The organism is Streptomyces sp. NPDC059003, from assembly GCF_042740445.1.
GTDB lineage: Bacteria > Actinomycetota > Actinomycetes > Streptomycetales > Streptomycetaceae > Streptomyces.
Genome location: NZ_JBHYJH010000002.1, coordinates 1 through 114,026, shown reverse-complemented (window position 1 = coordinate 114,026; position 114,026 = coordinate 1). Strand labels below are relative to the sequence as shown.

Genomic DNA, 114,026 nt, shown 5'->3' with positions numbered 1-114,026 from the left:
TGCCCCGCCGCGTGTCGCACGCGGCGGGGCAGCTTCATGGGGTGCGGGGGACCGCTCAGCTGGTCCGGAAGTCGGCGGCGTGGTCGCAGACCCACTCCGTGAAGGGGCGGGCGGGGTGGCCGGTGAGGTCTTCGACGGTGCCGGTGAGGGGGACGGGGGTGGCGTCGTGGGCCTCCCACCAGTCGAGCAGGGCGTCGGCGTAGCGGGCAGGGATGTAGTCGGCCATCTCCTGCTTCCACTCCGCGGGGGTGACGTGCTCGGCCTTGACGATTTCGCCGGTGACCGCGGCGAGCTGGTCGATCTGCTGGGCGAAGGTCAGGGATTCGGGGCCGGTGAGCGTGAACAGGCCGCCGCGGTGCCGGGGTTCGGTGAGGGCGGCGAAGGCGGCTTCGGCGATGTCCCGTTCGTGGATGGGGTCGCTGTGGGCGCCGGGGAAGGGCAGGCTGATGGCGCGGCCGGCCTTGATGGGCCAGGCCCAGGCGGCGGCGTTGGCGGCGAAGGAGCCCGGGCGCAGGATCGTGGTGGTGACCGGCGCGGCCAACAGGGCCTTCTCCACGTCGAGATGGGACTTGGCGAGCGGGTTGCCCTCGGGGTCCGGGCTGAGTACGGCGGAGGACGAGAGCAGCACGACGTGGGTGACACCGGCGCGCTTCGCCCGGTCGACGAACTCGCCGATGTGGTCGGGCGTGGCGTAGAGGAAGACGGAGGTGACGCCGGTCAGGGCGGGGGCGAAGGTGGCCGGGTCCGTGAGGTCGAGGGCGACCGTGGGGACGCCCTCGGGGAGGGTGAGTTCGGCGGGGGTGGAGGAGCCGACGCGCACGGGCAGGCCGGCCTCCTGGAGGAGGGCGAGGAGGTGGGTGGCGACCGCGCCGCGGCCTCCGGTGAGCAGGATCATGGTGGTGGTTCTCTCTGTTGTGGTGCTGAGGTCAGTACTGGTGCGCAGACCGGGTGTGGTGCGGAGATCAGTGGTGCTGGGGCTTGACCCTGCGGGGCAGCAGGCGTACGAGGCCGCAGCTGAGGAGGGTGACGCCGGCCACGAGCAGGAGGCTGGTGGTCATGGCGTGGGCGGGCCGGCCGCCCGTGTGGGAGTGGAAGTAGACGGTGGTGACGGCCGCGGCGCCGAGGGCGTTGGCGAGCTGCTGGACGGCGGTGAGCGAGCCGGAGCCGCTGCCCGCCTCGGCCGGGGTGACGTCGCCGAGGGTGATGTCGTAGACCGTGCCGAAGCAGGTGCCCATGCCGAGCCCGATGACGAGGGCGGCGGGCACGATCGCGGCCGCGCTCGTGCCGGTGCCGGAGGCGTGGACGGCGGCCCAGAGCCCGAGGGTGCCCGTGAGCGTGGTGAGCAGGCCGATCAGGACGAGCCTGCGGCCGAGTACGGCGATGAGGCGGTGGCAGGCGATCGAGGCGACCACGATGCCGGCGGCGACGGGGGCGGTGCCGATCAGGGCGGTGCGCAGGGGCGAGTAGCCCAGGCCGTCCTGGAGGAACAGTGAGATCACATAGAGCAGGCCCGCGACCGCGGCGAAGAAGGCGATGCCCAGGGCCAGGCCGGACACGAAGCCGCGGTTCTTGAACAGCGAGGGCTGGATGAGCGGGGTGGCGGCGGTGGTCTGGCGGCGGGCGAAGAGGACGAGGAAGACGGCCCCGGCGCCGAGCGCGAGCCAGGCCCGCGGGTGCCACCCGCTGCCGGAGCCGTCGATCAGGCCGAACAGCAGGCCGCCCATCGCCGCGGCCAGCAGCAGCGAGCCGATGGCGTCGACGGTCACGGACCGGTCGCCCTCGTCGTGCGGCAGCAGGCGGGCGGCGGCCAGCAGGGCGGCACCGCCCAGCAGGATGTTGATGAGGAACATCGAGCGCCAGCCGAGTCCGAAGGGGTCGGCGTCGATCAGGAACGCGGCCAGGATCGGCCCGCTGACCGCGGACAGGCCGAGCACGGGACCGAAGGCGCTGAACGCCTTGCCGATCTGGTCGCGGGGGAAGACCGCGCCGAGGATGCCGAAGCCCTGCGGAATGAGCAGGGCGCCGAAGGCCCCCTGGATCAGCCGGGACACGACGAGCAGCTGCGGGCTGACGGCGAGACCGCAGGCGACGGAGGCCAGCGTGAAGCCGGCGAGCCCGGTCAGGAAGACGCGGCGTCGGCCGTACTTGTCGCCCAGGCGGCCGCCGGTCACCAGGAGCACGCCCAGGGCGAGCGCGTAGGCGGCGCCGAGCCACTGGACCAGGGACGTCCCGCCGTGCAGCGAGGCGGCGATGGTCGGCGCCGCGACGTTCGTGATGGTCGCGTCGATGAGGTCGAGGACCTCGGCCGCGAGGATCACGGCGAGGACGGCCCACTGCCGCCCGGGGGAGAGCGCGCCCGCCGCGGGGGGCGGGGCGGTGGTGGTGGTCATGAAGACTCTCAGGAAGGAGGGCGAACGATGTTCGCCACGAACGGTGTTCGTTGTATGCGTCGGCAACGCTAAAGAACGAACGGTGTTCGTGTCAAACGGTGTTCGTCGGCGGGCTAGGCTTGCCCCGTGAGTACGCCCCCGATCAGCCGCCGCGCGCGGCCCGCCAAGGCCCCCCTCAGCCGCGATCTGATCGTGCGCACGGGGCTGGAGATCCTCGACCACCACGGCCTGGACGCCCTGACCATGCGCCGCGTCGCCAAGGAGCTCGACACCGGCCCGGCCTCGCTGTACGTCTACGTCGCCAATCGCGACGACCTGATGGCCGCCATGCTCGACGAGGCCCTCGGCCAGGTCCCTCTGACCTCGGAAGGCACCTGGCAGGAGCAGCTCCACGCCCTGGCCGCCGCCACCGTCGCCGCCATGAGCCGTCACGAGGGCCTCGCCGCCGTCGCCCTCGGCGCCATCCCCACCGGCGCCAACGTCCTGCTGATCCTCGACCGCATGCTCGCCCTGCTCAAACAGGGCGGCCTCGACGACACCACCGCCGCCTGGGCCGTCGACCTGATCCACCTCCACATCGCCGCCGCCGGTGCCGAGCAGAGCGCGTACGACACCAGGGGCGCGGACGAGGGGGACACCGTCGCCGCGGCGGACCGGCGCTATGCGGCCCTGCCCGCCGACCGCTACCCGATGGTGACTTCGCTGCGCCACGCCCTGTTCTCACCCGGCGACCGCGACACCTGGGGCCTGCGGGTGCTCATCAACGGCATCCTCAACACGCCCGCCGGGAGCTTTCAGGAGTCCTGACGCGTTCACCCCGCAGTGAGTGCGTACGTGAGTGCGTACGTGAGTGCGTAAGTGAGTGCGTACGTGCCGACGACTCGGGGAGTGAGTGTGCAGGTCGTCTTCTTCATGACACTGCCGGGCCTGGTGGTCGTGCTGACCTTGCTGGCCTTCGTCGACCAGCTGCTTCTGCGGGCGGGGAAGGCCGGGCTGCTGCCCTGGCGGAACGCGGCGCGGCAGGGGCAGATCTCCGCGACAGGGTTCGAGCAGCTGCACGCGAGCCTGTCGCCGGGCAAGCAGAGCGAGCTCAAGGAACGGCAGAGCGCGCTGGTCATGCGGGACGACGAGGAGGACGGGGCGCCGCCGAGGTCCACGGTCGACCTGACCGCGGGGACGGCGGTCATCCGGCTCCGCGAGCCGGACGGCCGCCCCTGAGGGCGGCGTTACGACACGTCGGTGGTGGGCGGCGCTCACGCCGCCCACCTGCTGGTCAGCTGTCCTGGGTGCCCTCGGGGCCCGCCTGACGCTTCCGTGCGGCGTCCGCACTGGCGCCGATCGCGACGCCCAGGCCCATGCCGAGCGCGAGGCCGAGCCCGATGTTGTCGAAGACGAGGAGCCCGAGCACGACACCCGCGAGCGGCCCCAGTGAAAGGCCGAGCGCCAGGGGGTTGTTCGCGGCCGTCTTGTCGTGCTTCTCGTCGTTCGTCATGCGGTCATGCTAGGCCACGCCAGGACCGGCATTCGCGGCGTCGGTCCAGGTCAGCCGCGTGCACCGAAGTTCTGCGTCCACCAGGGACCGCCGCTGCCCTTCTCGATGCCCACGCCCAGCTCCTTGAAGGAGCAGTTGAGGATGTTGGCGCGGTGGCCCTCGCTGTTCATCCAGGACTTCATGACCGACGACGCGGTCTGCTGGCCCCGGGCGATGTTCTCTCCGTACGTACTCCACTTGTAGCCCGCCGCCGTGATGCGCTGACCGGGGTCGGTGCCGTCGGGCGACGTGTGGTCGAAGTAGTTGCGGGCCCGCATGTCGGCGGAGTGCCGTTGGGCGGCGGTGGCGAGCCGGCTGTTCTGGGTGAGCGGGCCGCAACCGGCCTTCCTGCGCTCGGCGTTGACCAGAGTCAGGACCTGCTGGGCGGTCGAGCCCGACGGGGCCTGCGGCGCCGGCGGCTCGGCGGTCTGCCGGGGCGGCGCGGGCGGCTTGGCGGACGTGCGCGGCGCGGGCTTGGTCGTCTTCTTCCGGGACGCGCGCGACGGGCTGGCCGTCGCGGACGGCTTCGGTGACTTCTTCTTGGCGGACTTCGACGGGGACGCGGAGGGCGACTTCGTCGGGCTCGCGCTGCCCGTGGCCGACGGGGCGGCGGGGGAGGGCTCGGTGGACTCCATCGCCACGGCCGCGCCCTTGTCCCGCGCGTCCGGGGAGTCGTCGACGAGCTGCATGACGCCTGCCAGCGTGGCGATCGCGGCGATACCGGCACCCGCGCCGACCGCCTGCCGACGCCGCCGGGTGCTGCGCCGCCCCTGCCGCAGCTGCGCACGTGAACCCGCCGCGCCGTGCGGGGCGATGGCCGTCACCCCCTCGGCCGCGATCCCGTCGCCCGCCATGCCCTGGACCACCGTGTCATCGGCCGCCGACGGGCCCCACGGCGCCGCGTCCGGCAGGGCGTCGGCCTGCGGGAGCGGCGGGGCGTCGGCCTGCGGGAGCGGCTGGGTGGGTGCCGCGTACGCGGCGTACGCCGTGCCGCCGGTGCCGGAGAAGCGCCCGGCCGCCATGGCCAGCGGCGGCACGAGGGCCAGACCGGCGAGCAGCCCCTCCGCGGGCGTGAGCCCCGCCCCGTGCCCCGCGCAGACGGCGCAGTCGCGCGTGTGCCGGGCGAGACGCTTGCGCCACAGCGCGGACGGCCTGCCGTCCCAGGCCGCGGTGAGGTCCGCGAGCAGGGGGCAGCGGACCTTGGCCGTGAGCGCCCTGACCACCACCCGGGCCGTCTCCAGCTGGGCCTTCATGCGCTGCACCCGCACGGCCGTGTGCTCCGGGGTGAGCTCGAGGGCCCGGGCGACCTCGCCCCGGGAGAGCTCGCCGGCCGCCTCCAGCCACCACAGGGCGAGCACTTCCCGGTAGTCGTCGTCCATCCAGCGGGTGGCCTGCGCGACCTCCCTGCGCTCCCCGGACAGGCCGAGCCGCAGGATCGTGACGTCCGTGAAGTCGCTGCCGGGGTCCGGGACGTCGTACGCGTCCTGCAGGCCGCTGTCGACGGGGGCGGGGTGCTGCCGACGGCGCGTCTCGTTCATCGCGATGGCCACGAGCCAGGACCGGAACGAGGCCGGGTCGCGCAGCGCGGGCAGTCCGCGCAGCATCCGCATCATGGCTTCCTGCACGGTGTCGTCGACGTCCGCGTGCCCGCCGAGGGCCCGGCCGACGATATTGTACACGAGGGGCAGATAGGCGGCGACCAGCTCGTCCTGCGCGCGGGGATCTCCGGCGCGGCCCGCGACGACCAGAGAGGTCAGCTCGGCGTCGTTCACCTGCTTCCGCTCCCACTGCTCCTGGCCCACAGCGTGTCTCCTGTCCTTGTCGGTCGTGTGTGCGTCCCCCACTGCCTGGGAGATCCTGCGCGCCGCGGCGGGATAACAGAAACCTCAGACGCAACTTTGAGAGCTGAGTCACGTCCGGCGGCATGCAGTCGATCATGGGGGGCAGCCCCCCGTTTCGATGCACCTGCCAGCCGGATGGACCGGGCGGCACCGCGTACGGAACCGTGGGCCGCGACGCAAAGCGCGTCACATACAGGACAGTTCATCTCGCGCGAAACACGGATATGAAGGATGAAATCGTGCGTATCGTTACGTCTGCCGCCGTCGCCCTGACCCTCGCCGCGGGGGTCGCGCCGACCGCCGGCGCCGAGGAAGCGCCATCCACCGACGGCCTCTGGCGCATGGACGGCTACGGCACCGTCCTCTCCCTGCACGACGGAACCCTGCAGGAGTACCAGACCACGGCCGCCAGCTGCATCAAGGGCTTCACGGCCCGCAAGACGGGCCCTGACGTGTACACCGCCCCGGAGGGCTTCGTCCTCACCGTTCGCACCGGACAAGACCGCGATCACGCCTCCGTGAGTTTTGACGGCTCCCTGGGCCACCGGGGCCTGAAGCGGATCTCCGCGCTGCCGGACGACTGCGACCGCCCGACACCCGACGACCCCCGCACCACCTTCGACGTGTTCTGGCGGTCCTTCGCCGAGAACTACCCCTTCTTCGCCGCGAAAGGCATCGACTGGAAGGGCGTGCGCGCTCACTACCGGCCGCAGGTGCACCCCGACACCACGCGGGACGAACTCTTCGCCATCTTCCGCAAGATGGTGGCGCCGCTGTACGACGCCCACGTCGCCGTCAGGGACGGTGACCGCACCTTCGCGCACGGCCGCCCCGGCACCGTCATCCCCAGCGAGAAGCTGGACAAGAAGGTCAAGAAGTTCATCGTGGGGCGCGACCTGAAGAAGGCCCGCCACATCCAGGACTTCGCCAACGGGCGGATCACGTACGCCGATCTGCCGGGCCGGAAGGGATATCTGCGGATCTCGGGCTTCAGCGGCTACGCGGCCGACGGCGCCCCCTTCACCGCCGAACTGGCCGAGCTCGACAAGGCGCTCGACACCGTCCTCACCAAGGACCGGGTCAAGCGCCTCAAGGGCCTGGTCATCGACCTGCGCATCAACGGCGGCGGCTCCGACGTCCTCGGCATCCGCATCGCCGAACGCCTCACCGACACGCCCTACGTCGCGTACTCCAAGCGCGCCCGCAACGACCCCGACGACCCGAGCAAGCACACCCGCCCCGAGCCCATCCGCGTCACGCCCGCCCAGGCGCCGCGCTACACCGGCCCCATCGCCGTGCTGACCGGCGGGTCGACGGTGAGCGCGGGCGAGACCTTCACCCAGTCCCTCATCGACCGGCCCGGCCGGACCGTGCGGATCGGCCGGCCCACACAGGGCGTCTTCTCGGACGTCATGTTCCGCCGGCTGCCCAACGGCATGGTCGCCGTGCTCCCGAACGAGGAGTTCCTGACCCGCACCGGCCACACCTTCGACGGCCCCGGCATCCCGCCGCACCTGAGCGAACCCGTCTTCACCAAGGAGGAGTTCGCCAAGAAGCGGGACTCGGCCTTCGACCGGGCCATGAACGTGCTGAGGTGACCCGGGGCTGATCCCGGCATGTTCCCGGCGCGCCCCGGCGCGTTCGGGCTGTCCCCGGGCTGTTCCTGGGACGGTCCCGGGGTGAGCGACACGCCCGGGTGCCGCCGTTGAGCAAGCGTTCAGCCGTCGTTTATGTACGTGCCGTGAACTGTCCGTGGAGGGCCGAAGGGGGAGCGGTGACCGCGAGGAAACGAGCTGTCACCGCACGGTCCATATCCAGCCCAGCGGCGTGAGCCCCAGGCGTCGGGCGACCGACTGCGACGCGTGATTGGCGGCGGTGGTGCTGTAGAAGAGCACCTCCTTGGTGCGGCGTTCGTACGCGGCCCAGGCCGCCACGACGGCCGGGGCGAGCCCGCGGCCGCGGAAGTCGGCGCGGGCCCAGATGCCCGCCTCCGAGGCGGTGGCGTTCGACGCGGGCGAGAAACAGATCGACACCGGCTCCCCGTCGTACACGGCCATCGCCCACGGCCCCATGCGCCCGCCGAGCAGCGCGTGCCACTCGCCGGGCTGCCAGTTGTCGGGGCGGACCAGGTGCCGGGCGGCGCGCCTGCCCTCGTCGGTGGGGACCAGGATGGGCAGCGGAACCGGCCGCGACGCGGTGAGCCGCTCCGGGAAGACGAAGCACGGGCCGCCCTCGACGGTCAGTGGCCGCTCGGCGATGGACGCGGCGAGCCGGACCAGCGGAGCGGGCGGCTCGCCCGGCGCGAACTCCGGACCGCCACCGTCCTCGTGCCCCCGCGAGCTGACCCCGGCCCCCAGCGCAAGCAGCCGTGCCTGCGGCGACCAGGCCCACACGGCGCGCACCGCCGGGTTCTTCACGATGACCGGGAGGCCGCCGCCCGGTCGGGGCACGAGCCCATAGATGGCGTCCACTTCCAGGGCCAGCAGCCGTGCTTCGTCCCAGACCATGCCGAGAAGGCTAACTGCGATGCGACGTTCCGCCGGTGCGTGCGCGACGGTTCCGGGACGCCCCGGCGTCCCGGAACCGTCCGTCGGGTCAGAAGCGGGTGTCGTCCACGACCGGCACCGCGGGAGCCGGCGCCTCGGCGCGGCCGGTGTGCACGTCGGACGGTGCGGACGGATCCGCCGCCGACCTCGTGCTCGGCGCGGGCGCGGTGCCGCAGAAGGCGGGTTCGAGGGTGTTCATCAGGTTCTGCGTCACGTTGGAGTTGTTGGACGCGTTGGCGAAGACGACGACCGACCGCTTGCCGTTCCGCGTGATGAAGGACTGGGTCTGGTAGCCCTGGACGATGCCGCCGTGGCCGTAGACCTTGCCGCAGGACAGCTGGATCTCGCGGAGGCCGAGGCCGTAGCTGACCTTCGCCGTGGGGGTGGCGAGCACCTTCGTCATCTGCCGCAGCGACGTGTCCGAGACCAGGCCGCCGGAGCGGCCGGCGAGCAGGGCCTTGAGGAAGCGGTCCATGTCGGCGGCGGAGGAGATGACGGCGCCCGCGCTCCCCACCCAGGACCCGTTCTGCTCGGTGGAGTCGAGCAGCGGCTTGGAGCGGTCGTCGTTCGTGAGGTAGCCGGTGACGTGCGCTCCGGCGATGGCCTTCTTCGGGACCACGTACGACGTCTTGCTGAGCCGGAGGGGCTCGATGATCTGCTTGCGCAGCGCGGTGGCGTACGAGCGTCCTGTGACCTTCTCGATCAGCATGCCCATGAGGACGAAGTTGGTGTTCGAGTACGCGTACTTCGCCCCGGGCGCGCTCTGCGGGCCGTGCCGCACGGACAGCGCCACGAGGTCCGCGGGCCGGTAGACGGTGTTGCGGATGCGCTTCTCGAACGCCTCGGTGGTCTCCTCGCCGGACTGCTCGAGGAGGTCGTTGGTGTGGTCGAAGATGCCGGAGCGGTGCTGCATCACCTGGCGGACGGTCATGTTCCAGTCCGTCGGCAGGGTGCCGGACGGCAGGTACGTGCGCACCGGCTCGTCGAGGTCGATGCGGCCCTGGTCGGCCAGGCGCAGCACCAGCGCGGCGGTGAACATCTTGGTGTTGCTGCCCACCCGGAAGCGCCAGCCGGCCTTCATGGGCGTTCCGTCCAGATCGGCCTTGCCGACGGCCACGGTCCGGTTGCGTCCGGAGCCGCCGTGCTCCCGGATCACCGCGAACGCGCCGGGCGCGCCCGCGCTGACCGTGCGCTCCAGCGCGGTGCGGACCCCGGCCGCGTCCGGCGCCGGGAGACGCGCGGGCCCGGCCTCGGCCTGTGCGGATGCCGTCGCCACCCCCGCCAGCATCACACTTGTCACGGCCACCGTCGCCGTACGCACCAACCCGGTTCTCACCATGGGAACTTCCCCCAGCCTGTCTGAGCCTCGACGTGGTCAGGGCCCGTGCGGGCCCTCAGATCGTCGCGATCGTATAGGGCAGGCCGGAAGTGCCCGCGTCCGACGCGTCGGGTGGCAGGAAGGCGAGGGGAAGCGGACTTCTCGGGTCCGCCTGCTCCCCGAACCCACCCGCGTGCCCACGCACCAGTCCGGGACCGCCCGGACGACCGTATAGTGGCGAAGTATGGCTGCTGGCGGGGGAGTCCAAGCCGCCTCGTCGACGGAGACGCCGCGCTGGGCCGTGCGGATCCGCGGCGCTGACGGGGAGATCGCGGGGGCCGGCATTCTGCTGAGCCCCGACCAGGTCCTCACCTGTGCCCATGTGGTGGACCGCGCGGCCGCCCGGGTCACCGCGGAGTTCGTGGGCGCCGCCGACCACAGCGTGCCCGCGGTCGCCGCCCGGGTGGACGGGGACGCGTGCGTACCGGAGTCACGGGACGGGGACGGCGACCCCAGCGGGGATGTCGCGCTGTTACGACTGGAGCGGCCCCGGCCCGTCGAGGAAGCGGTCCGGCTGCACCGCCTTTCCGCGCCGGGCCGCGCGGTGCGGATGTACGGCTTCCCGTACGACCACAACGGCGGCATCTGGTTCCGCGCGACCGTCGTCGGCGGCCGGGGACGCGACGGGCAGGTGCAGCTGAGCCCCACCAGCCCGGGCGAGCTGGCCAGCCCCGGCTGCAGCGGCGCGGGCGTCGCCGACAGCGCCACCGGCGAGGTCATCGGCATGGTGCTCTCCGGGCAGAAGGACCAGCACGGCAACCGGTTCTCCTTCATGAGCCCCGCCGAGACCATCGTCCGGCACCTGCCCCAGGTCGAGCCGTTCCTCGAAGGGCCCACCGCCGTCGACGACCGGCTGCGCTCCACCGAGGACGACGCCTCACAGGCGCTGCTCGACGAGCCCTTCGCCCAGCGTCTCGCCGCCTGGCTCCGGGACGACGGCCGGCAGGTGAAGATCAGCGTCGTCCGGCACGGCGACGCCGCCCGCGGCGCCACGCTGCGCCGCGCCATCACCCTCGCCGACCGGGAGTTACGCACCGCGGCCTCCGTCGGCCGCGCCTCCCTCGACCCGCCGGGCACCGTGCCGTCGGCCGGCGGCCACGACCTCGCCGTGCACGCCGGCGGTCTCACGTCCGCGGAGATCGCCGAGCGGATCGCCGAACGCATGGGCCTGTGGCCGCGGCACGGTGACGCGGCCCTCGACCTCATCCGGGCCGCGCGGGTCACCCTCAACCTGGTCGTCGTCGGCGTCGACGACGCGCTCGACCCGCCCGCCCTCCTCGACCTCCTTGAGGTGCTGCGCGCCGGGGGCAGCAGGCTGCTGCTGGTCTTCCGTACGACGGACAGCTGCTACCACCGCGCCCGCCGCGAACTCGTCGTGGGGCCCGCGCGCGAGCGCGGCGAACGGCTCGTCGCGCGGCTGAGAGAGATCACCGGGCCGCTCGCCGGGGCCCTGAGCGAACGCCGGGCGGCCGTGGCCCTGAGCGAACGCCGGGCGGCCGTGGTGCCGTACGACGCCCGGCCCGTCGACTCGGATCTGGTGGCCGCCCATGCCGCCCTGGCCGATCTGCTCCGGACGGAGGGCCGCGACCGCGGCCCGGACCTGGCCCGCTACGAGCGCCTCGCGGAACGCGTCGCCGCCCGCCTCACCCGCCACATCGCCCGGCTCGACCGCCTGAGCGACCGCCGCGACGAACTCGGCGGCCGCCTGCGCGGCTACCACGTCCTGCACCAGCACTCCACCCAAGGCGAGGAGGACCCGGCGATGGACGCTCTGTACCTCCGGGCACACGACCTGCTCCAGACCCGGCCCTGCGACGTCCACGCGGCCGAGGCGGCGGTCGACGCCTACCTCCACCACGTCGACACCCACCACGGCCGCCCCGGCCGGAGCAAGGGCCCGACATGAGCGGGGCCGCCTGCGTCAGAGCCGACTGCCGGGGCGGCCGGATCATGGTGACCGGGTTCTGCGACACCTGCCTCCGGCGGGCCGTCGCCCCGAACCCTCCCGCGCCGGACACGCCGGGGCCCGACCGGTCCGGGCCGGACGCACGCGGGGCCGGGGCACCGACCGGCCCGGGCACAGCCGCCGAGGGCGCGCGCCCCGCCGGGCAGACCGCCGGTGAACTGGACCGCGACGGGCTGCTTGTGCTGCCGCACCTGCCGTCGCCGGAGCCCTCGGAGGCCGCCGACACCACGGCCCGGCCGCCCACCGGGGGCCGGCGTTGCGGGGTCGACAACTGCCCCGGCACCATCGGAATCTCCTACGACGGCGGCTCGGCACCGGACCACGGGTACTGCCCGGGGTGCGGCACGGAGTACTCCTTCCACCCGAAACTGCGCCCCGGCGACCAACTCGCCGGACACTACGAGGTGCTCGGCTATCTCGCGGTCGGCGGCCACGGCTGGGTCTACCTCGCCGAGGACACCCGCGTGCCCGGCCTGCACGTCGTCCTCAAAGGCCTGATCAACACCGGTGACGCCGTGGCCCGGCGGGCCGCCGTCGAGGAACGCCGCTCGCTCACCACGCTGCACCACCGGGACATCGTCCGGATCGTGACGTACGTACAGCACCAGGCGCCCGGCGACACCGAGCCGACCGGCTACCTCGTGATGGAGTACGTCGGCGGCCGCTCCCTCGCCTGGATCCGGTTCGCCCCGGAGGAGGACCTGGCCCGGCTCTTCGGGCCCGGCGGCTTCGAGTTCGGGCACGTCATCACGTACGGCTGCAAGATCCTCGGCGCCCTGGAGTACCTGCACGACCAGGGCCTGCTCTACTGCGACATGAAGCCCGAGAACGTCATCCACTACGGCCGCGAGATCAAGGTCATCGACCTCGGCGCCGTGCGCCGGATCGACGACCGCTCCTCCGGCCTCGTGTACACCCTCGGCTACGCCCCGCCGAAGCAGGAGCGCGACGAACGCGGCTTCGACGTCGACGGCGACCTGTACGCCGTCGGCCGCACCCTGAAGGTCCTCGCCGAGCGGGCCCGACTGCCCGCCGGCCTCGCCGCCCGCTCCTTCGACGCGCTGATCCGCCGCGCCACCCACCCCGAACCCGCCGCCCGCTTCCGCTCGGCCGCCGAGATGTCCCGCCAGCTGTGGGAGGTGCTGCGCGAGCACCAGGCGCTGAGCGGCCACGAGCCGTATCCGGAGCGCTCCACCCGGTTCGAGCCGACCGCCGCGCTCTTCGGCGCCGCCCTCGGCACGGTCCCCGCCCTGGACCACTTCACCCACCGCCCCGCCACCGCCCCACGCCGCCCCACCGTCCCCGAGCTGCCCGTCGGCGCCCCCGCCCCCCAGGGGATCGCCCGCGCCCTGCCCGTACCCCTCCCCGACGCAGGCGACCCCGCCGCCGTCCTGCTCGGCGGACTCGCCGCCGACACCCCCGACCGCATCGCCGAGCGGGCGCGGAGCGACCCGGCGCTGCGCACCACGGAGACCGCGCTGTGGCTGTGCCGCGCCTACCTGGAGGCGGGCGACGCCGACCGGGCCGCCGCGTGGGTGCGGACGGCCGGGGAGCGCGGCGGCGACCACGACTGGCGGATCTTCTGGCACCAGGGCCTCGTCCATCTGACCCGGGGGCAAGTGGAGTCGGCGGAGGGCGAGTTCGCGGCCGCCTACGCCGCCCTGCCGGGCGAGGCCGCGCCGAAGCTGGCGCTCGGATACTGCGCCGAGTACCTGGCCGAACAGGAGACGACAGCACCCCGCTCCGGAGCGACCCCGGCCCGGACCCAGGGCGCCGAGAAACAACGGGCCCTGCGCGCCGCGGCCCGCGCACGGCAGGCCGAGGAGTACTACGAGGCCGTGCGGCGCCGGGACCGCACCCAAGGCAGCGCCGCCTTCGGCCTGGCCCGCGTCCAGCTGCGCCGCGGCGACCGGCACCGGGCCGTCGCCGTCCTGGACGAGGTGCCGACCACCTCCCGGCACTACGACGCCGCGCGCGTCGCCGCGGTCCGGGTCCTCGCCGGCCGGCTGCCCGGCGGATCCGTGCCCGGCGCCGCCGAGTTGGGCGAGGCGGCCGAGCGGCTCGCGGGGCTGCACCTGGACGGCACCGGCTCCTGGGACCGCCTGGTCACCGAACTGCGGGAGCACGCGCTCGGCTGCCGTCCGCCCGACGGCTGGGGGAGCGGCTTCCCCACCGGTGAGCTGTTCGGCCCCGCGGACACCGAGTCGGCCCTTGCCGGACTCCTTTCCCGGTCGCTGAAGCGGCTCGCGGACCAGGCGGGCAGCGTCGGCGAGCGCGGCGACCTGCTCGACCGGGCGTACGCGGTGCTCCCCGAACCGGCCGGCGTCCGCGATCTGCTGTGGGGCCGACGACGCACGGCGTGAGCGAGCGGCGACGAGGCCGGACGACGACGAGGTCGAGGAGGTGCACGGACATGGTGGAGACAGCAGCGCCGGGGGCGGGCGGGACGGCAGGGCAGGTCACCGTCGGTCTTGAGGTCAGCCAGTGGAAGTACCTCTCCGGCGAGGCCGGCGACCCGCGGATGCACGCCATCCTCAGCGTGTCGGTGGACGGCACCGAGGGCGGCGGCCCGGTGCTCGCGGAAGTGCTGGCCCTGGACTGCTCCGGCTCGATGACCTGGCCGCCGGAGAAGCTGCACGCCGCCCAGGAGGCGGCCGTCGCCGCGATCCGCGCACTGCCCGACGGCACGCCGTTCGCGGTGGTGCAGGGCAACGAGCAGGCGACCATGGCCTACCCCGGCACCACGAGCATGGCCTGCGCCTCGGACGAGACCCGGGAGCGGGCGCAGCGGGCGGTGCACCGCCTTGTCGCGGGCGGGGGCACCTGCATCGGCGCCTGGCTCGACCTCGCCCGTCGGCTGCTGACCGAGCAGGGCGCCCCCGTTGGGCACGTCCTGCTGCTCACCGACGGAAAGAACGAGCACGACGAGGAGATGCCGCTGGCGGGCGTCCTGGAGCAGTGCGCGGGCCGGTTCGTCTGCGACGCGTGGGGGATCGGCGACGGCTGGGACGCCCGCGAACTCCTCGCCGTCACGCGCGGGCTGCACGGCTCCGCCTCATCGGTGCGGGAGGAGGAGGCCCTTCCCGCGGAGTACGAGAAGCTGGTGCACCGCCTCCTCACCAAGACCGTCCCCGAACTGGCGATCTCGGTGACCCCGATGCCCGGGGCCGAGGTGCGCTACCTCAAGCAGGTCTTCCCGACCGAGACGGAGCTGACCCCCGAGGACGGGACCGAACGGTTCGTCACCCGCGCCTGGGGCGACGAGACCCGCCGCTACCAGCTGTGCCTGTCCGCCGACCCGGCCGGTCACCCGCGCCGCGAGGACCTGCAGCTCGCCGTGGTCGCCGTCGACGTACCCGGCACCCAGGGGACACGGCTGCCGACGCCGCAGCCCTGTCTGGTGCACTGGACCGACAACCCGGCCCTGTCCCGGCACACCGACGCCCAGGTCGAGCACTTCGAACAGCACCAGCGGCTCGGCGAGGCCATCGCCGCCGCGACCGACGCCCACCGCCGCGGCGAACGCGACCTCGCCGAGCACCAGCTGGGGCGGGCGGCGCAGCTGGCCCGGGCGATGGGCGCCGACGAGCAACTGGCCCGCCTCGCCGAGCTGGTGCGGATCGACGACGCGAGCGCCGGGCGGGTCACCCTGCGCCCCGACGTCACGGCCGTCGACTTCGAGCACCTGATCGCCGCAAGCAGCCACAGCAGCTACGGCCCCGCGTCCGGCACCGGCTCCGCATCCGGGACCGGCGGCCACAGCGCGGCCGGGGGCGCGGCGGCCGGAGGGCCGGGCGGGGCCACCGTGCCCTGCCCGGCCTGCTCCCACAAGGCACCGGCGGCGGCCCGGTTCTGCCCCTCCTGCGGCCACCGCTTCGAGGCCCGGCCGTGAGCACCACCGGCCGGGACCTGACCCGCAGGCTCAGGCTGCTCCTCGCCCTCGGGGCCGCCACCACCTTCGTGCTGTTCCTCGCCTACCGGGGCGTGCACGACGACTCCGTGCCGCTGTCGTCGTCGAGCACCCCCGGGATCCTGGCCGTCGACACCGCGCAGAGCGCGATGCGCAAGGCCCACGAAGTGGTCCGTGACAGCGGGCCGGAGGGCGACACCAGCGGCGAGTTCCACACCCAGGTCTCGGTCGCCCACCAGAGCCTCGCGCTCGCCGCCTCGGAGAACGTCACCGGCCTTGAGGGCCGCCAGGACCTGCAGACCATCACCGGTCTGATCGCCGTCTACTCCGGCTGGGTGGAGCGCTGGGGCCAGGAGCCGCACGACTCCCCGCTGCGCGCCGCCTACCTGTTCTACGCCGAACAGGTGCTCGGCCTCCAGGCCGAACCCGGCACCGACGGGAACATCACGAGCCGCCTCGACGCCCTGCGCGGCCGGCAGCTCGACGAGGCCGGACAGCAGGCGGCCTTCCCGTGGCAGCTGTGGCTCGGCTGGAGCGCGGTCGCCGTGCTCTACGCCGCGCTGTGCACCGCCCTGCTGGAGAGCCAGCGGTACGTACGGCGTCGCTTCCGGCGGCCGGTGCAGGTGCGGCTGCTCGCCGCGACCGTCGTGTGCGCGGTCGGCGTACCGCTCCTTGCGTGGGTCACCCTCAAGGCGCACGACGCGATGACCGACTCCGTCGCCGGGATCCGCGTACCGAAGGACGACCCGGACGACATCCCCGAAGTCGCGGAGCAGGTGCGGGACGCGCTGACGCACGCCGGGCTCTGGGCGTCGCTGTCCAACTGGATACTGCTGGGAGGGGCCGTGGTGATGGCGTTGACGGCGTGGGGGCTGTGGCCGCGGATCGCCGAGTACCGGTTCAGGGCGCCGCGATGAGGACCGGGACGAGTGCTGGGACGAGTACGGGGACGCCGACCGGTACGAGCGCCGCGCCGCGTCGGCTCCGTCCCCGCACCCTCGCCGTCATCGCCGTCTGCCTGGTCCTGCTCGGCGCGGGTGTGGTCGCCGGGGCGCGCTGGGCTCGGGAGGCGACGGGCTCGGTCACCCTGCTCGCCAACTGGAGCGGCGCGGAGCGCGAGCAGTTCGAGGAGAACGTCATCGAGCCGTTCGAGGAGAAGTACCGGATCGACGTCGTCTACCAGGGCAGTTCCGCGCTGAGCCAAGTGCTTGCCGCCGACGTGGCGGCCGGGAACCCACCCGACGTGGCGATCCTGCCGGGGCCGGGCGAACTGTTGTCCTACGCGGCCGACGGCAGGCTCAAGCCCTTGGACGGGCTGTTCGACCCCCGGCAGTACGACGGCATCTGGGCGCCCGAGGTGACGATCCCCGGCCGGGGCGCCCACACCTACTGGCTCCCCGTCAAGACCGGTCTCAAGAGCATGGTGTGGTACGCGGGCGACCGGCCCGACGCACGGTCGGCGGGCACGCCCGGGCGGTGGTGCCTGGGCATGGAGTCCGGCGCGACTTCCGGCTGGCCGGGCACCGACTGGGTGGAGGACATCCTGCTCCAGCAGGCCGGACCCCGGGTGTACGAGGACTGGGCGAACGGCGAACTCCCCTGGACCGACGACGCCGTGCGCAAGGCCTGGACCACCTTCGGCGAACTGGCCGGCGCCGGCCGGAACCGCCGTGTCGAGCGGGCCCTGACCACCGGCTTCGGCGCGGACTGCGCCCCCGGCCGCCTGGAGCACCAGGGCTCCTTCCGCGCCGCCCACTGGCAGCGGGCGGGCGGCGACTACGTCCACTCCGCCGAGATCGTCCCCAACGCGGGGCCGGACGCCGGGGCCTGGGAGGTGTCCGGCGACCTCGCGGCCCTGCTCGACCCCTCGCCGGAGGCCGAACGGCTCATCCGCTACCTGGCCGACCCCGACACGGCGCTGCCGGAGTACACCGCCAACAAGGAGGCCGCGCCGGACGGTGGACAGGACAGCACGGCGCGGGAGATCGGAGAGAGCCTGCGCAAACCGGGCGAGCCCCGCTGCTGGGACGCCTCCGACACCATGCCCCGCACCACCCGCGACGCCTTCCACCAGGCGGTGCTGCGCTTCCTCGTCGCCCCGAGGCAACTGGACGCCCGACTGGAGGAGTTGGAGGAGGTACGCACCGTGCAGGACCTGCCGGTGTGCGGTGGCGGGTGACCCGCTGAACCCCGGCTGCTCAGGCGGGGACGGGCTCCTCGTCGGCCTGGTCGAAGGGCGGATAGCTCTCGCCGCCCATGCGGGCGGCCGCGTCGATGTAGTCGGTGAGCGCGTCGCGGGACCGGGCGAGCCTCGCCATCTGGTCGTCGATCCGCTGCCGCCGTGACCGCATCGCGGCGAGCAGATCGGGACACCCGGGCAGTTCCGGGACCTCTCCGACCGCGCAGGGCAGTACGTACGCGATGTCCTCGCAGGACAGACCGGCACCGAGCAGATGCCGGATCTGCTGGACGCGCAGCACGGCGCTCTCGTCGTAGTCGCGGTAACCGTTGGCGCGGCGGTCCGACTCCAGCAGGCCCTGCGCCTCGTAGTAGCGCAACTGATGGGTGTTGACGCCCGTCCGACGACCCAGTTCCCCGATCCGCATCAAAACCTCGCTTGACCTTCACACCGGTATGAACGTTGACGATGCTGCCATGAACAACACCACCGAAACACCTGTGACAGTCATCGGACTCGGACGGATGGGCCAGGCGCTCGCCGGCGCGTTCCTGAAGGCCGGACACCCCACGACCGTGTGGAACCGCACGGCCTCCAAGGCCGCCCCGTTGGTGGCCGAGGGCGCACGCCTCGCGCCCACGGTCGGCGACGCGATCGAGGCCGGTGCCCTGACGATCATGTGCGTCACCGACTACCGGGCCGTGCGCGAGCTGCTCGGCGCGGGCGATGTCGACCTGGACGGCGCGACGCTGCTCAACCTGACCTCGGGCGACTCGGCCCAGGCCAGGGAAGCGGCCCGTTGGGCCGAGGGGCGCGGCGCGCACTATCTGGACGGCGCCGTCATGGCCGTCCCGTCGGTGATCGGGACCGCCGACGCGGTGCTGCTGCACAGCGGGCCGCAGCTTGACTTCGAGGCGCACAGGCCGACCCTGGAAGCGCTCGGCACCCTCACCTACCTCGGCGCGGACCCCGGCCTTGCGTCCCTGTACGACGTGGCGGGCCTCGCCATGATGTGGAGCGTCCTGAACGCCTGGCTCCAGGGCACCGCCTTGCTCAGGACGGCCGGTGTCGACGCCGCCACCTACGCGCCGTTCGCACGGCAGATCGCCGCCGGTGTGGCCGACTGGCTGCCGGGGTACGCCGAGCAGATCGACAGCGGCTCCTTCCCGGCCGAGGTGGCGGCCCTGGAGACCGACGCGCGGTCGATGGCGCACCTGATCGAGGAGAGCGAGGCGGTGGGCGTCAACGCCGAACTGCCGAAGCTGTTCAAGGCGATGGCCGACCGCGCGATCGCCGCCGGGCACGGAGGGGAGCAGTACCCGGTTCTGATCGAGGAGTTCAGCAAGCCCGCCGCGAACTGACCTGCTCGCTGCTACTCGCCCTTGGTGGCCAGGAGCGTCCGTGCGGCCTGGACGAGCGCGGCGTTGTCCGGCACGGCGGAGCCGTCGGGCAGGACCAGGACGTCCTCGAGGCCGACTCTGGTGTCCAGGCCGAGCCGGGCCGCGACCCGCACCACGGGCCAGGCGCTGCCGTCTTCACCGTGCAGCAGCACCGGCGTCGGCCGGGCCGGATCCAGCTCCGCCACCAGGGCGAGCGCGGTCTCCTCGGCTGTGGCCGCGTCGCCGTCGGTGACTTCGGCGAGCACCCGCAGGACCCGGCCCGGAAACGGCGAGGCGCAGAACCGGCGTGCGGCGTCCGTGCCCGAATAGATGCCCGCCTCCACGCCGACGCCGCGGTCGAGGAGCGCCTCGGCCACCTGCTCGGCGCCGTCCTCGTGCCAGTTGACCGAGGCGTGGTCGGGCAGCACGGTCCAGGAGCGCACCAGTGCCGCGCGCCGCTCGGGCTCCGGGACTGCCCACGCTCCGGTGGTGACCCCTGTCCGTATATGAGGCGGAACTGCACGGCGTACCGCCGTGACCGCCCGGGCGACGACGTGCGGCGCCAGCGAGTCACGGCCCTCGCCGTCCTTGGGGTGAAGATGGATGTCGTCGGCCCCGGCGGCCACCGCCCGCGCGGCCGCCGCGGCCAGCTCGCCGGGTGACATCGGCAGAGACCGGCATTCCTCGCGCGTCCGCGCCCCGTTCAGACATACCTGCAGCATGGTGACCACCATGCCGGCCACCACTGACATCGCCGCCGGACGTCCCGCGGGCCGGTCGGTCGGGGAACGTGACCGGCCGGTCGGGGAGCGCGACCGGCCAGAGGGCGCCGCAGGTCAGCGGGCGATCAGCGGTCGGCGCCGGGCCCTTCGGAGACACCTTCGCGCATCTCGTCCAACGACTCGTGCAGCAGGGTCTTGGCGCGGGTGAACCAGTCCGTCAGGACGGCGATCTCGTCCGGGCCGTAGTCGGCGAAGAGGGTGCCGAGGCGCTCGTACACCGGCCCGTAGACCTGAAGGACGCGGGCCTGCGCGGACTCCTCCATGACCACGTGGACCCGCCGGCGGTCCTTCGGGTCCGCCTGGCGGCGGACGTACCCGGCCTTCTCCAGGCGGTTGAGCACGCCGGTCACCGCTCCGGTGGTCAGCCGGGCGCGCTCGGCGAGGTCGCCCGCCACGAGGGATTCGCCGGCCGTGGCGGCCTCGATGAGGAAGCCGAGGCAGGTGAGATCCGTGACGTTGAGGCCGAGTCGCCGGGCGATGTCCTGCTGCCCGAAGTGCGCGGTCGCGATCATTCGGTCCATCGCGTACAACGCCTGGTCAGCCGTCGCCGCCGGACGTGCCTTGCCCTGCACCACAGATCCCCTTAGCATCTAAGTAAATTATCTTGCAAGATAAGACATTGCTGGACGGGTGCGCCCCCGACCAGCTGCTCCAGCATCCCATTTCCTGAGGAGACGGCCATGAGCATGCACGGGGACCACGACCTGGGCCACACCGTCGCCGGGTGGACGGGCACCGCCGTGGCCGTACTCGGCAGTGCGGTGATGGGGGTGGCGCTGGCCGTCGACTCGGCCGCGGGGCTGGTGCTCGGCGGCGCCGTCGTCGCGCTCGCCGCGCTCAGCACCTGGCTTCTCCATCTGGCCGGGTGGGGCAAGGGCACGGGGCCGCGGCCGGTGGCGCAGCAGTCCTGGCGCGTCCGTGACACGGTGGCGCGGCGGGGCCACCCTGGCTGCCTCGGCTGTCGATTGGCGGGGCGCGGGCGGGTGCGCGGGCGCGTCGACGCCCCAGTCGTCGTCCAGGCCGTCGTGATCGAGCGTCCGCACGCGGAGCAGCGGTCGTAGAAAGGAGCAGCGGTCGCAGAAAGGGCATTTCTGGTACGCGGATTCCGGCTCCCTGTGAAGTGGCTGCGGAAAGCCGCCCCCGCGACCGCCTCAGCGGGCGTCGATCTCGGCGATCAGAGCTTCGACGCGGCGCTTGATTTCATCCCGGATCGGCCGCACCGCCTCAACTCCCTTGCCCGCCGGGTCTTCCAGGGCCCAGTCGAGGTAGGTCTTGCCGGGGAAAACCGGGCAAGCGTCCCCGCAGCCCATGGTGATGACGTAGTCGGACGCCTGGACCGCATCGGTCGTCAGCACTCTGGGCTGGGCCGCGGAGATGTCGACGCCGACTTCCTTCATCGCTTCGACGGCGGCCGGGTTGACCTGGTCACCGGGAAGCGATCCGGCGGAGCGCACCTCGATCCGGCCGCCCGCGAGGTGGGTGAGGAATCCGGCGGCCATCTGGGAACGTCCGGCGTTGTGGACGCAGACGAACAGCACGGACACGGCGGGGGTGGAGGGCATGGGTTCTTCCTTCACGCATCAGGTCAACAGGTGAGGCCGTCGGGGCGGATTCATGCCCCCGGCAGGGTGGCGAGCAGGTCGGCGATGTGGGCGTCGATGGCGTCGCGGATCTCGCGGATGACGGCGATCGGGGCGCCTTCGGGGTCGGGGACGGGCCAATCCAAGTAGCGGGGGCCGGCCACGATGGGGCAGGCGTCGCCGCAGCCCATGGTGACGACGACGTCGGCGGCCCGGACGGCCTCATCGGTCAGCGGTTTGGGGAACGCGCCGCGGGGATCGACTCCGGCCTCGGTGAGCACCTGAGCCACGAAGGGCTCGATGGCGGCGGCCGGTGCGGTTCCTGCGGAGGAGACCCGTACGAGGTCGGCTGCGCGGTGGGAGAGCAGGGCGGCGGCCATCTGGGAGCGGCCGGCGTTGTGGCTGCAGACGAACAGCACTCGCGGCGGCCCGCCGCCCGGCCTCTTGCGGAGGTGACCGAGGGCGTCGAGGCGCTCGGCCGCCCATCGCTCGGCCAGCACGACCAGATGCGTGGAGATGCGCGCGGTGGCGGCAAGTCGCGTATAGGAGTCGGCGATCAGTGCCTGGACGGTCTCGGTGGAGAAGCGGCCGGAATGCCGGGCGGCCAGGCGGGCGGCGCCGGCGGCGAGGCGGGCATCGGGCGGGACGGGCGGTGTGGGTGCGGTCATCAGGACCCCTCCGACGGGCTCCACGATTCAGTCTGGACTGGCATCAGTCTCTAATGATGTGACAGTATCAGCCCATGCTGACGTCAGTCGACACTGAACTGATGCGGGTGCTCGCCGACCCGCTCAGGCTGAAGATCGTGACCCTGCTGGCCCACGAGACGCTGTGCACCACGCATCTGGTCGCCGAGACCGGCGCGAAGCAGACCAACCTCTCCAATCACATGAAGGTGCTGCGCGAGGCGGGGGTGGTGGACACCGAGCCGTGCGGCCGGTTCGTCTACTACAAGCTCAAGCCCGAGGTCCTCGACGCCCTGGCCGACTCCTTCGCGGGCCTGGCGACCGCCGCGCGCGAGACGATCGAGACCGGCCGGAAGCGGTCCTGCTGATGACCAGCACCGAACGGACGGGCACCGATGCGCCGGCGGCAACCGCCCCGGCTGCCGCTGCACCCGGCGTCGTGGCCAAACTCTCCACGCTCGACCGCTACTTGGCCGTGTGGATTCTCGCCGCCATGGCCCTGGGTCTCGGTCTGGGCCGGCTGGTCCCCGGCCTGGACGACGTCCTCGCCAAGGTCGAACTCGGCGGGATCTCCCTGCCGATCGCGCTCGGCCTGCTGGTAATGATGTACCCGGTGCTCGCGAAGGTCCGCTACGACAAGCTCGACACGGTCACCGGCGACCGCAAGCTCATGGTCTCCTCGCTGCTCATCAACTGGCTGATCGGCCCGGCCGTGATGTTCGCCCTCGCGTGGATCTTCCTGTCGGACCTGCCCGAGTACCGCACCGGCCTGATCATTGTCGGCCTGGCCCGCTGCATCGCCATGGTCATCATCTGGAACGACCTGGCCTGCGGCGACCGCGAAGCGGCCGCCGTCCTCGTCGCCCTGAACTCCGTCTTCCAGGTCCTGGCCTTCGGCCTCCTGGGCTGGCTCTACCTGGATCTGCTGCCCGGCTGGCTCGGCCTGGGCGAGGGCGAGCACCTGGACATCTCCCTGGGAAAGATCGCCCTCAACGTGGTCATCTTCCTCGGCGTCCCGCTCCTCGCGGGATTCCTCACCCGCCGCGTCGGCGAGCGGAAACTGGGCCGCGAGACGTACGAGGCCAACGTCCTTCCCAGGATCGGCCCGTGGGCCCTGTACGGCCTGCTCTTCACCATCGTCGTCCTCTTCGCCCTGCAGGGGAGGACGATCACCTCGCAGCCGCTGGACGTGGCCCGCATCGCGCTGCCGCTCCTGGTGTACTTCGCGCTGATGTGGTTCGGCGCCTTCACCCTGGGCAAGGCCATCGGCCTGGCGTACGACCGCACCGCGACCCTCGCCTTCACCGCGGCGGGCAACAACTTCGAGCTGGCCATCGCGGTCGCCATCGCCACCTTCGGCGTCACCTCCGGCCAGGCCCTGTCCGGCGTCGTCGGCCCGCTCATCGAAGTACCGGTCCTGGTCGGGCTCGTGTACGTGTCGCTGGCGTGGCGGCGGAAGTTCACGCCCGCCACCCGCACCGGCCAATAGTTCACGGTTCCCTGAATTCACGACCTCGCCGACCCCATCCGCTGCCGCCTCCTGCTCGCCCTGAGCGAAGCGCCCGCCCACCCCTCGGATCTCGCCGACGAGCTCGGCATCTCCCGCACCCGCCTGCCGAACCATCTGGCCTGCCTGCGTGACTGCGGCCTGGTCGTCACCGTGCCCGTGGGGCGCCGCACCCGCTACGAGCTGGCCGACGCCCGCCCCCCGGCCCGCCGTGACGCCTTGGCCAGGCGCATACGCGTGCTGGTCGCCGCGACCATCAGCTACAACGTCGTCGAGGCGATCGTCGCCCTCACCGCCGCGCTCTCCCTGGCGGTCATGCCGTTCCTGTCCGCCGCCCAGCGACGCGCGGGCCGCGAACTCGGCTCCGCCAGCGCGGTCGCCGACTCCCAGCAGACACTCCTGTGCACGTATCTGCCCGCCGTGCTCCTGGTCGGCCTGGCCCTCAACGCCACCCTCGGCTGGTCCTGGGCCGACCCCGTCGCCGCCCTCGTCATCGCCGTCGTCGCCACGAAGGAGGGCCGCGATGCCTGGCAGGGCAAGGGCTGCTGCGCGAGCCCCGCCGCGGCGGCACCACCGACCCGCGTCGAGCCGGACAGATGCGGCTGTCGCCCTGGGTGCACTTGCTGCGACTGAGGTCGCCGCTGACTTGCACCACGAGGGCTCGGGGCCCTCACCCGTTGCTCAATTGGCAACTGACCAGCCGCGCTGGCCCTCTGTGACAGATCCACCACGAACAGGGGCCAAGCCATGCCAAAATCCCACACGGTCGACATCACTGCGCGCAGGCTCGGCGCCCTGCCGCGCTCGGGAGGGGAGCCCCACCATGGCCTTGCTGTCGTCGAAGCCGAAGTGGCCAACCGTGCCCGACTACTTCCACGACTGGGCGCTGGTGGACGTGGAGACCTCAGGGCTGAGGCCCGGCCGTGACCGGATCCTGTCCCTTGCTGTCATCACCCTGGACGGGCACGGTCGGCAGACGGGTGAGTTCTCCACGCTCCTCAACCCCGGCTGCGACCCGGGCCCGGTGCACATCCACGGACTCACCCCCGCCCGGCTCTGTGGTGCACCCGTCTTCGAGGACATCGCCCCGCAGGTAGGGGCGCTGTTGAGTAGCCGTGTCCTGGTGGCCCACAATGCGCAGTTCGACTACGACTTCCTGGCCCACGAGTTCGCCCGCGCCCGTTCCTGGGTCCCGGTGGACAGACGCCTGTGCACGCTGTCCCTCAACCGTCTGGTCGCACCCGCGACACCCGACCTCAAACTGGGCACGCTCGCCGCGCACTACGGCGTGCTCCAAGAGCGGGCCCACGACGCACGGGACGACGTAAGGGTGCTCTCCGGCATCCTGCGGGGCTCGCTGAGCGCCGCTGAACGACTGGGGCTGCCCCTGCCGCTCCTGGCCTGCCCTCCACGCCAGGACTACAAGCCCTATGTCCCCAAGACCCCGTGCGCCTACCGCAACCCGGGCCGACTGGAGACGGATGGACCACTGGTCCAGGGGATGAAGGTCGCCATCACCGGGGACACCCGGGTCTCCCGCGAAGAGTTGGTTGCCCGCTCGGTAGCGGCCGGGCTCAATGTGATGACCTCGGTCAGTGGTCTCACCAGCGTCGTGGTGACCAACGACTCCGGTGGCGCGTCCAGCAAACTGCGGCGGGCCGCGGCCGAGGGAGTCCCCCTCGTGGATGAGCCGACTTACCTACGACTACTGAACGACGTGCAGCCCGGCCAGGCCAAGGGAACGGTCCGCACCGGTGCCGCGAGCCAGCAGGGCGAAGCAGCACCCTCTGCGGAAGCGACCCCACAGCCCGTTCCCGCGCCGAGCGTTCCCGCACAGCGCACGACCGCACCCGCAGCCACGGCGGCTCAGCCGCTGGCCGGGCATCGGGTCCTGGTTCTGGGCGGAACGCACGATGAGGCGGCGGCAGCGCGCTCCCGCGCGCTCTCCCTCGGCGCCTCCGCGGCCGTCAACCTCTCAGCCAGTGTCACCGACGTCGTGGTCCTCACCGGTGGCGAAGCGGACCGACGCCTGAGCCGTATCGCCACCCTCGGTCTGCGCGTACACGACGGCGGCTGGCTCCTCGCACCCACGGCCGCGTCGGCGCCCATGCCGACGCAGAACACCAGCGAGAATCCGTCGGACACGGCAGAGGTACTGGCCCGAGGCGCCGTCATTGACCTGCCGCACGCCGACGTGGCCTGGACAGTGGCGGCCGCGTGGAGTCAGCACGCCGCTTGCGAGGTCGACGTCGTCGCCTTCGCGCTCGACGAGCATGAACAGGTCGCTGGAGACGAGGACTTCGTCTTCTACAGCGCACCCGAGCACCCGGACGGCACCGTGCGGCTAGCCCTGGACGGGCCCTCTGAGCAGGCTGTCACCGCCGACCTCGGACGCCTGCCTTGGGAGGTCCAGCGGATCGTCGTTGCCGCGGCGGTCGACGGCGCCGCGACATTCTCCGACGTCGGCGCCGTCGAAATCACCGCCACCTGCGGGATCGGCGCGGCTTCGACTGCCCGAGCCACGCTCGACGCCGCCACCACGGAACGCACCATGATCCTGGCCGAGATCTACCGCCGCGGCGACAGCTGGCGGCTGCGTGCCATCGGACAGGGCTACGACCACGGTCTGGCCGAGTTGGCCCGCAGCTATGGTGTCGATGTGTCCGACTGAGCCGACCTGCAGGTCGGCGCGGGGGCGTCCAGGTGTGCACGCAGGGCAGCAAAAGTGAGGCGAGAGTCCGGTCATCGGGTGTAGCGTGCGTACCGCGCTGCTGCGGCAGTGTGTCTCGCTACACCCCGGTCCCCGGCGCCGGAGCGAGCAGTGGGCTCTTGAGAGTCACCCGCAGTGGGCAGTCACTACGCATCGGGACATCGATCTGTCTCTCCTGTCGTCGCCGGGCGGCAAGTGGAAGGGGCGACGTATGTCCAGGTCACGCAACACCAGTCGGCTGGCGAAGAAAATCTGCCGCCAGACGTCACTCAACCAGTCGACGGCATCAAGGCTGGCCAAACAGGTGCCTGTCTACCTGGGCCCTCCGATCGCCGATGCAGCGGAATCCCATCAACGTCGACTGGAAGCGCACATAGCCCACGTCTTGGCGAGCGGTTTCCAGGACCGACAGCTCAACGGCGCTCTGTTGGGAGCAAGGGAAGCGCGACCAATCGCTCAGCACCTGGAGTTGACGCTTGAGTCCGCGATGGCAGACGAAGTGGTCCGTGAGCTCCTCCCGCGCTTCGACGAGCCTTACGGAGGGATACGAGGTGTCCCCGGCCTGCGTGTCCATCTGGACGACCCGGACATCGTGCTCCAGGACGGACTCAGTTCGGCACGGATCACTCTGACGCGTACCGACGGCCATGCTTGGCGGCTGCCAACGGCGCGCGACGGCGAAACGCTCCTGTGGAAGCGGCGCCCGGGCGACATTTCACGAGAGGAAAGGGAAGAGGCCGAGGAGTGGACCCAGTCCCATCCCTCGCTCGTGGATGTGCCGCTGCGCGACCTGATGATGAGTCGAGTTCTGCGTCGTCCGAATCTGGTCAATCGGGCAGCGGCACCTCACGGGTTCGCCAACTGCTATACGCATCATTCGGCGGACCTCGTGATCGAGTGGTGCTGTGGTGACACCGTGGAGGCTCTCTGCGCTGCGCTGTTGGGACATGGCTTCATCGACGGTCTGTCGCCGAGCGAGGCGATCGAGTTGACTTCACGTCAATCTGCTCGCTTGGGCGGCCACACCGTGATCTTGAGGCGCCACTCTGGCTGCCAGTACAGACACAGTCCATTCAGCGCTCAGGAGATCTCCCAGCACATCCGGGAGGGGTACGTGTCTTGACCCCGATCATGGCAGTGCTCGGAATCGCCCTATGCATGGTCCTCGGGGTCGTGGTGCGCTGCGGGCGGGACATAGCTGTGCTCCGCCGGTTGGAGCGCCTGATGGACGGCTGTGACCAACGACAACGAGTCGAAGTCTGCCGCATTCTTGCAGCCTCGCTGCGAGAAGCAGGGACGCCGGAGGCCTCAGAGGGAGCGCCGACCAACGACCCGTCACCGCAGCGACGCCAGTGACACCCTGCCCCGCCGACTACCGAGTGTGGTGGGGCTGTTCGACGCCGACCGAAGGCCGCCGTGGAAAACCACGCGCGCCTCCCTGGCCCCGAACGCTACGGTCCGGGCATGGGTGATGACGGCGGAAACACAACAGACGGAAGCACGGACGGATACGAGGACGGGTACTTCGGGGAGAGTGTCGCGGCTACGTACGACGTGTCGTCGGCGGACATGTTCCGGTCCGATGTGGTGGACCCGGTGGTCGACGTGCTCGCCGGGCTCGCGGGGGACGGGCCCGCGCTGGAGTTCGGCATCGGCACGGGGCGGATCGCGTTGCCGCTGGCCCGGCGTGGTGTGTCGGTGCACGGCATCGAGCTGTCCCGTGCCATGGCGTCCCGGCTGCGGGACAAGCCCGGCGGCGCGGACATCGGCGTGACGATCGGCGACTTCGCCACGGCGCGCGCCCCGGGGACGTTCGCGGTCGCCTACCTCGTCTTCAACACCATCAACAACCTGACGACGCAGGACGCCCAGGTCGACTGCTTCCGCAACGCCGCCGCCCATCTGCGGCCCGGCGGCAGCTTCGTCATCGAGGTGGGGGTGCCGGACCTGCGCCGACTGCCGCCGGGCCAGAGCGCCGTGCCGTTCCACATCAGCGACACGCAGTGGGCGTTCGACACCTACGACGCCGCCACGCAGGCGATGAGCTCGCACTACGTCACGATCGTCGACGGCCGCGCCGAGCACGCGTCCATCCCGTTCCGGTACGTGTGGCCCGCCGAGCTCGACCTGATGGCGCGGCTCGCCGGACTGCGGCTGCGCGACCGGTGGGAGGACTGGTCGCGGGCGCCGTTCACCGCCGAGAGCTCCCGGCACGTGTCGGTGTGGGAGAAGCCCGCCGACTGACGCCGGGCTGAGGCCGGGGCCGTCAGGCGTCGAGGAACGCCGCGGTGGCCGCCACGAACCGTTCGGCGTCGTCCAGCCACGGGAAGTGCGCGGCCCCCACCTGGACGGCGAGCTCGGCGTGCGGGAACAGCGCGGCGAGCTCGGCCATGGCGGGCGGCGGGGAGTTCAGGTCGACCTCCCCGGCGAGCACAAGCACCGGCCGCCCGAACCGCGCGAGTGCCGCCCGCGTGGCGTCCGGGTCGAAGGCGCCCTCGCCCGCGTAGACGGCCGCGGCCTCCCCGTTCCGCTGGCCGTCCTCGGCCGCCCGATGCGCCCGGGCCCGCTCGTCCCAGCGGCCGTAGGCGAACGGTGCGATCGCCGCCCAGGAGTCGTCCGTGGCCCGGCCCGACACGATCGCTTCCAGGGCCGCGTACGCCGCCGGGAACCACGGCTCGCCCTGCCGGAGCCGCGCGGTCTCCTGCCGCGTCCCACCCGCGATCGTGATGCCGACGGCCATGACGCTCGGCGTGATCAGGGCCAGTTTGCCGACGCGCTCCGGGTGGCGGGCCGCGTACAGCGTCGCCAGATTGGTGCCGCCGGAGTGCGCGAGCAGGTCCGCCGCCTCCAGGCCGAGGTGCTCGCGCAGGGCCTCCACGTCGTCGACGAGCCGGTCGCAGCGGTAGGACGAGACGTCCCGCGGCGCCGCCGACCGCCCGGTGCCCCGCAGGTCCAGCAGGATCAACCGACGGTGGGCGGACAGGCCGCCGAGGTCACCGAGGTACGCGGAGGCCTGCATCGGGCCGCCGGGCAGGCAGAGCAGCGGCGGGCCTTCGCCGACCACGTGGTACGCGAGCTCGGTTCCGTCGTACGCGGAGAACGTGGAGGTCGTGGTCGAGTACGTGGCGGACACGGGGGCCACGGTGGCGGGCGTGACGGAGGACGAGGACGAGGACGAGGGCGGCGAGGCAGTCATGGCCTGGACCCTGTCAGCCGCGCCCGCGCCGGGCAACCGGGTTTGTCCGGCGGCCGACGGCCGCGACCAGCGGCTCAGCGGCGTCGGAACCAGGAGCGGGACTCGCCGCTCTGGCGCCGCGCCCGACGCCGGTAGCGGTTCTCCAGGCGATGCACCACGTCCATCAGCGGACTGGTGGGACCCGGCAGGCTCGACACGCGCGGCTTCAGCTCGGCGAGCAGGGCCGCGGCCCGCTCCGGGTCGCCCGCCTCGCCGACGCTGCGGGCGTGCCGCAGGGCCACTTCCGGGGCCGGCGCGTCGTGCAGGACGGCCTGGTTGAGGGGGAGCAGCTCGTCGTAGAGGCGCGCGGCCGCCGCGTAGTCCTCCATCAAGTAGGCGTCGCCCGCGGCGAGGCGGCAGACCTCCCAGCGCAGGGTGTCGTGCTCGGGCAGGCCCCGGTTGAGGTCCGCGAGGACGGGTTCGAGGAGCGCCCGGCGGCGCTGAAGTTCGGCGGTGGCGGAGGCGGCGGACAGGGGCAGTTCCTGGCTGCCCTGGGCGAACCTGCGGCAGCGGCCGAGGGCCAGCTGGGCCCGGGCGTGCAGGGTCACGGGGTCGTAGGGGCCGAGGACGCGCGTGGCGAGCTCGATGACGTCCGTCAGCTCCGGGAGGACGGCCTTCGGGTCCGACCGGCCCAGGTGCGCCTCGTACCCGAGGAGCGTGGCGCGTACCTCGACCGTGCGCCGGTCCTCCGGGCCGAAGACGCGGGCCAGCTTCGGCAGGAGGCGGGACAGGCTCGTGTCGGCGGGGTCCTGCCGCCATGCGCGCCGGGCGCGGCTGAGCAGGGCGTCCGTGGTCAGCGGGTCGTCCGGGCCGAGCTCGCGCTGCGCCTCGGGGATCAGGGCGTCGAGCAGCTCCAGGTACTCCTTGAGGTCGGAGTCGGATGGCAGGGCCTGGATCTGGTCGAGCCTGCGGCGCAGCGCGGCCCGCACCGGGTCGGCGCCCGGGTCCAGGACGGTGGGGGAGTACGCGGGCGGCGGGGCCTGGACCGGCGGTGACGAGGCGGCCCGGACCTGCGGCGGCGCCGCCGTCGCCGGGACCTGCGGTGGCGCCGCGATCACCGTCGGCGCGGCAAGCAGCTCGAGGCGCCGCGCCACCTCCCGCGCGTGCGGCGGACGGTGGGCCGGGTCCTTGGCGAGCAGGTCGAGGACGAGCCGGTCGGCCTCCCGGGGCAGGCCGGGCGTGAAGGCGCTCGGGGCGGGCGGCTGGGCGCCGACGTGCTGGCCGAACAGCTCGTGCAACGTACCGCCGAGGAAGGGGAGTCGCCCGGTCCACAGCTGCATCAGGAGGCAGCCGAGGGAGTACAGGTCCGAGCGCCCGTCCACGGCGCTGCCGCGCCATCGCTCCGGCGCCATGTACGGGAAGGAGCCGATGAGCATGCCTTCGCCGGTGAGGTTGGTCCCCGACAGCTGGTGCTTGGCGATGCCGAAGTCCAGGACCTTCACGGTGCCGGAATCGGTGACGATCACGTTGGCGGGCTTGATGTCGCGGTGCACGATGTCCGCCTCGTGGGCGGCGCCGAGCGCCGCGCAGATCTGCCGTGCCCACAGCACCGAGTCGCGGAAGTCCGGCAGGCCGCGCTCCAGGACGCCCCCGAGATCCTCGCCCCGCACCAGCTCCATGACGATGTAGACCAACTGGCGCCCGTTCCAGTCGACTTGGCCGACGTCGTGGACCGTCGCGACGTTGGGCTGCGACAGGCCCCCGGCGAGCTCGGCCTCCCGGACGAAGCGCCGCGCCTCGTCCGGTGTCTCGGGGAGCCCGGTCTTGACCGCGACTGTCCGCTTCATGCGCAGGTCGTGACCGCTCCACACGGTGCCGAAGCCCCCGGCGCCGAGAGGGAGTCCAGTCGGTAGCGCCCCTCCAACACGTCCCCCGCCTGCGCCATGCCCGCCCCTCATGTCGCGTTCATCATCAACTCGCCGCCTATTCTGGCGCGTTGGTGTGACAAGGAGACGCCTTTTGTCTGAGCGGCTGCAAGGAAGTTGCACGGAATTGCAGCAGCCCGGCACGCATCCGGCAGCGGCCCCCCCGGCACGCACCCCTCAGCGCCGCTCCGCCAGCAGGGCATCGACCGCCCGCCCGAACAGCACCACGGCCGCCCGCCGCAGCAGCGGATCGACGACGCCGGGAAGTCCACGCACCCGCAGCTCCTCGCGCCAGACCACGCGCGAGGCGTCCCCCTCGGGCCGCACCTCGATCTCGGCCCACCCCGTCACGAACGAGCCGCGCTTGGCCAACCGGCACAGCCCGGCCCCCTCCGCCCCCGGAAGGCGGTCGGCCCCCTCCGCCCCCGGCGGCCGCCAGACCACGACCTCCATCACATCGTCGAACCCGAGGGGCCCGACGCCCGAGCGCGCCGTGAAGACCGTGCCCGCGCCGCCCTCCCGGTCACCGGAGACGGTGACCCGCGTCAGCGGCACCACCTGGCCGTGCCGCTCCCAGTCCGTCAGACGCCGCCACGCCTCGGCAGGGTCGAGGGGCGTGGCGCGTTCGAAGTGGAAGAGCGTCATGGGACGATCGTATGCAGGTCAGAGGCCGTTCGACGACGCTGCGGGCCTGGGGAAAGTCTCTTGCGTACGGCACGCGCCACGACCAAGATCTCCGGGCGGGGTCCCCCGGAGGGGAACCCAGGAAGTCGAGGGGGGCCGGATGGAAGCAGTGGAGCGCGGCACGGGCGAAGGAAACTCGGAAGAGCGCCTCGTGGCGGCCGTACGCGCAGGGGACGCCGACGCGGTACGTGCCCTGCTGGAAGACGGGGCCGACCCGGACACCACCGGTCAGGACGGGCTCCCCGTGCTCTGCGCGGCCGTGGCGGCGTACGACAAACCGGTCGCCGAGGCCCTGGTGGAGGGCGGCGCCGGCCCCGACCGCGAGCTGCCGGACGGGACCACACCCCTGCTGCGCGCCGTCGACCTCGGTTCCCCGGCGGTCGTGGAGGCGGTCCTGGGCGCCGAGCCGCGGCTGCGGCTCCCGCAGGCCGCACGGGAGCGGCTGCTCGCCCTCGCGCGCACCTGGTACGAGACGGGCGCGGCCGGGGAACTGCGCCGCAGGACGGGTGCGCCGGGCCCCGCCCGGACACGGCGGATCTCCGACGACGAGTACGGCCACGTCGACGAGGTCTCCCTCGGCGGGCTCACGGTGCGGGCGGGGCACGGCGCCATCCTGACCTCGCTGGAGTGGGCCTTCCGCGTCCTGACGCCGGTCGACGAACTGGTGGCCCGTGCCGTCCGGCACCCCCCGGCGGACCACCTGGAACACGAGTACCACGTCGACTGGTCGGCGTCCAGCTTCGTCCTCAGCCGGCGCCGCAGCAAGGAGACCTGGTCGGCTGTGCTGGCGCACCGCCACTACCGGGAGCCCGTCCACCGGCTGTTTGTGGCCGACTACCTGTGGACCCGCTCGATCTTCGAGGGTCTCGGCTATCCCTCGTACGCGAAGGAGGAGGCCGAAGTCCTCGCCGCCTGGGCGGCCGACGAGCCGGACAGCGGCGTACTCGCGAGGGTGCTCGACGTCTACACCGGTCACGAGCACCCCGGCCACGAGTCCATCGGGCACCGCTACGCCGACCACCCGGACCCACGGGTGCGCCGCGAAGTGCCGTACTGCTTCCCCGCCCACGGCAGCCCGCTCACGCCGTCCGGCACCGCCGTGCTGCTCACCCTGGCCCAGGATCCCGATGCCCGGGTGCGCAGCAACGTGTGCGGGCCCCTCGGTTCGGGGCGTGACCTCACCCCCGAGACCAGGCAGGCGCTGCTGACGCTGATCCGGGACCCGGACGCCTCCGTACGCGGCTCCGCCGCGGCCGCCCTGTCCGGATCACCGGACCGGGCGCCCGCCGTCGCGGACGCCCTGGCGGCGCTGCTCGACGAGGACGACCAACGGCTGCGCCTGGAGGGCGCCTACGGACTTGCTCAGCGGGACGATCCGCGTACCGAGGAGGCGTACGAGCGGGTCGGTCCCCTCGGCCCCGGCTTCGAGCACGACCACCGGGCGGACGGGCTGTGGCGCTGGAGGTGGCGGAACCGGCCCGCCACCTCCTGAGTACGGGTGTTCGGGCCGTCGTCGTGCGTGTGATCCGGCGCGCGGGGACGCCACCTCGGCGCGGATCTGGCGTTGGGGTTGCCGTGACGTCGCTGAAGTGACGGTTCTGCACCCGGGCTGCCGACCCCGGGCGGCGGCGTCACCGGTCACCGCCGGCGCGTTGGCCGCGACCACCCGATGTCCGGAGAGCTGTGCGAAAGGCAGGGAGCAATGCGGGAGTGTGTCGGCGGACCCGGGGCTCCCCACCCGCACGGCGGCCTGGTCGGCAGGGAGCGGGAGTCGGCGGCCCTGCGCGAACTCCTGGCGGAGCACCGGCTCGTGACGGTGACCGGCGCGGTCGGGGTGGGCAAGAGCCGGCTGGCCTGCGCGGCGGCCGGGGCGGTGCCGGCGCCGTGGCGGCGCGTGGTGCGGGTGCGCCGGCGCGGGAGCGGGGCCGACAGGCCGGGGGCGCTGGCCGCCGCGGTGCTCCAGGCGCTGACCGGCAGGCGGCCGGGCGGCACGGTGGTCGAGGTCGGTGACCTGGTGCGGCAGTTGCCCGCCGAGGACGTACTGCTGTTCCTCGACGACGTCGACCCGGTGCACGCGGAGTGCGTGCGCCTTGTGCAGCGGCTCCTCATGGCCGTGCCGACGCTGCGCGTCCTGGTGACGGCGCGCCGGGCCCTGGGGCTCGGCGAGGAGCGCGTCCTGGCCCTTGCGCCGCTGCCTACGGAGGCGCCGGACGGTGGGAGCGGTCCGGCGCCCGCGGTGGAGCTGTTCCTGGAGCGGGCGCGGGCCGCCGCGGCGGGCTTCGCGGCCGACGGCGACGACCTGGCGGCGGTGGCGGCGATCTGCCGGTCGGTGGAAGGGTTCCCGCTCGCGGTCGAGCTCGCCGCCGAGCAGGTGGCGCACTATCCGGTACGGCATCTCGCGGACCTGGTGGAGCGCCATCAGTGCTGGCTGCACAGCCCGCGCCCGGCGCCGCGTCGGCACCGGTCGCTGCGGGACGCGCTCGGCGCCGCATACGCGCTGTGCGACCGCGCGGTGCGGATCGTGTGGGGCCGGGCCAGCGTCTTCGCCGGGGCCTTCGACGAGTCGGCCGCCGTGTTCGTGTGCGCCGGAGGAGGCATCGGGCCGCACGACGTGTCCGTGTGTCTGGCCCACTTGGCGGCGGTGGGCGTCCTGGAGCCGCTGCACGACCCCGGCGGGCCGCGCGGTCCTCGCTACCGCATGCGGCGCGCGGCGCGCGACTTCGGTGCCGAACGGCTCGGCGAGGCCGGTGAGTTCGAGGTGGCCGCCGAGCGCCGCGTGGCCCACTGCCGCCAGGTCGCGAGCACCGCCGAGACCCTGTGGAGCACCGGCTGCCAGGCGCAGGCCGTGCGCCTAGTGCAGGACGAGCACGACGACCTCACCGCGATGGTGCGGTACGCGCTGGGCCGTCCCGACCACGCGCCGGCGGCCCTGGCGACGGTCGTCGACCTGTGGTTCTGGTGGGCCGTGTACGGCCGGGCCGAGGAGGGGCGGGGCCAGCTGCTGCGCCTGTTGCCGCTGTGCCCCGCGGACAGTGTGCTCGCGACGCGCGGGCGGTGGCTCGCGGCCTGGCTCAGCGCGAGCAGCGACCCGGGGACCGCCCGGGCGCTCCTGGCCCGGGCCTGGCCCGCCGCCGTGCTCGCCGGTGACGACGCGACCGTCGGCCGGATCGCCCACGTCCAGGGCATGCTCGCCTTCCACCAGGGCGACGCGCGGGGCGCGGCCGAGCACTTCCAGGAGGCCGCGGCCACCCTTCCGTACGACGCGTCCGGCGGCCCCTCGCGGGCCGTCAGCCTGGCCGCCCTCGCCGTGGCCCAGGCCGCCTTCGCGCCCCGAGCCGCGCGCCGCTCCGCGCGCCGCGCCCTGGCCCAGCCCGGCATCCACGCCGACACCTGGGCCGGGATCCTCGCCCGCTACGCCAGGGCGTACGCCGACCACAGGGACGGACGCAGCGGCCGCGCCTGGCACCGGGCGCGGCGGGCGCTCGCCTCCCTGGACAAGGGAGTGCCGGAGCCGCACGGCTGCGGCGCGCTGCGCCAACTGATCGCCGCGATCGAGGCCGGCGTCCACGGCGGCCTCCCCCGGGCGGAGGGGGAACGGCCGCGCAGCGAGCCGCGCGAATCCGCCCGGGTCTGCGTCATCTCGCTGGCCGGTGGCTGCCGGGAGGGCTAGCGGAAGTGGTGAGGCGAAGGCGCTCGCGTACGCCCGTCAGGCTCGGCTGTCGACGTGCCGCTCCGCGCCCCGCGCCGGAAACGCGTACCGCACGTCGGTCAGCCGCTCCGACACCTCCCACAAACGGCGGCCGAGCTCCGGATCGGCCGCCGCAGGGGACAGCTCCACCCGCGTCGGTGCCCCGCGCAGCTCGCCCCTGCCGTCCGGCCCGATGAACCGGCCGCCCTCCGCGCCGGGGTCGGTCGCCGCGTACAGCTGGGGCAGCGCGCCCTGGTCCGGGGCCTGGGCGAGTGGTGTGAGGAGGCGGCCGAACAGCAGCTTCACCAGGCCGACCGGGCCGTTCTTCTGGAGGTTGGTGGCGGTGTAGCCGGGGTGGGCGAGCACGCTGCGCACCGGACTCCCGGCCTCGGTGAGGCGCCGGTGGAGCTCCCGCCCGAAGACGGCGTTGGCGAGCTTCGACTGGTCGTAGAAGCCCATGGGCGAGTAGCCGCGCTCTCCGGCGAGGTCGTCGAAGCGGATGCGGCCCTTGCGGTGGTTGACCGAACTCACCGTGACCACGCGGGGATCGCGCCCGGCGCTCAGCAGGTCGAGCAGCAGCCCGGTGAGCGCGAAGTGGCCCAGGTGGTTGCAGGCGAACTGCACCTCGTGGCCCTGTGCGCTGAGCGTGCGCGGCGGCGCCATCACGCCCGCGTTGTTGACGAGGACGTCCACGTGCGCGTGGTCGGCGCGGAGTCGGTCGGCGAAGGCCCGCACCGATGTCAGGTCGGCCAGGTCGAGGCGGCGCACGTCGAGGCGTGCGTCCGGCTGTGCGGCGGTGATCTCGGCGGCCGCCCGGCGGCCCTTCGCCTCGTCGCGGACCGCGAGGATCACATGGCCGCCCCGGCGGGCGAGCGCCCGCGTGGTCGCGAGGCCGAGGCCGCTGCCGGCCCCGGTGACGACGAAGACCCGCTCGGTCTGGTCCGGAATGTGTGCGGCGGTCCATCGCTTCATCTGGCTCATGCGGCACACATTGCCCCTCGTGGCACTTAGTGTCAAGAAGTCTCTTGATGTCAAAGAGTCTCTTGATGTCATCGAGACGTCCAAGTGTCATGCGCGGCATGATGTGTACGATGGGTCGGTGAGCTCCCGCCCTGAAGTGACCCGCCCCGACGTGACCCTGGCCGAGCGCAAACGTCAGCTCGTCTCGAACGAGCTGACCGAAGCGGCGCTGCAACTGCTCGCGCTGAAAGGGTTCGACGCGGTCACCGTCGACGAGATCGTGGCCACCGCGGGGGTGTCCAAGCGGACGTTCTTCCGCTACTTCGCGTCCAAGGAGGACGTGGTCGTCCAGTTCCTGTCCGGCATGGGCGCCGACATGCGCGCGGCGCTCGCGGCCCGCCCGGCCGCGGAGCCCGTCTCCGAGGCGCTGCGGCACGCCGTCTGGGCCGGCATGGCGGCCTGCGCCGATCACGCCGACCACACGGGTCGGGCGCTGGCCGTGGTCCAGCTGATCCTGCGTACGCCCGCGCTGCTCGCCCGCTTCCTGGAGCGCCAGGCACAGTGGCGCGACGACCTCGCGGCGGAGCTGGCGTCCCGTCACGGCCTCGACGCCGGGGCCGACCTGTACCCACGCATGGCCGCCGGGATGGCGCTGACCGCCTTCGACGCGGTCCTGCACCGGTGGAGCGACAGCGACGGCAAGACGGACCCGGCCGAACTCACCGACCGGGCCTTCGCCGTCATCGCTCCGGCGCTGGACGCGGTCGCGGCGCGGTAGTGGGATCTCGATGACTGGGCGAGGGGCAAAGGGAGGGGCGGCCGGATGCCGTTGGCACCGGCCGCCCCAGGGGTGCGGCTTCGGGTCGGTCCCCGGTGTGACCGTCTCCGGTCAGTCCCAGGCGTAGCCGTCGCCGAAGTTGAGGGTGTGCTCCAGTACGTCCTCGAGCGGGTCGTCGATCTGGCCGGTGTTGATGAGGGCGACACGGGGCGCGTTGTGCGAGTCCTTGTGTGTCTCGTCGGCGTGTGCCGAGCCGGTCGACAGGGCGACGGGGGTGACGGCCACCGCCGCGACCAGTGCCCAGCGGATCAGCTTCCTTGCCCAAAGGCCGTTCATTGCCTGCTCCTTGACGCTTGTTGCTGGAGGGGCGGGTGTTCCGTCCCGTGCGCCGTGCCCAACCCGGGTGGGGAGCGAGGGGTCACTGAAGATCATACGAACGTGTCGGGCGGCGGAGGGGGCCCCGGCCTCGATTTCGGCCGACCCTTCCGTGTTACTGGCCGACCCTTCCGTCGATGCACTCGCGCAGCAGGTCGGCCTGCCCGCAGTGACGGGCGTACTCCTCGATCCTGTGCACCATCAGTTCCCGCACCGCGATCCTGTCCTTCCCGACCCGCTCGCCCAGGTCCGGGTGTGCGGCCAGCGCTGCGTCGGTCGCGGCCTGCTCGCGCTCCAGATCGGCGTACGCGGCGTCGACCACGGCCTGTTCGGCGACGGCTCCGTCGAAGTCCGCGTCCTTCTTGCCGTACAGCCTCGGCAGCGGCTCTCCGTCGGTGATCCAGTTGTGCCAGTCCCGCTCCACCTCGGCGAGGTGCCGGAGCAGGCCGAGGAGCGACAGCGTCGACGGCGGAACCGACCGGCGTGCCAGCTGCTCCGCGTCCAGGCCCTCGCACTTCATCCGCAGCGTCAGGCGGTAGTTCGTCAGGAAGTCCGTCAGCGTCGCGAGCTCGCCGTCCGGACTTGTCCGGTCGCTGTCGCGGGGGTCGTCGTCGGGGTCGGCCCACATGTCGGGGTAGACGGATGCCTGGGTCCATCGTGAGGGTTGATCGCTCATGCGGTCATGATCGGCCGTGCGGGCTCGAACCCGCCAGTGAGTTTGTCCTGACGGGCAGCCCGGGGCGTGACCGTCAGGCGGCGGGGCAGAGCGCCGCGGGGTCGGCCGGGGCCGGGGCGCGGGTCACGGTCGCGGGCACCGGGCGGGCGGTGCGGGCGGCGGCCGTGGCCTGCGAGCGGTGGTTCCGCGCGAAGACGACGAGGCGCAGCACCGCGAACCGCGCGACACCGGCGAGGGCGGAAGCGGACAGGTAGACGACCTGTTCGAGCACCGCACCGGGCGCCGCCACCAGCTGCTGCAGCACCAGCATCGCCACGCACGTCACCGCGTACGCGGCCGCCGCGGAACCGGCCGACTGCGCATGCTGGCGCCAGGTCGCGCGCCCGCCCGCGCCGAAGGTGAAGCGGGCGTGCAGCTCGGTGGCGAGGAGCGTGGAGACCACCGTGATCAGCGCGTTGGCCAGGACCCAGGGGATCCAGGAGGCGAGGGCCGCCACGGCGAAGCTGGAGGCGAGCCCCACCCCGCCGCCGCAGAGCACGAAGCGGGCGAAGGCGGCGAAGGCGCCGGGTGCCGCCTGCTGCTGGCTCGGTGCTGTCCCCATGATCCCGTCCCCTTTGATGACTCACTCCGTGAAACCCGCACCCCTCGGACTGCGAGACCGAGGGGTGCGCTGTGCGTGCTGCCATCATGGCACACGTGTGGCGCCATGGCGAGCCATTAGTGGTGTCACCCGCGTCGTCGGTGGCGCCAGGGTGTGGCGAGAGGGGTGAATGCGCAGGTCAGTGGCGTGCCGCAGCTTCGAGGCACGCCTGAGGCGTGGTGCGTGTTCCTCCCCGACCCCTGTCGGGCCGGGGCTCCCGGTGGGGCTCGTGATGCCAACCTGAGCCATCTCCCGGCACGGCCGTCACTCGGCCACGAGTCGGCCGTGAGCCGGTCGCCTACCGGTCGGCGGCGGCCCGCGCGAGCAGCGACGTGAGGATCGGCTCGGCATGGGTCCACAGCAGCGCGCCGCCGATGCCCGGTACGACGCGGTGCCGGGCGCCGGGCATGCGGGCGGCGAGCAGTGCGCCGTTGTCCGGCGAGTGGCTGGTGTCCCGTTCGCCGTACCAGATGTCGACCGGCACGGTGATCCCGTCGAGGGCGAACGGCCACCGCCCCATGGCCAGGACCGTGTCGCGGGCGTACCCGGCGGCACCTTGCGCGAAGGCCTCGTCCAAGGCCCTGCGGTAAGCGACCGCGAACGCGGGGTCCTGATACACGGCCAGGTCGCACTCGGGGCTCCCGGCCATGACCATGCCCCACATCGCATCCGCCGAGAAGCCCGCGAAGAACTCCTCGGCACCGGCCGGGTCGCATGCGGTCCGCTCGACCAGGCCCCGCAGCTCCGCCGGCAGCGCGGCAGCGAACTCCGGCGCGGCGACCTCGTCCGCGCCGGAGACGACGGCCAGCGCCGAGGCGAGACCCTCCTCGGCACAGGCGAGAGCGAACGGCGCGCCCTGCGAGTTCCCGACCACCGCCGGACGCCCGAGGCCGCGCAGCACGCAGAGCTCACGCATGTCACGGGCGAAGTCGGCGAAGGTCCGGCCGGGCGCTGGCGTCGAGGCGCCGAGCCCCGGGCGGTCCACCGAGACAAGACGCACGCCGAGCGCCTCGACGACCCCCGCGCCGAAGCCGAGCCACCGGCTCGTGGCCGCACCCGGACACAGCAGCACGGGCACCCCGTCCGACGGCCCCCACTCGGCCCAGCCGAGCGTCCGCCCGTCGGACAGGCGGCTCGCACCGAGCCGGGCGGGGTCGTCAGCGTACGCAGTCATGATCTCCATCATGGCCATGGGCAGGGCCGTTGCGCACCCGAGTTTCGCCAGGGCCCCGTGCCTCGGGGTGTGAGGGCCCGTCAGGCGGCGTTTCCGATGAGCGAGCGGGTCGTGGGCGCCAGGCGGAGCCGTTGCGGTGCCGCGGTCTGCTCCCGCTCGATGCCCGGCAGGACCTCGTCCCGGGCGGTGGGATGGGCCCGGACGGCGGCGAGGTGGCGTCGGCAGGCGCTCTCGTCCGGGTACGAGGTGAGGACCACGGCGGCGTTCTCGCCGGTGCGGACCGGCAGCCTGGTGAAGGTGTTGCGCGCGGTCTCGGTGGTGAGGACGGCGAGCGGCGCGGGGCCGGTGGCGCGCAGGACCGGGAGGAGGCCGTCCCGGATCAGCTCGACACCGTCCTGCCGCCCCGGCCGGAAGAACCAGACGGTGGCGGACACGAAGCGGTCCCGCGCGGGGGTGCGGGACCGGTCGGACGGGCGGAGCGTGAAGCCGCTCCCCGCCGACGCGGGACGCAGCAGCAGGACATCGTCGGAGTCGACCATGGTGGCGCTCGCCTGCGGCCCGTGCCGCGCCCAGACGGGACCCTCGTAGAACGCGGTCAGCGCCTGGTGACGGGTCGTCATGTCGCGGAAGCCGCGCAGCCATACGAAGCGGTCCGGGTGGTCCAGGTCCCGGAACTGGCCGAGCACGGTCATCCCGGTCTCCTCCTGGGTCTCGAGGAGCTCACGGTCGAACAGCTCGACGAGTTCGTCGCGTCGGCCGGGGCGGAGCGTGTACTGGCGTAGCTCGATCACGGAGAGGCGGTCGGCGACGCGGTCCGAGGGGTGGGCGGCGGGGTCGGTTCGGGGCACGGAGGACTCCTGTCCGGCGATGGTCGGCGCGGGCTGCGGACCGACGGACCGACCGTAGGAGAGCCGCGTGTCAGGGGCTGTCAGTGTTGTACGGAAGTTGCACGGAAGTTGTACGGAAGGATGTGCGCATGTCTGCCGGTCGCCTCCTCTCGGTGCTGCTGTTGCTGCAGTCCCGCGGGCGCCTGCCCGCGCGGGGAATCGCCGACGAGCTCGGGGTGTCGGTGCGCACCGCCTACCGCGACCTGGCGCGGCTGCAGGCCGTCGGCATCCCCGTCTACGCGGAGCCGGGCCCCGGCGGCGGGTATCAGCTGCTCGACGGCTACCGCACCCGCCTCACCGGCCTGAGCGAGGGCGAGGCGCGGGCGCTGTTCCTCGCCGGACTGCCCGGCCCCGCCGCCGACCTGGGCCTGGGGGAGGAGGTGACGGGCGCGCGCCTGAAGCTGCTCGCCGCGCTGCCGACGGTGCTGCGCGAGGAGGCGGCGCGGACGGCGGCGGTGTTCCATGTGGACGCGCCCGGCTGGTACCGGGAGGCCGAGGAGACGCCGCACCTGCCGCTGTTCGTCGACGCGGTCCTCGCCCGGCGCGCGGTGGACGTGCGGTACCGCCGCTGGCGCGCCCCGCAGGAGGTGCGGCGCCGCCTGCGCCCCTACGGCCTCGTGCTCAAGTCCGGTGTCTGGTACGTCGTGGCCGCCTCCTCGTCCTCGGCGAGCCGGATCGCGACCTACCGGGTCGCCCAGGTCCTCGACGCCGTCCCGGCCGACGAGCGGTTCGACCGGCCGCAGGGCTTCGACCTGGCCGTGTACTGGGCCTCCTACCTCGACGACTTCCGGGACCGCCGGTACGCGGGCACGGCCACCGTCCGCCTGTCCCCGCGGGGGCGCGAGCGCCTGCCGGACAACATGCCCCCGGACGTCGTCCGGGCCGTCGACACCACCGCGACCGCCGTCGGCGACGACGGCTGGGTGGAGGCGGTCATCCCGATCGAGAGCGTGGCGCACGCCTGCGGTGAGCTGCTGCGCCTCGGCGCCGACGTCGAAGCCGTCGCACCGCCCGCGCTGCGTACGGCCATGACGGCCGCCGTGGGCGCACTCGCACGGGCCTACGGCCTCCTGGACGTGGATGACGGCGTCGAACCGCCCAGGTCCTGACGTGGCTCAGCCCGTCCCGTCGTAGAGCGGGCCCGCGTGGCGGTCGAGTTCCCGGCCCGCGGTGTTGCCGGACTCGTTGCGGCGCACGATCTCCATGGCGCGCCGCAGCCACTCCTCACCGGGGTGCCGTCCAAGGGCCCGCCACTCGTGGACCACGGTGCGCAGATAGCGCTCGATGAATTCCTGGAACTGGGGTTCCGAGCCGGGCAGGCTGTGCAGCGCGATGGTGAGCGCCGTCCGGTGCAGCTCGGAGGGCCCGGTGGTCTCCGGATCCCGCTCCCGGGCGGCCCAGAGGGCGAGCAGCGCGTGTGCCGCCGAGGGGCAGCGGTCCTCCCAGTAGCCGGCGAAGTCGGTGAGGGCCATGCCGAGTCCCGCCTCGCACAGCGGCTCAAGGGCGTGCTGGAGGACGTCGCGCTCCCTGTCGCAGAGCAGGTGCGTCTCCCGGCGCGAGGGCTCGTGACTGTCGTGCATCCAGGAGCGGTGCCCCCGATCCGCGCTTCCGGGAGCGGTGTCGTACGTCCAGTACGGGTCGATCGCGGGCGCCGTCTCGTAGGGGTCGGCGACCGTGAGACGCACGTCCCTGAGCTCGCCCGACCAGACGCGTTCCAGGCCGACGGTCCACATCAGCGTGGACCAGCCCTCCGGCGTGAGCTGGGACTTGAGCAAGGTGATCAGGCGGTGCCAATGGTCCACCGGTTCGCCCTCCGGGAAGAGCTCCCGGCCCCGCACCGGCTCACCGAGCGACAGCAGAAGGAGCAGGAGATTGGCGGACCAGGCGGCATGCCGGGCCGGGACCGGCGGGGCCGCGGGACGGTATCCGTCGAAGGCGCGCTCCTGCCGTGCGTCCAGGGCGCCGTGGAAGAGGCGCAGCAGCAGGGGCCGCAGCACGGCGAGGTGCTCGGCCGGAAGGCGGTGCAGGGCCTCGCCCAGGAAGACCGGCGTCGCGGCGCGGACGGTCAAGGTCTCGTAGGAGAGCAGGGCGTGGAGGAAGGCGTCGTCCGGAGCGGGCACCCGGACGCGGGTGGCGTCCGAGCGTGCTGCCGCGGCGAGGTCCTGGAGCTCGCGCAACACCAGCCGGGCCACCAGGAATTCACCGAAGGTGGAGTGCAGGAACTCGAAGGACCGCAGCCGCACCCCGTCCCGCGTCGCCTCCGCGCGGTGGATGAAGAAGAACCGCCCCACGACGATCTGCCCGGGCGTGAGCGCGGCCCGCAGATCGGCGGCATGCGGAGCACCGGCACGCTCCGGCAGCAGCGCCTGAAGGTCGGCCGTGAGCTCCGCCTCCGTGATCCACTGCCGACCGCGGTTGACCATCGCGAAGGCTGTCACGGACAAGCACAGCAGCTCGGACTCGACCGCGTGGGCCAACTGCTCGTCCGCGAGCCCCGGTTGGCCCTTGTGCACCTCGCGGGAGGCGAAGCGGGTCAGGAGGCGGTCGTAGAGGTCGAATCCGGCGAGGTCGCCGTGCTCGCGCCGGAAGGCGTTGTCCTCGGCGTCGTACAGGGCGAGCATCAGCAACAGCAGGGGCTGACCGCTCAGTTCGCGCTGCGTGAGCACATGGTCGGGGGACAGCGGCTGCAAGGAGTGGCGTCGGAAGTACGTCGTGTTCTGCCGGTTCCAGAGTTCCAGCCACCGCGTCACCTGCGCGTCGCTGAAGGGTTCGAGCCGTACGGCGACGCCTCCGGGCGCGAGGCGGGCGCGGTCGGCGACCGCGGTGCGGCTGGTGACGAGGACGACAAGGGGGCGCCCGTGGGTGGCCTCGCGCTGCTGGAAGGCGGCGACGCGCTGGACGTAGTCGGACTGGTGCACGCCGGTGGCCTGCAGGAGCTCGTCGAAGCCGTCGAGCAGGACCACGGGCAGGGCCCGCGGTGCCGTGCGCGTCGCGTCGGGCCAGGACATGGCCTCCCCGGTGGCGGCGCGGATCGCCGCTTCGATCTGGTCCTGGATCGCCGCGTCGGCGGGTACGGCGGACAGCGGCACCCGGACCACGAGGAAGTCGTCCGCGGGCAGCCGGGCCGCCAGGACGCGGGTCAGCACGGACTTGCCGGAACCGGGCTGCCCGAGGAGCACGAGCGGAGTCTCGACGGCCGCGGGCGCGGTGAACAGGCTCCGCAGGAAGCCCTCCAGGTCGTGCCGGACCGGCCACCGGTCCCACCAGTGCTCCTCGGAGAGCCGGTCGGCGGGCCCGAAGGGGGCGACCTTGAAGTCCGGGGAGAGGTACCCCTCGTCGAGCGTGGGGACGGTCAGGCCCTCCGGGAGGTCCTCCAGGGCGAGGAGGGAGGCGTTCAGGGCCGCCCTGGAGGCGCGGTTCAGCGCCAGGTACCGCTCGGCCGCGCCCTGCCCCGCGGCCGCACGCACGACCGCTTCCTCCAGGTCGCGCAGGGTGCGGTGGAGACGGCGGACCTCGTCGCGGGTGGCCTGGTGGTCGATGAGGTTGACCCAGACGGCCGCTTCGGGGAACTCCGCCGCGAGCCGCCGGTACAGGATCTCGTAGGCGGCCACGGCCCGTTGGGGCGCCGTCTCCAGGAGTCCCGTGCTCACCTCCTCCTGTTCCTGCGCGGACGCGGCACCCCACGCCTCGCCGTCCGACACGTACTCCAGGAGCCGCTGGGAGAGGGTCCGGTAGAACTCTTCGAGGGCGCCCAGCTGTGCCTCGTACGGGCGGTGCGGTGAGGGTGTCGGCACCTCGGCCCGCAGTAGCTCGTCCGTCAGCGAGGCGAGCCTGCCGTTGTGCGGGGCCTGACCCGTGGCGAGGCGCACCGCGTCGGCGCGGCCCACGGTGAACTCCCTTCTCGCCAGGGGGAGGTCGAGCTCCGTGACGGTGTCGAAGTACGCGGTGAGCACCACGACGGCGTGGGCCGCGGCCAGGCGCTGCGTGCGGTCGAACCGGCCGAGGCCGCGGGCCCGCTCGCCCAGGCCCGCGAGCAGCGACTGGCTGAGCCGCGTCAGCTCGCCGGTGGCGTCGAACAGGCTCATCGCGAGCTGCGACCCGCCGCCGGTGGCCACCAGGAGCGCCCCGCTGGTCAGCCGGTCGAGCACGGTCAGGGCCGGGCTGTCCGCGCCACCCAGCAGCCGCACCGCGTCCGCGTAACTCATCCCCCTGGGCATCCGTCCCCCCCCCGCTCAGCCACGACGGCTCGGCCGCCGCGGCCATCATCGCGGAGCCGGGCCGGAACCGGCAGTGCGCGGCCGGGGGTGTTCGGCCCGCCGACCCGTCGGACAGGCCCTAGCGCTGCCGCAGGTGGTCCCGCAGCGCGCGGGCGACCTGGGCCATGAGGGCGTCGGCGCCGGGCTGGGCGCCGGCCGGGACCAGGGATTCGGTGAGCGCGGCGATGGCGAAGGTCTGGCCGTCGGCGTGCTCCACGACGCCGATCTCGTGGCGCAGGTTGAGCAGCGTGCCGGTCTTGGAGGACCACGTCGTCGCGTCGGAGCTGAAGTCCGGGGTGAGGCGGTGCCGGATCAGGTTGTGGGCCATGAGGTCGCGTACGCGCGCCGCCACGTCGGGGTGGATGGCCGACGGGGTCCACAGGGCCTGGAGCAGGTCGACGTAGGCGCGGGCGCTGCCGGTGTTGGCGCGGGTGGTGTCGAGCTGGGGAAGGCGGTGCCCGCGGCCGCTGGTGCCGGCGTCGATGGCCAGGGCGTGGGCGAGGTGGACCTGGGCGGCGGTGAAGCGCTCGGTGGGGGTGTCGGAGAGCTCGCGCATGCCGTGCCGGACGGTGAAGCCGCGCAGGCCGAGGTCGGTGAGGACGGCGGCGACCCGGGCGGGCGGGGTGAGGTCGAACAGCGCGTCGGCGGCCGCCCCGTCGCTGATGGCGGTGCTCAGATAGAGCAGGTCGTCGATCGCGATGCGGGCGGGGTGGCGGAAGCGGCTCACGCCGGTGGGCCCGGGCGTGCTGATCCGTCCCGGCTGTACGTCGAGCGCGGTCGCCCCGTCGAGCTCGCCGCGGCGGATGCGCTCCGCGGTCGCCACCGCGAGCGGGATCTTGACCAGGGACGCGGCGGGCAGCTGGGTGTCGGGCTCAAGCCCCAGTTCGTCCCCCGTGCCGAGGTCCCGTACGAGGAAGCAGCCGTGCAGGCCGCCGTCGCGCAGCTCTTGGCGCAGGTCGCGCAGCAGCGCCTCGGTGTTCACGTCGTCGTCCCTCTCGTGGTGACCGCCGGGGTGTCGGGCTTGGAGCAGGCGTCCGTGCCGAGGCAGCGGGCGATGGCCTCGCCCAGGCGCGCCTGGAGGTGCTGGGGGTTGCCGTCCGCCGCGGCCGTGAGGGCGAAGCCCCGGCGGAGGGTGATCTCGCCGATGGGCCGCCAGGTCAGGCCGAGTTCACCGGCCTGCGCGGGGGAGCAGAGCAGCAGGTCGTGGGCGCACAGGACGTTCGCGGCCGCGGTCGTCAGGTCGGCCGCGGCGACGAGTTGCGCGGGGCGCAGGCCGAGCGCGTCGCGCAGGCGGGTCAGCGGGTCGCGGATGTGCGGTACGTCGTCCTCCGGCTGGATCCAGACGCGGCGGGCCGGGGCGGGGGAGCCGCGGCCCACCCGCAGGGTCTCCAGGTAGACGCGCTTCACGCCGGGGTCCTGGGCGGTGGCCAGGCCGAGCGGTACGGACCACGTCGCCTCGTCCTCGGGCACCGCGAGCAGCGCGGCGCGCACCTGCTGTGCGTGGATGAGCTCCGTGCGCTGCGTCGGCGGCGCGACCCGCAGTTCGAGCGTGACGCCGTGTCCGCGTGCGTCGGCGACCAGGCGGGCCAGGTCGGCCGTGGCGCAGATGCCGGGGACCGCGAGCCGCCACGGCTTGCGGTGGGCCGCTTCCGCCTCGTGCAGCAGCACGTCGGCGGCCTGGACGAGCTGTCTGGCCGCCGGGAGCAGGTCCCGGCCGAAGGGCGTGAGCACGGCCCGCCGCGAGGTCCGCTCGAACAACGGCTCACCGAAGCGCTCCTCGAGCGCGGCCACGCGACGGCTGGCCACCGGCTGCGACATCCGCGCGGCGGCCGCGCCGACGGTGAAGCTGCCGCGCTCACTGACGCTGACGAACGCGCGACACGCTCCCACGAGATCCACACCCGCACCCTATCCCTATGCCGGATCGGCATGAAACCGCACGTAAGCGTATTGGACCGCATGACCGACCGGCGGTGAGGCTGGTCCCGGCACTGATCACCACGCATCGGGACGGCGCCGTGCGGCTCCGTCCCCCGCGCCCCGCGTGCGGGGCTTCCTGGAGGTTGACCATGCAGCACTCCCGTGCCCGGCGGGCCGTCCACGCCGCGCTCGCCACCTTCGCCCTCGTCCCGCTCGTGGCTTGCGGCCAGGACGGCTCCCCGGCTTCGGCGGCCGAGCGGCCGCCCGCGGACCGGCGCGACGAGGCCGCGCCGAAGGGGGCCGGCGCGTCGTACGCCCGCGCGTTCAAGAAGCTGGAGCGCACATTCGACGCGCGGCTCGGCGTGTACGCCGTCGACACCGGCACCGGCCGCGAGGTCGCGTACAACGACAGCCGGCGCTTCGCGTACAACTCCACGTTCAAGGCCCTGGCCGCGGCGGAAGTGCTGAACAAGTACGGGCCGGACCGGATGGACCAGGTGGTCAAGTACTCCAAGGACGACCTGATCGCCAACTCTCCCGTCACCGAGAAGCACGTCGACACCGGCATGACCCTGCGCGCGCTGTGCGACGCGGCCGTGCGCTACAGCGACAACACCGCGGCCAACCTGATGTTCGACAAGCTCGGCGGACCCAAGGGCCTCGACGCCGCCCTTGAGCGGATCGGCGACGACGTGACCCGGATGGACCGCGTCGAGCCGTTCCTGAGCCGGTGGGTCCCGGGCGAGAAGCGCGACACGAGCACGCCGCGCGCCCTGGCGAAGGACCTGCGCGCGTACGTACTCGGCGATGTCCTCGCCAAGCCCGAGCGCGCCCAGCTCGCCACCTGGCTGAAGACCAACACCACCGGGGACCACGTCATCAGGGCCGGGGTCCCCAAGAACTGGGTGGTCGGCGACAAGACCGGGACCGGCAGCTACTACGGCGCCCGCAACGACATCGCCGTCGTGTGGCGCCCCGATGCCGCCCCGCTCGTCATCGCGATCCTGTCGCACCGCGGCGACAAGGACGCCGCCCCCGACGACCGGCTGATCGCCGAAGCGGCATCCGTGGTCGCCACATCGCTGCCGTAGCCGCCCTGTCGCAGCCGACCACCAGGAGCCCCTGATGACCGACGCAGAACGCACCACGACCTACGGCCGCGGGCCCTCCGCCCGGAAAGCCCGCACGGCCGCCGCCACGGCCCTCGCGGTCGTGCTCGCCACGGGTGTGGCGTACGCGGCCGAGCTCGGCCCCTTCGCCGCGGACTCCCCGGAACCCGCGCCCGAGGCCACGGCGAAGGCGCGGGCGTTTCTGGCCGACTGGGCGGCGGGCCGCATGTCCCGCGCGGCCCGGCTGACGTCGAGCCCCGACCAGGCGGAGCGGGTGCTGCGCAACTTCACCGTCGGGCTCGACATCGGCAAGCCCGCGCTGACGGCGGGCGAGGCCACCGCCGACGCGGACGACACCGTGACGGTCCCCTTCACCGCCAGGATGCCGGTCACCGGCCTCGGCACCTGGACCTACCGCTCCGAACTGCCCCTGCGCAAGCGGGACGACGGCGACTGGACGGTGGACTGGAAGCTGTCCCTCGTCCACCCGAAGCTCAGCGACACGGAGAAGTTCCGCCTGGAGCGCGAGGACGGCGGCGGGGCCGAGGTCACCGACCGGAAGGGGGCGGTCCTGTCGGGCGACACCCATCCGTCCCTGGGTCCGGTCCTGGCCCAGGCATCCGGCGCGGCCGGGGCGGGACCGCGCGGCGCGGTCCGGCGCGTCGACCGCACCAGCGGCGAAGTCACCGGCACGGAGGCCACGTTCGGCGCCCGGCCCACCCGCGCCGCCAGGAAGCCGATCGCCACCACGATCGACCCCGCCTGGCAGGCCGCGGCCGAGCGGGCCCTTGCCGCCAAGGCCAAGGGCAAGGACGCCGCGCTCGTCGCCCTGCGCGTCGACGACGGCGAGATCCTGGCCGTCGCCAACTCCCCGGCCGGCGGCTTCAACCGCGCCCTGTCCGGCACGTACGCGCCCGGCTCCACCTTCAAGGTCGTCACGACCGGCGCGCTGCTCCTCAAGGACGCCGTCGAGCCGGGCGACACGGTGGACTGCCCCCGCTACCTCACCGTCGGCAAGCAGTTCCACAACGTCGAGAAGTCCGAACACCGCGGTGCCACCTTCCGTGAGGACTTCGCCGAGTCCTGCAACACGGCCTTCATCGGCCTGCGCGACGAGCTCGACGACGACGGCCTGGGCGAGGTGGCGGGCCGGTACTTCGGCATGGGGCAGAAGTGGCGCACCGGCATCCCGTCCTTCGACGGCGCCGTGCCCGCACCCCGTGACGAGACCGAGAAGGCCGCGGCCATGATCGGGCAGGGCAGGGTCCTCGCCAACCCGCTGGTGATGGCGTCGGTGACGGCCACCGCCGTGTCGGGCACGTTCCGGCAGCCCGCGCTCGTGCGGGGCCAGCAGGACACGACCGTGACGAAGGACCTGCCGCCGCGTGTGGTCGGCCAGTTGCGGGCCATGATGCGTACGACCGTCACCGACGGCACCGCCCGGATCCTCGCAGGACTGCCGGGCGACGTCGGCGCGAAGACCGGCACCGCCGAGGTGTCCGAAGGCACCCCCAACAACGGCTGGATGGTCGCCCACCGCGGCAACGTCGCCATCGCCTGCGTCGTCGAGAAGGGCCGCACCGGCGGCGCCTCGGCCGGTCCCGTCGTCCGGGACCTCCTGACCGCCGTCCCCGCGGACCCGTCGCCCTGAGAGGAATCGCGCCGTTACCTCGCCGGTGTCCCACCGCTTGGTTCGGCGACTACCGGACACTTGCGGCGGGCGGGGCCGAAGGGACGAGCGCGGGGCGTCGGCGTATGCGGGGCGCAAGGGGAGAAGCGCGCTATGTGAAGGGCGCCGGAGGCCGCGTGGATGAGACATGTGCGGCCGTTCACAAGGCGCGAGGGGGAGACGGCCCGCGGGCCCCCTCCTACTCTCCACGCCCATGCGCATCACACACCTGCGGCGTATCGGCCTCGCCGCCTTTTTCGCCTTCTGTCTCGCCCTGGGGTTCGGGCAGACCGCGCAGGCCGACTCCGCCGCCGCCGATGTCACGTTCAGCGTCGACCAGGCCAGCGTCACTCCGGGCTCGGCGGTCACTGTCACGATGACCTTCACCAACAACCAGGCGACCGACATCTGGTTCGTCTACCAGTCGATGCAGCCCACCTGGGCCACCACCCAGCGCCCCGACCTGAAGTTCGCCTTCGGGGCCTGCAGCGGCACGGGAGTCACCTGCACCGGCGCCGGCACCACCGCCCTGACCTTCAGCTACGCGGTTCCGGTCGCGCCCGGCCAGACCCGCACCGTCACGCTGCCCGTCGACGTCGCGGCGGACTCGGGCTGCAACGGCAACATCGCCTTCGACTCGTACGTCTACTACGAGTACGACGAGGGCCGGGGAAAGAAGGACGGCATCTTCACCACCCCCACCACCCGGGTGGTCTGTGCGCCGTAGCGCGCTCAGGTAACGCGTAGTCATCCCCAGCCGCGGCGAGCCGTCCGCTCCCGAGCCCCCAACCTACCCCCGACCCACCCCCCGGCGGGCGCGGGGGGCCCCCCCCCCCCCCACGGCTCGCTTGCATGTGATCAGCATTAGTAATTAGGTTAGCCTTACCTGAGTTTGGTGATCACTGCCGCTGGCGCGCCGTCCGTGCCGTCGGAGTCCATCCCCGTAGGAGCCACCCGATGAGCCCACCCCTGTCGCCCGAACGCGTCCGCGCCGACGTCGCGGAACTGCTCGACTGCGACCCCGCCGAGATCGCCCCCGAGGAGGACCTGGTCGACCTCGGCCTGGACTCGGTGCGGATGATGATCCTGGTCGAGCGCTGGCGCGCCGGCGGCGCCACCGCGCTGGAGTTCCCCGACCTGGCCGAGCGGCCCGAACTGGGGCACTGGACGGCGCTGTTGACGGGTGGTGCCGCATGACGCTCCAGGACCACAGGGACCGGCACCTGGAGCGCATCGCGGAGGTCCGGGCGGGCCGCCACGCCGAGAAGGTCGGCTACCCGATCCGCATCCGGGAGACCGAGGTCGTGCGCACCGCCATGGTCGGCACCGGACTGCTCCGGGTGACCCTGGGCGGGGCGGGCACGGAAGGCTTCGAGGCCCACTCGCCGGACGAGCACGTGAAACTGCTCTTCCCGGAGCCGGACGGCTCCCTGCGCCTGCCCGAGCCGAACGGGACGATGCTGCGCTGGCCGCGGCCAGGACCCACCTCGCGCGAGTACACCGTGCGCCGCTACGACCCCGGCACGGGCGAGATCGACATCGACATCGCCCCGCACGAGGGCGGCCTCGCGTCGGACTGGGCGAGCGCGGTCGAGCCGGGCGCCGTCCTGCACGTCGCGGGACCGCCCGGCGGACTGATCGTCCCGCACGCCTACGACCGCTATTTGCTCGCCGGTGACATCACGGCGCTGCCCGCCGTCGCACGCTGGCTGGAGGAGCTGCCCAGAAGCGCCAAGGGCTGGGCGTTCGTCGAAGTCGCCGACGCCACCCAGGAGATCGAGCTCGCCGCGCCCGAGGGCGTGCAGGTGCGCTGGCTGCACCGCGGCGACCGTCCGCCGGGCACCGGTGACGCGCTCGCCCAGGCCGTGATGGCGGTGACCGTCCCCGAGGGCGAGCCCCTCTACGTGTGGGCCGCCGGCGAGGCCGGACAGATCAAACCGCTGCGCCGCTGGGTCCGCGACGAACTGCGCCTGGACAAGGCCGACCACGACATCACCGGCTACTGGAAGCGCGGCGTCGCCGACTTCGACGACGAGCACGACCACTGACCAGTCCTTCAAGGGCACCGAGAGCAAGGAGCATCACATGTCGATACGCAGATCGTCGGGCCTGGCCGGCGCCGTCGCGCTGGCCCTGGTCCTGACCGGATGCGGGTCGTCGAAGGACGGGTCGGACTCCGCCGCGAAGGGCGGGACGCGGGTGTTCGCCGCGGACAACGGCAAGATCAAGATCCCGGCCGAGCCGAAGCGCGTGGTGGCCACCGGCTACGCCGTGCCCGCCATGATCGAGGCGCACGCGCCGCTGGTCGGGATCTCGTCGTGGAAGCGCGGCGAGCCCATGATGAGCAAGCAGGACCTCGCCACGTACAAGAAGCTCCCCAAGGTGGCGGGCGAGCAGGCGACCGAGACCAACTACGAGGCCATCGCCGAGGCCGAGCCCGACCTGATCGTCATCGGCGTGCCCGCGCCGGTGCTCGGCGACATCGACGTCAAGCGCCTGAAGTCCATCGCCCCGGTCGTGGCGATCGGCCCGACCGTGCCGTCCGCGTGGCGCAAGCTGTCCCGCAAGCAGGCCGACGCCGCGGGCTCCCTCGAGCGGTTCGACGCCGTGCAGAAGAAGTACGAGACCAAGGCGGCGGAGCTCAAGAAGAAGTACAAGCACGTGCTGCCGAAGCTGAAGCTGGGCCACGTCGGCGCGTACGGCGAGTCCGCCAAGGGCACCTTCCAGCGCGAGTTCAGCGGTTCGTGGGGCACCAACATCGCCGAGGACATCGGCGCGACGTACTACGGCAAGGTCAAGAAGCCGGGCCCCGGCTCGCAGGCCGTCAGCGAGTACCCCTCGATCGAGGAGCTCCCGGCCTCGCTGCGCGACGCCGACGCCATCACCTACTCCGTCCAGGCCGACGGCAGCGTCCCCAAGTCGGTGCAGTACGTCATGGACTCGAAGCTGTGGAAGAACCTGCCCGCCGTCAAGGCCGGGAAGACCTTCCCCGTCCGCTACACCGAGGCCGCGACCTACGGGCAGGCCATGCAGACCCTGGACGCGATCGACAAGTCGTTCGCTCCGCTCCTGAAGCGGTGACCGCCGCGGGCCGCGCGTCCGATGCGGCACCCACCACGCCCGGTCCCGCCCCCGCCGAGCGGCCCGAAGCGGCCCCCGCCGAGCGGTCCGTACCGCGGACCGGCCTGCTCGTCGGCGGCCTGGTGCTCCTCGCGGTGGTCGCCGTCGTCAGCATCGGCGTCGGCGCCCGCTCGGTCCCGCCGAGCGAGGTCCTGCGCGCGCTGTTCGCCTACCAGGGCACCGACGACCACGTCATCGTGCGGGACGTCCGGGCGCCGCGCGCGCTCCTCGCCGTCGCCGTGGGCGCGGCGCTCGCGGTGGCGGGCGCGCTGATCCAGACCCTGGCCCGCAATCCGCTGGCCGAGCCCGGCATCCTCGGGGTCACCGCGGGCGCCGGGTTCGCCATCACCGTCGGCTCGGCGCTCGGCCTGACCGGCGGGCAGGCGGGCGAACTGGGCTTCGCCGTCGCGGGATCCGTGCTCGCGGCGCTCCTCGTCGCCGCGGTCGGCCGGCGCTCACCGCTGCGCCTGGTGCTCGCCGGTGTGGCCCTGACCGCCGTCCTCAGCGGCGTCGCGCTCGGCCTGCGCCTGATGCTCCCGGACGTCTTCGACACCTACCGGTTCTGGTCGGTCGGCTCGCTCGCCGCCCGCGAACAGGCGCCGCTTGCCCTGCCGTTGACGGCGATCGGGGTGTGCCTGCTCGGCGCGCTGCTGCTGAGCCGCGCGCTCAACGTCCTGACCCTCGGCGAGACCGTGGCGCAGACGCTGGGCGCGGGCGTGGGCCGGGTGCGGGCCGCCGCGCTCGTCCTGATCACCGTGCTCAGCGGCGCGGCGACGGCGGTGGCCGGGCCGATCCTGTTCGTCGGCCTGATCGTGCCGCACCTGGTCCGCAGGCCCGCGGGGGGCTCGGTGCCGTGGCTGATCCTCTACACGATGGTGCTCGGCCCGATCCTGCTCCTGATCGCCGACATGGGGTCGCGGGTCCTGCTGCCCACCGGCGAGGTGCCGGTCGCCATCGTGACCGCGTTCCTCGGCGGGCCCATGCTGATCTGGGCGGTCCGCCGCCACGGGACGGGGGCGCTGTGAGCGTGCGGGAGCCGACCGCCGTGCGGGCGCGGCGGGGGAGCGTCATGGCCGTACGCGGACTGCGGGTCGAACGCCGCACGGTGGTCCTCGTCGCGGTGCTGACCGGGCTGATGCTCGGCCTCGGTCTGCTCGGCCTGTGCTACGGGGCGTCCTGGTCGAGCCCCCGCGAAGTGTTCGCCGCGCTGAGCGGCGCGGAGCCCTCCGTCGTGATCCAGGACTGGCGGCTGCCGCGGGTCCTCGCCGCCCTCGTCTTCGGCGCCGCGCTCGGCGTGGCCGGGGCGATCTTCCAGAACCTCACCCGCAACCCGATGGGCAGCCCGGACGTGATCGGCCTCGACGCGGGCGCCTACACCGGCACCCTGGTCGCCCTCACCGTCCTCTCGGGCACGTCCGCGCAGCTCGCCGTCGGCTCGGTGCTCGGCGGCCTGGCCGTCGCCGCCGTGATCTACCTGCTCGCGTACGACCGGGGCTTCTCCGGGCTGCGGCTCGTGGTGATCGGCGTCGCGGTCAACGCGATGGTGACCGCGCTCAACTCGTGGATCGTGCTGCGCGCCGACCTGGAGGTGGCGATCGCCGCGGTCGGCTGGAGCGCGGGTTCGCTCAACGGCGTCGGCTGGGACGACCTGGGGATCCCGTTCACGGTGATCGCCGTGCTGCTCGCGCTCATGGCCGCCCGGGCGCACGCCATGCACCAGGCGTCGCTCGGCGACGCCGTCGCGGTGACCACAGGCGTCGGGCTCGACCGGCTGCGCCTGTTGATGGTCCTCGTCGGCGTCGGCTGCACGGCGACGGTCACCGCGGTGGCCGGTCCGATCGCGTTCATCGCGCTCGCCGCCCCGCAGATCGGCCGCAGGCTCGCGGGCGCGCCCGGAGTGCCGCTGCTCCCGGCCGCGCTGACCGGGGCGGTGCTGCTCCAAGGCGCCGACCTGATCGCCCAGATGCTGCTCGCGCCCGTCGCCCTGCCGGTCGGAGTGGTGAGCACCGCGATCGGCGGCTGCTACCTGATCTGGCTGCTGACCAAGGAGGTGGGGCGCGCGTGACCGCACGCCTGACCGCGCGGGAGATCACCCTGCGCTACGGAGACCGGGTGGTGTCCACCCGGCTCAGCCTGGACGTCCCCGACGGCGCGTTCACCGCCATCGTGGGCCCCAACGCCTGCGGGAAGTCCACCCTGTTGCGGGCCCTCGTCCGCCTCCTCCGCCCCGACGCCGGGCACGTCGAGCTCGACGGCCGCGAGGTCGGCGGCTACGGCACCAAGGCACTGGCCAAGCAACTCGGCTTCCTGCCGCAGGATCCGCTGGCCCCCGAGGACATCAAGGTCCGCCAACTGGTCGGCCGGGGCCGCTTCCCGCACCAGTCGCTGCTCGCCCTGTGGTCGGCGCGGGACGAGGAGGCCGTCGCCGGGGCCATGGCCGCCGCGGGCGTCGACGACCTGGCCGACCGGCCCGTGCAGCAGCTCTCCGGCGGACAGCGCCAGCGGGTCTGGATGGCGATGGTGCTCGCCCAGGAGACGCCGTACCTGCTGCTCGACGAGCCGACGTCGTTCCTGGACATCACGCACCAGTACCAACTCCTCGGCCTGCTCGCCAGGCTGCGCGACCAGGGCCGCACGGTGATCGCCGTCCTGCACGACATCAACCAGGCCTGCCGGTTCGCCGACCACCTGGTCGCCATGAAGGACGGCCGGGTGGTCGCCGAGGGCGAGCCCGGAAGCGTCGTGGACGCCGCGCTCATCAAGGACGTCTTCGACCTGCCGAGCGTCATCGTCCCCGACCCCGTGACGGACACGCCGATGGTCGTCCCCACACTGCAAGGAGAGTGAATTGAGCACCGCAAGCGTGTCGCCCCACGGGCCGCTCGACCTGACCAGGGCCCAGACGGGCATCTGGAACGCGCAGCGCCTCGAGCCGGACTCGCCGTACTACGTGGTCGGCGACGTGGTGGAGATATCCGGCGGCGGACCCGTGGACGTCGACGCGCTCGTCGAGGCGGTCCGCGCGACCACCGAGGAGGCCGAGAGCCTGCGCCTTCGGGTGTACGACACGCCTGACGGACCGCGCCAGCAGGTCAGCGACGAGCCGGTCGCGGCACCCGAGGTGGTCGACGTCAGCGGCGCGGCCGACCCCGCCGCCGCGGCGGCCGCGCGCGTCGAGGCCGAGCGGACCCGGGCGGCCGAGGCGTGCCGCGGCATGGTGGACCGGCCGCTGTACGCACGCACCGTCATCCGGCTCTCCGACCGCGAGGTCTGGTACACCCAGCTCGGCCACCACCTGGTCTTCGACGGGTACACCGCCGCGATGCTCGCCCGCCGCACCGCCGCCCGCTACACCGCCCTGGTCCGCGGGACCGAGCCGACGCCGTCGACCTTCGGCTCGCTCGCCGCGCTCGTCGCCGCCGACCGGGCGTACCGGGACAGCGACCGGGCCGCCGAGGACCGCGCGTACTGGGTCGAGCGGTTCACGCCGCTGCCCGACCTCGGCGACACCGACGCCGTCGCGGGTCCGCCCGAGCGCACCCTGACCGCCCGCGCGGTCGTCACGCCCGAGGAGACGGCCCGCCTTCGCGCGTTCGCCGACGAGGCGGGCGTCACCTGGGGCGAGGCGCTGATCGCCGGGTACGCGGCCTATCTGCACCGCGTCCTGGGCCGCACCGACGTGGTGTTCGCGCTGCCCCTGATGTGCCGCACGGGCTCCGCCGAACTCCGCACCCCCGCCATGGCCGTCAACGTGCTGCCGCTGCGGGTGACCGTGCGCGCCGGCGACGGCCTGGGCGAGCTGAGCCGCCGCGTGGCCGCCGCGATGAAGGAGATGCGCGACCACCAGCGCTACCGGGGCGAGGACCTGCCGCGCGACCTGGGCGTGCCGGGCGCGGGCGCGCTGCTGCACGGGCGCGGCATCAACCTCAAGGCGTTCGACCTGACGCTGGACTTCGCCGGGGCCGCCGGGGTGATGCGCAACGTCGCGGGCGGCCCTCCGGAGGACATGGGCCTGAGCGTCCTGCCGACCCGCGACGGCGGGCTCCTCCTCGGCTTCGAGGTCGACGCCCGCACGAACGACCAGGCCGCGGTCGACGGCAAGCTGTCGGGGCTCCGGGCCCTGCTGGCCGGGCTCGTCGACGGCCTGCGCGTGGGCCAGGTCGCCCTGGCCGACGACGTGGCGCGGCTGCTTGCCGACTGGTGTCCGCCCGCCCTGCCCGGCACGCCGGTGGACGTGCCGACCGCGTTCGACGCGATGGTGGCCGCCGACCCCGGGCACACCGCCCTGGTGTGCGGCGCCGAACGCCTCTCCGCCCAGGACCTCGCGGGCCGGGTGCACCGCGTCGCCCGCGCGCTGCGGGCCCGCGGGATCGGGCCCGACGACATCGTGGCCCTGGCCCTTCCGCGCTCCGCGGACCTGGTGGTCGCGCTGCTCGCGGTCCTCGACGCGGGCGCCGCGTTCCAGCCCCTGGACGTCGCGCACCCGGCCGAGCGGCTGCGCGAACTCGTCGACGACACCCGACCCGCCCTCGTCCTCACCGACGGCACCCTCGACGGACTGCCGTGGGCCGCCCTGCTCGACGAGGCCGCCGTGCTGTCCGCCGCGCCGCTGCGGGCCGACGAGCTGGCCGCGCCCCGCCACCCCGAGCACCTCGCCTACGTGATCCACACCTCCGGTTCGACCGGCCGCCCCAAGGGCGTCCTCGGCCGGGTCGGCGGCCTCGCCGCGCTCCTGCACCACCAGTGGACGACGGTCGTCGCCGAGACCGAGGGCGCCGTGGGCCGGCGCCTGCGCGCCGCCCACACCTACTCGTTCGCCTTCGACTCCGCCTTCGAGCACCTGGTGTGGCTGTTGTGCGGGCATGAACTGCACGTGTACGACGCCGAGACCGCCCGCGACGCCGCCGCGCTGCTCGCCGCGTACGCCCGCGACGGCATCGACATCGTGGACACCACGCCGTCGATGGCCGCGCCGCTCATCGACGGCGGCCTCCTGGACCTGCGGCCCGCCCTCCTCGTCCTCGGCGGCGAGGCCACCCCGCCGGCGCTGTGGCGGCGGGTCGCCGACGCGGGGATCGCCGCGCGCAACATGTACGGGCCGACCGAGGCCACGGTGACCAGCACCGTCGGCCGGGTCGAAGGCGACGGGCCGACGATCGGCCACCCCCTCGCGGGCACCCGGATCCACCTCCTCGACCACGCGCTGCAGCCGGTGCCGCACGGCACGGCGGGCGAGCTGTACCTGGCGGGACCGCAGTTGGCCCGCGGCTACCTCGGCCGCCCCGCGGCGAGCGCCGAGCGCTTCGTCGCCGACCCGTTCGGCGCGCCGGGGGAGCGGATGTACCGCACCGGCGACCTGGCCCGCTGGGTGCCCGGACGCGGCCTCGCCTACCTGGGCCGCGGCGACGGGCAGATCAAGATCCGTGGCCACCGGGTGGAGACGGGCGAGGTCGAGGCCGCCCTCGGCGCGGTGCCCGGCGTGACCGCGGCGGCCACAACGGTGCGGTCGTCGCGCCTGATCGGCTACGTGGTGTCGTCCTCGGCCGCCGGGGACGCCGCACCTCTGCCGGTCACCGGGGACGCCGTGCGCGCCCGCCTGGCCGAGCTGCTGCCCGAGCACCTGGTGCCCGCGGCCGTGGTGGTCCTCGACGCGCTGCCGCTCACGCCCAACGGCAAGCTCGACCGCGCCGCCCTGCCCGCGCCCGCGGCGTCCGGCGGCGGACGCGAGCCGCGCACCGAACGCGAACGGCTGCTGTGCGCCGTCCTCGCCGAGGTCTTCGAGGTCGAACGGGTCGGTGTGGACGACGACTTCTTCGCCCTCGGCGGCGACAGCATCACCGCCATCGCCGTCAGCAGCCGACTGCGGGCGCGCGGCATCGAACTGCGGCCGCGGGACCTGCTCGCGCGCCGCAGCTTCGCCGCCCTTGCCGCCTCCGCCGACGCGGTGGCGGACACCCCCGGCGAGGTGGACGAGCCGACGGGTCCCGTGCCCGCGCCGCCGATCGTGCGCGGCCTCCTCGACCCGCACCAGGACCTCGACGTCATCGCCGGCTACGCCCAGTGGACCGCCCTGCGCGTCGACGCACTCGCTTTTGACGCCCTGGCCAAGGGCGTGCAGGCCGTGCTCGACCACCACGACGCACTGCGCCTCAGGGTGGACGAAGGCCTTGAGGTACTGCCCCGCGGCACGGTGCGCGCCGTCGTCAACGAGGTCCACGGCGAGGACGCGACCGCCCTGGCCCAGCGCCTCGCCGGCGAGCTCGACCCGCGCTCGGGCGACCTGCTGCGGGCCGTCCTGGTGCGCACCGGCGACGCCACACCGGACCAGCTGGTCGTCGTCGTACACCACCTGGCCGTGGACGGCGTCTCCTGGCGCGTCCTGCTGCCCGACCTGCACACGGCCTGCACGGGCGGCACCCTCGACCCGGTCGGCACGTCGTGGCGGCGGCACGCGCTGCTCCTCGCCGAGCAGGGCGCGTCCGGCGCGCGGCGCGGCGAACTCGACCACTGGCGCCGCGCCCTCGGCTCCGCGACCCGCCTCGCCGGCCGGCCGCTCGACCAGGCGCAGGACACCGTGGCGACCGCCCACCGGTCCGTCACCGTGGCCCCGCCCGACGTCACCGACGCCCTCCTGACCACGCTGCCCGCGGCCTACCGCGCCGGTGTCGACGAGGTGCTCCTCGCCGCGCTCGTGCTCGCCCTGCGGAACTGGGGCGTCGGCGGCGACGCGATGACCGTCACGATGGAGGGGCACGGCCGCGAACACCTCGAACTGTCCCGCACGGTCGGCTGGTTCACCAGCGAGTACCCCGTCCGCGTCCCCGCTGTGGGCGACGTGGGGCAGGTGCTGCGCGCCGCCAAGGAAGCCCGGCGCGGCGTCCCCGACGGCGGCATCGGGTACGGCGTCCTGCGCCACCTCGACCCGCAGGCCCGAGCCGAGCTCGCGGCCACCCCGCCGCCGGACGTCCTCCTCAACTACCTGGGCCGGTTCGCCCCGCTGAGCGCCACCGGATGGCGGCTGCCGGAGCGCGACGCCTTCTCCGTGACCGAGCCCGACGACAAGGCGCTGGAGCAGGTCCTCGCCCTCAACTGCTTCGTCCACGAGGAAGGCGCGCCCCGGCTCGCCGTGGAGTGGACGGCCGCGACCAAGGTGCTCGGCGCCGACGCCGTCACCGCCCTCCAGACGGCCTGGGCCACGGCCCTCGACGCACTGGCCGAGCACGCGCGCCACACCTCCGGCGGACTCACCCCGTCCGACCTGCCGCTGGTCGACCTCGACCAGGCCGCCATCGACGCCCTCGAACACACCGGCCGCGTCGCCGACGTACTGCCCGCCACACCGCTCCAGGTCGGCCTGTCCTTCCACACCCTGCTCCGCGACGAGCAGGACACCGACGTCTACGTCGTCCAGGCCGTCACCACCCTGGTCGGCGACCTCGACCCGGACCGGATGGCGGCGGCCGCGCGCGAACTGCTGCGCCGCCACCCCGCGCTGCGGGTGTACCTGGGCACGGCCGGGGACGACGTGGTGCAGGTGATCCCCGCCGACGTCGCCCTGGACTGGCGGCAGGACGACCGGTTCCCCGAGGCCGCCCGCGCCGAGCTGACGCGGCCCTTCGACCCGGCGCGGCCGCCGCTGATCCGCTTCCTGCTGTCCCGGGTCGGCCCCGCCGAGCACAAGCTGGTGATCACCAATCACCACGCCCTGCTCGACGGCTGGTCGATGCCGCTGGTCGGCCGCACCCTGCTCGCCCTCTACGCCGAACTGGGCGGCGGCCCCGCGGCCCCCACGGCCCCGCAGCTCCCGGAGTACTTCCGGTGGCTGGCGGGCCGGGACCGGGACGCGTCGCTCGCCGTGTGGCGCACCGCCCTCGCCGGGGTCGACGGCGCGACGCGGCTCGCCTCCGCGAGCACCGGGACCGGCGTCGAGCGGCCCGACCGCGTGAGCGTCGCCCTGGGCCGCGAGTTCAGCGACCGCCTGCGCGCGTTCGCCCGGGCGGAGGGCGTCACCCTGACCACGGTGCTCCAGACGGCGTGGGGCCTGCTGCTCGGCAGGCTCACCGGACGCCGCGACGTCGTGTTCGGCTGCCCGGTGTCCGGGCGGCCCGCCGAGGTCGACGGCGTGGAGTCGATGATCGGCCAGCTCGGCACCACGATCCCGGTACGCGTGCGGCACACCCAGGACCGCACCGCGCGGGACCTGATGGCGGACGTACACGCCGAGAGCGTGGCGCTCGCCGACCACCACCACGTCGGCCTGCCCGAGATCCAGCGGGCGGTGGGCGTCGGCGAACTCTTCGACACGATGCTGGTGATGGAGAACTTCCCGCTGTCCAGCCGGAAGCGCACTCCGCTGGCCCCCGGTCTCGACCTGGCGGGCGTGGACATCACCGACGCCACGCACTACGCCCTGACCGTGATCGTGATCCCCGACGACGAGATCACGATCGGCCTCGGCTACCAGCCGAGCGCCTTCGCCGAGGCGACCGTGCGCGACTACGGCCGCTGGCTGCACCACCTCTTGAAGGAGCTCGTCGACGACCCGGGGCGCCCCGCGCTCGGCCTGCCCCTGCTCGACGCGGACGAGCGCGAGCGGATGCTGCGCACCGGCAGCGAGACCGTGCCCGCCAAGGCCCGCGGCCCCTGGCTGGAGGAGTTCGCGTCCTGGGTGCGCCGCAAGCCCGACGCAGAGGCCCTGGTCTGCCGCGACCGCAGCCTCAGCTACGCCGAGCTGGACCGGCGGGCCAACCGCCTCGCCCACGCGCTGATCCAGTGCGGTGTCCGGCCCCAGGACCCGGTCGCGGTCCTGCTCGGACGCGACGTCGAGATGACGGTGGCGCTGTTCGGCGTGGCCAAGGCGGGCGCGGTGTACGTACCGCTGGACCCGAGCTATCCGCGGGACCGGCTCGCGTACATGCTCGACGACATCGCCCCGGCCGCCGCCGTGACGACCGGCGCCGAACTGCCCGGCGAGCAGGGCGACATGCCGGTCCTGCGCCTCGACGACCCGGACACCCTCGCCTCCGTACCCGACACCGACCCGGCCGAGGCCCGCGCCCGGCTCACCGACGACGCGCTCGCCTACGTCATCTACACCTCCGGCACCACCGGGCGCCCCAAGGGCGTCGGCGTGACCCACCGCGGCGTGCCCGACCTGATCGCGCTCCAGGAGGAGGTCGTGGGGGTCACCGAGCACGACCGCTATCTGCACTTCGCGTCGACGAGCTTCGACGTCGCGTTCTGGCAGACCATGGTGCCGCTGCTCTCCGGCGGCACGTCCGTCATCGCCCCCGAGGAGGTGCGCGTCCCCGGCGACGAACTGCTCGACTACATCGTCGAACACCGGGTGACCGGGGTGAACCTGCTGCCGTCGTTCCTGGCCGCGATGCCCGACGACCGCACCGTCGACCCCGACGTGTTCTTCGTCGTCGGCGCCGAGCGCCTCGACCCCGAGCTCGCCCGGCGCTGGGGCCGGGGCCGCAGGGCCCTCTTCAACGCCTACGGCCCCACCGAGGTCACCATCAACTCCGTGACCTGGCACTACGATCCCGACGACGCGGGGCCGCTGCCGATCGGACGGCCCGACCCGAACGTCCGCGCCTACGTCCTCGACGGCGGCCTCCAGCCGGTCGGCGTCGGCGTCACCGGCGAGCTGTACCTCGGCGGGCCGAGCCTGGCCCGCGGCTACCTCGGCCGTCCGGGGCTCACCGCCGCCGCGTTCGTGGCCGACCCGTTCGGCGCGCCCGGCGAGCGGCTCTACCGCACCGGCGACCTGGTGCGGTGGCGGCCGGACGGACAGCTGGTGTTCCTCGGCCGCGCCGACCACCAGATCAAGATCCGCGGCTTCCGGGTGGAGCTCGGCGAGATCGAGTCCACCCTGACCCGCCACCCCGACGTACGCGCCTGCGCGGTGATCGTCCGCGAGGGCAGGCTCGTCGGCTACGTCATCCCGACCGACGACGCGGACCTGGACTGCGCGCGCGTCCGCGCCCACCTGGCCGAGGAGTTGCCCGACCACATGGTGCCGACGGCGCTCGTGCCGATCGACCGCCTCCCGCTGAGCCCCAGCGGCAAGCTCGACTCCGCCGCGCTGCCCGACCCCGGGACGACGGCCGCCGAGCGCCGCGCACCCGCCACGCCCGCCGAAGCGGTGCTGCTCGGCGTGTTCCGGGACGTCCTCGGCACCGACGCCATCGGCCCCGACGACGACTTCTTCGCCATCGGCGGCGACAGCATCGTGTCGCTGCAAGTGGTGTCGCGGGCCCGCCGCCAAGGGCTCGGCCTGACCGCGCGGGACGTGTTCGACGGCGGGACCGTCGCCGGGATCGCGGCCCGGGCCCGCGCTCTGCGCGGCGATGAGGGACCCGCGGTCGGCGACGCGCCGCTGACCCCGCTCATGCGGGACCTGCTGCGCCGCGCGGGCACCGCCGCCGACGGCTTCTGCCAGTGGGTGGAGGTCTGCGTACCGGCGGGCGGCGAGGAGGCGACCTGGCGGTCCGTGCTCGACGCGGTCCTGGCCCGGCACGACGTCCTGCGGGCCCGCCTGGCCGACGACGCCCTGCACATCCCGCCGGTCGGCGCCGTCACCGGGGCCGACGTGCTGACCCGCGTACCGGCGACGGACGACGCGCTGCACTGCGTACCGGCGACGGACGACCTGCGGGCCCTCGTCGACTCCCGCGTCGCCGCGGTCCGCGCGTCGATGGACCCGCGCACCGGTCCGCTGCTGCGCGCCCTCTGGGTGGACGCCGGACCCGACCGGCCCGGCAGGCTCGCCCTGATCGCCCACCACCTGGTCGTCGACGGTGTGTCCTGGCGCGTCCTCCTCGACGACGTGGAACACGCCTACGCCGGTGGGGAGTTGGCCCGGAACGGCCAGCCGTTCCTCGCCTGGGCGCGGTCGCTGCGCGCGGCCGACCGGCGGGCCGAACTGCCGCACTGGCGGCGGATGACCGCCACCCGGCCCCTCACCCGCCCGCTCGACCCCGCCCGGGACACCGTGGCCACCGCGCGCCACCACGAGCTCCGGCTCGACACCGCGCCGACCCGCGCCCTGATCACGACCCTGCCCGCCGCCCACCGCACCACACCGGACGCCGTGCTGCTCACCGCGCTCGCCCAGGCGGTACGGGCCTGGCGCGGCACCCCCGAACTCCTCGTCGCGCTGGAGTCCCACGGCCGCCCGCCGCAGGTCGATCTGTCCCAGACCGTCGGCTGGTTCACCGCCGTCCACCCCGTCCGGCTCGACGCGGACGACGACGTGCGGGCCGTCAGGGAGCGGCTGCGTGCGCAGGGCGACGGCCTCGGCCACGGCATCCTCACCACGGCGGGCCTCCTCGACCCCGTCGCACCGGAGGTCGCCTGGAACTACCTCGGCCAGTTCCCCGGCGCCCCCGCCGAGGAGACGCCGTGGCAGGCACCCCCGGACGCCGACCCGCTCGGCTCGGGCGGCACCGACGCGCTGCCCCTGCCGCACAGCCTGATGGTCAACGCCCTGGTGCGCGACGACGCGCTCGGGCTCCGCATCACGTGGCCGGCCGCGCTGTTCACCGCCGCCGAGATCGAGGACCTGGCCGAGCACCTGCGGGCCGCGCTCCTGCGCACCGCCGCCGCACCGGAGCTCCAGGCCCTCGACCACGGCCACCCGATCGCCGAGGTGCAAGCGCTCACTCCGCTCCAGGAGGTGATGCTGCGGCACTCGCGCACCGAGCGCCCCGACCCGTACACCGTGCAGTCCACGTTCTCCCTGGCGGGACCGCTCGACGTCGACGCCCTGCACGCCGCGGGCGCCGACCTGCTCGCCCGGCACCCGAACCTGGGCGCCGTGTTCCCCGCCGACCTCGCGGTGATCCCCAAGTCGCCCTGGCCGGACTGCCGCGTGACGGACGGCCCCGTCGACGAGGTCCTCGCGGCCGACCTGGCCGAGCCGTTCGACCTCGCCGCGGGCCCGCTCGTCCGCCTGACCGTGATCCGCCGCGGCCCCGAGCGCGCCGACCTGGTCCTGACGACCCATCATGTGCTGTCCGACGGCTGGTCGGCCCCGCGCATCCTCACCGAGCTGTTCGACCTCTACACGGCGCGGATCCGCGGCGAGGCACCGGACCTGCCCGCCCCCGTGCCGTTCGCCGACTACCTGCGCTGGCGCGCCGACCACGAACCCGACCTCGACGCCTGGGCCACCGAGCTCGACGGCCTGCCCGAGGGCGACTACCTGGGCGGCGGCACACCGGGCCCCGCCTGGCAGGAGCCCACGCTCATCACGTTCGACGCGGCACTGGTGGCCGACCTCGCCCACCTCGCCGCGCGGCGCGGCCTGACCCGCAACACCCTGGTGCAGGGCGCGTGGGCGGTGCTGCTCGCCCGGCGCTCCGGCCGCGCGGACGTCTGCTTCGGCGCCATGGTCGCCTGCCGTCCCCCGGACCTCGAAGGCGTCGAAGAGATCATCGGCCTCCTCGCCAACACCGTGCCGGTGCGCGCACGACTCGGCGGCACACTCGCCGACGTACTCACCGATCTCCAGGCACGGCAGCGGGCCCTGGCCGAACACCACCATGTCGCCCTGCCCGACCTGGAACGGCTCACCGGGCGCCGCCGCCTCTTCGACAGCCTGGTGGTGTTCGAGAACTATCCCGTCGACCCGGACCGCATCCGCGAACCCGCCCCCGGCCTCACGGTCGTCGGAACCCGCTTCCGCGAGGCCACCCACCACCCCGTCACCCTCACGGTCATGCCCGACGGCGACGGCTGGACCGGCGTGCTCGCGCACCGCGCCGGGGTGGACGCCGACGGGCTCGCCGAGGAACTGCTCGACCTGCTGCGCACGTTGAGCGGCCACCTCGACGACGACGTGCTCGACCTCGTGGAGCGCCGATGAGCGCGCCCACGCACACCACGCCACCGTCCGACCGCGTCGACGCACACCTGCTGCGCATCGCGTTCATCCTGGTGCTCGGCACGTTCATGGCCACCATCGACGCCACGATCGTCAGCGTCGGCATCGACAGTCTGGCCGGGGAGTTCGGCGCGTCCGTCGCCGAGATCCAGTGGGTGTCCACCGCCTACCTCCTCGCGGTCGTGGCCGCCGTGCCCGCGTCCGGCTGGCTCGCCGAGCGGTTCGGCGGCCGCAGGACCTGGCTCGCCGCCGTGGGCGTCTTCCTGCTCGGCTCGCTGCTGTGCGCGCTCGCCTGGTCGGCGACGAGCCTGATCGTGTTCCGGGTGGTCCAGGGCCTCGGTGGCGGACTGCTTCCCGCCACCGGGCAGGCGCTCCTCGCCCGCGTCGCGGGCAAGGAGCGCACCGGGCGCGTCATCAGCGTCGTGGCGGTCGTCCCGCTCCTGTCCCCGGTCCTCGGCCCGCTGGTCGGCGGCACCATCCTCGGCGTGGCGTCCTGGCCGTGGCTGTTCCTGGTCAACCTGCCCGTCGGCGTGGCCGCGGTGCTCCTGGCCCGCCGGCACGTGCCCGCCGTACCGCCGTCGACGCGCCGGACGGCGTTCGACCTGAGAGGGGCGGCGCTCCTCTCACCCGGCCTGGCCGTCCTGGTGTTCGGCCTGACCGAGGTCGCCCACCACCGCACCCTTCCGGCCGTGATCGGCATCGCGGCGGGCCTGGCGATGCTGGCCGCCTTCGCCGTGCACGGCCTGCGGACCCGCGGCACACCGCTGGTCGACCCGCGCCTGTTCGCCCGGCCGCCCTTCGGCGCCGCCGCGCTCGCGCTGCTCGTCCTGGGCGCGTCGGTGTTCGGCACCATGTTCCTGCTGCCGCTGTACTTCCAGACCGGGCGCGGCCTCTCGGCGTGGGAGGCCGGACTCCTGCTCGCCCCCCAAGGGCTCGGCGCGGCCGCCGGTTCGGTCCTCGTCAACCGCACCATCGACAAGGTCGCGCCCCGGACCCTGGTCGTCACCGGCATCGTGCTGATCCTCATCGGCACGGCCCCGTTCACCCAGCTCGGCCACGAGCCCCCGGACGCCGTGATCGCCGCGGCGCTCGCGGTGCGCGGCGTCGGGATGGCCATGATCGGCGCGCCCGTCATGAACATCGTCTACAGCCGCATCGAACCCGAGCACCTGCCCCGCGCCTCCGGAGCGCTCAACCTGCTCAACACCGTGGGCGGTTCGGTCGGCACCGCCGCCCTCGCCGTGGTCCTCCAGAACCGCCTCTCCGCCCGCGGCCCGGACGTCTCCTGGGCGTTCGCCGACACCTTCTGGTGGGTGCTCGCCTTCTGCCTGCTCGCCGCCGCCGGGGCGACGCGGCTGCCCCGGACCCGGGTCCGCAAGCCATCGGGCTCAAGCGCGGCGGGCGGCGGCGCCTGACTCCGTCCCCGTCAGTGGCGCAGCTGGGCGTTGAGCCGGGCGGCCTGGCGTGTCAGGTGGTCGCGTTCGGCGAGGTGGGGGGCCTTGTGGGCCGCCTCGGCGTACAGGCGTGCCGCCGTTGCCAGGTCGCCGTCGCGCTCGTGGAGGTACGCGGCCACCGCGGTGTGGCGGGGCAGGGTGTCGTCCAGGGCCGCGAGCGCGGCCAGTCCGGCGCGCGGGCCGTCGGCCTCGCCGAGGGCCACCGCGCGGTTGAGCCGGACGACCGGGCTGTCGGTCAGGCGCGCGAGCTCGTCGTACCACTCGACGATCTGCACCCAGTCGGTCTCCTCGGCGGTGGGCGCGTCGGCGTGGAGTGCCGCGACGGCGGCCTGGGCCTGGAACTCGCCCAGGCGGTCGCGGGCGAGCGCCGCCTGCAGGACCGCGACGCCCTCGGCGATCATCCTGGTGTCCCACCGGCCGCGGTCCTGCTCGGCGAGCGGCACCAGGCTGCCGTCGGGCGCGGTCCGGGCGGCGCGCCGGGCGTGGTGGAGCAGCATGAGGGCGAGCAGCCCCGCCACCTCCGGGTGGTCGATCGCGGCCGCCAACTGCCGGGTGAGCCGGATGGCCTCCGCGGCGAGGTCGACGTCACCGGAGTAACCCTCGTTGAAGACCAGGTAGAGGACGCGCAGCACCGTGGCGACGTCGCCGGGCTTGTCGAACCTTCCCCGAGCTCTCGGCTGCGCTCGAGCAGGGGAGACCCCATGTCCCGAGACGGTGCGCTTGGCCCGGCTGATGCGCTGCGCCATGGTCGCCTCGGGCACCAGGTAGGCCTGGGCGATCTGGCGGGTGGTGAGCCCGCCGATGGCGCGCAGCGTGAGCGCGACCGCGGACGAGGGGGTCAGCGACGGGTGGGCGCACAGGAAGTAGAGCTGGAGCGTGTCGTCCGCCGAGGGCGCGGGTCCGGGTGCGGGCTCCTGGTTGACGTGGTCCTCGCGTCGGCGGCGGGCGGTGTCCGCGCGGGCCGCGTCGAGGAACTTGCGCCAGGCCACGGTGACCAGCCAGCCCTTGGGATCCTGAATGGGGTCTCCCCTGCTCGAGCGCAGCCGAGAGCTTGGGGAAGGATCGGCGGGCCAGGCGCGGACCGCCTCGACCAGGGCGTCCTGCACGGCGTCCTCGGCCGCCGCGAAGTCGGCTCCGCGGCGGACGAGGATCGTGAGCACGCTCGGGGTGAGGCTGCGGAGCAGTGCCTCATCCATGGACGAGGCACTCCGGGACGGTGGGCGGCGCGGTCAGGAACGGACGCAGCTCCAGCCATTCGTGGATCGGCTTCCCGTCCTTTCCGGGGGCGGCCGACAGCTCACCGGCCAGCTCGACGGCGCGCTCGTAGCTGTCGACGTCGATCACCATCCAGCCGGCGATGAGGTCCTTGGTCTCGGCGAACGGGCCGTCGGTGACCGGCGGCCTTCCCTCGCCGTCGTACCGGACCCACGTGCCTTCCGGGGCGAGCGCCTGACCGTCGACGAACTCGCCGGTCTTCTCGAGGCGGGCCGCGAAGTCGTTCATGAACTGCACGTGGGCCGAGATCTCCTCCGGCGTCCACTGGTCCATGGGCACGTCGTTCACCGCTGCCGGGGCGCCGCGGTAGTGCTTGAGCAGCAGGTACTTGGCCATCGTGTTCTCCTCGGTGCTCGTGCGACCCATTGTGGCCGCGTTCATGGCGGGGACGGAGCCGGTCACGGGTTCTCGACATCCTCGCCCGAACTTTTTCGGGATTTCTCAGACGGGCCTGGTGAGCCGTCTGGCGGGGTCCGGGCCACGGCGCGTTCACGTACGTCATGACACCGTGGCTCCATGACCATCGATGTACGCCCGGCCTCGGCCTTCGACGACGTCCGGACGCTGATCGGCCCGAAGTCGCCCGACGCCAATGTCTGCTGGTGCCTGAGCTACCGGATCCCCTCCGAGCTCAACAACGAGCTGCGCGGGCCGGACCGGGGTGCGTACGTCGCGGGCCTGTGCCGCGCGGAGCCCGCTCCGGGAGTGCTCGCCTACGACGGTGACGAGCCGGTCGGCTGGGCCGCCGTGGCGCCGCGTTCGGACACGTCCTTCGCGCGCAGCCGGAAGATCCCGCACGTCGACGACCTGCCGGTGTGGTCGCTGTGGTGCATCCGGGTACGCCCCGGCCACCGGAAGCAGGGGATCTCGCACGCCCTGATCGCCGGTGCGGTGGAGTTCGCCCGCGCACAGGGGGCGCCCGCGATCGAGGCGTATCCCTTGGACAGTGGTGACGAGAGGGTCGACCTGACGATGGCGTACGCCGGGATCCGGAAGAACTTCGAACGCGCGGGGTTCGTCCATGCCGCCGACACCACCTCGGTGCTCGCCGGGCACCCTCGGGTCCTGATGCGGCTCGACCTGCGCTGACGGGGTCAGCCCGCCAGGGCCGTGCGGGCGGCGGCCAGGGCCCGCTCGGCGTATCCGCGGCCGAAGAGCACGGTGTGGACCAGGAGCGGGAAGAGCTGGTGCAGGCCGACGCGGTCCCGCCAGCCGTCGGCGAGCGGTGCCGCCTGGTGGTAGGCGTCGAGGATCCGTTCCAGGTGCGGGCAGCCGAAGAGGGCGAGCATCGCGAGGTCGGTCTCCCGGTGGCCGCCGTGGGCCGCCGGGTCGATCAGCCAGGCGTGTCCGTCGGCGCTCCAGAGCACGTTGCCGTTCCAGAGGTCGCCGTGCAGGCGGGCGGGCGGTTCGGCGGGTCCTGCCAGGTCGGGCAGCCGCTCGCAGACGCGCTCGATCACGGGCGCTTCGGCGCCCCGGATCGTGCCGTCGTCGACCGCGCGGCGCAGATAGGGCAGCACGCGGTGCTCGGCGTACCAGCCCGGCCAGTCGTCGCCGGGGACGTTGCGCATGGGGGCGAGCCCGATGTACGCGTCCACGGGGCCGTCGGGCGGCGGGGCGCCGAAGGCGGGCGCGCCGGTGGCGTGCAGGGCGGCCAGATCGCGGCCGAACCGCCGGGCTCCCTCGGCGCTCGCCCGGCCGATCGGGACCCGGTCCGTCACCAGCCAACGCCCGTCGTGACCGTGCACGGTGGGAACGCGGACCGTCCCGGCGGCGGCGAGCCAGCGCAGACCCGCAGCCTCGGCCCGCACCGCCCCCGGCGCGCCGTCCCACTTGACGACGACGAGGCGCCCGCCGTCCAGGGCGACTTCACTGAGAGCACCGGACAGCGGGCGCGCACCGACGGCGGCCAGCCCGGTGAGCCGGGTGGCCACGGCACGGGCGTCTTCGGCGGGTCCGGGTGTGGGGTGGGTGGCCGACACGCGATCGGATCCTTCCGGGCCGTGGGGGCAGGGAGCCGGGTTTGCGCCCCGAAGGGGCGCGGGGAACTGCGCGACAAGCCACGACGCGCCCGCGGGTGATAGACCGCAATTCCTGCGGAGTGCTCAACTGCCAAGGGCGCCCACGCCAGCGGTCGGCACGACAACCGGCGCTCCGTCCGACGACGCAAACAGAATCTCCGTATCAATCCCGTACAGCTCACGCACCAGCGCGGCGTCAATGGTCTCGCGCGGCGGCCCGCAGGCCACCACACGACCGTCCCGCATGGCGACAACCGTGTCGGCGTAGCGCGCCGCGGCGGCGAGGTCGTGCACGACCATGACGACGGTACGCCCGCCCGCGGCGATCGCGCGGACCAGGTCGAGCACCTCCACGGCGTGGCCGATGTCGAGCGCGCTGGTGGGCTCGTCGAGCAGCACGACCGGGGTCTCCTGGGCAAGGACCATGGCGAGCCAGCAGCGTTGGCGCTGGCCGCCGGAGAGCTCGTCGAGCCGGCGGTCGGCCAGGGCGGTGGTGCCGGTGGCGTCGAGCGCCTCCGCCACCGCCCGCTCGTCGTCGCGCGACCACTGGCGGAACAGGCCCTGGTGCGGGTGGCGTCCGTAGCGCACCAGGCCCGCGACCGTGACGGCCTCCGGTGCCTGGGGCGACTGGGGGAGCAGGGCGATGCGGTGGGCCGTCTCGCGCTGCCGCATCCGCCACACGTCGTCGCCGTCGGCCAGGATCCGCCCGGAGGCGGGCTCGTGCAGGCGGGCCATCGTCCGCAGCAGGGTCGACTTCCCGCAGCCGTTGGGTCCGACCACGGCCACCACCTGGCCGGAGCCGATCGTCAACTCGACCTTGTCGACGACCGTGCGGCCGGCGTATCCGGCGGTGAGCTGCTCGACGCGCAGTTCCACTGTGTGCCCCGCCCTTCCCGGGGGACGGGGCGACCCCCCTCCCACGCAACTGTAAGGTAAGGCTAACCTTAGCCGCTGTGGTGCGGGGTGGAGCGGCCGGACGGCCGTTCCCTTTCGCGCGCCTTGCCGCATGTCCTTTCATGCATGTCCCATTGAACACGGAGTCATCGATGAACCTGCCCCGCAGATCCTCTTCCCTCGCGCCGCGCCGGGCGGCGCAGGCCCTCGCGGCCCTCGGGGCGGCCGCGCTGCTGCTCACCGGCTGCGGCTCCGGCGACGACGCGAAGGACTCCAAGGGCTCGGACGGCACTTCGGCGGCCAAGGGCTCCGGGACCCGCACGGTGAAGGACGCCACGGGCCGGGCCGTGCAGGTGCCCGCCCACCCCCAGCGCGTCGTCACGCTGACCCAGGAGGACCTGGACGCGGTCCTCGCGCTCGGCGTCAAGCCGGTCGGCATCACCAACGGCCAGGGCATGAACAAGCCCCCGGCCTACCTGGCCGACAAGGTCAAGGGCGTCGACGTCGTCGGCAACCTGCTGCAGCCCGTCATGGACAAGGTCGTCGCCGCCAAGCCCGACCTGATCCTGGCCGGTGACATGCAGGACGAGCAGGTGCTCAAGCAGCTCCGCGAGATCACCCCGGCCACGCTGGTCACCATGGCGCCGACCGACGACTGGAAGCTCTCCTTCCGCGGCATCGGCAACGCCGTGAACAAGGTCGACAAGGCCAACAAGGTCATCGCCGCCCATGAGTCCGCCGCGAAGGCCGCGGGCGCCGAGCTCGGCAAGAACAAGGGCGCCGAGGTCTCCATCGTCCGCTGGAACCCGGACGGCCCCAGCTGGATGGAGAAGAAGCAGTTCGCCAGCGGCGTCGCCCTGGAGATGGGCCTGAAGCGGCCCAAGACCCAGAACAAGGACGGCAACGCGCACACGCCGTCGCTGAGCCTGGAGAAGATCGACCAGATCGACGGCGACTGGCTGTTCCTGTCCACCCTCACCTCCGACGGTGAGAAGGCGCTCAAGGACGTCCAGTCCAAGCCCGCCTACAAGGAGCTCAACGCCGTCAAGAAGGAGCACGCCGTGACCGTCGACGGTTCGGTGTGGTCCACGCGCGGCGGCCCGCTGGCGAGCGACGTCGTGATGGACGACATCACCAAGGCGCTGTCGAAGTCCTGACGTCCGGTCAGCGCACTTCGTACGCCCGGTCACCGCGGCCCGCTCCCTCGGTCACGAGGGGGAGCGGGCCGCGGTCTCCTCACTCCGCCGGTCGCCCCCGCCCCTCGGCGTGCGCGACGCCATGCGCGAAGTCATGCCCGACGTCGCGTGCGAAGTCGACCGCGGTCCACGCCAGCGCCGTCGCCCCCTCGACCAGTGCCCGCTCGGCGGAGGCCGACACCGCCGCGTCGGCGAACTCCGGCTCGTGCGGGGCGCAGGCGCCGCCGCTGATGTCGAGCACCGGGTGGATGGACGGCACGGCGTGCGACACGTTGCCCATGTCGGTGCAGGCGAACGGCGGGCGCTCCACCGGCTCCGGCCGGCCGAGGGCTCGGGCGTTCGCGGTCCACAGCGCGATCAGCGCGGGGTCGCCGCGGAAGTCGAGGTAGTCCGGCTCGGGGCGTTCGAGGGTCACCTCGCACCCGGTGGCCAGGGCTCCGGCGCGGAAGCAGGCCTCCACCCGGGACCGCAGCTCGGCGAGGTCCTCGGCGGCGAGGGCGCGCAGCTCGTACTCGGCCGTCGCGCGGGCCGGTATCGCGTTGGGGGCGGTGCCCGCCTCCGTGGTGATGCCGTGCACCCGCCACTGGGGCGGCAGATGCTGGCGCAGCAGGCCCAGGGCGACCTGGGCGACGGTCAGCGCGTCGGCCGCGTTGCGGCCCTCGTGCGGGTTGAGGCTGGGGTGCGCCGCGCGGCCGGTGTACGTCACCGACAGCGTGCCGAGCGCGAAGGACCGGAAGTCGGCCATCTCGAACGGGCACGGGTGCACCATCATCGCGGCGTCCACGCCGTCGAACGCGCCCGCGTCGAGCATCAGGGCCTTGCCCGCGCCCCGCTCCTCCGCCGGAGTGCCCAACACCCGTATGCGCAGGCCCAGTTCATCGGCGAACGGGGCGAGGCCGAGCGCTGCGCCGACCCCGGCCGCCGCGATCAGATTGTGCCCGCAGGCGTGCCCGACGTCCGGAAGGGCGTCGTACTCGCAGACGAGCGCCACGGTCAGCGGCCCGGAGCCGATGGTCGCGGCGAACGCCGTCTGCAGGCCGTACGCGGGGGAGTCCACCTCGAATCCGGCCGCGCGCAGCGCGTCGGCGCACCAGGCCGCGGCCCGGTGCTCGGTGAAGGCCGTCTCCGGGTGGCCGTGGATGCGGCGGCTGAGCGCGACGAGCTCGTCTCGGCGCTCCGCGATGTGGTCCTGGACGGCGGACTTGAGGTCCGTCAGGGCGCGGGGCGCGCCGTCGGTGGGGTGGGGCATCGGCTCCTCTTCGGGGGCGGGGCGGGCGGAACGGTTCCCATCGGACCGCCGGAAATCACCACGAGAAAGATAGCTTAGGCTTACCTAAGTAACGCGCTGGCGGACCGGTGCGCCCTCATCCTCTAGGAGTTCTACGCATGCAGCAGCGTCCGGACGCGTTCCCCCTGCTGGCCTCGCAGGCCGGCATCCACTACGCACAGCAGCTGGACCCCGGCACCACCGCCTTCCACACCGCCGACGTGACGGAGATTCACGGGCTGGTGGACGAGGCGCGGTTCGAGCGCGCCGTCCGGCAGACCGTGGCCGAGGCCGACACGCTCCGCCTGCGCGTGACCGAAGCGGACGGGGAACCGCGGCAGCTGGTGGCGCAGGAGCCGCCCGTACGCGTGCACCGGCTCGACCTGCGCACGGCGGACCGGCCCGAAGACGCGGCCGACACCTGGATCAGGGCGGACCTGGCGCGCCCCGCCGACCTCGACAGCGCCGAGGGCCTGATGACCCAGGCGCTCATCCGCGTCGCCGACGACCGCTTCTGGTGGTACCAGCGCGTCCACCACATCGCCGTCGACGCCTACGCCCTCCAGCTGATCGGCCAGCGCGTCGCCGAGCTGTACACCGCCTTCACCGCCGACCCCGCGGGGCCCGCACCCGAGTGCCGCTTCGCGTCCCTGCGCGAACTCGTCGACGACGAGGCCCAGTACGCGGCGAGCCCGCAGTACCTGACCGACTGGGGCTTCTGGGCCGACCGGATGGCGCACGCGCCGGCCCCCGTCACCCTGGCCACCCGGCCCGCCGACGGCAGCGGCCCGGCACCGCGCCGGACAACGGCCGACCTGCCGCACGTGGACCGCCTCACCACGGCCGCCGCCGCGGCCAAGGCCACCTGGGCCGAGCTCCTCGTGGCCGCCGTGGCCGCGTATCTGCACCGCGTCACCGGCGCCCCGGAGGTGGTGCTCGGCCTGCCCGTGACCAACCGCCGCGGCCCCGCTGCGCTGCGCACGCCCGCGATGACCGTCAACGTCCTGCCGCTGCGCCTCGCCGTACGCCCCGACGACACCCTGGCGGAACTGCTGCGCAAGGTGGTGCTCGAAGTCCGCGCCGTCCGCCGCCACCAGCGCTACCCCCAGGCGGACCTCCGCCGCGACCTCGGCCTGAGCTCCGTGACCGCGCCCCTCACCGGCCCCATGGTGAACATCAAGCCCTTCGACGGCGGCACGCTCGACTTCGCCGGGCTCGTCGGCACCGTACGCAACGTGGCGGCCGGTCCCGTCGAGGACCTGGCGATCGGCGCCCTGCCCGACCGGGACGGCGGCCTCACCCTCACACTGGACGCCGCCGCCGACCGCTACGACGCGGAGGAACTCGCCCGCCACCGCACGGCGTTCCGGCACCTGCTCGGCGCGCTGACCGACCAGCTCATCGCCGACCCGCACCGCCCGCTCGCCGCCCTCGACCTGCTCGACGCGGACGAGGTGCGCCGGGTCACGGCGGGCCGCACCGAGGCGCCGGGCCCGACGACGCTGCCCGAGGCGTTCGCCGCGCAGGCCGCCCGCACCCCGGACCGCGTCGCCGTGCGCTGCGGCACGAGCGCGCTCACCTTCGCGGAACTGGACGCGGCCGCCAACCGGCTCTCCCACGAACTGGCCGCCCGCGGCGTCACCCCCGACACGGCGGTCGCCCTCGCCCTGCCGCGCGGCACCGACATGCTGGTCGCCCTGCTCGCCGTCCTCAAGGCGGGCGGCACCTGCCAGCCCCTCGACCTCGGCCACCCCGCCGCCCGCACCCGGGCCGTCCTGGACGACGCCCGCCCCGCCTGCGTCCTCGGCACCACCGAGACCCTCGCCGCCCTGCCCGCCCACGGCCTGCCCGAACTGCCCCTCGACGCACCCGAGATCCGGGCCGCGCTCACCGGAAGACCCGCCCACGGCCCGGCGGCCACGCCGGCACCCGCCGACGCCGCCTACGTCATCCACACCTCCGGCTCCACCGGCCGCCCCAAGGGCGTCGTCGTCACCCACGCCTCGCTCGCCAACCTCCTGGCGAGCCACGGCGGCGACCACATCGCACCGGCCGTCGCCCGCACCGGGCGCGAGCGCCTGCGCGTCGCCCACAGCGCCTCGTTCGCCTTCGACGCGGCCTGGGACCCGGTCCTGTGGATGGTCCACGGCCACGAGCTGCACCTGCTCGACGACGCGACCTACCGCGACCCCGCCGCCCTGACCGCGTACGTCGACACCCACCGCGTCGACTACCTCGACGTCACGCCCTCGTACGCGGAGGCGCTGCTCGCCGAAGGCCTGCTCGACGACGGCCGCCACATCCCTGCCGTCCTCGTCGTCGGCGGCGAGAGCGTGCCCGAACCCCTGTGGCAGCGGCTCTGCGCCGTCGAGGGCCTGCACCCGCTCAACCTGTACGGGCCGACCGAGACCACCGTCGACGCCTACTACTGGACCGGCGCCGCCTCCGAGGGGCGGCCCGTGCGCGCCAGCCGGGCCTACGTCCTCGACTCCAGCCTGCGCCCGGCGCCCGACGGCGTGGCGGGCGAGCTGTACGTGGCGGGCGCCTGCCTCGCGCGCGGCTACCTCGGACGCCCCGACCTGACCGCCGAGCGGTTCGTCGCCGACCCCTTCGGCGCGCTGCACGGCGAACCGGGCGGCCGGATGTACCGCACCGGCGACCTGGTGCGCCGCCGCGACGACGGCACCCTCACCTTCCTGGGGCGCACCGACGACCAGGTGAAGATCCGCGGGTTCCGCATCGAACTCGGCGAGATCCAGGCCGTCCTGTCCGCCCACCCCGCGGTCGCCCAGGCCGCCGTGATCGCCCGCGACGGCGCCGCCGGCAAGCGGCTCCTGGCCTACGCGGTGCCGCGCCCGGGCGCCGGAGCCGACTCCGGTACCGCTGATGTCGACCCCGGCGCGCTCCGCGACCACCTGGCGGCCGCCCTGCCCGCACACATGGTGCCCGCGACCGTGACCCTGCTCGCCGCGCTGCCCCGCACCGCCAACGACAAGCTCGACCACCGCGCCCTGCCCGAGCCCGAACCGGCCCCGAGGGACGGGGCGACGGTCACCGAAGACACGTACGCCGACGACCCGTACACCGAGACCGTCCGGGACCTCTTCGCCGAACTGCTCGGCCCGGACATCGCCGTCGCGCCCGGCGCCGGGTTCTTCGACCTGGGCGGCCACTCGCTGCTCGCGGCCCGGCTCGCCGCCCGCATCCGGGAGGCCTTCGACGCCGACGTCTCCCTCGCCGACGTCTTCCGCCACCCCACCCCGGCCGCCCTCGCGGACCTGGTCCGCTCCCAGAAGCCCGCCCCCGTACAGGCGATCCCCCTCACTCCCGTCCCCCGCACCGACGACCTGCCGCTGTCACCGGCCCAGCAGCGCCTCTGGTTCCTCCACCGTCTGGAGGGACCGAGCCCGACGTACAACATCCCCCTGGTCCTCACCCTCGAAGGACCCGTCGACCACGACGCCCTGACCCGCGCCCTGCACGACCTGACGGCCCGCCACGAGACGCTCAGAACCGTCTACCCCACCGCCGCCGACGCCCCCGACGAGCCGCCGCGCCAGCGCATCCTGGACCGCGCCGACCCGGCGGCCCACCCCGTCCTGCACCTCGCCGCACCCGGCGACGACCTCGGCGGCGCCGTCCGGCACTGCTTCGACCTCGCCGCCGAACCCCCGCTGCGCGCCACCCTGTTCAGCACCGGACCCGAGCGGCACACCCTCCTGCTGCTCCTGCACCACATCGCGGGCGACGGCGCCTCCACGACCCCGCTCGCCCGCGACCTCGCCACCGCCTACACCGCACGCCTCGCGGGCCGGGAGCCCGGCTTCGCACCGCTGCCCGCGCAGTACGCCGACCACGCCGCCCGGCAGCGGCTCCTGCTCGGCACCCCGCACGCGCCAACCCCGCTCGCCGAGGCCCAGCTCGCCTACTGGAAGCGGACCCTGGCGGGCCTGCCCGACCAGCTGGAACTCCCCACCGACCGGCCGCGCCCGGCCGTCGCGTCCCACCGGGGCGACACCGTCCCCTTCACGCTCGACCAGGCCGCGCACGCCGCGCTGACCCGGCTCGCCCGCACGACCGGGACCAGCGTCTTCATGACCGTGCAGGCGGGCCTGGCCGCGCTGCTCACCCGGCACGGCTGCGGCACCGACATCCCGCTCGGCACCCCCGTCGCGGGCCGCGACGACGACGCCACCGCCGACCTCGTAGGCTTCTTCACCAACACCGTCGTCCTGCGCACCGACACCTCCGGCGACCCCACCTTCACCGAACTCCTCCGCCGCGTGCGCACCGGCACCCTCGGCGCGTACGAACACGACGCCCTGCCCTTCGACCACCTCGTCGAAGCGCTCAACCCGGCCCGCTCCCTCGCCCGCCACCCCCTGTTCCAGACCATGCTGGCCTGGCAGTCGGTGCCCGACACCACCTTCGCCCTCGGCCCCGACACCCGCGCCCGGCTCGACGCCGTGCCGTCCGGCACCGCCAAGTTCGACCTGACCCTCAACGCCGGTGAACTGCCCGGCGGCGGCATCGGCGGCTTCCTGGAGTTCCGCACCGACCTGTTCGACCGCGCCACCGCCCAGGCGCTCGCCGACCGCCTCGCCCGGCTGCTCACCGCGGCCGCCGAGGCGCCCGAAACCCCGCTCGGGCTCCTTCCGCTGCTCAGCGCCGACGAGCTGCGCCACGCCGTGGTGGACGGCAACGCCCAGGCCCTGCCCGGCGGGCAGGCGGCGCCGGTCACCCTCGCCGACCGCTACCAGGACGCCGCCCGCCGCTACCCGGACCGCGTCGCCGTCAGCCACGACGGCGACCGGCTCACCTACGCCGAGCTCTCCGCCCGCGCGCACCGCCTGGCCCGCCTCCTCGCCGCCCGCTCCATCGGACCCGGCTCCATCGTGGCCCTGGCCCTGCCCCGCTCGCTCGACCTGGTCACCGGCCTGCTCGCGGTGTCCCTCTCCGGCGCCGCGTACCTGCCGCTCGACCCGGACTACCCGCACGAGCGGCTCGCGTACATGCTCGACGACGCCCGCCCCGCCGCCGTCATCACCGACACGGCCACCGCGCCGCGCCTGCCCGCCCACGACCTGCCGCTGATCACCGTCGACGGCGGGGCGTCCGACGCCCACGACGACGCGCCGCTGCGCCAGGAGGACCGCACCAGGCCGCTGGCCCCCGAGGATCCGGCGTACGTCATCTACACCTCCGGCTCCACCGGCCGGCCCAAGGGCGTCGTGGTCTCCCACCACAACGTCACCCGGCTCCTCACCGCCACCGACCACTGGTTCGGCTTCGGACCCGACGACGCCTGGACGCTGTTCCACTCCTACGCCTTCGACTTCTCCGTGTGGGAGCTGTGGGGCGCGCTCCTGTACGGCGGCAAGGTCGTCGTCGTACCGCACCTCACCAGCCGCGACCCGGGCGCCTTCCTGCGCCTGCTCGCCGAGGAGCGCGTCACCGTCCTCAACCAGACGCCGTCGGCGTTCTACCAGCTCGCCGCCGCCGACCGCGACGAGCCGGGCCACGAACTCGCCCTGCGCTACGTCGTGTTCGGCGGCGAGGCCCTGGAGCTCGGCCGCCTCGACGACTGGTACGCGCGCCGCGCCGACGACGCGCCGGTCCTGGTCAACATGTACGGCATCACCGAGACCACCGTCCACGTCACCTACTTCCCGCTCGACCGCGCCACCGCCGCGGGCGCGACCTCGTCCACCATCGGCGTCAACATCCCCGACCTGCGGGTGTACGTCCTCGACGAGCGCCTCAAGCCGGTGCCGCCCGGCGTGACCGGCGAGATGTACGTCGCCGGTGAGGGCGTGGCCCTCGGCTACCTGGGCCGCCCCGACCTGACGGCGACCCGCTTCGTCGCCGACCCCTACGCGGGCCTCTTCGGCGAGCGCGGCACCCGCATGTACCGCTCCGGAGACCTGGCGCGCCGCCGCGCCGACGGCACCCTCGAATACTTCGGGCGCGCCGACCAGCAGGTGAAGATCCGCGGGTTCCGCATCGAACTCGGCGAGATCGAGGCGGTCCTTGCCGCACACCCCGACGTCGCCGACGCGGCGGTCGTCGTCCGCGAGGACACGCCCGGAGACAAGCGGCTGGTGGGGTATGCGGTGCGGTCTCCGCGGACGCTCAGGACGGACGGGGAGGCGGAGGCGGCTGTGGGTGCGGACCCGGACGCCGCCGCGCAGCTGCGCGAGTACGCCGCCCAGCACCTGCCCGTGCACATGGTCCCCTCGGCCGTGGTGCTCCTCGACCGGCTGCCGCTGACCAGCAACGGCAAGCTCGACCGCAAGGCGTTGCCCGCCCCCGGCCGCCCCGGCGCGAACGGCGGCGGACGCGCCCCGCGCACCCCGCGTGAGGAACAGCTGTGCGCGCTCTTCGCCGACGTACTCGGCCTGGACCGCGTCGGCGTCGAGGACAACTTCTTCGACCTCGGCGGGCACTCGCTGCTCGCCGTGCGCCTCGCCACCCGCGTCAAGGCGGCGTTCGGCGCGGAGGTCTCCATCGGCACCGTCTTCCAGTCGCCCACCGTGGCCGCCCTCGACGCGGTCCTCGACGCCGAACGGCAGGACGACGACCCGCTCGACGTCCTCCTCCCGCTGCGCCCCGCCCGCGACGGCGACCGCGCCCCGCTGCACTGCGTCCACCCCGCGGGCGGCCTCAGCTGGTGCTACGCGGGCCTCATCCGGCACATCCCCGCCGACGTACCGGTCTACGGACTCCAGGCGCAGGGCGTCGGCCGGGCCACCGCCGCCCACCCGCTGCCCGCCACCTTGGAGGAGCTGGCCGCGCACTACGCGTCCCGCGTCCGCGAGGTCCAGCCCACCGGCCCGTACCGGCTGCTCGGCTGGTCCACCGGCGGCATCATCGCCCACGCCGTCGCGACACACCTCCAGGCCGAGGGCCAGGAGGTCGAGCTCCTCGCGATCCTCGACGCCTACCCGGCCGAAGGCTTCCGCGACCTGCCCGTACCGGACCACGCCGAAGCGCTGGAATCCCTTCTGACGATGGGCGGTTACGGCCCCGACAGCCTGGACGGCAAGCCGCTCACCACGCAGAACGTGGTCGACGTCCTGCACCGCGAAGGCAGCCCGCTGGCCGCCCTGCCCACCGCCACCATCGAGGCCCTCGCCGCGATCTACCTCAACACCAACGACCTCGTACGCGCCTACGACCACCGCGTCTTCCAGGGCGACGTGCTCTTCTTCCGGGCAACCGTCGACACCATCGACGACACCCTGACCCCCGACACCTGGACCCCCTATGTGAGCGGGAGCGTCGACAACACGAACGTCGCCTGCTCCCACAAGGACATGACCCTGCCCGAGCCGATCGCGCACATCGCCCGCGTGGTCGCCGACCGACTGACCCAGCTGGAGAAGTGACCCCAGTGACACCGACGCCCGTGACCGGCGGCGCCCCCGCCCATCCCTTCGACGCGGACGGCATCTTCGTCGTCCTCGTCAACGACCAGGGGCAGCACTCCCTGTGGCCGCTGTTCGCCGACGTACCCGAGGGCTGGACGGTCACGTACGGCCCCTGCCCGCGCCAGGACGCGCTGGAGTGGCTCACCGCCCGTGACGCAGGGGCGCCGGCCCAGTGACCTCGCCCCGTCCGGTGTCTCCCAAAGTCGCCGTCGTGGTCGTCTACGTGGCCGCGATGTGCATGAACGGCCTGGACTCCACGATCGTCAACCCGGCCCTGTTCACCATCGCCGAGGACTTCGGCAGGCCCGTCTCGGCGGCCAACACCGTCGAGACGGCCTTCCTGGTCGCCCTGGCCCTGACGCTGCCCGTCGCGGGCTGGCTCGGCGACCGCTACGGCACCAAGCGCGTGTTCCTCGGCGCGCTGACCGTCTTCACGGCGGCGTCGGCGGCGTGCGGCCTGGCGCAGCACTTGCCGGAGCTGGTCGCGGCACGCGCGGTGCAGGGCCTGGCGGGCGGACTGCTCACCCCCGTGGGCATGACGCTCCTCTTCCGGACGTTCGCCCCGCACGAGCGGATGAAGCTGTCCAAGGTCCTGATCGTCCCCACGGCCCTGATGCCCGCGCTCGGCCCCCCGCTCGGCGGCCTGCTGACCGAACACCTCTCCTGGCACTGGCTGTTCTTCGTCAACGTCCCCGTGGGCGCGGCCGCCGTCCTGCTCGGCCTGTTCGGCCTGCGCGAGCAGGTCGAGGGCGCCCAGGGCCCCTTCGACCGCACCGGCTTCTGGCTCACGACCCCCGCGCTCGGCCTGCTGACCTACGCGCTCGGCTACGGCCCCTCCCATGGCTGGACCCGACCGGCCGTCGCCGCGAGCGCCCTGCTCGGTACGGCCCTGCTCGCCGCCGCGATCGTCCATCTGCGGCGAGCCGAGGAACCCCTCCTGCGCCTGCGCCTGTTCACCGACCGCGCCTACGCGACGGGGTCCGTCCTCGCCGCGCTGACCGCGGCGGGCCTGATGGGCGTGCTCTTCGTCTTCCCGCTGCTCTACCAGGCGGCCCTCGGTGCCTCGGCCCTGGACGCCGGGCTGAGCGTCTTCCCCGAAGCGCTCGGCCTGATGCTCGCCTCCCAGGCCGTGGACCGGCTCCTGCCGCGCCTCGGCCCGCGCCGCCTGACCGTGCCCGCGCTGCTGCTGGCCGCCGTGGTCTTCGGCCTGCTCGCCGCGCCGGGCGTCGCCGACCACACCTGGGCCGTACGGGCCCTGATGTTCCTGGTCGGCCTGGTCCTCGGCACCGCCGTCCTCACCGTCCAGCTGGCCGGATTCGCGTCCATCGCCCCGCCGGACATGGGCCAGGCCATGGGCCTCTTCCAGATCATCCGCACGCTCGGGGGAGCGGCCGGCATCGCGGTGTGCGCGGCCGTGATCGGGGGCGGCGGGCACGGCGGCGAGGCCGGGCCCTACCGGGCGGCGGTGGGGGGGACGGCCGCTCTGGTGGCGGTGGCGGCGGTGGTGGCACTGCGGCTCACGGCCGCACTGCCACAGCCGCCCCAGCCGCCGCCGACGGTCGACGAGGCACCGACTGAGGACGTACCCGTACGGGCCTAGGGACGATTGTCGATCAGGTCCTGGATCTGCGGATAGATCAGGTCGGCCCGCGTGCCCACGTTGTTCGGGCAGGAGCCGCCCCAGTGCAGGGCGATCACCTTGTGCGAGGACGTGGCCACCACCGGGGAACCGGAGTTGCCGCCGGACGTGTCGCAGGAGTAGCCCACGTCCTCGCTGCCGAGCTGCGGGTTCCGCACCCCGCAGTAGGCCCCGCCGTCCCGCTCCTCGAAGAGCGATATCCGCTTCGGCCGGGTGTCGCCGTGGCCGATGACGTAGGCCTGCTCGTTGAGGACCGGCGCGCGCGTCTCCATGAACAGCGTGCCGAACTGGCTGATCTGGTCGAAGTTGTCCACGTTGAAGAGCGTGAAGTCCAGGCTCGGCGAGGTGCGCAGGAGGCGGTTCGCGCCGACCTTGGTGCCGGGGCGCGGGTCGTTGCCGCCGCAGGTGGCGCAGTCGTAGTCGAACTGCACCTCAATGGCGTCGAGTTCGGCCTGCGTCTTGACGCAGTGGTTGTTGGACAGCATGTGGTTGCCCCGGCCCACGCGCCAGGCCGTGCACCAGCCGCCGCCGTTCTTCAGCATGCGGGCCACACCGCGCGACGCGGCGTACTGCGCGGGATGGCTGGTCTTGTAGCAGACCGCGTCCCGGCGCCCGTCGGCGCCGCACACGCTGCGCGCGCCCGGGTTCTTGGCGTCGATCTCGGCCTGGGTGAAACCGCGCCAGTAGCGGTCGATCGCGACACGGGAGTCCCGTCCCTTGCGGGTGTGCAGGGTGACCACGGCGGTGTCACCGTCCACGGACATCGCGGCGAAGCCGGTGCGGCCGTGCCGGGTGAAGCTCGCGTCCCCGCGTGCGGCGCCGCCCCGGGTGGGATCGCCGTGGTACGTGTGCACCTCGCGTCCGGCCGGGTCGGACACCGTCAGAGAGTCACCGGCCGCGAGGGCGAGCCGCGCGAAGTGCACCTTGACGTACTGCGCTCCGGGGTGCCGTATCACGCGCCGGACCGGGCTGCCGGGGGAGCCGAGCCGCAGGTCGACCGCCTTCTCCTCGCCGACGGTCGGAATCGGAGCGGGCTCGGCGGCGGGCGGGGCGGCCTCACCCGCCGTCGTCGGCACGGCGGGCACCAGAGCGGCCGAGGCCGCCAGAGCACTGGCCACGATGAGGTGCTTCAACACGGTACCTCCCGAATGACGTGAGCATGACAACGCATGTCTGACCGTCGAGCACGCATGGGACCACTGCTCAGAGGGCGGACGCTGAGTCAGAGTTTCCCCGCACCTGAGCGGACGTCAACTAATGCTTCAGGCCAACCTGGCTCTCTTTGAGGCTCCGACCTGGCCGTTCGGCGGGGCGGGGCTCCTGCCTGCGAAGGCGGGCCTCCCGCTTCCGCCTGGGGGCTTCCAGGAGTTCCCGTGGAGGGGGGCACTCGATGTGCACGCGTCACTGGATCGGCAGCCTTCTAACATTCCGTTGATCACGACGAGCCCTGGCCGCAGAATGGACATGACATGACCGATACTTCCTCCTCAGGTTTCCTGCGCATCGTCCTGCGTGCCGACTCCTTCGCCACGTCCTCGGTCGGGACGATCACGCTGATCGCGGTCCTGCTCGCACTCGTCTTCACCGACACCGTCGCGGGCATCGTCGCCGCGATCGTTCTCTTCGCCGCTTGGGTCGCTGTCGGCTGGACAGGCCGCAGGCATCAGCGGCTCGGCGGGAGGAACCGGACCTCTGAAGACTGATGATGTTCATCATCTGTCACCCTGTTGATCGCGACGCGCTGGTCCCTATGGCGTCGCCGAGACCTGGCCCGCGCCCGCGACTGTCACTGCCGCCGACGCGAGCCACACCATGAAGGTCCACGGCTGCGGACGGAGTACCGACTGACCGTCCTCGGAAGCAACCGGCTGAAGCCAGCGCGGCCCGAGGGTCCTCAGGCCGCCGTCAGCGCCGCCAGGGCACGGTCCATCGCGGCGTTGAACTCTTCCGGCGCCAGCGGCAGCCGGGACTTGACGTCCCGGCTCCACTGGTCGGCGAGGACCTCGCCCAAGCCTGCCTCGACACCGTCGAGCGCCGCGTCGGCCAGGTCCGACGGGGCGAGCTTGGCCACGGGCCAGCCCGCAGCCATGTCGGTGTCGGCCAGGCCGAGGTGCACCGCTGTCACGAGCGTGCCCTGCCCGGCGAGCTCCAGGCGGACGCCGTTGGTCATGGCCCAGGCCGCGGCCTTGGTCAGGTGGTAGGCATTGGCGCCCTTGCCCCCGAACCACGACATGGCGGACAGGACATTGACGATCGCGCCGCCGCCGTTCCCGGCGAGCGTCGGCGCGAACTCCCGGATCATTCCCAGGTGGCCGAACACGTTGGTCTCCAGCTCGTGCCGCACCGCGTCCAGCGAACCGGTCACCAGGTCGGTCCCCGTCTGGATCCCCGCGTTGTTGATGAGCAGCGAGACGTCCGGGGCAGCCTTGGCGGCGGCCCTGACGGATGCGGGATCGGCGATGTCCAGGGGCAGCACCTCGGCCCCGGGCAGGTCCACGCTCTCCGGCCGGCGGGCCGTCGCGTAGACCTTGCGGGCACCCCGTGCGAGCAGGCGCTGGGCGAAGGCGCGGCCCAGGCCGCGGTTGGCTCCGGTGACAAGGGCAACTGAGTGGTTGATGTCCATGCCCGGTACGCTAAAAGCTGACGTTGGCGTCAGAGGCAAGTGCCGGTCGTCAGGGCCGGGGGGAGAAGGATCACCATGACCGTCACCGAGGCCGCGGCCGAGCGGCTGATCCGCATCGGCGAGGTGGCACGGGGCGCCGGTGTCTCCGTACGCGCCGTGCGCTACTACGAGCAGCAGGGGCTGCTCATCGCGGAGCGCAGCCCATCCGGCCAGCGCCTCTACCGGCAGGACGCCATTGCCCTGGTCCGCTTCTTCCAGCAGATGTTCGCCGCCGGCCTGACCAGCCGGAGGATTGCCGAACTCCTGCCGTGCTGGGACTCCGGCCACACCGACGCCGAGCAACGAGCCATGCTGCGCGCCGAGCGCGACCGTATCCAGGCCAAGGTCGACGACCTGCAGGCCGCCCTGGACCGCCTCGACGAGGTCATCGCGATCACGGACACGCACCCGTAGGCGCCGGCGAGGCGCCCGAGGGCTTCCAGGTCGGCGGCCGTGTGGTGGTGGGAGGCGGCATGGACGCCCCAGCCCCGCTCGGCGAGCCCGTCGGCCAGGACCATCCAGTTCAGGCCCATCCGGGACCGGCGGACGGCGCGACGTCAGGCAGGGGCGCCGAGCGGCGGGTGCTCGAGCACGCGGGGCTTGTACTCGACGAGCTGGATGCGGCCGTCGAAGGTGCGGTGCTCGATCATCTCGAGGGCGACGTCCGGATAGCCGTCGTAGATGCGTTCTTCGCCCGTGGCCCCGGTGATCACCGGGAACATCACGACCCGGAAGCGGTCGACGAGCCCGGCTCGCAGCAGGGACCGGCACAGGCTGAGGCTGCCGATCGTGCTGAGGAGCCCCGAGCCACTCGACTTCATGGCGCGGACCGCCTCGACGGCGTCGTCGCGGACGAGCGTGCAGTTGGCCCAGGTCAGTGGCTCCTCGAGCGAGGAGGAGAACACCACCTTGGACGCTTGCGTGAGCTCGTCGACGGACGCCTCTTCTTCGGGCCTGAACTCGGCTTGGCCACCGGGGACCTCGCCTGCGGCGAAGCCCGACATCAGACGGTAGGTGTTCGCTCCCATCAGGTAGGTGACCTCGGGCTGCTCGCCGAGCCATGCGAGGTACTCCGGGCCCTCGAGGCCCCAGAACCCGGGCCAGCCCTCTCCCGACGCGTAGCCGTCGAGGGAGGTGATGAAGTCGACGAGAAGCTCCGACATGGCGGTGTCCTTTCCTGGGTGTCACGAGCTTGGACCGGCCGGGAGCCCCAAACTCATCGGCCGCGCTGTGGAGTGCGGGAGATCGCCGAGAGCGGCGGCAGCGAGCCGAGCTGCTTGATCCATGGCGCCGGGCCGCCCCTGGGGAGCACCGGGCCGGAGCCGCGAGACCCTCTCGCGTACGGATTCCCCCCACGCCTTCTACTCCGACGCCGCCGACAAGGCCCGCCGCGAGCTGTCGCCGAGCGAGCAGGCCGCCGTCGAGTCCGTGCTGGGTAGTAACTCGGCCCTGGAGTCCCAGCCCAGAACCCAGCCGCACTCCGGTCTCTCAGAACTGCTCATTTCTGCGAAAGGAGTTCATCGGACAAAGCGAGATGGCGGCGGAGTGCCTGTCGGCCGAGGGGCGTGACTGCGACGGCGCGCGTGGTGCCGACGGGAGCGATCCAGCCTGTGTCGAACGCGTGACGGCACAGGGCGGCACCGACGGCGCCAGCCAGGTGGGTGCGGCGTTCGGTCCAGTCCAGGCAGGACCGTACCGACGGTCGGCGTGTGCCGGTCGGGATGGTGATGCCGAGCTCTTCGAGCCAGGTCGCTCCGGTGCTGGTGAGTCCGAGTCCGTGCTCCAGGTTCAGCAGCCCTCGTTCGAGCATCGCATCGGTGATGGCGACCCCGACGGTCCCGGCGAGGTGGTCGTAGCAGGTGCGGGCGTGCGCGAGGGCCTTTCGGCGGCCGGCCGCCGAAAGGGAGCGGGGTGCAGGGGTGCGCTCGGGTGCGATCGCGGCGAGGTTCTCGATCACCTCGGCCACGTGCGGACCGGCCAGACGCACATAGCGGTGGCGTCCCTGCCGTTCCTCGGCCAGCAGGTTTCCGCGGACGAGCGCATGCAAGTGCTCAGTCGCGGTCGAGGGCGCCACCCCCGCACGACGCGCCAATTCCGTCGCTGTCCAAGCCCGGCCGTCGAGGAGGGCCAGACAGAAACCCGCCCGCGTACCATCGGCCAGAAGCTTCGCCACGGTAGCCAGGTCAGGACCGGCCGCATGGGCGCGCTGCATGTTCATACCGTCCATTGTCCCCTGAGGCACTTCGGTCCCGGCCGAAGTAAACGGACCGCAGGCTTCTCCCCATGAACACGGCACCTTCCAGCACCCAGCCCGCACAGACAGTCGCCACCCACCTGGAGATCGAGCCGAGCATCCTGTACTTCGGGACGCCAGTGGTGCTCCTGTCGACAGAGAACCAGGACGGCTCGTTCAACCTTGCCCCGATATCCTCCGCATGGGCCCTCGGGAAGACGGTTGTGATCGGACTGGGCCGTGAGGGACAGACCGCGTACAACCTCGGCAGCCGCCCGGACCTGGTCATCAGCCTGCCTGCCCCCGCCCAGTGGCCGGCCGTGGAGCGTCTTGCGCCTCTGACCGGCCGGAATCCAGTGCCCTCCAGCAAGCCCAAGGGCTGCCGCTTCGAGCCGGACAAGTTCGCCGCCGCGGGCATGACCGGCGAGCCCTCCCATCTGGTCCGGCCGCCTCGCGCCGCCGGATGCCCGATCCAATGCGAGGCCCGTGCCGAGCGGGTGCAGCCGGACGCCTCCGGGGAGTTCGTCATCGTCGAGGCCGTCGTGTGCAAGGTGCACGCCGACTCCCGCATCGTCGTTCCGGGCACCGACCACATCGACCCCGCCGCCTGGAGCCCCCTCATTTACAACTTCCGCCACTACTTCGGACTCGGCCCGGAACTCGGCCACTCCTACCGCACCCAGACACCCCGCCACTTCGAGGGGTCTGCCGCGGAGCCCGCACTCACCGACATGGCGCCCAACTGAGATCACGCGGCCTCGCCGAAGCTGGCGGCAGCAGGTCCCTGGCCGCGCAGCGGGGTGAAGGCGACGTCCAGCCCTCCTCCAACAACTGCCGGACGATCTCTACGATGTCCAGGGCGCACACTCATCGGGAGCCAACCGAAGCCGGCCTCGCCTGCTGCGAACTCGCGCACCCAGGCGCCGCCTCAGCACCCGACCGCCTCAGTGTCCGGGCCGTTCAGCTGACAGCTTGGTTCAGCACCCAGACCACCCACAGGAGCGCCGCCACCGGCAGCACCACGGCCACTGTGCCGAGCGTGATGCCCATCCGTGCCCGGAAGGCATCGACGTCCCTGCGGCCCTGCACCCGGTGCAGCACAACCAGGCCGGAGACGACCGCACCGATCCCCGCGGGCGCGATGCAGATCCACGGAGAGAAGCGGATCCACAACGGCCCCGGTAGCTGCACCAGCAGCGGGAACACGACCATGGCGAGGGCGGCCGCACCCAGCACCAGCGACGCTGTACCCCGCACCTGCGGCCGCGTCGCCCTCTGTGCTCCCGGCCCGGCCATCTGCTCAACATTCATGCCCGCAGGCTAGGCAGCCGATCCCGCGTACCGCCTGGGTACGCGTACCTAGATCCTCCTCATTACCGGCCCGTACGAAGGCGCGCAGTTCGGGCTGTGGGCCCCACCAGCGCGTCGTTCACGGCCGCCGTACTGCTGCCTTCACGGCCTCAAGACCTCCCCTGGCCGGGGAACACGTCGCGTTCGGGTGGTACTCGAAGTGCCACCACTCGTTGTCATAGATGCGGTAGAGGTCGTAGCGGGCGCCGTGTTCCTCGAGCCAGCGTGCGCCTTCAAACGGGCGTACATCCAGCGCGGTGCCTTTGACGTGCCTGGATTCCGCCGGTGGCAGTACGAGCATCCGGGCCGCGGCCGGTGAGCCGACGCGCCGTACCTCCTCGTCGAACAACCGTTGCTGGACGAGGGGATCGCGGTATCCCGAGGTGAGGCCGATGAGCTGCCCGTGGCGCCAGAGTGCCTCGGTGCGTGCGGCGGTGAATGCCGCCCTGGCGCCGTCGGTGAGACCGGTGAGATCCTCGGCAGGAAAACGGATCCCCAATGCCCAGCGGCAGGCAAGTTCCCGGGCGCGGCTGGGATTGCGGACGAACGCAACGGGGAGCAGGAGCACGGCGAGCGCCACCGCGAGTGCGGCGAACAGCCGGTCACGGGGCCGGGGCGGGATAACGTGTGGTTCGTTCATGCCTCCAGTCGAGGGGGCGTGACGTTGCCAGCCCGTATCCAGTTTTTGATATGCCGACGATATGGCACCAACTCGTAGCATGAGGCCATGCGTGTGCTAGTCGTTGAGGACGAACCCTACATGGCAGAGGCCATCCGCGATGGGCTGCGCCTGGAGGCGATCGCGGCCGACATCGCCGGTGACGGCCATACCGCTCTGGAGCTGCTGAGCACCAACGCCTACGCCGTCGCCGTCCTCGACCGGGACATCCCTGGACCCACCGGTGACGAGATCGCCCAACACCTCGTCGCCTCCGGCAGCGGCATGCCGATCCTCATGCTGACCGCTGCCGACCGGCTCGACGACAAGGCCACCGGGTTCGAGCTCGGCGCCGACGACTACCTCACCAAGCCCTTCGAACTCCGCGAACTCGTGCTCAGACTCAGAGCACTCGACCGCAGGCGCGCCCACAACAGACCACCGGTGCGAGAGGTCGGGGGCCTACGTGTGGATCCGTTCCGCCGCGAGGTCTACCGCGAGGGCCGCTACATCGCGCTCACCAGGAAGCAGTTCGCCGTGCTCGACGTGCTCGCCGCTGCCGAAGGCGGTGTCGTCAGCGCGGAAGAGCTGCTGGAGCAAGCGTGGGATGAGAACGCGGACCCGTTCACCAATGCCGTGCGCATCACGGTCTCGGCCTTGCGTAAACGCCTCGGCGAGCCCTGGCTGATCGCCACCGTGCCAGGGGTCGGTTACCGCATCGACACAGGACCGGACGCCGACGACCGGGGAGCCGTGAGTGGATAGGCGTCAAGGGTTGAGCGTCCGCCTCAAGCTCACCCTCAGCTACGCCGGGTTCCTCGTGATCGCGGGCGTCTTGCTGCTCGCCGCCGTGTGGATGTTCCTGCTGCGAGGAAGGTCGAACAGCCTGGACATCCCCGATCGGTCCGACTTCCTCCGTGTCTTCGACCCAGGCAGTTTCGGCCCAGTCGTCTTCGTCCCAGCGGGAATCCTCGTGCTGGCGTTCCTGCTGGTGTTCGGTCTCGTGGGCGGGTGGATTCTGGCCGGCCGGATGCTCGCCCCGCTGACTCGCATCACCGATGCCACACGCAGAGTGGCGAACGGACCGCTCTCCCACCGGATCCGCCTACCGGGTCGCCGAGACGAGTTCCGTGAACTCGCCGACTCCTTCGACACCATGCTCGCGCGGCTCGAAGCCCACGTCGCCGAACAGCGGCGATTCGCGGCCAATGCCTCTCACGAACTGCGCACTCCGCTGGCGGTCACGCGGGCGCTTCTCGACGCGGCCCGCAACGATCCGAACCGCGACCCCCGCGAGCTCGTCGAGCGCCTCCGCGCGGTCAACACCCGAGCCATCGACCTCACCGAAGCGCTGCTCCTGCTCAGCCGCGCCAACCAGCGGTCATTCACCAGGGAACACGTCGACCTGTCCCTCCTGGCGGAAGAAGCCACGGAAACGCTCCTCCCCTTGGCCGAAAAGCATGGCGTCGCCATCGAAACCTCCGGCGACGTGAGCACCACCATCGGTTCACAGGCGCTCCTGCTGCAGCTGACCATGAACCTTCTGCACAACGCGATCGGCCACAACTTGCCTGAACAGGGCGTCGTATGGGTGAAGACCGGCGTCCGCCCCCACAGCGCTGTGCTCACTGTCGAGAACACCGGTGAGAAGCTCGCCCCACAGCTGGTCCCGACACTCACCGAGCCATTCCAGCGCGGCACCGAACGCTTGCACACCAGCCACGCAGGTGTCGGCCTCGGCCTGGCCATCGTCAAAAGCATCACCCAAGCCCACGACGGAACACTCGCCCTCACCCCCCGCCCCGCCGGCGGGCTCCGCATCACGGTGCAACTGCCCGCCGCGCCAGCGCACACGCCTCGCCCGCCGAGTTCCGCCACCGACAGGCTGCCTCAGCCTCGACGGGACATGTAGACGTCGAATGCCTTGTACAGCAGGCGATTCAGCGGCAGATCCCATTCGCCGAGATACTCCACGGCTTCGCCGCCGGTGCCGACCTTGAACTGGATCAGCCCCAGGTGCGGGTCGTTCTTGTCCACGGTGTCGGTGATGCCGCGCAGGTTGTAGACCGTACATCCGGCAGCCAGAGCATCAGTGATCATCCTCCACTGCACGGCGTTCGACCCGCGTACCTCCCGTTTGGCCGTGGCGGAGGCGCCGTAGCTGTACCAGGCGTGTGCTCCGACCCGGACCCAGATGGTGGCGGCAACGAGGTCACCTTCGTGGTGGGCGAGGTAGAGCCGGATCCGGTCCTTGTCCTCGGCCAGCAGCGCCTCGAACATGGTCGGGAAGTAGCTGAACGGCCGCGGGATGAACCGATCGCGTTGCGCGGTCTCGACGTAGATCCGATAGAAGTCGGGGAGGTCCTCGACACTGCCCTGGGTCACGATGACACCCGCTGTGCCGGCCTTCTTGATGTTGCGCCGCCAGAGCTGATTCATCCCCTTCAAGAGTTGATCTTCGTCCTTGCCTGCCAACGGCACTTGGAAGACCCAGCGCGGCTGCCCGGCGGAGAATCCTTCTTCTTCTTTCGGCGGGCGCCAGCCCAGATGCCGCAGCTGGGTGCGTGCCCGGGCAGCGACGTCGTTGACGGTGTCCGGGGGCACGTCGCTGAGCCTGGTGATCTCTGGGTCGGCGATCGCGGCTTTGATCGTCGCAGCACTCCAGGTACGGGCCACAGCCGTCGTCCCGATGCGTATGGCGAAGGCACCAGAGCGCTTCAGGTGGTCCACCAACGGGCCGAGCCAGTCGGCCAGATCATCAGAGGCCCAGTCGATCACCGGCCCTTCGGGCAGGTACGCAAGGGACGTCCTGAACCCGGGCAGCCGCCGAAACAGCACCAAGCCCGCGCCGACCAGGTGACCGCGGTCGTCGAACCAGCCCAGCGACTCCGCCCCCCACTCGCTCTTCACCGACGCCCAGGCCGGGGTCTGCAGGAAACTCACCGCGGGTTGGCTCGCGTTGAACGCGACGTGATCGCTCGCCGTGATGGTCCGTACCCGAAAAGCCACTGCTGCTCCTACCTGTTGTCCATGGGGCGATCTGCCGGTGCATCGTGGGGTCCGGACACGAGCGCGGCGGCGACCTCGTCGAGGCGCGCCCCGCGGGAGGCCTTGACGAGCACCACATCGTCGGCAGTGAGCCGACGGCGCAGCCATGCGATGGCCGCGGCGTTGTCGGCCAGCGCCACCGCCCGCTCTCCGGCGCCGTCGGCGAGCGGCCGGGCGCCGACCGTGACCACCACGTCTGCCCGGAAGGCGGCGTACTCGCCGATGGCGCGGTGCTGGGCCTCGCTGTCGTCGCCGAGTTCGAGCATCTCGCCGAGGACGGCGATGCGGCGCTTGCCCTCGATCGCCGCCAGCGCGTCCAGGGCGGCACGGGCCGAGTCGGGGTCGGCGTTGAAGGAGTCGTCGAGCAGCGTCGCGCCGACGACGAGGTCACGTAGCTCCAAGCGCCACTTCGACAGCGAGACCGTGGGCAGCACCGCCGCGGCCGCATCGAGGGAGACGCCGACCGCCAGCCCCGCCGCCGCTGCAGCCGCCGCGTTGAGCGCCTGGTGCGTGCCCACGAGCGGCAGTGCGACCGGGGCCCGGGCGGCGGCGGTCCGCAGGGTGAAGGACGGCCGGGCGAGCCGGTCGAGGACCACGTCGCGTACGTGTACGTCGGCGTGTTCCGCCCGCCCGAAGGTCAGCACCGGGCGGTCGGTGAGCGAGCGCATCGCGACCACCCGGGGATCGTCGGCGCTCAGGACCGCGGTGCCACCGGGCGCCAGACCCTGCACCAGCTCACCCTTGGCCCGGGCGATTGCCTCGCGCGACCCGAGATGGCTGAGGTGGGCCTGGCCGACGTTGAGGACGACACCGACGTCGGGCGCGACCAGGCCGGTGAGTTCGGTGAGGTCGCCGATGTGGCGGACTCCCATCTCAAGGACGAGGAACCGGGTGGCCGGGGTGGCACGCAGCATGGTGAGCGGCACGCCGAGTTCGTTGTTGAGCGAGCCGATCGTGGCGATCGTCGGCGCGGCGCTCGACAGCACGGCCGCCAGCAGGTCCTTGGTGCTGGTCTTGCCGCGGGATCCGGTCACCGCGACGACGGTAAGACCGCCGCGCAGCCGTGCCACTACGTGGGCGGCGAGCGCCTGCAACGCGGCTTTGGCGTCCTCGACGACGACGGTCGGCAGGGCCGTGGGCCGGGAGCCGAGCACGGCCACCGCACCGGCCCGGCCGGCCTGGACGGCGTAGGCATGGCCGTCGACGTGTTCGCCGGCGAAGGCGACGAAGAGGCCGCCCGGCTCGGCCTGCCGGCCGTCGAGCACGGCCGGCGCGGTCACCGTCACGGCGCCGTCGCCCTCGACCGTCCCGCCGACGACTGCGGCGATCTCGCCGAGGCTGAGCGGGATCATGCCCGGACCGCGCAAGGATCGGCGCAGCGCATCGACAACCGGCCGATCGCTGTGACGGCGAGCGGGGGAGGGTCGGCGAGGCAGGGGATGGCGGAGGCTGGTTCGCTGGAATTCATGCCTTCCAGCCAAGAGAGCACGGTGTTGCCGGCACGTATGCAGTTTTCGATACGTGGACGATAGGTTGCCGGCCCGCTGGAGCGTCGCTTCGGGGTCGCCCGGAGCCCTGAGGGCGGCACGGCAACGTGTCGCGCATGCGCCGCGCCGGGCTCCTCCACGGGCCGGGGACTCGTCCTCTTCCACGCGCCGGGGACTCGTCCTTGAGGATCAAGACAAGCCCTGTCCCGGCCTTGCAGCAGCCGGCCACATATCGTTGGCGTATCCAAAAACGCATACGTGCCGGCAACACCACGCTCTCTTGTCTGGGAGGCATGAGTTCCAGCGGACCAACACGAGCGGCGGAGTGCCGTACCCGAGCGCCGGCGTCGTCCTCACGGGCTGTCCCGACAACGGGAATCACGGTCTATGGATGCGAGCAGGATGAGGCTCGTCTGTTCCGGGAAATGGCGCCTCGCTTCGGCATGGTGCCCACCATCACGAAGGCAGCGGTATCTGAAGCCAATATCGACCTGGCAGTCGGGAATCGATGCATCAGCATCGGCCACAAGACGCAAGTCACCCGTGCCACGCTCATTGCGCTGAGCCGCGCCGGTGTGGAGTATCTCTCCACCCGCAGCGTCGGATGCAACCACATAGACGTGAGCTACGCGGAGAGCGTGGGTATCTCCGTCGGGAACGTGACGTATTCTCCCGACAGCGTCGCCGACTACACGCTGATGCTCATGCTGATGGCATTGCGCCACGCGAAGGCCACCATCCGTCGCGCCGATGCGCATGACTACCGACTGAGCGAGACACGCGGCAAAGAGCTGCGCGACCTGACTGTCGGAGTGGTCGGCACGGGGCGTATCGGCACAGCGGTCATCGACCGGCTGCAAGGCTTCGGATGCCGCGTTCTGACCTACGACAACGGCCCCAAGGACTCCGCCGATCACGTGCCGATCGACGAGCTGTTCCGGCACAGCGACATGGTCACACTCCACACCCCGCTCACCGCGGGAACCCGCCATCTCGTCGATCGCCGACGCATCGATCAGATGAAACACGGTGCGTTCATCGTCAACACCGCACGCGGGCCACTCATTGATACCGAAGCCCTTCTTTCGGCGTTGGAGAGCGGCAGATTGGGCGGCGCGGCGTTGGACGTCCTCGACGGCGAGGAAGAGATCTTCTACACCGACTGCCGAAACAAGAACATCGAGAACCGCGCCCTGTTGCGCCTGCAGGATCTGCCGAATGTTCTCATCAGCCCCCACACGGCCTATTACACCGACCACGCGCTGAGCGACACCATCAGGAACAGCCTCATCAACTGCCTTGACTTTGAAAGAGGGAAAGCATGAACAGGTTGAAGATCGGCATCATCTTCGGGGGCCCTTCCGAAGAACACCCCGTCTCCGTCAAGTCCGCCCAAGAGGTCGCAAAGAACCTCAACGCCGATAAGTACGAGCCGTACTGGATCGGCATGACACAGTCCGGTGCCTGGCGGCTCTGTGATTCCCCTCGCGCAGACTGGGAGAACGGCGCCGCTCGTCCGGTCATGCTGTCACCCGACCGAAGCGTCCACGGTCTGCTCGTCCTGGAACAGGGACGATTCGAAGTGATCCGTCTGGACCTCGTGCTGCCCGTTCTGCACGGCACACTCGGCGAAGACGGTGCGCTCCAGGGCCTGTTGGAGCTCTCCGGCGTTCCCTATGTCGGCTGCGATGTCCAGAGCTCTGCCATATGCATGGACAAGTCCCTGACCTACACCGTCGCCAAGAGCGCGGGAATCGCCACGCCGAATTTCCGGGTGGTCACGGAGGACGAGAAGGTCGACGCCGACCGGCTTCCCTACCCCGTCTTCGTGAAGCCGGCCCGTTCGGGCTCGTCTTTCGGTGTCAGCAAAGTCGCCGGAGCAGCGGACTTGCCGAGTGCACTGGACGCCGCCCGACAGTACGACTCGAAGGCCCTGATCGAAGAGGCCGTGGCCGGGAGCGAGGTCGGCTGCGCGCTTCTGGGGGAACCGTTCACCCCGATCACGGGCGAGGTGGACCGCGTGGCCCTCGCACACGGATTCTTCAGGATCCACCAGGAGGACGCACCCGAGACTGGTTCGGAGAACTCGACGTTCATCGTTCCCGCCGACATCTCCGAAGAATCGCGTCGGCTCGTCCAGGAGAGCGCCAAGACCATCTACCGCACGCTGGGCTGTCAGGGGCTTGCCCGCGTGGACATGTTCCTCAAGGAGGACGGCCAGGTGGTGCTCAACGAAGTCAACACCTTGCCCGGCATGACCTCCTACAGCCGCTATCCCCGGATGATGGCCGCCGCAGGACTGCCGCTTTCCGACGTGATCGACCGGCTCGTGTCAATGACACTGCACCGGAAAAGGCGATGAACGACGACTTCGTGTACCTGGACGAGCTGGTACCCGGCATCCGTTGGGACGCCAAGTACGCCACCGGGGACAACTTCACCGGAAAGCCGGTGGACGGATACCTGGCAAACCGGATCGTCGGCACCAGAGCCTTGTGCACAGCCCTGGGGCGAGCGCAAGCCGAAGCCGCGTCCCTCGGCTTCGGCTTGCTTGTCTGGGACGGATACCGTCCGCAACGCGCCGTCGACAGCTTCCTGCGCTGGTCGGAACAGCCGGAGGACGGCCGGACGAAGGAGCGCCACTATCCCAACATCGAAAGACCCGAGCTCTTCGACAAGGGATACGTGGCCGCCAAGTCGGGCCACAGTCGCGGCAGTTCCGTCGACTTGACGCTCTACACCCTTGCCACCGGAGAAAATGCTCGCATGGGTGGCGACCACGACCTCATGGATCCGGTCTCACATCATGGGGCAAGCGGAATAACGCCCATCGAAGCGGGAAACCGCGAGCTCCTCTGCTCCATCATGGAGGACTGCGGATTTGTTCGCTACGAATGCGAGTGGTGGCACTACACGCTGAAAAGCGAGCCTTATTCAGATGTCTATTTCGACTTTCCCGTCACATGATGGAAGCCTCCCTTACGTCTCACAGTGGGGAAGCCTGGACCGGAACGACGAGGTCGTCATGCGGCGTGCCGCACCATCGGGTCTCGACGTCTTCCTGCGGCGCACCGATCCATCGCACCTGCACGACTGGGCCGCCGATGGATACCACTCGAGCGAGGAGTACCTGTTCTGGTCCCGCAAGGTCTGCGGCCTGGCATGCCTGCAGTCCCTGCTCCATGGCTGGACGGACGTCCGACTGACGATGCGTGAACTCCTTGCGCTGGCCCTCGACTGGGGTTGCTACCTGGTGGAACCCCACGGCAAGGTCCAGGGACTGCTCTACAGGCCATTCATGGCTTGGGTCAGCTCCCAATTCGGATTCACATGCCAAGTGGTCGAGAACACACCGATTCAAGCATCCTCCCGAGCGGTGCGCCCCGGGCAAGTCCTGATCGCTTCAGTATCTCCTGAGATACGCGACCCAAGAACGTACGCACCGCGACGAGGAGGGCATCTTGTGCTGATTCATGCGGTCCATGGCGGTATCGTGCGATTCCATGATCCATCGGGCTACTCTCACAACGCAGACTCCGCATCGCTGCCCCTGCGCATATTCGAGCGCTTCCATGCAAGACGAGGAATCCTGGTCAGCGCGCCATCGTGAGGCCAGGCGAACGGGCACCGCGCGTCGTTGCCGCCGACGGTCACTCAGTGGGGCACACGGAGCCGCTTCGATCATGCGCCGCTGGGATGACGGTGCAGGTCAACGGGGTGGGGTGACTGCTCGCAGCACGTTGACGCCGTCCCACCGGCGGTAGCGGTAACGCGGACGTCGCCCCGGAGGCCACTGCTGGGCAGTGGGCCGGACGACGATCTCGTTCACGTCCACGGTCGCGGGCTGCTCGATGGCGAACGCGATGGCCCGGGCGATTGCTTCGGGCGGGATCGCGATCCGGTCCCGCATCGCCGCGATCTCCGCTCTCACCCGTGCATTCGTGGACGCCTCCGCGAAGTCGGTGCCGACCATGCCGGGGGAGACGGTGGTCACTCGCAGAGAGGGGCCGGCTTCCTGACGCAGGCCCTCGCAGATGGCGCGGACCGCGACCTTCGTACCGGCGTAGACCGCCATGTTCGGCACGACGCGGAAAGCGGCCGTGGAGGCGACGGTGATGAAGTGGCCCGTGCCCTGCGCACGGAAGACCGGCAGCGCGGCGCCGATTCCGTGCAGCACCCCTTTGACGTTGACGTCGACCATCTGGTCCCACTCGTCGACCCGTAGATCGTCGAGCGGCGAGATGGTGCCGGCACCGGCGTTGCTGACCAGCACGTCGATGCGGCCGAAGCGCTCGCGGGCCAGCGCGACCAGGGCGTGGAGATCATTCCGTCGCGTCACGTCGGTGCGGGCGTGCACGGCCGCACCGCCCGCCGTCTCGATGCGCCCCGCCAGATCCACAAGGCGTTCGGATCGGCGTGCGCCCAGGACGAGTCGCGCGCCTCGTTCGGCAAGCAGCAGCGCGGTCGCCTCGCCGATGCCGCCGCTGGCTCCCGTGACCGCCACGACCTTGCCGTCGATTCCCGCGATCCCGGCTGTTCCTGCCGCGATTCCGGCTGTTTCCGTCATGATGTGTGCCTCCTCTTCCTTCTCCGCTCTCTGTTGGGAGGCCAGTCTGTGGGGGATTCAGCCTGGTATACAGAGCGCGTTCATTCTGGAATCAGGAATGCCATCCACCATGAAGAGACAGCCGGATCAACGCCGTGAGCTGGGCGCTTTTCTGCGCAGCCGCAGAGAGCGGATCACGCCTGACGACGTCGGGCTGCCTGACACCGGGCGACGGCGGACGCCGGGCCTGCGGCGGGAGGAACTCGCGCTGCTCGCCGGGATCAGCGCCACCTGGTACACGTACTTGGAGCAGGGCCGGGACGTACGCGCCTCGGACCAGGTGCTCGACGCCCTCGCCTCGGCGCTGCGGCTCGACCGGCACGAGCACGACCATCTGCTGCGACATGCCGGTCACGCGCCTTCCGGGGAAGCCGAGGCTCCCGAGCCTCGGCTTCCTGCCGAGGTGGCGGCCGTCCCGCTCCTGCTCCAGCCGCACCCCGCGTACATCCTCGGCGGCAACTACGACGTGCTCAGCCACAACCAGGCGGCCGCGGAGCTGTTCCCGTACCTGGCCGCGGCGGCGGACCGTCCGGCGAACTTCGCCCGCTGGGTGTTCCTCGAAGCCGCGGCCCGGGACGTGCTGGTCGACTGGCAGCACGAGGCGCGCGGCCTGCTCGCCCGGCTGCGGACGCTGGCCGGACGCCATCCGGGCGATCCCCGCCATACCCGGCTGATCGAGGAACTGAAGGCGGACAGCCCGGAGGTGCGGGCCTGGTGGCCGCGGTACGACGTGCAGGCACGACGCGGCGGTCGCAAACGGCTGCGGCTCCCGGGACGCGGGGTGGTGGATTTCGCTTACACCGCGTTCCACCTGGCCGAACAGCCGGACCACACTCTCGTGATCTACTCCGATGACCAGGAGCGGGGCCGGGTCGGCTGACCACTGTCGGCAAGCCGCCGCCGGGCCGGGCCGCGGGGGACGGCGGTGGCCCGACGGCGGCGGTCGGGGTGGACTTCGGGCAGGCCCGTGCGAGTGGTGAGCGGCTGCTGCCTCGGCCGAAGCAGCGCGGACCTTGCCGTTCCGCGCCGGTCAGGCACAGCTGCGGGAAGCGGGAGTTGCGCCAGCGCACCGGGCCGCCGGGTTCACCCGTGTCGCCGCTGCCGCCGTGCCCGAAGTAGTACCAGGGGTGCGGTAGGTGAGGGCGTAGTCCAGTTCGCCGCCGCTCTGGTGGGTGCTGCGGCCGGTCCGGGCCAGTTGTTCAGCGGGCCGCAGGCGCAGGGAGCGCTCGCGCGCCTGCTGGTCGGTGCGGTTGCGGTTGCGGAAGTTGAGGTTGAGGTCGCCGACCATTACCCAGCCTTCGCCGGCTTGGCGGGCCGTGCGGATCTGCCGGAGCAGGATGCGACTAGTGGGAGGGCCATGGCCAGCGTTGTCGTCAGCCGGGTTACGGCCCGCCGGCCTCTGCGGCCGGAGCCGAGTACGTCACATAAGCCAGACATTCCTCCCTCAATTGGGCAGCCCTTGCTGCCCCGTTTGTCCGTGGACACCGGGTTCTACCAGCCCGCTGCGGAGGCGCGGGGGCCCGTAAAGGGCTCGGTTGTGCCTGCCGTTTCCTCTTGCGAGCGGCATCACCGCAGCATGCGTTGGCCCGCGTGCCCGGATGCGGGCGTGGCGGTGCCCGTATCCCGCCCGCCCCGATCAGCGCGGTGCCGCCGAGGGCGAGCCACACAGCGTGGGTGGGGGAGCGGATGCGGTCAGCGCCTCGTTGCGGCCCTTGTCTGCTGACGGCCTGCCGCTTCTCGCCACGGTGGGCCTGCTGAAGTCTTGCGTGACAGCCTCGCGTCGAACCCGCGGCTCGGTACGGTCGGCCTTCCTGCTCGGGATCGCGGTCTCGCGCGGTGGCGCCAGGCTGAGGGCAACGCCGAGTCTCGGCGGAGGCGGCCTCCTTGTTCGGTACCGCGTTCGCCCATTGCCTGGTCCGGAACTGACCGGCTGGCTGAGGTCGGAGTGTGGGTGAGCGGGGGTGCATCAGGTGATTCTCGGACAGCGGCGGCTGACCGGTTCGCTCCCTATTGATGCTGGTTGCAACCTGTCAGGGTCCGTACTGTCGGACTGTCACATTCTGTGCCGCGTTGTCGCCTGACGGTGAGCGGTCCGGCGTGCCAGGTGCACGGGCGTGCCCAGTGAGTGCCGGGCGGGCCCGGCCGAGCGAAGGGAGAGACCATTGTCCGGCTTACCGCGCAGTCAGTCCCAGCCCGCGACACCGCTGACCAGGGACGTGAACGCCGCGGTCACCGTCCCACCAGCCGATCAGGATCCGGAGGCGGTACTCGCCGCCCGGGGGCAGATCGCCGCCTTGCCCCCGGACTTCACCGTGGACCGGGACGACAGCGACATCCCCGCCTGGAGCCTGGCCCCGTACGCGTTCCTGTCCGGCCAGGCGCCGGACACCGTCAACCCCAGCCTGTGGCGCAACGCGCTCCTGAACATGAACACCGGCCTGTTCGAGGTCGTCCCCGACGCCGTCTACCAGGTACGCGGGATGGACCTGTCGAACATCTCCTTCCTGGAGGACCCCACCGGCGCCTCCCAGGAGGTCGTGGTGGTCGACCCGCTGATCAGCGCGGAGTGTGCGGCCGCCGCATGGAAGCTGTACCGGGAGCACCGCGGCCTGAGGCGCACCATCCGGGCGGTGATCTTCACCCACTCGCACATCGACCACTACGGCGGTGTGCTCGGCCTGTTCGAGGACGGCCGGCTGCCCGACGGGGTGGACGTGATCGCTCCGGAGGGGTTCCTGGAGCACTCGGTGAGCGAGAACGTCTACGCCGGCAACGCCATGCAGCGCCGGGCGATGTTCATGTACGGGCCGCTGCTCGAGCGCTCCGCCCAGGGGCAGGTGGACGCCGGTCTGGGCAAGAGCATGTCCGCCGGGTCGTCGGGTCTGCTGCCGCCGACCTTCACCGTCACGCCCCGCATCGCCCAGCCCGGTCATGTGGTCGCGTTCGGGCCGGTGAACCTGGAGTTCCAGCTCACCCCGGGCACCGAGGCCCCGGCCGAGCTGAACTTCTACCTGCCGGACGTCAAGGCGGTGTGCATGGCGGAGAACGCCACTCCCACCCTGCACAACCTCTACAGCCTGCGCGGGGCCCAGGTCCGCGACGCCAAGGCGTGGTCGCAGTACCTCAACGAGTCCATCGAGTGGTACGGCAACCGCTCCGACACGCTGTTCGCCTCCCACTTCTGGCCCCGCTGGAACACGGACGAGAGTCCGGACGCGATCACCTCCTTCCTGACCAGCCAGGCCGACCTGTACCGCTTCCTGCACGACCAGGCGCTGCGGCTCGCCAACCAGGGCCGCACCATGACCGAGATCGCCGAGGACCTCGACCAGCTGGTGCCCGAATCCCTGGCAGGGCAGTGGTTCAACCGCGGCTACTACGGCACCGTCAACCACGACCTCAAGGCCGTCTACCAGCGCTACCTGGGCTGGTACGACGGCAACGCCGCCCATCTGCACCCCCTGCCGCCCGAGCAGGCAGGATCCCGCTACGTCGAGGCGATGGGCGGCCCCGCCCAGGTCGTGGCGCTGGCCCGGGAGGCGTACGAGAACGCCAAGACCGCCGAGGATTACCGATGGGCGGCCGAACTGCTCGGCCACGCCGTGTTCGCCGACCCCTCCCACCAGGAGGCCCGCACGCTGCAGGCCAGCGTCCTCGAACAGCTCGGCTACCAGGCCGAGAGCGGCCCCTGGCGCAACTTCTACCTCGCCGCCGCCCACGAACTGCGCACCCGGCCCGCCGACGGCACCCCGCCCAACCTGCCCTCCCCGCAGATCATCACCCAGCCCGTCCTCGAAGCCATGCCGCTGGACATGCTCTTCGACTACCTCGGCATCCGCCTCAACGGCCCCGACGCCGCCCACCACGCCCTCACGCTCGGCTTCACCATCACCGACGGTCTGCCCGGCGACCCCACGCAGTGCGTGGTCCAACTCCGCAACGGCGTCCTGGTCTTCACCGCTGCCCTCGTCGACGCGGAGCAGTCGGACGCCACCTACACCCTCACCCGCTCCGGCCTGAACCGCTGGGCGATCGGCGAGGCCACCCCCGACCAGCTCGTCACCGACGGCTCCCTGTCCGTCGACACCGGGAGCGTGGATCCGCTCAACGCCCTCAACGGGCTCCTTGAGACCTTCGCCTACTGGTTCGGCCTGACCACCCCCTGACCCTTCCGCACCCCCTGCGTACGCCCGGCCGCGGCGCGTCCGTCCACGGGCCGCTGCCCCATCCCGCCCCGAGCAAAGGAGAGTTCCCATGAGCGGCACCGTCGTCGACACGACCGACGCGGACTTCGAGTCCAAGGTCGTCAAGGCCACCGGCCCGGTCCTCGCGGTCTTCCGCGCCGAGTGGAGCGCCGTGTGCCGGGCACTGGACCCGATCCTGGCGGACGTCGCCAAGGAGTACGCGAACCGCCTGACCGTCGCCCGGCACGACATCGACCGGCAGCCCCAGACACCGCCGAAGTACAACGTCACCGCCATCCCCACCCTGTATGTGTTCAAGGGTGGGAAGATCGTTGCTACCCGGATCGGACCGGCCACCAAGAACAACGTGGTCGACCTGATCAAGCCGCACCTGTGACGGACACTCCAAGCGGCCTTCCCGGGTACGAGTGAACTTGCGCTCCCCGGTCATGGCGGACGGCCGGACCGCCGATGGTCCAGCGCCCGGTACGCATCGTCGACCCGTCAAGGGCGCGGGGCGTACCGGCTCGGCTGGTTGGGGACTGCGGACTGGCCGCCGGGGGTGGGGTGCGTGAGACGATCGGGGAACAGGCCACAAGGAGAGGGACTTCATGGGGGGCGAGGGCCGGCTGCATGTCAGTGCGGAACTGGCGGGGGTGCTGGAGCGGATCGACGCGCTCGGCGGGGTGCTCGATGAACGGGCCGATGCCGCCGAGGAGTTGGGAAGGCTTCCGGAGGACACGGCGCGGGCGCTGTTGGACACGGGGATCGTGCGGGCCGAGCTCCCGCTGAGTCTCGGCGGATACGAGTTCGCGCCGCGGCAGCTGATCGAGACGGCGGAGCGGATCAGCTACCACGACGCCGCGGCCGGGTGGACCATGTTCGCGTTACAGATGATGACCGGGACCACCGCGGCGTACCTCGCCGCGGACGCGGCGGCCGAGCTGTTCCCCGACGTGCCGAACGGCAAGTACGCACTGCTCTCGGGGCACGGCACACGCCCCGGCCGGGCCGTCCCCGTGGAGGGCGGCTTCCGGGTCAGCGGCCAGTGGCAGTTCGCCTCCGGGATGGCGCACGCCACCCACATCCACAGCGCGATCCAGGTCGAGGGCACCGGGGAGCTGCGGGTCCTCGCGATGCCGAAGTCGCAGGTGACCCTGGACGGCAACTGGGACGTGCTCGGGCTGCGCGCGACACACAGCGTCGACTACCACTGCACCGATGTGTACGTACCGCACGAGTACACCTACGTCGCGACCACGGACACCCCGGTCAACGGCGGCGCCCTCTACCGCCTCGGCCTGGTCGACATCTCGGCGCTCGGGCACACGGGCTGGGCCCTCGGCGTCGGCCGGCGGCTCCTGGACGAGCTGAAACGGGTCGCCGCGGCGCGGACCGGTTCGCGGGGCGCCGCGGTCGACACTTCCCAGTTCCACGCCGAGTACGCGACGGCGGAAGCCCGGCTTCGGGCAGCCCGGGCCTGGGCGTACGACGTCTGGCGGGACGTCGAACAGACCCTGGACGAGGGTGAGTTGCCGAGCGTGGAGCAGGACACTCTGATCCGTCTCGTCCTGAACCACACGACCTCGACCGTGTACGAGGTGGGCCGCACCGTACACCGCTGGGCCGGCTCGGCGGCGATCCGCCGCGGGCCGATCGACCGCTTCCTGCGCGACCTCGGGACCGGCACGCAGCACATCACGTCCAGTCCCGTCGTACTCCAGAACTGCGGCAAGTGGCTGAGCGGCGCCCAGCCGGACGCCCGGTGGAGCTTCCTCGATCTGATCTGACCTTTTCTGACCCGACCCGACCCGACCCGACCCGACCCGACCCGACCCGACTTGACTTGACCTGACCTGGGCTTGTCTTGTGACCTCTGGGCTCGTCAGTCCAACAGGGCAGCTGTGAACACCTCGCGGCTGGCCGCCAGCCACTCCTGGATGCGATCCCAACGCTGCCAGCCACCGCGTTCGGACAGCGCCTGGGTGTAGGCGGGGTCGCCGTCGGCCACTCGGCCGGCGACGAAGGCCCGGCAGGCTGCGGTGGCCTCTTCGATGACGCCGGGCAGTTCAGCGCGCTCCTGCGGGGAGAGGCCGTAGCCGTCGGCGAGGATGCGCAGTCGCCTCGGGGCATCCAGCCCTGCGGGATGGACAGCTGCCATGGAGGTGGGATCGAGCATGGGTACCCAGTAGCGGGCGGTCATGGCGACGTCCCACACCGCTCGGCCGGGGGCCGCCATGTCGAAATCGATCAGGGCCACGGCACGGCCGTCGCGGAAGACGACGTTCTCCGGGCACACGTCGTTGTGGCACAGCATCGTTCCGCCCGCCGGGTCCGCGAATGATCCGGGCCACTGGACGCCCGCGTCAACCGTGATGGCCGCGCCGGCGTCGTGCAGGCGCCGCAGCAGGCTTCCCACCGATTGCAGCGCGGTCTCGGTCATCGCCCAGCTCGGATACGGGGGTAGAGCGACGTCACCGGGGATGAAGGTCAGCTGCTCGCGGCCGTCCGCGGTGAGAGCGACCGGCCTGGGAGCCGCGTCGAACCCGTGCTCTGCGAGTGCGAGGAGATGGGCATGGAGGGCGCGTGCGGTGGGCGGCGCGGGGCGTTCCACCAGGGCACCGCGGCGGAAGACCGCGCCCGTGTTCACCATGCCGCCCACCAGGGCTTCGCCCTCTGCCGTCCCGCCCTCAGCCGTCATGTCGATCACGCTACCGCTCCGGGCGGCGCGGGTGGGCCCGGAAGCCGGGGTTCGGCTTCCGGGCCGTGTGGTGCGGGGCGGTCAGTACCAGTACCAGCGCCTGGCAGGCCTGTTCTTGCTGCTGAGGATGCGTCGCATCTTTGCGGCCATGAGTCATCACCTCCTTCCGGCGTCGTGTCCGGGCATCGATGGCATGGGAGTTCGGCACAGAGTGAAGGGACGTGGGACGTTGCCCTCGGCCATGGCCGCACGGGTGTCACCGCCGGTGACACTCAGGCGGGTGCCGCGGGTGAGGGCGGTCAGCGACTCGGTGAGCAATGTCTGCGCCACCGCTGCGCCGGCGCAGGTGAAGGGGCCCGCGCCGAACGTGATGAAGCATCCGTGGTCGCCGGGCTGCTGCCAGCGTTCCGGCCGGAACGCCTCGGGGTCACTCCACTGTCGCTCGTCGTGGTGTGTCAGATAGGGGCTGACGGAGAGAAGGTCCCCGGTCCGGAACGCCACCCCGCCGACCTCGACGGGGTGCGGGACGCTACGGGCGAGTACCCAGGGCATGGGACGGTGGCGCAGCGCTTCCCGCACCACCTGGTCAGCGGTCCAGGGCCACGGCGAGTCCGCCGTGTGGTGCAGGCAGGGCAGCAGTACCGACCAGGCCAGTGAGGCACTGAGAGGCACCACGATCGCCCGGTGCATCATCACATGCAGCTCGGCAACTGTCCGGTCACTCACGACCGCGGGCGGGCAGGCGCCGAGCACGGCGTCCAGCACATCGCGCGCCTGGCCCACCGGGTGTTCCCGGCGGTGCCGCACCTGCTCGGTCAGGGCGGTGACCAGCCTGGCGCGCCAGACCTCGGCCCGGACGCGCTGCCACATCCGCGGCGCGTGGAACACCACGCCCGTACGCGCGGCCTGGTCGGCCAGTCGGCAGGTCGCAGCGGGGGTGGAGGCGGGGTGCAGCAGCAGGTTCGCCACACACCGCTGCACCAGCCTGTTCCCGCATTCCGGCCACTGGCTCGCCGAGGGCAACTCGGCGACGGCTCGCACCAACTCGGCCTGGTACTGCGGCACACCCGCCCGCAGAAAGTCCCTCACCGCGTGACCGACCGCGACCTGGTCTTCTCGTGTGGGCAGCAGTTCACCGAAGAAGTCCGACTTCCCGGTATGGAATTCCGGATCGCGCAGCAGCCTCCGCGCCAGGACCGCATCGCTGACACAGTACTCGCCCCAGGGGAGTTGGATGATTCCCGTCGTGCTGCGGCGGCGGAGGCCGTCGATGTATTCAAGCGGGTCCCGCCGGAACCGGCGCTTGTCTCCCATTCTCATCGGAGCATCTCCTCGGTGAGCGTCTCGATGAAGGTGCCGAACGGTCACCTTGTGCGGCTCGGCGTGTCCGGGGGTCGGCCTGTGCCACGCGGTAGGACGTACTGGACGTACCGAGTGTGCAGACGCGTCGGCGCTTGCGCACGTGGTGTTCCGCTCAGTGGACCCGTTGAGGCCCTTGAGCCGTCAAGTGGCAGCTGGTGCGCTTCGCGCGTCCCCCTAATGGGAGAACCCGCGCGCCGGTCGCGTCGCTTTCTGTTCGGTCATGGTAAAACTGGGCGGGAAATTCGACATGAAATGATGAGAAATCAGCATGCTTTCCTGCCCATCCGTTTCTCTTTCACTCGCCATGTGGCGTTTCTGGTGTCCGTATCGCCGCCGTGAGCTTCGCCGCCTCCTCACCGGCGTTCGCCGGCCAGCCCTCTGAGCCGGCCTACCGGGCCGCCTCCTTGAAGCCCCCTGTGCGCTGAATCCCCTGATGCGCTGATCGATGTCTCGGCGAGAACACCTGCGACGCGAGCGTGGGCACCGCGCACGTCAGCGGCAACGACCCGACACACCTCACATCCCCTGCCTCAACCGACGCGAAGGAGAACAACGATGGAGCCCGTCTACGACGTGATGGCCCGCCTGCTCGCCGAGCATTTCGGCGTGCCGGAGGATCAGATCCGCCCGGACGCCACCTTCGAGGCGCTGGAGTTCGACTCGCTCGCCCGGGTGGAGCTGGCCATGCTGCTTGCGGACACCCTCGGCGTGAGCCTGCCCGAGGACCAGGCGGACATGACGCTCGCCGAGGCGGCCGAGCACCTGACCGCGGCCGTCGGTACGGCGGGAGCGGCCGAGGCCCTGCGGGAGGCGGTCCGGTGACGGCACGGGACATGGCCGTCACGGGGCTCGGCCTCGTCACCCCGGCGGGCGTGGGTGTCGAGGAGTCCTGGGCGGGGATCTGCGCCGGCAGTGGCCTTGCGGCGCGCGACGATGCCCTCACCGGTCTCCCCGTCGACTTCTCCTGCCGGGTGCCGGACTTCGACGCCGCCGCCCTGCTCGGTCCCCGGCTCACCTGGCGCATCGACCGGTTCATTCAGCTCGCCATGGTGGCCGCCCGCCAGGCGGTGGCGGACGCGGCACTGGACCCTGAGACGTGGGACGGGCCGCGGGTCGCCGTCGTCCTCGGCGTGGCCACCGCCGGAGGCGACACGTGGCCGGATGCCTTCGGCAGTCTCGCCGAGGGCCGCGTCCATTCCATCTCGCCCACCACGCTGACCCGTTCGCTGCCCAACATGGCGGCCGGCGAGGTCTCGATGGACCTGCGCGCGACCGGGCCCTGCCTCACCACGTCGACGGCGTGCGCCTCCGGGGCCACCGCCCTCGGCATCGCCCGCGACCTGCTGCGCTCCGGATCCTGCGACATCGCGATCGCGGGCGGCACCGACTGCGCCCGGGTACCGATGGGCTCGGCCGCCTTCTACCGGCTCGGCGCCCTCTCCCAGCGCCGCGACGATCCGGCCACCGCGTCCCGCCCCTTCGACGTGGACCGGGACGGCTTCGTACTCAGTGAGGGCGCCGGGGTCCTCATCCTGGAGCGCCCGGAGCACGCCCGCGCCCGCGGCGCCCGGATCCGCGGCTACCTCGCCGGTTACGGCGCCTCCGCCGACGGCTTCCACGCCACCAGCCCTCAGCCGGACGGCGACGGCGCACGGCGGGCCATCGAAGCCGCCCTCGCCGACGCCGGTTGCGAACCGGCAGACGTCCATCACATCAACGCCCACGGCACCTCGACCCCGCAGGGCGACCACATCGAGGCGAACCTGCTCAGCACCCTCTTCAGATCGGGCACACCCCCGGTGACCTCCGTCAAGGGCGCCATCGGCCACACGCTGGGCGCCGCCGGGGCGGTGGAGGCCGCGGTGACGGTGCTCTCCCTGGAGCGGCAGCTCGTTCCGCCCACCGCCAACCTCAACCAGCTCGACGAGGGCGTGGCCATCGACGTCGTCACCAAGACGCCCCGGGCCCACCGGATGACGGGCGCCCTCAGTAACGCCTTCGGGTTCGGCGGTCAGAACGCGGTGCTGTTCTTCCGGAGCGCATGACGCGCATGACCGCCCGCCCCCGGCTCGTCCTGCTGCTCGCCGCCCTGGTCGCTGCCCTGTGCGCGATCGCGGGCGCGGGCACGCACGAGCGGCTGGCCAACGGGGGTTACACCGCGAAGGACACGGAGGCCGACCGGGCGGCCGCGATGCTCGCCCGCGCGGGCGCGGCCCCGCCGGACCTGGTGCTGCTGGCCCGGTCCGCCACCGGGGTGGACGCGGCCGCCGTCCGGCGGGCGGGCCTCGGCCTCACGCGGGAGCTGGCCGCGGCCGACGGGGTGGCCTCGACCCGCTCGTACTGGGTCACGCCCGACGCGCTGCTGCGCTCCGAGGACGGACGGGCCGCCCTGGTCACCGCCGACCTCGCGGGCGCGGACCGCGAGGCGACCGCCACGGCCCGCGACCTGGTCCCGAAGCTGACGGGCCGTCGCGGGCCCCTCGACGTCTCCGCGACCGGCGGCTCCTGGGTGAGCGTGCAGGCCGCGGAGGCGAGCGAACGGGACCTGGTCACCGCCGAGTTGATCGCGGCGCCCCTCACCCTGCTGCTTCTCGTGGTGGCGCTGCGCTCGCTGCTCGCCGCGCTGGTGCCCGTCGTGATCGGCGTGCTCGCGGTCGCGGGCACGACGGCGCTGCTGCGGGCGCTGACGTACGCCATGCCGGTGTCGGTCTTCGCGATGAACCTCACGACGGCGCTCGGCTTCGGCCTCGCTGTGGACTACGGCCTCTTCCTCATCACCCGGTTCCGCGAGGAGCTGCGCCACGGTCTCGTCGCGGTGCCCGACGCGGTGCCCGACGCGGTGCCCGACGCGGTGCCCGACGCGGTGGCGCGCACGGTGCGCACCGCCGGACGCACGGTGGCGGTCTCGGCCTGCACGGTGGCTCTCGCGATGGCGGCGCTGCTCGTGCTGCCGCTGCCGTTCCTGCGCTCCATGGCCTGTGCGGGCATGGCAGTGGCACTTCTCGCGGCGGCCGCGGCCCTGGCCGTCGTACCACCGCTTCTGCTGCTGCTCGGCGAGCGCATCGGCCGCACCGGGCGCCCCGACAGCCCGCTGTGGCGGCGGGCCGCGACGGTGGTCGCCCGACGGCCCGCGCGGTACGGGATCGGCTGCGCCGTGGCTTTGGTGCTCTGCGCGATGCCGTTCGGGCACGTCCGGTTCGGGCTCGTCGACGAGCGGACGCTGCCGGCGAGCACCGAGGCCCATGCGACGGGGGAGGAGATCCGGGACCGCTTCGCCGCGCCCGCCGAGCGCACCCTCACGGTGGTACTGCCCAAGGCGGCGGACGCCCAGGAGTACCGGCAGCGGGTGGCCGTCCTGGACGGCGTGGCCGCGGTCCGCCCCGCGACCCTGCCCCGGTTCGGCCCGGTGCTGACCGTCGTCGGCACTGCGCAGCCCTCGTCGGCCGCCGCCCAGCGGCTCGTGGCCGACCTCCGTGCGACAGCCCCCGAGGGCGCCCAGGTGGCGGGCCGCGCGGCGATGCTCGCCGACACCAAGGCGGCGGTGGCCGAGCGGCTGCCCCTGGCCGGCGGACTGCTTGCGGTCACCACGTGGGCGATGCTCTTCCTGCTGACCCGCAGCGTGCTGCTGCCCTTCAAGGCGCTGCTCGTGGGCGCGTTGAGCCTGACGGCGAGCTTCGGCCTGGTCGTGCACATCTTCCAGGACGGCCATCTGCGCGGCGCGCTCGGCGAGTTCACCGTCACGGGCGCGCTGGACCTGACACTGCCGCTGCTCATGGCGGCCGTCGCCTTCGGCCTCGCGATCGACTACGAGATCTTCCTGCTCTCCCGGGTGCGCGAGCAGTGGCTGCGGGGCCTGGACAACCGGGACGCCGTGGTGGAGGGCGTCGCCCGCACCGGTCGGCTCGTCACCACGGCGGCCCTCGCGGTGGCCGTCGTCACGGGAGTGCTCGCCACCTCCGGACTGACGGTCCTGAAGCTCCTCGGTACCGGGCTCGCTGTCGCCGTGCTCCTGGACGCCACGCTGGTCCGGGGAATCCTCGTACCCGCCTTCCTCACCCTGGCGGGCCGGGCCAACTGGTGGGCGCCCGCGTGGCTGCCGCGAGGCGGCCCAACCGGGTGCCGTGAACAAGGAGTTCGTCGCGGAGTCCGTCTCCAGGCCTCCGGCCGACGGGCCGCAGCTCAGCTGCGAGGGTGGGCTGTCGCGGCAACTGGCCGGACGGCTGCTGGAGCCCCGGCTCGGCGGGGCGATTCGGCGGGGAGATGACGGATCACCCCGTCAGGCAGCGTTCGCCCCGCAGTGCCCCAGATCGCGGAGGGCACAGGTCTCGGCGAACGCGACGTCTGAAATCCGCCAGCGTGCTCGCGGTCCGTCGGGCGAGTATCCGCCCATGATCGTTGAAGCGCAGGGAATCCGCATCCGGCATCGCGGGCATGAACCGCAGGTCCATCCCACCGCCTACGTTGCCCCGACGGCCACGCTCGTCGGTGATGTCCGCGTGGGGCCGAGGGCGCGGGTGATGTACGGCGCGGTGCTCGACGCCGAGGGGTCTCGGATCGAGATCGGGGAGGCGGCGGTGATCTGCGAGAACGCGGTGCTGCGCGCATCCGCGGTCGCCGGTGATCAGCCGGTGCTCGTCGACGACCACGTCTTCGTGGGGCCGCATGCCACGCTGCTGGGCTGCGAGGTCGGCAGGTGCGTCTATGTGGCGACCGCGGCGACGGTCCTGCAGGGTGCGCGGTTGGGGGCAGGATCGGTTGTCGCTGTCGGCGCGCTCGTCCACGCGCGCGCCGTCGTGCCGGACGAGTTCTTCGTCCCGCCGCACACCGTGGCGCTCGACGCGCCGCTGCGGCTGCTGGCCGCGGGCGATCCCGGTCTGGCCGAGGCCGTCGGGCGGGTGGGCTTCGCACAGGTGGCGTTCGGCGTCGATACGGAGTGGACCGACCGGATCAGCCGGTACGAGCGCATCGCGGAGGTACGCGTCGCCGAGTTCGGCACGCACGCGGACGACGAGGTGGTGAATCCCGGCTAGGGCCTGTGCAGAGTCGTGATCAGCGTGTCGATAGAACATTCGTGTGGAGATACGCGAACTGAGTGATGATGATGGGGCGTTGGTGGAGCAGTTGCTGCCGATAGGGCAGTACGGGCCGTATCCGTACCGGCTGCGGGACCAGCTTGAGGGCGTGGTCTGGCGGTTCCAGGCCCTGATGGAGGCGCTGATCGCCGAGGCCGCGCGGCGCGGACAGGTCGGCCTGTCGCTGGTCAGCGTGGACTCCACGACTGTCCGTGCACATCACGACGCGGCGGGCGCGCGGGTGGGTGAGAAGGTGCTGGCCGCCCTGGAGGAGGCTGGCGAGCAGTCAAAGGGGGCCGCAGGAAGGGACAAAGGGATCAAGAGGGTGCGGAAGAGGCTGACGCGGCTGACCCCGCCCGTGCCGCGCGTCGGGTTCGCCGTCGGCGCCGCGCACGGCTGAAGGCCGCTGCCCTGGGGCGCTCGCGGGGTGGGCTGACCAGCAACGTGCGCCGACCGGGCGGACAACCGGAACAAGGAGGGCCGCCGCGGCGGGCGATCCCTCACCTACGACGCCGGCCTCTACCGGGACCGCAACACGGTCGAGCGCCTGATCAACAAACTCACAGCGCGGCGCGGTATTGCCACCCGCTACGACCGCCACCATCTACCTGGCCGGACTCCACCTCCGCGGCGCGATTATCTGGCTCCGCAGCCTCACTTGTAGACCCGAACTCCGCCTGGAAAGGTATCCGGCGGCGGGCGGGCGGTGTGGCGACAGCTCGTGCGGGTGGGGGACAGCGAACCGCTCCGTCAGCCGGGTGGACAGCACGCTTATGACGATGCCCTGCTGGAGTCGGTGCCGCGCAGCAGGTCCGCGGCTCGTTCGGCCACGGCGTACACCGTGGCGACCGTATTCGCCGACGGAATGGACGGGAACACCGAGGCGTCGGCGACCCGGAGTCCGTCGATGCCGTGGACCCGCAGGTCGGGCCCGGTGACAGTGAGGGGATCGGTCCCCATCCGGCAGGTGCCCACCGGATGGCAGTACGAGGTGAGGGTGCGGCGCACGAACCCGCGCACGGCATCGTCGTCGTCCGCGTCCGGCCCGGGAACCACCTCCCGGGCCCCCCCCCCCGCCCGCCCCCGGGGGCCCCGCCCGCCCCCGGGGGACCCCCCGCCCCCCCGGGGGGGTTCGGGAAGAGTGAGCAGGGGGCCCCCCGCCCCCCCGCCCCCCCGG

Annotated in this window: 94 protein-coding genes and 2 pseudogenes; 55 read left to right on the top strand and 41 right to left on the bottom strand. The window is 72.5% G+C overall.

Translation table 11 applies throughout. The features are described from left to right. Nucleotides 1-55: 55 nt before the first annotated feature. Nucleotides 56-895 (bottom strand): SDR family oxidoreductase, encoded by an 840-nt coding sequence (locus tag ACFWZ5_RS01760; protein WP_384787197.1) that lies wholly within the window; start codon nt 893-895, stop codon nt 56-58. Between the two features lie 67 nt (nt 896-962). After that, nucleotides 963-2,390, bottom strand: coding sequence for an MFS transporter (locus tag ACFWZ5_RS01755; RefSeq protein WP_384787200.1), 1,428 nt, complete (start codon nt 2,388-2,390; stop codon nt 963-965). 126 nt (nt 2,391-2,516) lie between these two features. Here ACFWZ5_RS01755 and ACFWZ5_RS01750 point away from each other — a divergent pair, with 126 nt between their 5' ends. Both ACFWZ5_RS01750 and ACFWZ5_RS01745 read left to right on the top strand, forming a co-directional pair. Next, the gene (locus ACFWZ5_RS01750) at nt 2,517-3,197 is read left to right on the top strand and encodes a TetR/AcrR family transcriptional regulator (RefSeq protein ID WP_384787203.1); all 681 of its coding nucleotides are present in this window, start codon (nt 2,517-2,519) and stop codon (nt 3,195-3,197) included. A gap of 87 nt (nt 3,198-3,284) precedes the next feature. Next, entirely contained in the window at nt 3,285-3,608 is a 324-nt protein-coding gene (locus ACFWZ5_RS01745) for a DUF6191 domain-containing protein (RefSeq protein ID WP_384787328.1), read from the top strand. 55 nt (nt 3,609-3,663) lie between these two features. Here ACFWZ5_RS01745 and ACFWZ5_RS01740 read toward each other — a convergent pair whose 3' ends face one another. Then, the gene (locus ACFWZ5_RS01740) at nt 3,664-3,882 is read right to left on the bottom strand and encodes a hypothetical protein (protein ID WP_384787206.1); all 219 of its coding nucleotides are present in this window, start codon (nt 3,880-3,882) and stop codon (nt 3,664-3,666) included. Nucleotides 3,883-3,932: 50 nt separating this feature from the next. Beyond that, a complete protein-coding gene (locus ACFWZ5_RS01735) occupies nt 3,933-5,723 on the bottom strand; it encodes a sigma-70 family RNA polymerase sigma factor (protein ID WP_384787209.1) in 1,791 nt (596 codons plus the stop codon). Between the two features lie 278 nt (nt 5,724-6,001). Between ACFWZ5_RS01735 and ACFWZ5_RS01730 the strand changes: the two genes are divergently transcribed. Continuing rightward, on the top strand, nt 6,002-7,360 hold the full coding sequence (locus ACFWZ5_RS01730; RefSeq protein ID WP_384787212.1) for a S41 family peptidase: 1,359 nt from the start codon (nt 6,002-6,004) through the stop codon (nt 7,358-7,360). Between the two features lie 198 nt (nt 7,361-7,558). On the opposite strand, the gene ACFWZ5_RS01725 is transcribed toward ACFWZ5_RS01730, so the two are convergent. Next, entirely contained in the window at nt 7,559-8,269 is a 711-nt protein-coding gene (locus ACFWZ5_RS01725) for a GNAT family N-acetyltransferase (protein ID WP_384787215.1), read from the bottom strand. A gap of 88 nt (nt 8,270-8,357) precedes the next feature. Continuing rightward, nucleotides 8,358-9,584, bottom strand: coding sequence for a serine hydrolase domain-containing protein (locus ACFWZ5_RS01720; RefSeq protein WP_384787218.1), 1,227 nt, complete (start codon nt 9,582-9,584; stop codon nt 8,358-8,360). Nucleotides 9,585-9,870: 286 nt separating this feature from the next. On the opposite strand from ACFWZ5_RS01720, the gene ACFWZ5_RS01715 reads away from it, so the two are divergent. Genes ACFWZ5_RS01715 through ACFWZ5_RS01695 form a run of 5 tightly spaced genes read left to right on the top strand, consistent with a single transcriptional unit; the run spans nt 9,871 to nt 17,741 of the window. Beyond that, complete coding sequence (locus ACFWZ5_RS01715) at nt 9,871-11,592, top strand: serine protease (protein WP_384787220.1); 1,722 nt, start codon at nt 9,871-9,873, stop codon at nt 11,590-11,592. Continuing rightward, on the top strand, nt 11,589-14,015 hold the full coding sequence (locus ACFWZ5_RS01710; RefSeq protein ID WP_384787222.1) for a tetratricopeptide repeat protein: 2,427 nt from the start codon (nt 11,589-11,591) through the stop codon (nt 14,013-14,015). Before ACFWZ5_RS01715 ends, ACFWZ5_RS01710 begins: the two co-directional genes overlap by 4 nt. Before the next feature lie 50 nt (nt 14,016-14,065). Continuing rightward, the gene (locus ACFWZ5_RS01705; RefSeq protein WP_384787225.1) at nt 14,066-15,544 is read left to right on the top strand and encodes a VWA domain-containing protein; all 1,479 of its coding nucleotides are present in this window, start codon (nt 14,066-14,068) and stop codon (nt 15,542-15,544) included. Continuing rightward, nucleotides 15,541-16,479 (top strand): hypothetical protein, encoded by a 939-nt coding sequence (locus tag ACFWZ5_RS01700; RefSeq protein WP_384787228.1) that lies wholly within the window; start codon nt 15,541-15,543, stop codon nt 16,477-16,479. The genes ACFWZ5_RS01705 and ACFWZ5_RS01700 overlap by 4 nt, the downstream gene beginning before the upstream one ends. Continuing rightward, nucleotides 16,476-17,741 (top strand): ABC transporter substrate-binding protein, encoded by a 1,266-nt coding sequence (locus ACFWZ5_RS01695; RefSeq protein WP_384787231.1) that lies wholly within the window; start codon nt 16,476-16,478, stop codon nt 17,739-17,741. The genes ACFWZ5_RS01700 and ACFWZ5_RS01695 overlap by 4 nt, the downstream gene beginning before the upstream one ends. A 19-nt stretch (nt 17,742-17,760) precedes the next feature. Here the strand turns inward: ACFWZ5_RS01695 and ACFWZ5_RS01690 are convergent, their stop codons facing one another. Beyond that, a complete protein-coding gene (locus ACFWZ5_RS01690; RefSeq protein WP_384787234.1) occupies nt 17,761-18,168 on the bottom strand; it encodes a MerR family transcriptional regulator in 408 nt (135 codons plus the stop codon). Nucleotides 18,169-18,217: 49 nt separating this feature from the next. On the opposite strand from ACFWZ5_RS01690, the gene ACFWZ5_RS01685 reads away from it, so the two are divergent. Continuing rightward, entirely contained in the window at nt 18,218-19,102 is an 885-nt protein-coding gene (locus tag ACFWZ5_RS01685; RefSeq protein WP_384787237.1) for an NAD(P)-dependent oxidoreductase, read from the top strand. A gap of 11 nt (nt 19,103-19,113) precedes the next feature. Here ACFWZ5_RS01685 and ACFWZ5_RS01680 read toward each other — a convergent pair whose 3' ends face one another. Both ACFWZ5_RS01680 and ACFWZ5_RS01675 read right to left on the bottom strand, forming a co-directional pair. Beyond that, nucleotides 19,114-19,842, bottom strand: a complete 729-nt coding sequence (locus ACFWZ5_RS01680) for a 3-keto-5-aminohexanoate cleavage protein (RefSeq protein ID WP_384787240.1) — start codon at nt 19,840-19,842, stop codon at nt 19,114-19,116. Nucleotides 19,843-19,967: 125 nt separating this feature from the next. Beyond that, complete coding sequence (locus ACFWZ5_RS01675) at nt 19,968-20,474, bottom strand: MarR family transcriptional regulator (RefSeq protein WP_384787243.1); 507 nt, start codon at nt 20,472-20,474, stop codon at nt 19,968-19,970. A 108-nt stretch (nt 20,475-20,582) separates the two neighbouring features. Here ACFWZ5_RS01675 and ACFWZ5_RS01670 point away from each other — a divergent pair, with 108 nt between their 5' ends. Beyond that, nucleotides 20,583-20,963 carry an HGxxPAAW family protein gene (locus ACFWZ5_RS01670; protein ID WP_384787246.1) on the top strand — a complete coding sequence of 127 codons (381 nt, stop codon included), beginning with the start codon at nt 20,583-20,585 and terminating at the stop codon, nt 20,961-20,963. A 90-nt stretch (nt 20,964-21,053) separates the two neighbouring features. Here ACFWZ5_RS01670 and ACFWZ5_RS01665 read toward each other — a convergent pair whose 3' ends face one another. After that, a complete protein-coding gene (locus ACFWZ5_RS01665) occupies nt 21,054-21,464 on the bottom strand; it encodes an arsenate reductase ArsC (RefSeq protein WP_384787249.1) in 411 nt (136 codons plus the stop codon). Nucleotides 21,465-21,514: 50 nt separating this feature from the next. Next, nucleotides 21,515-22,150, bottom strand: coding sequence for an arsenate reductase ArsC (locus ACFWZ5_RS01660; RefSeq protein WP_384787251.1), 636 nt, complete (start codon nt 22,148-22,150; stop codon nt 21,515-21,517). Nucleotides 22,151-22,224: 74 nt separating this feature from the next. Here ACFWZ5_RS01660 and ACFWZ5_RS01655 point away from each other — a divergent pair, with 74 nt between their 5' ends. The 7 genes and pseudogenes from ACFWZ5_RS01655 (at nt 22,225) to ACFWZ5_RS01625 (ending at nt 28,629) form a co-directional block, all read left to right on the top strand. Then, nucleotides 22,225-22,536: an ArsR/SmtB family transcription factor gene (locus ACFWZ5_RS01655; RefSeq protein WP_384787254.1), complete on the top strand. Its 312-nt coding sequence runs from the start codon at nt 22,225-22,227 to the stop codon at nt 22,534-22,536. Further along, nucleotides 22,536-23,657, top strand: a complete 1,122-nt coding sequence (gene arsB, locus ACFWZ5_RS01650) for an ACR3 family arsenite efflux transporter (RefSeq protein ID WP_384787257.1) — start codon at nt 22,536-22,538, stop codon at nt 23,655-23,657. The genes ACFWZ5_RS01655 and arsB overlap by 1 nt, the downstream gene beginning before the upstream one ends. A 15-nt stretch (nt 23,658-23,672) precedes the next feature. Continuing rightward, nucleotides 23,673-23,873: pseudogene (locus ACFWZ5_RS01645) on the top strand (ArsR/SmtB family transcription factor); the annotation flags it as partial. Then, nucleotides 23,859-24,308: a cation transporter gene (locus ACFWZ5_RS01640; RefSeq protein ID WP_384787331.1), complete on the top strand. Its 450-nt coding sequence runs from the start codon at nt 23,859-23,861 to the stop codon at nt 24,306-24,308. The pseudogene ACFWZ5_RS01645 and the gene ACFWZ5_RS01640, both read left to right, overlap by 15 nt. A gap of 190 nt (nt 24,309-24,498) precedes the next feature. Continuing rightward, nucleotides 24,499-26,346, top strand: coding sequence for a TerD family protein (locus ACFWZ5_RS01635; protein WP_384890083.1), 1,848 nt, complete (start codon nt 24,499-24,501; stop codon nt 26,344-26,346). Nucleotides 26,347-26,596: 250 nt separating this feature from the next. Beyond that, nucleotides 26,597-27,508, top strand: a complete 912-nt coding sequence (locus ACFWZ5_RS01630; protein ID WP_384787265.1) for a hypothetical protein — start codon at nt 26,597-26,599, stop codon at nt 27,506-27,508. A gap of 341 nt (nt 27,509-27,849) precedes the next feature. Beyond that, the gene (locus ACFWZ5_RS01625) at nt 27,850-28,629 is read left to right on the top strand and encodes a class I SAM-dependent DNA methyltransferase (protein ID WP_384787268.1); all 780 of its coding nucleotides are present in this window, start codon (nt 27,850-27,852) and stop codon (nt 28,627-28,629) included. Nucleotides 28,630-28,651: 22 nt separating this feature from the next. Here the strand turns inward: ACFWZ5_RS01625 and ACFWZ5_RS01620 are convergent, their stop codons facing one another. The 3 genes from ACFWZ5_RS01620 to ACFWZ5_RS01610 form a co-directional block, all read right to left on the bottom strand. Then, on the bottom strand, nt 28,652-29,581 hold the full coding sequence (locus tag ACFWZ5_RS01620) for an alpha/beta fold hydrolase (RefSeq protein ID WP_384787271.1): 930 nt from the start codon (nt 29,579-29,581) through the stop codon (nt 28,652-28,654). 74 nt (nt 29,582-29,655) lie between these two features. Further along, a complete protein-coding gene (locus ACFWZ5_RS01615) occupies nt 29,656-31,518 on the bottom strand; it encodes a protein kinase (protein ID WP_384787275.1) in 1,863 nt (620 codons plus the stop codon). Nucleotides 31,519-31,662: 144 nt separating this feature from the next. Beyond that, nucleotides 31,663-32,130 carry an SRPBCC family protein gene (locus tag ACFWZ5_RS01610; protein ID WP_384787278.1) on the bottom strand — a complete coding sequence of 156 codons (468 nt, stop codon included), beginning with the start codon at nt 32,128-32,130 and terminating at the stop codon, nt 31,663-31,665. 139 nt (nt 32,131-32,269) lie between these two features. Between ACFWZ5_RS01610 and ACFWZ5_RS01605 the strand changes: the two genes are divergently transcribed. Further along, nucleotides 32,270-33,661, top strand: coding sequence for a HEAT repeat domain-containing protein (locus ACFWZ5_RS01605; protein ID WP_384787281.1), 1,392 nt, complete (start codon nt 32,270-32,272; stop codon nt 33,659-33,661). 210 nt (nt 33,662-33,871) lie between these two features. Next, complete coding sequence (locus ACFWZ5_RS01600; protein WP_384787284.1) at nt 33,872-35,839, top strand: ATP-binding protein; 1,968 nt, start codon at nt 33,872-33,874, stop codon at nt 35,837-35,839. Nucleotides 35,840-35,875: 36 nt separating this feature from the next. Here the strand turns inward: ACFWZ5_RS01600 and ACFWZ5_RS01595 are convergent, their stop codons facing one another. Next, nucleotides 35,876-36,838 carry an oxidoreductase gene (locus tag ACFWZ5_RS01595; protein ID WP_384787287.1) on the bottom strand — a complete coding sequence of 321 codons (963 nt, stop codon included), beginning with the start codon at nt 36,836-36,838 and terminating at the stop codon, nt 35,876-35,878. A 118-nt stretch (nt 36,839-36,956) separates the two neighbouring features. On the opposite strand from ACFWZ5_RS01595, the gene ACFWZ5_RS01590 reads away from it, so the two are divergent. Continuing rightward, a complete protein-coding gene (locus ACFWZ5_RS01590; protein WP_384787290.1) occupies nt 36,957-37,595 on the top strand; it encodes a TetR family transcriptional regulator in 639 nt (212 codons plus the stop codon). 111 nt (nt 37,596-37,706) lie between these two features. Here the strand turns inward: ACFWZ5_RS01590 and ACFWZ5_RS01585 are convergent, their stop codons facing one another. The 5 genes from ACFWZ5_RS01585 to ACFWZ5_RS01565 all read right to left on the bottom strand — a co-directional run bounded on the left by ACFWZ5_RS01585 (nt 37,707) and on the right by ACFWZ5_RS01565 (nt 41,308). Beyond that, complete coding sequence (locus ACFWZ5_RS01585) at nt 37,707-37,931, bottom strand: hypothetical protein (RefSeq protein ID WP_384787293.1); 225 nt, start codon at nt 37,929-37,931, stop codon at nt 37,707-37,709. Between the two features lie 154 nt (nt 37,932-38,085). Further along, complete coding sequence (locus ACFWZ5_RS01580; RefSeq protein ID WP_384787296.1) at nt 38,086-38,646, bottom strand: DUF664 domain-containing protein; 561 nt, start codon at nt 38,644-38,646, stop codon at nt 38,086-38,088. A gap of 73 nt (nt 38,647-38,719) precedes the next feature. Beyond that, nucleotides 38,720-39,247 (bottom strand): hypothetical protein, encoded by a 528-nt coding sequence (locus tag ACFWZ5_RS01575; RefSeq protein ID WP_384787299.1) that lies wholly within the window; start codon nt 39,245-39,247, stop codon nt 38,720-38,722. 337 nt (nt 39,248-39,584) lie between these two features. Continuing rightward, nucleotides 39,585-40,460, bottom strand: a complete 876-nt coding sequence (locus ACFWZ5_RS01570; RefSeq protein ID WP_384787302.1) for an alpha/beta fold hydrolase — start codon at nt 40,458-40,460, stop codon at nt 39,585-39,587. Between the two features lie 80 nt (nt 40,461-40,540). Next, nucleotides 40,541-41,308: an NIPSNAP family protein gene (locus tag ACFWZ5_RS01565; protein WP_384787305.1), complete on the bottom strand. Its 768-nt coding sequence runs from the start codon at nt 41,306-41,308 to the stop codon at nt 40,541-40,543. Between the two features lie 128 nt (nt 41,309-41,436). Between ACFWZ5_RS01565 and ACFWZ5_RS01560 the strand changes: the two genes are divergently transcribed. Beyond that, nucleotides 41,437-42,456: a helix-turn-helix transcriptional regulator gene (locus ACFWZ5_RS01560; protein WP_384787308.1), complete on the top strand. Its 1,020-nt coding sequence runs from the start codon at nt 41,437-41,439 to the stop codon at nt 42,454-42,456. Between the two features lie 6 nt (nt 42,457-42,462). On the opposite strand, the gene ACFWZ5_RS01555 is transcribed toward ACFWZ5_RS01560, so the two are convergent. From ACFWZ5_RS01555 to ACFWZ5_RS01545, 3 genes are all read right to left on the bottom strand, one after another. Beyond that, nucleotides 42,463-45,552, bottom strand: coding sequence for an NACHT domain-containing protein (locus ACFWZ5_RS01555; RefSeq protein WP_384787310.1), 3,090 nt, complete (start codon nt 45,550-45,552; stop codon nt 42,463-42,465). Between the two features lie 130 nt (nt 45,553-45,682). Next, entirely contained in the window at nt 45,683-46,585 is a 903-nt protein-coding gene (locus ACFWZ5_RS01550) for a serine hydrolase (RefSeq protein WP_384787313.1), read from the bottom strand. Next, nucleotides 46,582-47,502: a LysR family transcriptional regulator gene (locus ACFWZ5_RS01545; RefSeq protein ID WP_384787316.1), complete on the bottom strand. Its 921-nt coding sequence runs from the start codon at nt 47,500-47,502 to the stop codon at nt 46,582-46,584. Before ACFWZ5_RS01545 ends, ACFWZ5_RS01550 begins: the two co-directional genes overlap by 4 nt. A 170-nt stretch (nt 47,503-47,672) precedes the next feature. On the opposite strand from ACFWZ5_RS01545, the gene bla reads away from it, so the two are divergent. The 11 genes from bla (at nt 47,673) to ACFWZ5_RS01490 (ending at nt 67,728) form a co-directional block, all read left to right on the top strand. After that, nucleotides 47,673-48,614: a class A beta-lactamase gene (gene bla, locus ACFWZ5_RS01540; RefSeq protein ID WP_384787319.1), complete on the top strand. Its 942-nt coding sequence runs from the start codon at nt 47,673-47,675 to the stop codon at nt 48,612-48,614. Between the two features lie 34 nt (nt 48,615-48,648). Beyond that, a complete protein-coding gene (locus ACFWZ5_RS01535) occupies nt 48,649-50,283 on the top strand; it encodes a penicillin-binding transpeptidase domain-containing protein (RefSeq protein ID WP_384787322.1) in 1,635 nt (544 codons plus the stop codon). A 232-nt stretch (nt 50,284-50,515) separates the two neighbouring features. Further along, the gene (locus ACFWZ5_RS01530) at nt 50,516-51,028 is read left to right on the top strand and encodes a hypothetical protein (protein ID WP_384787325.1); all 513 of its coding nucleotides are present in this window, start codon (nt 50,516-50,518) and stop codon (nt 51,026-51,028) included. A gap of 230 nt (nt 51,029-51,258) precedes the next feature. Continuing rightward, nucleotides 51,259-51,498 carry a phosphopantetheine-binding protein gene (locus ACFWZ5_RS01525; RefSeq protein WP_384806744.1) on the top strand — a complete coding sequence of 80 codons (240 nt, stop codon included), beginning with the start codon at nt 51,259-51,261 and terminating at the stop codon, nt 51,496-51,498. Then, a complete protein-coding gene (locus tag ACFWZ5_RS01520) occupies nt 51,495-52,349 on the top strand; it encodes a siderophore-interacting protein (RefSeq protein WP_384806742.1) in 855 nt (284 codons plus the stop codon). Before ACFWZ5_RS01525 ends, ACFWZ5_RS01520 begins: the two co-directional genes overlap by 4 nt. Before the next feature lie 37 nt (nt 52,350-52,386). After that, nucleotides 52,387-53,382, top strand: coding sequence for an ABC transporter substrate-binding protein (locus ACFWZ5_RS01515; protein ID WP_384806740.1), 996 nt, complete (start codon nt 52,387-52,389; stop codon nt 53,380-53,382). Continuing rightward, nucleotides 53,379-54,446 (top strand): FecCD family ABC transporter permease, encoded by a 1,068-nt coding sequence (locus tag ACFWZ5_RS01510; RefSeq protein WP_384890081.1) that lies wholly within the window; start codon nt 53,379-53,381, stop codon nt 54,444-54,446. The genes ACFWZ5_RS01515 and ACFWZ5_RS01510 overlap by 4 nt, the downstream gene beginning before the upstream one ends. Before the next feature lie 44 nt (nt 54,447-54,490). Next, on the top strand, nt 54,491-55,486 hold the full coding sequence (locus ACFWZ5_RS01505; protein WP_384787338.1) for a FecCD family ABC transporter permease: 996 nt from the start codon (nt 54,491-54,493) through the stop codon (nt 55,484-55,486). After that, the gene (locus ACFWZ5_RS01500; protein WP_384787341.1) at nt 55,483-56,268 is read left to right on the top strand and encodes an ABC transporter ATP-binding protein; all 786 of its coding nucleotides are present in this window, start codon (nt 55,483-55,485) and stop codon (nt 56,266-56,268) included. The genes ACFWZ5_RS01505 and ACFWZ5_RS01500 overlap by 4 nt, the downstream gene beginning before the upstream one ends. Before the next feature lies 1 nt (nt 56,269). Then, entirely contained in the window at nt 56,270-66,295 is a 10,026-nt protein-coding gene (locus ACFWZ5_RS01495; protein WP_384890079.1) for an amino acid adenylation domain-containing protein, read from the top strand. Next, nucleotides 66,292-67,728, top strand: coding sequence for an MDR family MFS transporter (locus tag ACFWZ5_RS01490; RefSeq protein WP_384787347.1), 1,437 nt, complete (start codon nt 66,292-66,294; stop codon nt 67,726-67,728). The genes ACFWZ5_RS01495 and ACFWZ5_RS01490 overlap by 4 nt, the downstream gene beginning before the upstream one ends. Before the next feature lie 11 nt (nt 67,729-67,739). Here ACFWZ5_RS01490 and ACFWZ5_RS01485 read toward each other — a convergent pair whose 3' ends face one another. Together ACFWZ5_RS01485 and ACFWZ5_RS01480 are read right to left on the bottom strand one after the other, a co-directional pair. After that, nucleotides 67,740-68,963, bottom strand: coding sequence for an RNA polymerase sigma factor (locus tag ACFWZ5_RS01485; protein WP_384787350.1), 1,224 nt, complete (start codon nt 68,961-68,963; stop codon nt 67,740-67,742). Next, nucleotides 68,956-69,378: a YciI family protein gene (locus ACFWZ5_RS01480; RefSeq protein ID WP_384787353.1), complete on the bottom strand. Its 423-nt coding sequence runs from the start codon at nt 69,376-69,378 to the stop codon at nt 68,956-68,958. Before ACFWZ5_RS01480 ends, ACFWZ5_RS01485 begins: the two co-directional genes overlap by 8 nt. 180 nt (nt 69,379-69,558) lie before the next feature. Here ACFWZ5_RS01480 and ACFWZ5_RS01475 point away from each other — a divergent pair, with 180 nt between their 5' ends. After that, on the top strand, nt 69,559-70,131 hold the full coding sequence (locus tag ACFWZ5_RS01475; RefSeq protein WP_384787356.1) for a GNAT family N-acetyltransferase: 573 nt from the start codon (nt 69,559-69,561) through the stop codon (nt 70,129-70,131). A gap of 5 nt (nt 70,132-70,136) precedes the next feature. On the opposite strand, the gene ACFWZ5_RS01470 is transcribed toward ACFWZ5_RS01475, so the two are convergent. Next, a complete protein-coding gene (locus ACFWZ5_RS01470) occupies nt 70,137-71,021 on the bottom strand; it encodes a fructosamine kinase family protein (protein ID WP_384787359.1) in 885 nt (294 codons plus the stop codon). A gap of 123 nt (nt 71,022-71,144) precedes the next feature. Continuing rightward, complete coding sequence (locus ACFWZ5_RS01465) at nt 71,145-71,936, bottom strand: ABC transporter ATP-binding protein (protein WP_384787362.1); 792 nt, start codon at nt 71,934-71,936, stop codon at nt 71,145-71,147. A 170-nt stretch (nt 71,937-72,106) separates the two neighbouring features. Here ACFWZ5_RS01465 and ACFWZ5_RS01460 point away from each other — a divergent pair, with 170 nt between their 5' ends. After that, on the top strand, nt 72,107-73,111 hold the full coding sequence (locus ACFWZ5_RS01460; RefSeq protein WP_384787365.1) for an ABC transporter substrate-binding protein: 1,005 nt from the start codon (nt 72,107-72,109) through the stop codon (nt 73,109-73,111). Nucleotides 73,112-73,190: 79 nt separating this feature from the next. On the opposite strand, the gene ACFWZ5_RS01455 is transcribed toward ACFWZ5_RS01460, so the two are convergent. Beyond that, nucleotides 73,191-74,399 carry a M20 family metallopeptidase gene (locus tag ACFWZ5_RS01455; protein WP_384787368.1) on the bottom strand — a complete coding sequence of 403 codons (1,209 nt, stop codon included), beginning with the start codon at nt 74,397-74,399 and terminating at the stop codon, nt 73,191-73,193. A gap of 137 nt (nt 74,400-74,536) precedes the next feature. Here ACFWZ5_RS01455 and ACFWZ5_RS01450 point away from each other — a divergent pair, with 137 nt between their 5' ends. The 3 genes from ACFWZ5_RS01450 to ACFWZ5_RS01440 are packed head-to-tail and all read left to right on the top strand — an operon-like array spanning nt 74,537 to nt 83,447. Continuing rightward, nucleotides 74,537-81,805: an amino acid adenylation domain-containing protein gene (locus tag ACFWZ5_RS01450; protein WP_384787371.1), complete on the top strand. Its 7,269-nt coding sequence runs from the start codon at nt 74,537-74,539 to the stop codon at nt 81,803-81,805. A 5-nt stretch (nt 81,806-81,810) separates the two neighbouring features. Then, entirely contained in the window at nt 81,811-82,023 is a 213-nt protein-coding gene (locus tag ACFWZ5_RS01445; protein ID WP_384787374.1) for an MbtH family protein, read from the top strand. 56 nt (nt 82,024-82,079) lie between these two features. Further along, nucleotides 82,080-83,447 carry a DHA2 family efflux MFS transporter permease subunit gene (locus tag ACFWZ5_RS01440; protein WP_384787623.1) on the top strand — a complete coding sequence of 456 codons (1,368 nt, stop codon included), beginning with the start codon at nt 82,080-82,082 and terminating at the stop codon, nt 83,445-83,447. Here the strand turns inward: ACFWZ5_RS01440 and ACFWZ5_RS01435 are convergent. Next, nucleotides 83,444-84,622 carry a trypsin-like serine peptidase gene (locus ACFWZ5_RS01435; RefSeq protein WP_384787377.1) on the bottom strand — a complete coding sequence of 393 codons (1,179 nt, stop codon included), beginning with the start codon at nt 84,620-84,622 and terminating at the stop codon, nt 83,444-83,446. The genes ACFWZ5_RS01440 and ACFWZ5_RS01435 overlap by 4 nt on opposite strands. 333 nt (nt 84,623-84,955) lie before the next feature. Between ACFWZ5_RS01435 and ACFWZ5_RS01430 the strand changes: the two genes are divergently transcribed. Beyond that, nucleotides 84,956-85,189, top strand: a complete 234-nt coding sequence (locus ACFWZ5_RS01430) for a hypothetical protein (protein ID WP_384787380.1) — start codon at nt 84,956-84,958, stop codon at nt 85,187-85,189. 191 nt (nt 85,190-85,380) lie between these two features. Here ACFWZ5_RS01430 and ACFWZ5_RS01425 read toward each other — a convergent pair whose 3' ends face one another. Next, nucleotides 85,381-86,109, bottom strand: coding sequence for an SDR family oxidoreductase (locus ACFWZ5_RS01425; protein ID WP_384787383.1), 729 nt, complete (start codon nt 86,107-86,109; stop codon nt 85,381-85,383). A 75-nt stretch (nt 86,110-86,184) separates the two neighbouring features. Between ACFWZ5_RS01425 and ACFWZ5_RS01420 the strand changes: the two genes are divergently transcribed. Then, entirely contained in the window at nt 86,185-86,562 is a 378-nt protein-coding gene (locus ACFWZ5_RS01420) for a MerR family transcriptional regulator (RefSeq protein WP_384787386.1), read from the top strand. 143 nt (nt 86,563-86,705) lie between these two features. Here the strand turns inward: ACFWZ5_RS01420 and ACFWZ5_RS01415 are convergent, their stop codons facing one another. Together ACFWZ5_RS01415 and ACFWZ5_RS01410 are read right to left on the bottom strand one after the other, a co-directional pair. Next, nucleotides 86,706-87,311 carry a dihydrofolate reductase family protein gene (locus tag ACFWZ5_RS01415; protein WP_384787389.1) on the bottom strand — a complete coding sequence of 202 codons (606 nt, stop codon included), beginning with the start codon at nt 87,309-87,311 and terminating at the stop codon, nt 86,706-86,708. A 335-nt stretch (nt 87,312-87,646) separates the two neighbouring features. Beyond that, nucleotides 87,647-88,375 (bottom strand): ArsR/SmtB family transcription factor, encoded by a 729-nt coding sequence (locus tag ACFWZ5_RS01410; protein ID WP_384787391.1) that lies wholly within the window; start codon nt 88,373-88,375, stop codon nt 87,647-87,649. 56 nt (nt 88,376-88,431) lie between these two features. Here ACFWZ5_RS01410 and ACFWZ5_RS01405 point away from each other — a divergent pair, with 56 nt between their 5' ends. Next, on the top strand, nt 88,432-89,127 hold the full coding sequence (locus ACFWZ5_RS01405; RefSeq protein WP_384787394.1) for a flavin reductase family protein: 696 nt from the start codon (nt 88,432-88,434) through the stop codon (nt 89,125-89,127). A gap of 214 nt (nt 89,128-89,341) precedes the next feature. On the opposite strand, the gene ACFWZ5_RS01400 is transcribed toward ACFWZ5_RS01405, so the two are convergent. Together ACFWZ5_RS01400 and vanY-N are read right to left on the bottom strand one after the other, a co-directional pair. After that, the gene (locus tag ACFWZ5_RS01400; protein ID WP_384787397.1) at nt 89,342-89,692 is read right to left on the bottom strand and encodes a hypothetical protein; all 351 of its coding nucleotides are present in this window, start codon (nt 89,690-89,692) and stop codon (nt 89,342-89,344) included. Nucleotides 89,693-89,810: 118 nt separating this feature from the next. Next, nucleotides 89,811-90,371 carry a D,D-peptidase/D,D-carboxypeptidase VanY-N gene (gene vanY-N / locus ACFWZ5_RS01395; protein WP_384787399.1) on the bottom strand — a complete coding sequence of 187 codons (561 nt, stop codon included), beginning with the start codon at nt 90,369-90,371 and terminating at the stop codon, nt 89,811-89,813. 87 nt (nt 90,372-90,458) lie between these two features. Here vanY-N and ACFWZ5_RS01390 point away from each other — a divergent pair, with 87 nt between their 5' ends. Both ACFWZ5_RS01390 and ACFWZ5_RS01385 read left to right on the top strand, forming a co-directional pair. Next, nucleotides 90,459-91,154, top strand: coding sequence for a response regulator transcription factor (locus tag ACFWZ5_RS01390; protein ID WP_384787402.1), 696 nt, complete (start codon nt 90,459-90,461; stop codon nt 91,152-91,154). Continuing rightward, nucleotides 91,147-92,301 (top strand): sensor histidine kinase, encoded by a 1,155-nt coding sequence (locus ACFWZ5_RS01385; protein ID WP_384787405.1) that lies wholly within the window; start codon nt 91,147-91,149, stop codon nt 92,299-92,301. Before ACFWZ5_RS01390 ends, ACFWZ5_RS01385 begins: the two co-directional genes overlap by 8 nt. Here the strand turns inward: ACFWZ5_RS01385 and ACFWZ5_RS01380 are convergent. Together ACFWZ5_RS01380 and murF are read right to left on the bottom strand one after the other, a co-directional pair. Continuing rightward, nucleotides 92,280-93,398 (bottom strand): lipid II:glycine glycyltransferase FemX, encoded by a 1,119-nt coding sequence (locus ACFWZ5_RS01380; RefSeq protein WP_384787408.1) that lies wholly within the window; start codon nt 93,396-93,398, stop codon nt 92,280-92,282. The two genes, ACFWZ5_RS01385 and ACFWZ5_RS01380, sit on opposite strands and share 22 nt — an antisense overlap. A gap of 8 nt (nt 93,399-93,406) precedes the next feature. Beyond that, nucleotides 93,407-94,789 carry a UDP-N-acetylmuramoyl-tripeptide--D-alanyl-D-alanine ligase gene (gene murF / locus ACFWZ5_RS01375; RefSeq protein ID WP_384787411.1) on the bottom strand — a complete coding sequence of 461 codons (1,383 nt, stop codon included), beginning with the start codon at nt 94,787-94,789 and terminating at the stop codon, nt 93,407-93,409. Between the two features lie 428 nt (nt 94,790-95,217). Between murF and vanH the strand changes: the two genes are divergently transcribed. From vanH to ACFWZ5_RS01355, 4 genes are read left to right on the top strand one after another with little or no spacing between them, the layout of a single operon-like run. Next, nucleotides 95,218-96,249 carry a D-lactate dehydrogenase VanH gene (gene vanH, locus ACFWZ5_RS01370; protein WP_384787414.1) on the top strand — a complete coding sequence of 344 codons (1,032 nt, stop codon included), beginning with the start codon at nt 95,218-95,220 and terminating at the stop codon, nt 96,247-96,249. After that, nucleotides 96,246-97,286 (top strand): D-alanine--(R)-lactate ligase, encoded by a 1,041-nt coding sequence (gene vanA / locus ACFWZ5_RS01365; RefSeq protein ID WP_384787417.1) that lies wholly within the window; start codon nt 96,246-96,248, stop codon nt 97,284-97,286. The genes vanH and vanA overlap by 4 nt, the downstream gene beginning before the upstream one ends. Further along, the gene (gene vanX / locus ACFWZ5_RS01360) at nt 97,283-97,891 is read left to right on the top strand and encodes a D-Ala-D-Ala dipeptidase VanX (RefSeq protein WP_384787420.1); all 609 of its coding nucleotides are present in this window, start codon (nt 97,283-97,285) and stop codon (nt 97,889-97,891) included. Before vanA ends, vanX begins: the two co-directional genes overlap by 4 nt. Beyond that, nucleotides 97,863-98,534, top strand: coding sequence for a hypothetical protein (locus ACFWZ5_RS01355; RefSeq protein WP_384787423.1), 672 nt, complete (start codon nt 97,863-97,865; stop codon nt 98,532-98,534). The genes vanX and ACFWZ5_RS01355 overlap by 29 nt, the downstream gene beginning before the upstream one ends. 99 nt (nt 98,535-98,633) lie before the next feature. Here the strand turns inward: ACFWZ5_RS01355 and ACFWZ5_RS01350 are convergent, their stop codons facing one another. Continuing rightward, nucleotides 98,634-99,452, bottom strand: coding sequence for an SDR family oxidoreductase (locus ACFWZ5_RS01350; protein WP_384787626.1), 819 nt, complete (start codon nt 99,450-99,452; stop codon nt 98,634-98,636). A 148-nt stretch (nt 99,453-99,600) separates the two neighbouring features. On the opposite strand from ACFWZ5_RS01350, the gene ACFWZ5_RS01345 reads away from it, so the two are divergent. Then, on the top strand, nt 99,601-100,410 hold the full coding sequence (locus ACFWZ5_RS01345) for a helix-turn-helix transcriptional regulator (protein ID WP_384787426.1): 810 nt from the start codon (nt 99,601-99,603) through the stop codon (nt 100,408-100,410). 150 nt (nt 100,411-100,560) lie between these two features. Here ACFWZ5_RS01345 and ACFWZ5_RS01340 read toward each other — a convergent pair whose 3' ends face one another. Beyond that, entirely contained in the window at nt 100,561-100,818 is a 258-nt protein-coding gene (locus ACFWZ5_RS01340) for a hypothetical protein (RefSeq protein ID WP_384787429.1), read from the bottom strand. 874 nt (nt 100,819-101,692) lie between these two features. On the opposite strand from ACFWZ5_RS01340, the gene ACFWZ5_RS01335 reads away from it, so the two are divergent. From ACFWZ5_RS01335 to ACFWZ5_RS01325, 3 genes are all read left to right on the top strand, one after another. Continuing rightward, nucleotides 101,693-103,696, top strand: a complete 2,004-nt coding sequence (locus ACFWZ5_RS01335; RefSeq protein WP_384787432.1) for an alkyl/aryl-sulfatase — start codon at nt 101,693-101,695, stop codon at nt 103,694-103,696. A gap of 88 nt (nt 103,697-103,784) precedes the next feature. Continuing rightward, nucleotides 103,785-104,111, top strand: a complete 327-nt coding sequence (locus ACFWZ5_RS01330) for a thioredoxin family protein (protein WP_384787435.1) — start codon at nt 103,785-103,787, stop codon at nt 104,109-104,111. Between the two features lie 214 nt (nt 104,112-104,325). Continuing rightward, entirely contained in the window at nt 104,326-105,504 is a 1,179-nt protein-coding gene (locus tag ACFWZ5_RS01325; protein WP_384787438.1) for an acyl-CoA dehydrogenase family protein, read from the top strand. A gap of 95 nt (nt 105,505-105,599) precedes the next feature. On the opposite strand, the gene ACFWZ5_RS01320 is transcribed toward ACFWZ5_RS01325, so the two are convergent. Next, complete coding sequence (locus tag ACFWZ5_RS01320; RefSeq protein ID WP_384787629.1) at nt 105,600-106,415, bottom strand: phosphotransferase enzyme family protein; 816 nt, start codon at nt 106,413-106,415, stop codon at nt 105,600-105,602. 156 nt (nt 106,416-106,571) lie between these two features. Next, nucleotides 106,572-107,735: a cytochrome P450 gene (locus ACFWZ5_RS01315; protein ID WP_384787441.1), complete on the bottom strand. Its 1,164-nt coding sequence runs from the start codon at nt 107,733-107,735 to the stop codon at nt 106,572-106,574. 597 nt (nt 107,736-108,332) lie between these two features. On the opposite strand from ACFWZ5_RS01315, the gene ACFWZ5_RS01310 reads away from it, so the two are divergent. The 5 genes and pseudogenes from ACFWZ5_RS01310 to ACFWZ5_RS01290 all read left to right on the top strand — a co-directional run. Next, complete coding sequence (locus tag ACFWZ5_RS01310) at nt 108,333-108,599, top strand: acyl carrier protein (protein WP_384787444.1); 267 nt, start codon at nt 108,333-108,335, stop codon at nt 108,597-108,599. Continuing rightward, nucleotides 108,596-109,822, top strand: a complete 1,227-nt coding sequence (locus tag ACFWZ5_RS01305; protein ID WP_384787447.1) for a beta-ketoacyl-[acyl-carrier-protein] synthase family protein — start codon at nt 108,596-108,598, stop codon at nt 109,820-109,822. Before ACFWZ5_RS01310 ends, ACFWZ5_RS01305 begins: the two co-directional genes overlap by 4 nt. After that, nucleotides 109,819-112,041: an MMPL family transporter gene (locus ACFWZ5_RS01300; RefSeq protein ID WP_384890077.1), complete on the top strand. Its 2,223-nt coding sequence runs from the start codon at nt 109,819-109,821 to the stop codon at nt 112,039-112,041. The genes ACFWZ5_RS01305 and ACFWZ5_RS01300 overlap by 4 nt, the downstream gene beginning before the upstream one ends. 124 nt (nt 112,042-112,165) lie before the next feature. After that, the gene (locus tag ACFWZ5_RS01295; protein ID WP_384787452.1) at nt 112,166-112,807 is read left to right on the top strand and encodes a gamma carbonic anhydrase family protein; all 642 of its coding nucleotides are present in this window, start codon (nt 112,166-112,168) and stop codon (nt 112,805-112,807) included. Nucleotides 112,808-112,850: 43 nt separating this feature from the next. Next, a pseudogene (locus ACFWZ5_RS01290) lies at nt 112,851-113,520 on the top strand (hypothetical protein); the annotation flags it as partial. A 100-nt stretch (nt 113,521-113,620) separates the two neighbouring features. Here the strand turns inward: ACFWZ5_RS01290 and ACFWZ5_RS01285 are convergent. Continuing rightward, nucleotides 113,621-113,905 (bottom strand): GMC oxidoreductase, encoded by a 285-nt coding sequence (locus tag ACFWZ5_RS01285; protein ID WP_384890075.1) that lies wholly within the window; start codon nt 113,903-113,905, stop codon nt 113,621-113,623. Nucleotides 113,906-114,026 lie beyond the last annotated feature (121 nt).

Coding starts and splice junctions, on each gene's coding strand:
- ACFWZ5_RS01760 (WP_384787197.1), bottom strand. CDS start 895: ATGATCCTGCTCACCGGAGGCCGCGGCGCGGTCGCCACCCACCTCCTC.
- ACFWZ5_RS01755 (WP_384787200.1), bottom strand. CDS start 2,390: ATGACCACCACCACCGCCCCGCCCCCCGCGGCGGGCGCGCTCTCCCCC.
- ACFWZ5_RS01740 (WP_384787206.1), bottom strand. CDS start 3,882: ATGACGAACGACGAGAAGCACGACAAGACGGCCGCGAACAACCCCCTG.
- ACFWZ5_RS01725 (WP_384787215.1), bottom strand. CDS start 8,269: ATGGTCTGGGACGAAGCACGGCTGCTGGCCCTGGAAGTGGACGCCATC.
- ACFWZ5_RS01715 (WP_384787220.1), top strand. CDS start 9,871: ATGGCTGCTGGCGGGGGAGTCCAAGCCGCCTCGTCGACGGAGACGCCG.
- ACFWZ5_RS01710 (WP_384787222.1), top strand. CDS start 11,589: ATGAGCGGGGCCGCCTGCGTCAGAGCCGACTGCCGGGGCGGCCGGATC.
- ACFWZ5_RS01705 (WP_384787225.1), top strand. CDS start 14,066: ATGGTGGAGACAGCAGCGCCGGGGGCGGGCGGGACGGCAGGGCAGGTC.
- ACFWZ5_RS01695 (WP_384787231.1), top strand. CDS start 16,476: ATGAGGACCGGGACGAGTGCTGGGACGAGTACGGGGACGCCGACCGGT.
- ACFWZ5_RS01690 (WP_384787234.1), bottom strand. CDS start 18,168: ATGCGGATCGGGGAACTGGGTCGTCGGACGGGCGTCAACACCCATCAG.
- ACFWZ5_RS01685 (WP_384787237.1), top strand. CDS start 18,218: ATGAACAACACCACCGAAACACCTGTGACAGTCATCGGACTCGGACGG.
- ACFWZ5_RS01680 (WP_384787240.1), bottom strand. CDS start 19,842: ATGCTGCAGGTATGTCTGAACGGGGCGCGGACGCGCGAGGAATGCCGG.
- ACFWZ5_RS01670 (WP_384787246.1), top strand. CDS start 20,583: ATGAGCATGCACGGGGACCACGACCTGGGCCACACCGTCGCCGGGTGG.
- ACFWZ5_RS01665 (WP_384787249.1), bottom strand. CDS start 21,464: ATGCCCTCCACCCCCGCCGTGTCCGTGCTGTTCGTCTGCGTCCACAAC.
- ACFWZ5_RS01660 (WP_384787251.1), bottom strand. CDS start 22,150: ATGACCGCACCCACACCGCCCGTCCCGCCCGATGCCCGCCTCGCCGCC.
- ACFWZ5_RS01655 (WP_384787254.1), top strand. CDS start 22,225: ATGCTGACGTCAGTCGACACTGAACTGATGCGGGTGCTCGCCGACCCG.
- arsB (WP_384787257.1), top strand. CDS start 22,536: ATGACCAGCACCGAACGGACGGGCACCGATGCGCCGGCGGCAACCGCC.
- ACFWZ5_RS01635 (WP_384890083.1), top strand. CDS start 24,499: ATGGCCTTGCTGTCGTCGAAGCCGAAGTGGCCAACCGTGCCCGACTAC.
- ACFWZ5_RS01630 (WP_384787265.1), top strand. CDS start 26,597: ATGTCCAGGTCACGCAACACCAGTCGGCTGGCGAAGAAAATCTGCCGC.
- ACFWZ5_RS01625 (WP_384787268.1), top strand. CDS start 27,850: ATGGGTGATGACGGCGGAAACACAACAGACGGAAGCACGGACGGATAC.
- ACFWZ5_RS01620 (WP_384787271.1), bottom strand. CDS start 29,581: ATGACTGCCTCGCCGCCCTCGTCCTCGTCCTCGTCCTCCGTCACGCCC.
- ACFWZ5_RS01615 (WP_384787275.1), bottom strand. CDS start 31,518: ATGAGGGGCGGGCATGGCGCAGGCGGGGGACGTGTTGGAGGGGCGCTA.
- ACFWZ5_RS01610 (WP_384787278.1), bottom strand. CDS start 32,130: ATGACGCTCTTCCACTTCGAACGCGCCACGCCCCTCGACCCTGCCGAG.
- ACFWZ5_RS01605 (WP_384787281.1), top strand. CDS start 32,270: ATGGAAGCAGTGGAGCGCGGCACGGGCGAAGGAAACTCGGAAGAGCGC.
- ACFWZ5_RS01600 (WP_384787284.1), top strand. CDS start 33,872: ATGCGGGAGTGTGTCGGCGGACCCGGGGCTCCCCACCCGCACGGCGGC.
- ACFWZ5_RS01595 (WP_384787287.1), bottom strand. CDS start 36,838: ATGAGCCAGATGAAGCGATGGACCGCCGCACACATTCCGGACCAGACC.
- ACFWZ5_RS01585 (WP_384787293.1), bottom strand. CDS start 37,931: ATGAACGGCCTTTGGGCAAGGAAGCTGATCCGCTGGGCACTGGTCGCG.
- ACFWZ5_RS01580 (WP_384787296.1), bottom strand. CDS start 38,646: ATGAGCGATCAACCCTCACGATGGACCCAGGCATCCGTCTACCCCGAC.
- ACFWZ5_RS01575 (WP_384787299.1), bottom strand. CDS start 39,247: ATGGGGACAGCACCGAGCCAGCAGCAGGCGGCACCCGGCGCCTTCGCC.
- ACFWZ5_RS01570 (WP_384787302.1), bottom strand. CDS start 40,460: ATGACTGCGTACGCTGACGACCCCGCCCGGCTCGGTGCGAGCCGCCTG.
- ACFWZ5_RS01560 (WP_384787308.1), top strand. CDS start 41,437: ATGTCTGCCGGTCGCCTCCTCTCGGTGCTGCTGTTGCTGCAGTCCCGC.
- ACFWZ5_RS01555 (WP_384787310.1), bottom strand. CDS start 45,552: ATGAGTTACGCGGACGCGGTGCGGCTGCTGGGTGGCGCGGACAGCCCG.
- bla (WP_384787319.1), top strand. CDS start 47,673: ATGCAGCACTCCCGTGCCCGGCGGGCCGTCCACGCCGCGCTCGCCACC.
- ACFWZ5_RS01535 (WP_384787322.1), top strand. CDS start 48,649: ATGACCGACGCAGAACGCACCACGACCTACGGCCGCGGGCCCTCCGCC.
- ACFWZ5_RS01530 (WP_384787325.1), top strand. CDS start 50,516: ATGCGCATCACACACCTGCGGCGTATCGGCCTCGCCGCCTTTTTCGCC.
- ACFWZ5_RS01525 (WP_384806744.1), top strand. CDS start 51,259: ATGAGCCCACCCCTGTCGCCCGAACGCGTCCGCGCCGACGTCGCGGAA.
- ACFWZ5_RS01520 (WP_384806742.1), top strand. CDS start 51,495: ATGACGCTCCAGGACCACAGGGACCGGCACCTGGAGCGCATCGCGGAG.
- ACFWZ5_RS01515 (WP_384806740.1), top strand. CDS start 52,387: ATGTCGATACGCAGATCGTCGGGCCTGGCCGGCGCCGTCGCGCTGGCC.
- ACFWZ5_RS01505 (WP_384787338.1), top strand. CDS start 54,491: ATGGCCGTACGCGGACTGCGGGTCGAACGCCGCACGGTGGTCCTCGTC.
- ACFWZ5_RS01490 (WP_384787347.1), top strand. CDS start 66,292: ATGAGCGCGCCCACGCACACCACGCCACCGTCCGACCGCGTCGACGCA.
- ACFWZ5_RS01485 (WP_384787350.1), bottom strand. CDS start 68,963: ATGGATGAGGCACTGCTCCGCAGCCTCACCCCGAGCGTGCTCACGATC.
- ACFWZ5_RS01480 (WP_384787353.1), bottom strand. CDS start 69,378: ATGGCCAAGTACCTGCTGCTCAAGCACTACCGCGGCGCCCCGGCAGCG.
- ACFWZ5_RS01475 (WP_384787356.1), top strand. CDS start 69,559: ATGACCATCGATGTACGCCCGGCCTCGGCCTTCGACGACGTCCGGACG.
- ACFWZ5_RS01460 (WP_384787365.1), top strand. CDS start 72,107: ATGAACCTGCCCCGCAGATCCTCTTCCCTCGCGCCGCGCCGGGCGGCG.
- ACFWZ5_RS01455 (WP_384787368.1), bottom strand. CDS start 74,399: ATGCCCCACCCCACCGACGGCGCGCCCCGCGCCCTGACGGACCTCAAG.
- ACFWZ5_RS01450 (WP_384787371.1), top strand. CDS start 74,537: ATGCAGCAGCGTCCGGACGCGTTCCCCCTGCTGGCCTCGCAGGCCGGC.
- ACFWZ5_RS01440 (WP_384787623.1), top strand. CDS start 82,080: ATGTGCATGAACGGCCTGGACTCCACGATCGTCAACCCGGCCCTGTTC.
- ACFWZ5_RS01430 (WP_384787380.1), top strand. CDS start 84,956: ATGACCGATACTTCCTCCTCAGGTTTCCTGCGCATCGTCCTGCGTGCC.
- ACFWZ5_RS01425 (WP_384787383.1), bottom strand. CDS start 86,109: ATGGACATCAACCACTCAGTTGCCCTTGTCACCGGAGCCAACCGCGGC.
- ACFWZ5_RS01420 (WP_384787386.1), top strand. CDS start 86,185: ATGACCGTCACCGAGGCCGCGGCCGAGCGGCTGATCCGCATCGGCGAG.
- ACFWZ5_RS01415 (WP_384787389.1), bottom strand. CDS start 87,311: ATGTCGGAGCTTCTCGTCGACTTCATCACCTCCCTCGACGGCTACGCG.
- ACFWZ5_RS01410 (WP_384787391.1), bottom strand. CDS start 88,375: ATGGACGGTATGAACATGCAGCGCGCCCATGCGGCCGGTCCTGACCTG.
- ACFWZ5_RS01405 (WP_384787394.1), top strand. CDS start 88,432: ATGAACACGGCACCTTCCAGCACCCAGCCCGCACAGACAGTCGCCACC.
- ACFWZ5_RS01400 (WP_384787397.1), bottom strand. CDS start 89,692: ATGAATGTTGAGCAGATGGCCGGGCCGGGAGCACAGAGGGCGACGCGG.
- vanY-N (WP_384787399.1), bottom strand. CDS start 90,371: ATGAACGAACCACACGTTATCCCGCCCCGGCCCCGTGACCGGCTGTTC.
- ACFWZ5_RS01390 (WP_384787402.1), top strand. CDS start 90,459: ATGCGTGTGCTAGTCGTTGAGGACGAACCCTACATGGCAGAGGCCATC.
- murF (WP_384787411.1), bottom strand. CDS start 94,789: ATGATCCCGCTCAGCCTCGGCGAGATCGCCGCAGTCGTCGGCGGGACG.
- vanH (WP_384787414.1), top strand. CDS start 95,218: ATGAGTTCCAGCGGACCAACACGAGCGGCGGAGTGCCGTACCCGAGCG.
- vanA (WP_384787417.1), top strand. CDS start 96,246: ATGAACAGGTTGAAGATCGGCATCATCTTCGGGGGCCCTTCCGAAGAA.
- vanX (WP_384787420.1), top strand. CDS start 97,283: ATGAACGACGACTTCGTGTACCTGGACGAGCTGGTACCCGGCATCCGT.
- ACFWZ5_RS01355 (WP_384787423.1), top strand. CDS start 97,863: ATGTCTATTTCGACTTTCCCGTCACATGATGGAAGCCTCCCTTACGTC.
- ACFWZ5_RS01345 (WP_384787426.1), top strand. CDS start 99,601: ATGAAGAGACAGCCGGATCAACGCCGTGAGCTGGGCGCTTTTCTGCGC.
- ACFWZ5_RS01340 (WP_384787429.1), bottom strand. CDS start 100,818: ATGGTCGGCGACCTCAACCTCAACTTCCGCAACCGCAACCGCACCGAC.
- ACFWZ5_RS01330 (WP_384787435.1), top strand. CDS start 103,785: ATGAGCGGCACCGTCGTCGACACGACCGACGCGGACTTCGAGTCCAAG.
- ACFWZ5_RS01325 (WP_384787438.1), top strand. CDS start 104,326: ATGGGGGGCGAGGGCCGGCTGCATGTCAGTGCGGAACTGGCGGGGGTG.
- ACFWZ5_RS01320 (WP_384787629.1), bottom strand. CDS start 106,415: ATGACGGCTGAGGGCGGGACGGCAGAGGGCGAAGCCCTGGTGGGCGGC.
- ACFWZ5_RS01315 (WP_384787441.1), bottom strand. CDS start 107,735: ATGAGAATGGGAGACAAGCGCCGGTTCCGGCGGGACCCGCTTGAATAC.
- ACFWZ5_RS01310 (WP_384787444.1), top strand. CDS start 108,333: ATGGAGCCCGTCTACGACGTGATGGCCCGCCTGCTCGCCGAGCATTTC.
- ACFWZ5_RS01300 (WP_384890077.1), top strand. CDS start 109,819: ATGACGCGCATGACCGCCCGCCCCCGGCTCGTCCTGCTGCTCGCCGCC.
- ACFWZ5_RS01295 (WP_384787452.1), top strand. CDS start 112,166: ATGATCGTTGAAGCGCAGGGAATCCGCATCCGGCATCGCGGGCATGAA.